This window comes from Sphaerisporangium sp. NPDC004334 (genome assembly GCF_053602655.1).
In genome coordinates, this window is record NZ_JBSGDZ010000012.1 from 1 (window position 1) to 114070 (window position 114070).

The 114070-nt window shown below is 72.1% G+C and carries 98 protein-coding genes, 4 tRNA genes, 1 pseudogene and 1 riboswitch (1 of these 104 cut by a window edge); of the genes and pseudogenes, 47 read left to right on the forward strand and 56 right to left on the reverse strand.

Annotation, left to right across the window (positions count from 1 at the left end; genetic code table 11):
• From ACWEN6_RS16830 to ACWEN6_RS16855, 6 genes and pseudogenes are all read right to left on the reverse strand, one after another.
• Positions 1-203 (reverse strand): annotated as a pseudogene (locus ACWEN6_RS16830) (hypothetical protein); the annotation flags it as partial.
• Positions 204-344: 141 nt separating this feature from the next.
• Entirely contained in the window at positions 345-1943 is a 1599-nt protein-coding gene (locus ACWEN6_RS16835; protein ID WP_452571006.1) for a TfuA-like protein, read from the reverse strand.
• Complete coding sequence (locus ACWEN6_RS16840) at positions 1943-3112, reverse strand: YcaO-like family protein (protein ID WP_452571007.1); 1170 nt, start codon at positions 3110-3112, stop codon at positions 1943-1945. The genes ACWEN6_RS16835 and ACWEN6_RS16840 overlap by 1 nt, the downstream gene beginning before the upstream one ends.
• Before the next feature lie 68 nt (positions 3113-3180).
• On the reverse strand, positions 3181-3993 hold the full coding sequence (locus tag ACWEN6_RS16845) for an ABC transporter permease (RefSeq protein WP_452571008.1): 813 nt from the start codon (positions 3991-3993) through the stop codon (positions 3181-3183).
• Position 3994: 1 nt separating this feature from the next.
• On the reverse strand, positions 3995-4942 hold the full coding sequence (locus ACWEN6_RS16850; RefSeq protein ID WP_452571009.1) for an ABC transporter ATP-binding protein: 948 nt from the start codon (positions 4940-4942) through the stop codon (positions 3995-3997).
• 198 nt (positions 4943-5140) lie between these two features.
• Positions 5141-5413: a StsA-related sactipeptide RiPP gene (locus ACWEN6_RS16855; RefSeq protein WP_452571010.1), complete on the reverse strand. Its 273-nt coding sequence runs from the start codon at positions 5411-5413 to the stop codon at positions 5141-5143.
• Between the two features lie 352 nt (positions 5414-5765).
• Here ACWEN6_RS16855 and ACWEN6_RS16860 point away from each other — a divergent pair, with 352 nt between their 5' ends.
• From ACWEN6_RS16860 to ACWEN6_RS16890, 7 genes are all read left to right on the forward strand, one after another.
• Positions 5766-6017 (forward strand): LuxR C-terminal-related transcriptional regulator, encoded by a 252-nt coding sequence (locus tag ACWEN6_RS16860; protein ID WP_452571011.1) that lies wholly within the window; start codon positions 5766-5768, stop codon positions 6015-6017.
• 146 nt (positions 6018-6163) lie between these two features.
• Positions 6164-6433, forward strand: a complete 270-nt coding sequence (locus ACWEN6_RS16865; RefSeq protein ID WP_452571012.1) for a StsA-related sactipeptide RiPP — start codon at positions 6164-6166, stop codon at positions 6431-6433.
• Between the two features lie 109 nt (positions 6434-6542).
• Positions 6543-8003, forward strand: coding sequence for a StsB family radical SAM/SPASM domain sactipeptide maturase (stsB, locus tag ACWEN6_RS16870; protein WP_452571013.1), 1461 nt, complete (start codon positions 6543-6545; stop codon positions 8001-8003).
• A 12-nt stretch (positions 8004-8015) separates the two neighbouring features.
• On the forward strand, positions 8016-8294 hold the full coding sequence (locus tag ACWEN6_RS16875; protein ID WP_452571014.1) for a PqqD family protein: 279 nt from the start codon (positions 8016-8018) through the stop codon (positions 8292-8294).
• 193 nt (positions 8295-8487) lie between these two features.
• Positions 8488-10209 (forward strand): FAD-dependent monooxygenase, encoded by a 1722-nt coding sequence (locus ACWEN6_RS16880; protein ID WP_452571015.1) that lies wholly within the window; start codon positions 8488-8490, stop codon positions 10207-10209.
• A 65-nt stretch (positions 10210-10274) separates the two neighbouring features.
• The gene (locus ACWEN6_RS16885) at positions 10275-12119 is read left to right on the forward strand and encodes a S9 family peptidase (protein ID WP_452571016.1); all 1845 of its coding nucleotides are present in this window, start codon (positions 10275-10277) and stop codon (positions 12117-12119) included.
• Positions 12120-12358: 239 nt separating this feature from the next.
• Positions 12359-13999 carry a bis-aminopropyl spermidine synthase family protein gene (locus ACWEN6_RS16890; protein ID WP_452571017.1) on the forward strand — a complete coding sequence of 547 codons (1641 nt, stop codon included), beginning with the start codon at positions 12359-12361 and terminating at the stop codon, positions 13997-13999.
• A 172-nt stretch (positions 14000-14171) separates the two neighbouring features.
• Here the strand turns inward: ACWEN6_RS16890 and ACWEN6_RS16895 are convergent, their stop codons facing one another.
• The 11 genes from ACWEN6_RS16895 to ACWEN6_RS16945 form a co-directional block, all read right to left on the reverse strand.
• Positions 14172-15218 carry a neutral zinc metallopeptidase gene (locus ACWEN6_RS16895; protein ID WP_452571018.1) on the reverse strand — a complete coding sequence of 349 codons (1047 nt, stop codon included), beginning with the start codon at positions 15216-15218 and terminating at the stop codon, positions 14172-14174.
• A gap of 97 nt (positions 15219-15315) precedes the next feature.
• Positions 15316-15822 carry an SRPBCC family protein gene (locus tag ACWEN6_RS16900; RefSeq protein ID WP_452571019.1) on the reverse strand — a complete coding sequence of 169 codons (507 nt, stop codon included), beginning with the start codon at positions 15820-15822 and terminating at the stop codon, positions 15316-15318.
• A 155-nt stretch (positions 15823-15977) separates the two neighbouring features.
• The gene (locus tag ACWEN6_RS16905) at positions 15978-16331 is read right to left on the reverse strand and encodes a YciI family protein (protein WP_452571217.1); all 354 of its coding nucleotides are present in this window, start codon (positions 16329-16331) and stop codon (positions 15978-15980) included.
• Between the two features lie 114 nt (positions 16332-16445).
• The gene (locus ACWEN6_RS16910; protein WP_452571218.1) at positions 16446-16730 is read right to left on the reverse strand and encodes a hypothetical protein; all 285 of its coding nucleotides are present in this window, start codon (positions 16728-16730) and stop codon (positions 16446-16448) included.
• Between the two features lie 353 nt (positions 16731-17083).
• Positions 17084-17836, reverse strand: a complete 753-nt coding sequence (locus ACWEN6_RS16915; protein ID WP_452571020.1) for an SRPBCC family protein — start codon at positions 17834-17836, stop codon at positions 17084-17086.
• A 189-nt stretch (positions 17837-18025) separates the two neighbouring features.
• Positions 18026-19021 carry a LacI family DNA-binding transcriptional regulator gene (locus ACWEN6_RS16920; RefSeq protein WP_354848852.1) on the reverse strand — a complete coding sequence of 332 codons (996 nt, stop codon included), beginning with the start codon at positions 19019-19021 and terminating at the stop codon, positions 18026-18028.
• Positions 19022-19046: 25 nt separating this feature from the next.
• Positions 19047-20036: a LacI family DNA-binding transcriptional regulator gene (locus ACWEN6_RS16925; RefSeq protein WP_452571021.1), complete on the reverse strand. Its 990-nt coding sequence runs from the start codon at positions 20034-20036 to the stop codon at positions 19047-19049.
• Entirely contained in the window at positions 20033-21469 is a 1437-nt protein-coding gene (locus ACWEN6_RS16930; RefSeq protein ID WP_452571022.1) for a GH1 family beta-glucosidase, read from the reverse strand. Before ACWEN6_RS16930 ends, ACWEN6_RS16925 begins: the two co-directional genes overlap by 4 nt.
• Before the next feature lie 2 nt (positions 21470-21471).
• Complete coding sequence (locus ACWEN6_RS16935) at positions 21472-22299, reverse strand: carbohydrate ABC transporter permease (RefSeq protein ID WP_452571023.1); 828 nt, start codon at positions 22297-22299, stop codon at positions 21472-21474.
• Positions 22299-23273, reverse strand: a complete 975-nt coding sequence (locus ACWEN6_RS16940) for a carbohydrate ABC transporter permease (RefSeq protein ID WP_452571024.1) — start codon at positions 23271-23273, stop codon at positions 22299-22301. Before ACWEN6_RS16940 ends, ACWEN6_RS16935 begins: the two co-directional genes overlap by 1 nt.
• Before the next feature lie 167 nt (positions 23274-23440).
• On the reverse strand, positions 23441-24751 hold the full coding sequence (locus tag ACWEN6_RS16945) for an ABC transporter substrate-binding protein (RefSeq protein ID WP_452571025.1): 1311 nt from the start codon (positions 24749-24751) through the stop codon (positions 23441-23443).
• Positions 24752-25115: 364 nt separating this feature from the next.
• Between ACWEN6_RS16945 and ACWEN6_RS16950 the strand changes: the two genes are divergently transcribed.
• Together ACWEN6_RS16950 and ACWEN6_RS16955 are read left to right on the forward strand one after the other, a co-directional pair.
• Positions 25116-26873, forward strand: a complete 1758-nt coding sequence (locus ACWEN6_RS16950) for a discoidin domain-containing protein (protein WP_452571026.1) — start codon at positions 25116-25118, stop codon at positions 26871-26873.
• 123 nt (positions 26874-26996) lie between these two features.
• Positions 26997-28772 carry a bifunctional metallophosphatase/5'-nucleotidase gene (locus tag ACWEN6_RS16955; RefSeq protein WP_452571027.1) on the forward strand — a complete coding sequence of 592 codons (1776 nt, stop codon included), beginning with the start codon at positions 26997-26999 and terminating at the stop codon, positions 28770-28772.
• 278 nt (positions 28773-29050) lie between these two features.
• Here the strand turns inward: ACWEN6_RS16955 and ACWEN6_RS16960 are convergent, their stop codons facing one another.
• Positions 29051-29590 carry an ATP-binding protein gene (locus ACWEN6_RS16960; protein WP_452571028.1) on the reverse strand — a complete coding sequence of 180 codons (540 nt, stop codon included), beginning with the start codon at positions 29588-29590 and terminating at the stop codon, positions 29051-29053.
• Between the two features lie 218 nt (positions 29591-29808).
• On the opposite strand from ACWEN6_RS16960, the gene ACWEN6_RS16965 reads away from it, so the two are divergent.
• From ACWEN6_RS16965 to ACWEN6_RS16985, 5 genes are all read left to right on the forward strand, one after another.
• Positions 29809-30672, forward strand: a complete 864-nt coding sequence (locus ACWEN6_RS16965) for a helix-turn-helix domain-containing protein (protein WP_452571029.1) — start codon at positions 29809-29811, stop codon at positions 30670-30672.
• A gap of 2 nt (positions 30673-30674) precedes the next feature.
• On the forward strand, positions 30675-30896 hold the full coding sequence (locus tag ACWEN6_RS16970) for a DUF397 domain-containing protein (RefSeq protein ID WP_452571030.1): 222 nt from the start codon (positions 30675-30677) through the stop codon (positions 30894-30896).
• A gap of 132 nt (positions 30897-31028) precedes the next feature.
• Positions 31029-33554: a glycoside hydrolase family 3 C-terminal domain-containing protein gene (locus tag ACWEN6_RS16975; RefSeq protein ID WP_452571031.1), complete on the forward strand. Its 2526-nt coding sequence runs from the start codon at positions 31029-31031 to the stop codon at positions 33552-33554.
• A 118-nt stretch (positions 33555-33672) separates the two neighbouring features.
• On the forward strand, positions 33673-34725 hold the full coding sequence (locus ACWEN6_RS16980; protein WP_452571032.1) for a LacI family DNA-binding transcriptional regulator: 1053 nt from the start codon (positions 33673-33675) through the stop codon (positions 34723-34725).
• Between the two features lie 221 nt (positions 34726-34946).
• Positions 34947-36179, forward strand: coding sequence for an acetyl-CoA hydrolase/transferase family protein (locus ACWEN6_RS16985; protein WP_452571033.1), 1233 nt, complete (start codon positions 34947-34949; stop codon positions 36177-36179).
• Positions 36180-36242: 63 nt separating this feature from the next.
• Here ACWEN6_RS16985 and ACWEN6_RS16990 read toward each other — a convergent pair whose 3' ends face one another.
• The 4 genes from ACWEN6_RS16990 to ACWEN6_RS17005 all read right to left on the reverse strand — a co-directional run bounded on the left by ACWEN6_RS16990 (position 36243) and on the right by ACWEN6_RS17005 (position 39806).
• Positions 36243-37082 (reverse strand): carbohydrate ABC transporter permease, encoded by an 840-nt coding sequence (locus ACWEN6_RS16990; protein WP_354921089.1) that lies wholly within the window; start codon positions 37080-37082, stop codon positions 36243-36245.
• Positions 37075-38088 carry a carbohydrate ABC transporter permease gene (locus ACWEN6_RS16995; RefSeq protein ID WP_354921092.1) on the reverse strand — a complete coding sequence of 338 codons (1014 nt, stop codon included), beginning with the start codon at positions 38086-38088 and terminating at the stop codon, positions 37075-37077. The genes ACWEN6_RS16990 and ACWEN6_RS16995 overlap by 8 nt, the downstream gene beginning before the upstream one ends.
• Before the next feature lie 199 nt (positions 38089-38287).
• Positions 38288-39628, reverse strand: a complete 1341-nt coding sequence (locus tag ACWEN6_RS17000) for an ABC transporter substrate-binding protein (RefSeq protein ID WP_452571034.1) — start codon at positions 39626-39628, stop codon at positions 38288-38290.
• A gap of 10 nt (positions 39629-39638) precedes the next feature.
• Positions 39639-39806, reverse strand: coding sequence for a hypothetical protein (locus tag ACWEN6_RS17005; RefSeq protein WP_354848906.1), 168 nt, complete (start codon positions 39804-39806; stop codon positions 39639-39641).
• A gap of 334 nt (positions 39807-40140) precedes the next feature.
• On the opposite strand from ACWEN6_RS17005, the gene ACWEN6_RS17010 reads away from it, so the two are divergent.
• Positions 40141-41187 carry a sporulation protein gene (locus tag ACWEN6_RS17010; RefSeq protein WP_452571035.1) on the forward strand — a complete coding sequence of 349 codons (1047 nt, stop codon included), beginning with the start codon at positions 40141-40143 and terminating at the stop codon, positions 41185-41187.
• Positions 41188-41314: 127 nt separating this feature from the next.
• Here the strand turns inward: ACWEN6_RS17010 and ACWEN6_RS17015 are convergent, their stop codons facing one another.
• Entirely contained in the window at positions 41315-43183 is a 1869-nt protein-coding gene (locus ACWEN6_RS17015) for an ABC transporter ATP-binding protein (RefSeq protein WP_452571036.1), read from the reverse strand.
• Between the two features lie 211 nt (positions 43184-43394).
• On the opposite strand from ACWEN6_RS17015, the gene ACWEN6_RS17020 reads away from it, so the two are divergent.
• Positions 43395-43688 carry a CDGSH iron-sulfur domain-containing protein gene (locus tag ACWEN6_RS17020; RefSeq protein WP_452571037.1) on the forward strand — a complete coding sequence of 98 codons (294 nt, stop codon included), beginning with the start codon at positions 43395-43397 and terminating at the stop codon, positions 43686-43688.
• On the opposite strand, the gene ACWEN6_RS17025 is transcribed toward ACWEN6_RS17020, so the two are convergent.
• Together ACWEN6_RS17025 and ACWEN6_RS17030 are read right to left on the reverse strand one after the other, a co-directional pair.
• Positions 43615-44640, reverse strand: coding sequence for a glycosyltransferase (locus tag ACWEN6_RS17025; protein WP_452571038.1), 1026 nt, complete (start codon positions 44638-44640; stop codon positions 43615-43617). The genes ACWEN6_RS17020 and ACWEN6_RS17025 overlap by 74 nt on opposite strands.
• A complete protein-coding gene (locus ACWEN6_RS17030) occupies positions 44637-45740 on the reverse strand; it encodes an iron-containing redox enzyme family protein (protein WP_452571039.1) in 1104 nt (367 codons plus the stop codon). Before ACWEN6_RS17030 ends, ACWEN6_RS17025 begins: the two co-directional genes overlap by 4 nt.
• A 340-nt stretch (positions 45741-46080) precedes the next feature.
• On the opposite strand from ACWEN6_RS17030, the gene ACWEN6_RS17035 reads away from it, so the two are divergent.
• Complete coding sequence (locus ACWEN6_RS17035) at positions 46081-46218, forward strand: hypothetical protein (protein WP_354848920.1); 138 nt, start codon at positions 46081-46083, stop codon at positions 46216-46218.
• A 159-nt stretch (positions 46219-46377) separates the two neighbouring features.
• Here ACWEN6_RS17035 and ACWEN6_RS17040 read toward each other — a convergent pair whose 3' ends face one another.
• The gene (locus tag ACWEN6_RS17040) at positions 46378-48234 is read right to left on the reverse strand and encodes a DUF1996 domain-containing protein (RefSeq protein ID WP_452571040.1); all 1857 of its coding nucleotides are present in this window, start codon (positions 48232-48234) and stop codon (positions 46378-46380) included.
• A gap of 341 nt (positions 48235-48575) precedes the next feature.
• On the opposite strand from ACWEN6_RS17040, the gene ACWEN6_RS17045 reads away from it, so the two are divergent.
• The 4 genes from ACWEN6_RS17045 to ACWEN6_RS17060 all read left to right on the forward strand — a co-directional run bounded on the left by ACWEN6_RS17045 (position 48576) and on the right by ACWEN6_RS17060 (position 51672).
• Positions 48576-49019 carry a hypothetical protein gene (locus tag ACWEN6_RS17045; protein ID WP_354921115.1) on the forward strand — a complete coding sequence of 148 codons (444 nt, stop codon included), beginning with the start codon at positions 48576-48578 and terminating at the stop codon, positions 49017-49019.
• Positions 49016-49534, forward strand: a complete 519-nt coding sequence (locus ACWEN6_RS17050; RefSeq protein ID WP_452571041.1) for a hypothetical protein — start codon at positions 49016-49018, stop codon at positions 49532-49534. Before ACWEN6_RS17045 ends, ACWEN6_RS17050 begins: the two co-directional genes overlap by 4 nt.
• 117 nt (positions 49535-49651) lie before the next feature.
• A complete protein-coding gene (locus ACWEN6_RS17055) occupies positions 49652-50449 on the forward strand; it encodes an alpha/beta fold hydrolase (RefSeq protein ID WP_452571042.1) in 798 nt (265 codons plus the stop codon).
• Positions 50449-51672 (forward strand): PP2C family protein-serine/threonine phosphatase, encoded by a 1224-nt coding sequence (locus ACWEN6_RS17060; RefSeq protein WP_452571043.1) that lies wholly within the window; start codon positions 50449-50451, stop codon positions 51670-51672. Before ACWEN6_RS17055 ends, ACWEN6_RS17060 begins: the two co-directional genes overlap by 1 nt.
• A gap of 84 nt (positions 51673-51756) precedes the next feature.
• On the opposite strand, the gene ACWEN6_RS17065 is transcribed toward ACWEN6_RS17060, so the two are convergent.
• Both ACWEN6_RS17065 and ACWEN6_RS17070 read right to left on the reverse strand, forming a co-directional pair.
• Positions 51757-51948 (reverse strand): ferredoxin, encoded by a 192-nt coding sequence (locus ACWEN6_RS17065; RefSeq protein ID WP_452571044.1) that lies wholly within the window; start codon positions 51946-51948, stop codon positions 51757-51759.
• Positions 51949-51962: 14 nt separating this feature from the next.
• On the reverse strand, positions 51963-53153 hold the full coding sequence (locus tag ACWEN6_RS17070; RefSeq protein WP_452571045.1) for a cytochrome P450: 1191 nt from the start codon (positions 53151-53153) through the stop codon (positions 51963-51965).
• 124 nt (positions 53154-53277) lie between these two features.
• On the opposite strand from ACWEN6_RS17070, the gene ACWEN6_RS17075 reads away from it, so the two are divergent.
• The 4 genes from ACWEN6_RS17075 to ACWEN6_RS17090 all read left to right on the forward strand — a co-directional run bounded on the left by ACWEN6_RS17075 (position 53278) and on the right by ACWEN6_RS17090 (position 60669).
• Complete coding sequence (locus tag ACWEN6_RS17075) at positions 53278-53946, forward strand: TetR/AcrR family transcriptional regulator (protein ID WP_452571046.1); 669 nt, start codon at positions 53278-53280, stop codon at positions 53944-53946.
• 224 nt (positions 53947-54170) lie between these two features.
• Positions 54171-57086, forward strand: coding sequence for a helix-turn-helix transcriptional regulator (locus ACWEN6_RS17080; RefSeq protein WP_452571047.1), 2916 nt, complete (start codon positions 54171-54173; stop codon positions 57084-57086).
• 132 nt (positions 57087-57218) lie between these two features.
• The gene (locus ACWEN6_RS17085) at positions 57219-58319 is read left to right on the forward strand and encodes an alpha/beta hydrolase family protein (RefSeq protein WP_452571048.1); all 1101 of its coding nucleotides are present in this window, start codon (positions 57219-57221) and stop codon (positions 58317-58319) included.
• Positions 58309-60669: an FAD-dependent oxidoreductase gene (locus ACWEN6_RS17090; RefSeq protein WP_452571049.1), complete on the forward strand. Its 2361-nt coding sequence runs from the start codon at positions 58309-58311 to the stop codon at positions 60667-60669. Before ACWEN6_RS17085 ends, ACWEN6_RS17090 begins: the two co-directional genes overlap by 11 nt.
• A 137-nt stretch (positions 60670-60806) precedes the next feature.
• On the opposite strand, the gene ACWEN6_RS17095 is transcribed toward ACWEN6_RS17090, so the two are convergent.
• The gene (locus ACWEN6_RS17095) at positions 60807-61424 is read right to left on the reverse strand and encodes a DUF4142 domain-containing protein (protein WP_354848954.1); all 618 of its coding nucleotides are present in this window, start codon (positions 61422-61424) and stop codon (positions 60807-60809) included.
• 190 nt (positions 61425-61614) lie between these two features.
• Here ACWEN6_RS17095 and ACWEN6_RS17100 point away from each other — a divergent pair, with 190 nt between their 5' ends.
• Together ACWEN6_RS17100 and ACWEN6_RS17105 are read left to right on the forward strand one after the other, a co-directional pair.
• Positions 61615-62160 carry a sigma-70 family RNA polymerase sigma factor gene (locus tag ACWEN6_RS17100; protein WP_380831328.1) on the forward strand — a complete coding sequence of 182 codons (546 nt, stop codon included), beginning with the start codon at positions 61615-61617 and terminating at the stop codon, positions 62158-62160.
• On the forward strand, positions 62157-63170 hold the full coding sequence (locus ACWEN6_RS17105) for an anti-sigma factor family protein (protein ID WP_452571050.1): 1014 nt from the start codon (positions 62157-62159) through the stop codon (positions 63168-63170). Before ACWEN6_RS17100 ends, ACWEN6_RS17105 begins: the two co-directional genes overlap by 4 nt.
• A gap of 74 nt (positions 63171-63244) precedes the next feature.
• Here the strand turns inward: ACWEN6_RS17105 and ACWEN6_RS17110 are convergent, their stop codons facing one another.
• Positions 63245-64732: an NADH-ubiquinone oxidoreductase-F iron-sulfur binding region domain-containing protein gene (locus tag ACWEN6_RS17110; RefSeq protein ID WP_354848958.1), complete on the reverse strand. Its 1488-nt coding sequence runs from the start codon at positions 64730-64732 to the stop codon at positions 63245-63247.
• On the reverse strand, positions 64729-65367 hold the full coding sequence (locus ACWEN6_RS17115; RefSeq protein WP_354848961.1) for a hypothetical protein: 639 nt from the start codon (positions 65365-65367) through the stop codon (positions 64729-64731). Before ACWEN6_RS17115 ends, ACWEN6_RS17110 begins: the two co-directional genes overlap by 4 nt.
• Before the next feature lie 400 nt (positions 65368-65767).
• Here ACWEN6_RS17115 and ACWEN6_RS17120 point away from each other — a divergent pair, with 400 nt between their 5' ends.
• On the forward strand, positions 65768-66514 hold the full coding sequence (locus tag ACWEN6_RS17120) for an N-acetyltransferase family protein (protein WP_452571051.1): 747 nt from the start codon (positions 65768-65770) through the stop codon (positions 66512-66514).
• Between the two features lie 51 nt (positions 66515-66565).
• On the opposite strand, the gene ACWEN6_RS17125 is transcribed toward ACWEN6_RS17120, so the two are convergent.
• Together ACWEN6_RS17125 and ACWEN6_RS17130 are read right to left on the reverse strand one after the other, a co-directional pair.
• Positions 66566-67213, reverse strand: a complete 648-nt coding sequence (locus ACWEN6_RS17125) for a response regulator (RefSeq protein ID WP_452571052.1) — start codon at positions 67211-67213, stop codon at positions 66566-66568.
• Positions 67204-68451 (reverse strand): sensor histidine kinase, encoded by a 1248-nt coding sequence (locus ACWEN6_RS17130; RefSeq protein ID WP_452571053.1) that lies wholly within the window; start codon positions 68449-68451, stop codon positions 67204-67206. Before ACWEN6_RS17130 ends, ACWEN6_RS17125 begins: the two co-directional genes overlap by 10 nt.
• Positions 68452-68806: 355 nt before the next feature.
• Between ACWEN6_RS17130 and ACWEN6_RS17135 the strand changes: the two genes are divergently transcribed.
• Positions 68807-70183: an acyltransferase family protein gene (locus ACWEN6_RS17135; RefSeq protein WP_452571054.1), complete on the forward strand. Its 1377-nt coding sequence runs from the start codon at positions 68807-68809 to the stop codon at positions 70181-70183.
• A gap of 59 nt (positions 70184-70242) precedes the next feature.
• On the opposite strand, the gene ACWEN6_RS17140 is transcribed toward ACWEN6_RS17135, so the two are convergent.
• The 7 genes from ACWEN6_RS17140 to ACWEN6_RS17170 all read right to left on the reverse strand — a co-directional run bounded on the left by ACWEN6_RS17140 (position 70243) and on the right by ACWEN6_RS17170 (position 76426).
• Entirely contained in the window at positions 70243-70617 is a 375-nt protein-coding gene (locus ACWEN6_RS17140; RefSeq protein ID WP_452571055.1) for a type II toxin-antitoxin system death-on-curing family toxin, read from the reverse strand.
• Positions 70614-70817, reverse strand: a complete 204-nt coding sequence (locus ACWEN6_RS17145; RefSeq protein ID WP_452571056.1) for an Arc family DNA-binding protein — start codon at positions 70815-70817, stop codon at positions 70614-70616. Before ACWEN6_RS17145 ends, ACWEN6_RS17140 begins: the two co-directional genes overlap by 4 nt.
• A 49-nt stretch (positions 70818-70866) precedes the next feature.
• Entirely contained in the window at positions 70867-71559 is a 693-nt protein-coding gene (pgeF, locus tag ACWEN6_RS17150) for a peptidoglycan editing factor PgeF (protein ID WP_452571219.1), read from the reverse strand.
• Between the two features lie 301 nt (positions 71560-71860).
• Positions 71861-73039 (reverse strand): alpha/beta hydrolase family protein, encoded by a 1179-nt coding sequence (locus tag ACWEN6_RS17155; protein ID WP_452571057.1) that lies wholly within the window; start codon positions 73037-73039, stop codon positions 71861-71863.
• A 14-nt stretch (positions 73040-73053) separates the two neighbouring features.
• Positions 73054-74472, reverse strand: coding sequence for a S41 family peptidase (locus ACWEN6_RS17160; RefSeq protein ID WP_452571058.1), 1419 nt, complete (start codon positions 74470-74472; stop codon positions 73054-73056).
• Positions 74469-75536 (reverse strand): ABC transporter permease, encoded by a 1068-nt coding sequence (locus tag ACWEN6_RS17165; RefSeq protein ID WP_452571059.1) that lies wholly within the window; start codon positions 75534-75536, stop codon positions 74469-74471. The genes ACWEN6_RS17160 and ACWEN6_RS17165 overlap by 4 nt, the downstream gene beginning before the upstream one ends.
• Positions 75533-76426, reverse strand: a complete 894-nt coding sequence (locus ACWEN6_RS17170; RefSeq protein WP_452571060.1) for an ABC transporter ATP-binding protein — start codon at positions 76424-76426, stop codon at positions 75533-75535. The genes ACWEN6_RS17165 and ACWEN6_RS17170 overlap by 4 nt, the downstream gene beginning before the upstream one ends.
• 275 nt (positions 76427-76701) lie before the next feature.
• Between ACWEN6_RS17170 and ACWEN6_RS17175 the strand changes: the two genes are divergently transcribed.
• From ACWEN6_RS17175 to ACWEN6_RS17190, 4 genes are all read left to right on the forward strand, one after another.
• On the forward strand, positions 76702-78300 hold the full coding sequence (locus ACWEN6_RS17175) for a sensor histidine kinase (RefSeq protein ID WP_452571061.1): 1599 nt from the start codon (positions 76702-76704) through the stop codon (positions 78298-78300).
• Positions 78297-78968 (forward strand): response regulator, encoded by a 672-nt coding sequence (locus tag ACWEN6_RS17180; RefSeq protein ID WP_452571062.1) that lies wholly within the window; start codon positions 78297-78299, stop codon positions 78966-78968. Before ACWEN6_RS17175 ends, ACWEN6_RS17180 begins: the two co-directional genes overlap by 4 nt.
• Positions 78969-79330: 362 nt before the next feature.
• Complete coding sequence (locus ACWEN6_RS17185; RefSeq protein WP_452571063.1) at positions 79331-80530, forward strand: ROK family transcriptional regulator; 1200 nt, start codon at positions 79331-79333, stop codon at positions 80528-80530.
• A gap of 180 nt (positions 80531-80710) precedes the next feature.
• The gene (locus ACWEN6_RS17190; protein ID WP_452571064.1) at positions 80711-81004 is read left to right on the forward strand and encodes an ATP-binding protein; all 294 of its coding nucleotides are present in this window, start codon (positions 80711-80713) and stop codon (positions 81002-81004) included.
• A 153-nt stretch (positions 81005-81157) separates the two neighbouring features.
• Here ACWEN6_RS17190 and glgA read toward each other — a convergent pair whose 3' ends face one another.
• Positions 81158-82333, reverse strand: coding sequence for a glycogen synthase (gene glgA, locus ACWEN6_RS17195; RefSeq protein WP_452571065.1), 1176 nt, complete (start codon positions 82331-82333; stop codon positions 81158-81160).
• A 68-nt stretch (positions 82334-82401) separates the two neighbouring features.
• Between glgA and glgC the strand changes: the two genes are divergently transcribed.
• Positions 82402-83637 carry a glucose-1-phosphate adenylyltransferase gene (glgC, locus tag ACWEN6_RS17200; RefSeq protein WP_452571066.1) on the forward strand — a complete coding sequence of 412 codons (1236 nt, stop codon included), beginning with the start codon at positions 82402-82404 and terminating at the stop codon, positions 83635-83637.
• A 154-nt stretch (positions 83638-83791) separates the two neighbouring features.
• Positions 83792-84100 carry a DUF5709 domain-containing protein gene (locus ACWEN6_RS17205; protein WP_452571067.1) on the forward strand — a complete coding sequence of 103 codons (309 nt, stop codon included), beginning with the start codon at positions 83792-83794 and terminating at the stop codon, positions 84098-84100.
• A 355-nt stretch (positions 84101-84455) separates the two neighbouring features.
• Here ACWEN6_RS17205 and ACWEN6_RS17210 read toward each other — a convergent pair whose 3' ends face one another.
• Entirely contained in the window at positions 84456-84584 is a 129-nt protein-coding gene (locus ACWEN6_RS17210; RefSeq protein ID WP_354849000.1) for a hypothetical protein, read from the reverse strand.
• A 533-nt stretch (positions 84585-85117) separates the two neighbouring features.
• Positions 85118-85246, reverse strand: coding sequence for a hypothetical protein (locus ACWEN6_RS17215; RefSeq protein WP_354849000.1), 129 nt, complete (start codon positions 85244-85246; stop codon positions 85118-85120).
• A gap of 199 nt (positions 85247-85445) precedes the next feature.
• Between ACWEN6_RS17215 and ACWEN6_RS17220 the strand changes: the two genes are divergently transcribed.
• Positions 85446-87032: a pentapeptide repeat-containing protein gene (locus ACWEN6_RS17220; RefSeq protein WP_452571068.1), complete on the forward strand. Its 1587-nt coding sequence runs from the start codon at positions 85446-85448 to the stop codon at positions 87030-87032.
• Here ACWEN6_RS17220 and ACWEN6_RS17225 read toward each other — a convergent pair.
• The 4 genes from ACWEN6_RS17225 to ACWEN6_RS17240 all read right to left on the reverse strand — a co-directional run bounded on the left by ACWEN6_RS17225 (position 87012) and on the right by ACWEN6_RS17240 (position 92990).
• On the reverse strand, positions 87012-88148 hold the full coding sequence (locus tag ACWEN6_RS17225) for a mechanosensitive ion channel family protein (RefSeq protein WP_452571069.1): 1137 nt from the start codon (positions 88146-88148) through the stop codon (positions 87012-87014). The genes ACWEN6_RS17220 and ACWEN6_RS17225 overlap by 21 nt on opposite strands.
• 201 nt (positions 88149-88349) lie before the next feature.
• Complete coding sequence (locus tag ACWEN6_RS17230; RefSeq protein WP_452571070.1) at positions 88350-89345, reverse strand: ribonucleotide-diphosphate reductase subunit beta; 996 nt, start codon at positions 89343-89345, stop codon at positions 88350-88352.
• Positions 89345-91648, reverse strand: a complete 2304-nt coding sequence (locus ACWEN6_RS17235; RefSeq protein WP_452571071.1) for a ribonucleoside-diphosphate reductase subunit alpha — start codon at positions 91646-91648, stop codon at positions 89345-89347. The genes ACWEN6_RS17230 and ACWEN6_RS17235 overlap by 1 nt, the downstream gene beginning before the upstream one ends.
• Positions 91649-91768: 120 nt before the next feature.
• A riboswitch (cobalamin riboswitch) is annotated at positions 91769-91975 on the reverse strand.
• A gap of 52 nt (positions 91976-92027) precedes the next feature.
• Positions 92028-92990, reverse strand: a complete 963-nt coding sequence (locus ACWEN6_RS17240) for a Bug family tripartite tricarboxylate transporter substrate binding protein (RefSeq protein ID WP_452571072.1) — start codon at positions 92988-92990, stop codon at positions 92028-92030.
• Between the two features lie 247 nt (positions 92991-93237).
• Here ACWEN6_RS17240 and ACWEN6_RS17245 point away from each other — a divergent pair, with 247 nt between their 5' ends.
• Positions 93238-94368, forward strand: a complete 1131-nt coding sequence (locus ACWEN6_RS17245) for a hypothetical protein (RefSeq protein WP_452571073.1) — start codon at positions 93238-93240, stop codon at positions 94366-94368.
• A 6-nt stretch (positions 94369-94374) separates the two neighbouring features.
• The gene (locus ACWEN6_RS17250) at positions 94375-95508 is read left to right on the forward strand and encodes a polyprenyl synthetase family protein (RefSeq protein ID WP_452571074.1); all 1134 of its coding nucleotides are present in this window, start codon (positions 94375-94377) and stop codon (positions 95506-95508) included.
• Between the two features lie 184 nt (positions 95509-95692).
• Here the strand turns inward: ACWEN6_RS17250 and ACWEN6_RS17255 are convergent, their stop codons facing one another.
• The 3 genes from ACWEN6_RS17255 to ACWEN6_RS17265 form a co-directional block, all read right to left on the reverse strand.
• The gene (locus ACWEN6_RS17255; protein ID WP_452571075.1) at positions 95693-96361 is read right to left on the reverse strand and encodes a response regulator; all 669 of its coding nucleotides are present in this window, start codon (positions 96359-96361) and stop codon (positions 95693-95695) included.
• On the reverse strand, positions 96358-97677 hold the full coding sequence (locus tag ACWEN6_RS17260) for a sensor histidine kinase (protein ID WP_452571076.1): 1320 nt from the start codon (positions 97675-97677) through the stop codon (positions 96358-96360). Before ACWEN6_RS17260 ends, ACWEN6_RS17255 begins: the two co-directional genes overlap by 4 nt.
• A 110-nt stretch (positions 97678-97787) precedes the next feature.
• The gene (locus ACWEN6_RS17265; RefSeq protein ID WP_452571077.1) at positions 97788-98828 is read right to left on the reverse strand and encodes a LacI family DNA-binding transcriptional regulator; all 1041 of its coding nucleotides are present in this window, start codon (positions 98826-98828) and stop codon (positions 97788-97790) included.
• Positions 98829-98996: 168 nt separating this feature from the next.
• Here ACWEN6_RS17265 and ACWEN6_RS17270 point away from each other — a divergent pair, with 168 nt between their 5' ends.
• The 3 genes from ACWEN6_RS17270 (at position 98997) to ACWEN6_RS17280 (ending at position 103213) form a co-directional block, all read left to right on the forward strand.
• Positions 98997-101312, forward strand: coding sequence for a glycoside hydrolase family 9 protein (locus ACWEN6_RS17270; protein WP_452571078.1), 2316 nt, complete (start codon positions 98997-98999; stop codon positions 101310-101312).
• A 123-nt stretch (positions 101313-101435) separates the two neighbouring features.
• Positions 101436-102140 carry a ThuA domain-containing protein gene (locus ACWEN6_RS17275; RefSeq protein WP_380830908.1) on the forward strand — a complete coding sequence of 235 codons (705 nt, stop codon included), beginning with the start codon at positions 101436-101438 and terminating at the stop codon, positions 102138-102140.
• Complete coding sequence (locus ACWEN6_RS17280; RefSeq protein ID WP_452571079.1) at positions 102125-103213, forward strand: Gfo/Idh/MocA family protein; 1089 nt, start codon at positions 102125-102127, stop codon at positions 103211-103213. Before ACWEN6_RS17275 ends, ACWEN6_RS17280 begins: the two co-directional genes overlap by 16 nt.
• 267 nt (positions 103214-103480) lie before the next feature.
• On the opposite strand, the gene ACWEN6_RS17285 is transcribed toward ACWEN6_RS17280, so the two are convergent.
• The 3 genes from ACWEN6_RS17285 to ACWEN6_RS17295 all read right to left on the reverse strand — a co-directional run bounded on the left by ACWEN6_RS17285 (position 103481) and on the right by ACWEN6_RS17295 (position 106721).
• The gene (locus ACWEN6_RS17285; RefSeq protein ID WP_452571080.1) at positions 103481-104437 is read right to left on the reverse strand and encodes a pirin family protein; all 957 of its coding nucleotides are present in this window, start codon (positions 104435-104437) and stop codon (positions 103481-103483) included.
• Between the two features lie 168 nt (positions 104438-104605).
• Positions 104606-106426, reverse strand: a complete 1821-nt coding sequence (gene glmS, locus ACWEN6_RS17290; RefSeq protein WP_452571081.1) for a glutamine--fructose-6-phosphate transaminase (isomerizing) — start codon at positions 106424-106426, stop codon at positions 104606-104608.
• Positions 106427-106442: 16 nt separating this feature from the next.
• A complete protein-coding gene (locus tag ACWEN6_RS17295; RefSeq protein WP_452571082.1) occupies positions 106443-106721 on the reverse strand; it encodes a hypothetical protein in 279 nt (92 codons plus the stop codon).
• Between the two features lie 234 nt (positions 106722-106955).
• Here ACWEN6_RS17295 and ACWEN6_RS17300 point away from each other — a divergent pair.
• From ACWEN6_RS17300 to ACWEN6_RS17315, 4 genes are all read left to right on the forward strand, one after another.
• A tRNA-Gly gene (locus tag ACWEN6_RS17300) sits at positions 106956-107028 on the forward strand.
• Positions 107029-107040: 12 nt separating this feature from the next.
• Positions 107041-107111: transfer RNA gene (locus ACWEN6_RS17305), tRNA-Cys, on the forward strand.
• A 74-nt stretch (positions 107112-107185) separates the two neighbouring features.
• Positions 107186-107258, forward strand: a tRNA-Gly gene (locus ACWEN6_RS17310).
• A 14-nt stretch (positions 107259-107272) separates the two neighbouring features.
• A tRNA-Val gene (locus ACWEN6_RS17315) sits at positions 107273-107347 on the forward strand.
• Between the two features lie 75 nt (positions 107348-107422).
• On the opposite strand, the gene ACWEN6_RS17320 is transcribed toward ACWEN6_RS17315, so the two are convergent.
• Complete coding sequence (locus tag ACWEN6_RS17320; protein WP_452571083.1) at positions 107423-109546, reverse strand: hypothetical protein; 2124 nt, start codon at positions 109544-109546, stop codon at positions 107423-107425.
• A gap of 588 nt (positions 109547-110134) precedes the next feature.
• Between ACWEN6_RS17320 and ACWEN6_RS17325 the strand changes: the two genes are divergently transcribed.
• Both ACWEN6_RS17325 and ACWEN6_RS17330 read left to right on the forward strand, forming a co-directional pair.
• Positions 110135-111493, forward strand: a complete 1359-nt coding sequence (locus ACWEN6_RS17325; protein WP_452571084.1) for a TIR domain-containing protein — start codon at positions 110135-110137, stop codon at positions 111491-111493.
• Positions 111494-111714: 221 nt separating this feature from the next.
• Entirely contained in the window at positions 111715-112179 is a 465-nt protein-coding gene (locus ACWEN6_RS17330; protein ID WP_452571085.1) for a RipA family octameric membrane protein, read from the forward strand.
• A gap of 88 nt (positions 112180-112267) precedes the next feature.
• Here the strand turns inward: ACWEN6_RS17330 and ACWEN6_RS17335 are convergent, their stop codons facing one another.
• Together ACWEN6_RS17335 and ACWEN6_RS17340 are read right to left on the reverse strand one after the other, a co-directional pair.
• The gene (locus tag ACWEN6_RS17335; protein ID WP_452571086.1) at positions 112268-113353 is read right to left on the reverse strand and encodes a lysylphosphatidylglycerol synthase domain-containing protein; all 1086 of its coding nucleotides are present in this window, start codon (positions 113351-113353) and stop codon (positions 112268-112270) included.
• A protein-coding gene (locus ACWEN6_RS17340; protein WP_452571087.1) for a glycosyltransferase family 2 protein crosses the window boundary here: on the reverse strand, positions 113350-114070 show its 3' portion. Its footprint extends 362 nt past the window's final position; the window shows 721 of its 1083 coding nt (coding positions 363-1083); its start codon lies off the right edge, out of view; it ends in the stop codon at positions 113350-113352. Before ACWEN6_RS17340 ends, ACWEN6_RS17335 begins: the two co-directional genes overlap by 4 nt.

Here is a 114070-nt window from a genome sequence, read left to right on the forward strand (position 1 = left end):
CGCGGGCGCCCGCCGCGGGGGTCGGGCCGCGCGCCCCCCACGTCCGCGTACCTGGTCAGGTACCAGAAGACGCGGCCGCTCGACGGGCCCACCTGGCGGTGGAACGGGGCCTGTTCCCGCATGCGGTGGAACAGCGCGTGCGGGTCGGGGACGTGCCGCGGCGCGGCCGGGTCGAACGCCTGCTCCTGCGTCGTCGCGGTCATTTCCGCCTCCTCACCCGCCCCGGCGGGCCGCCGGCCGCCGAACGCGACTCCCGGGAACGCGACTCCCGGGAACGTGACTCCCGGGGACGTGGCTCCCCTGGGCCGCCGGCCGGGGGGCGTGGCGGCCGGGGAGCGCCACCGTCAGGCGCCGGTGGCACGTCGCCCGCTCTGGACGTCCAGCGCGAAGAACCTCCGGGTGGCGCGGCCGAGCTCCTCGGCGCTGTTGTAGCCCCGCCTGGCCAGCTCGACCTGCGCCGACGACCCGTCCCGCCGCCAGTGGCGCAGGAAGATCCTGCCGGAGATCTCCGGCGGCGGCACCACCAGCCGGCCGCGGGACCGCTCGGTGGCCTCGTCGGCACGGGCCACGGTGTCGGCCCACTCCCGCAGGCGGCCGGTGTCCCGGACGTGCGACAGGACGGCGGGCCGCCAGTCGGCCGACTGCCAGACCGGCCACACTCGCACCATGACCAGCCGCAGCAGCTCGGCGACGGGGAGGGCGGCCGGCTCGGCGTGGGTGAGCCATGCGGCCAGGCTCGGCGGCAGGTCCTCCCCTTCGGCGACGCCGAGCCGGGCGCGCGTGTACGCCTCGAGGGCGGCTCCGCTCTCGCCGGCGAAGTCGCGCAGCAGCCCGGACAGGACCTCCTCGTGCAACGCGGGGTAGCCGGGATCGAACAGCCGGCCGGCGGTCAGCAGGTCGAGGTCGGACATCCAGCGGCCCGGCGCGTACTCCCGCCGGGAGCGCCGTCGCAGCACCTCGTTGTGGGTGATCCCGGTCAGGACGGCCCCCGCTACCCGCGATCCGGGCGATCCGGACACGGCCCGCTCGGGACGGCGGTCGCCGGCGGCACCGGGCGCCTCAGGCTCCGGCCGGGCGGCTCCAGGCGCTCCGGACGCGGACGGGACGGACGTCAATGCGGGCCTGCCGGACGCGGACGCGGCGGACGCGGGCCGGACGGACGCGAACACGGGCCCCCCGGACGCGGGCGGGCCGGTCATGGCCTGGGCGGATGCGGGCAGGGCGGAGACGGACGCCGGCGGGATCGAGCCGGGCGGGGTGACGGCCGGCGGGATAGAGCCGGGTGAGGTGGCGGCGGGAGGGGTGGCGGCGGCTCTGAGTGCGGACAGGGCGTCGCGGCGTTTGAGGTCCCACTCCCCCGAGCCGATCATGCGCTCGAGCGCGGCCAGGGCGTCGCCGGCGTCCGGGCCGAGCGCCTCCCCCATCTCCCGCCAGGTCCGGTGCGCGAAGGGCCGCTCCTTGGCCGCCCGCACGATCCGCTCGCCGATCGCCGCCGGGACCAGGTCCGTTCTGGCCCCCTCGCGGCAGCCGTAGCGGATGTTGACCATCGCGACCGTGCCGGCCGGGTACCCCAGGGACGCGGGCCCGTGAAGCACCGCGACCTCGTCGTCGCCGTCGACCTCGCCGGTGGCGTACATCCGGTGGACCGTCCCGACGCCGCGCATGCCGTACGGGCCGAGTTCCGCCGCCCGCAGCGCGCCCATGCTGGCCGCGCCGATGACCTCGACGCCCTCGCCGAGCAGCCAGAGGATCTCCTTGTGCCCCACCGACAGCCGCTCACGGTAGTAGCCGTCGATGATGACGGCGGTGTCGCCGCGGGCCCAGTCCTCGGCGAGCAGGTCTCCCCGGGCCACCGGGGGGCGCACCCGCGCTCCGGGGACGACGTCGCGGATCTCGTCGGGAGAGATCGTCGGTCCGGCGTAGACGACCACCTTGGCGCTCACTACATCACCTCCGGTCGGACGCGGCTTCCCGGCGCCACCACTTTGACCACCGGGACCCCGATGTCCTCGTGGGTCAGGTCGACCACCAAGGGCGCGTGGGAGAAGGCGATCGCGGCGCGCTTGACCACGTCCTCCAGGTCGTCGACGAGGCTTTCGTGCGCCGTGAGCGCCGGGACGGCCTCGGCGGCGGGGTCCGCGGCGGGCCGCGCGGCGGGCTTCGGGCCGGGGGCGTCGTTGAAGCCGGCGTCCAGGTCGTCCCGCGCGCCCGAGACGTACCCCAGCCTGGTCTGCGCCGCCTCGGTCACCGCGCGGGTGAGCGCGATCTCGGAGCTGAGGTGGCAGCCGAACCCGGTGAACGCCGGAGGGTAGTCCTCGCAGGTGATCCGGGCGAGGAAGCACGGAAGGCCGGTGGGCGAGGGAACCGACCTCACCTCCAGGCGGACCCCGGCCCGCTCGATCATCGAGCACAGCCCGTCGACCACGGGCGAGCCTAGCGACCGCGGGTCGGCGCGGACGCCCATGTCGCCGCCGCCGGTGAGCGCCGCGGTCATGGCGTCCCTCTCGACCACTTCGTACAGCGCGTGCAAGATGGCCTCGACGAGGGTGTTCCCGCTGGCCAGCCCGTTGGAGGAGGCGAAGAACGCCGGCGGGTTCCACCCCGTCCTGCGCTCGAGCGAGAGCGCCACCGTGTCCAGGGGGACGAGCGTCTCCGAGCCGTCGACCAGCGACCGGGCGGTCACCCAGTCGACCGGCAGGCCGTCGTGCAGGACGCTCGGCTCACAGCGCGGCAGGTCGCGGACGTCGTAGCCCAGCCGTTCGCCGACGTCGCGGGGGGCCGCCGTCACGGCCGGCGTGAGGGGCCGCTCGGCGTGCCAGAGCTCGACCGACTCCATGATCGCCGACAGCCGGGCCAGCTCGGGGGTGATGCCCTTGCCCTGGGACACCGCGAGCGTCGCGGCGGCCGGGCGGACGGCCTGGAACGTCGGGATGCCGATGGTGTCGAGACGGGTGATGTCGGCGACCCTGGTGACGCCCACCTGGCGCGCCGCGCGGGCGGCCATCGCCATGGTGTCCGCGGGGTCGTGTGCCCTGTCGGTGCCCGGCAGCCTGACCTTGGCCCGGTCGGACTGCGAGAAGATCCACGAGAGGGAGGCTGTGCCGGTCCGCATGCTGTTGCCCCTGTCCACGGTGGCGGCCCGCGAGCCCGCGACGGCGGGGCCGCCGCGGGCTCGCCCGGTCAGATGTTGCTCGCCCGGGCGAGCAGGGCGCGCCCGGCGACGGCGTAGCTCACGGCGGCGATGACGGCCAGCACGAGCAGGTTCTGCCACGCGGCGGCGAAGCCGAACACCGCCGCGTCGCGCATCCCGTTGATCGCGTACGTGAGCGGGTTGACCACCGACACCCACTGCAGCACGGTCGGCATGCTGTCGACGGTGTAGAGCGAGGGCGCGCTGAAGACCAGCACGAGGAGCGACACGTTCGTGCCCACCATGAAGGTCTGGAAGTCCCTGATGGTGATCGCCGCCGCCAGGTACAGCCCGTTGATCGCGATGGAGGCCAGCGTGAGGGCGGCCAGCAGGCCGGCCCAGCCCTCGGCGTGGAAGGGGAAGTCGAAGATGAGCACGGCGACGCCCAGGGCGACCAGGCTCTGCCCCAGCACCAGCGACACCCCGGCGAGCAGCTTGCCGAGCAGGAACCGCGAGCGGCGCATCGGGTAGGACCACAGCTGCGTCGCGACCCCGCTCAGCTCCTCCTGGAACAGCGCCATGCCCGAGGTGCCCGCGGCGCTGACCACCGACATCGCCAGCACCATGGGGAGCAGGAAGATCGCGAACCGCAGGGGGACGCCCTTGTAGTCGATGACCCCGACGAGGTTGCTCAGCGAGGTGTTGACCAGCAGCAGGTACACCAGCATCGGTGACAGGCTGAGGACCAGGTTCACCCGGTTGCGGGCCAGCAGCGCGTACTCGCGGTAGAGCACCGCGAACAGGTCGGCCGCCTTGGCGGTCGGGGCCGGGGGGACATTGTGGAAGGTCAGCTCGGCGCTCATGTCACCCCTCGTTCTCGGTCATCCGCAGGAACACCTTCTCCAGCGAGTCCATGGCGGTGGAGACGCCCGAGATGGCGACGCCGGCGTCCTGGCAGTGCCGCGACAGCGCCGGAAGCACGTCCTGCACGCGGGCGCCGTGGACGCGCACCGCCGCGTCCTCGGCCGTGGCCGCGAACCCGGCCGCCTCCGCCCAGGCGGCGACGGCCCGGCCGGCCTCGGGGTCCTCGACGGTCACCAGCATGTGGGTGCTGCCGAACTCCTCGACGAGCTCGCGCGGCTTGGCGAAGCGGAGCACCCGCCCGTGGTCGACGACCATGACGCGCTGGCTGTTGCGCTCCAGCTCGTCGATGTGATGGCTGGTCCACAGCACGGTCGCCCCGTGCTCCTCGCGCAGCCAGGTCACGAACCGCTCGACCTGGTGGCGTCCGGCGACGTCGAGCCCGGCTGAGGGCTCGTCGAGGATCAGCAGCCGGGGGAGGGTGATCAGCGCCCGGACGAGCTGCAGCCGCTGCCGCTGACCGCCCGACAGCTGGAAGCACAGCTGGGACAGGACGTCCTTCAGCCCGAGGAACTCGGCCACCTCCATCGTCCACTGCCGGACCTCGCGCCAGCTCAGGCCGCGGAACCGCGCCGCGATCCGCAGGTTGTCGATCGCGGGGAGCATCATGTCGAATGGACCGGACTGGTGCATCGCCCCGATGTTGGTCTTGGCGGCGACCGGTTGCCGGGCCGGGTCGGCGTCGAACACCCGGAGCCGGCCGGAGGTGGGGGTGGTGACCCCGCAGATCATCTTGATCAGGGTCGTCTTCCCGGCGCCGTTGGGGCCCAGCAGCCCGATGGTCTCGCCCCGGGCGATCTCGAAGGAGACGCCGTCCACGGCCGGCCTGTCGCGCCGTGGATAACGCTTGGTCAGGTTCTCGGCCGTCACCACGTCGCTCGACACAGCCATAGCCATCACTCCGCCCTTCGCCGCGGCCGTTCCGGCGCGGCAGACGCGTTCATCGCCCGGCAGCCGGGCGTCGGTCCCTTGGCGGCCTTCGATATGGGCCCGGCCATGGGCGCCGCCGAAGGCGCCGCCACGGGCGCGGCCCCGGCCCCGATCCGGCGGGCGGGCCGCCGGATCGGGGCGTGGGGCCGCATCCGCCGGCTAGTTCTCGGCGTTACCCGATCCGGACCAGAGCCCGCAGGCGCACAGCATCGCGGCCTCGAAGCCGTGCTGCGCCGCCTCCGGCCTGTTCCATCCGCCGTCCAGGGAGTGGGCCAGCACCTCGGGCACGAGCCCGGGAACCCGGTTCTTGAGTGAAATGAGCAGATTGGCTTCTTCTTCGGTCAAGGTGGCTAATGCCGCCTCAAGTCCCGGAGCCGGTGAATCGCCCAGGATTCCGGCTTCTCGCAGACTTCGCCGCGGGTCGAAGGCCATGCCTCCCCCTTTCCATCGGGTGCGAATTGGACTGCAGGTGAAGTATGGCCTCGCGCCCCGCGGCCGGCACAACCCCACGAACGTGGGCGTATTCCCCGTTCGACGGTAAGGGAAAAGGGAAACGGTACCGCGCCACCTCTCCATAGAAGTGGCCCGGGGCGCTCTCCGCAGGCCGGTCGGACGGCGCCCCGGCGCGGCCCCGGACCTGGGGAATCAACCGGCCGCATGGTTACGCCATACCGATGATTAACCGTGCCCTTCTAGCGTCAAGGCCAGAGGCCCCCACCAGGGCGCCTCGCGGTCAAGGCGATTCGATCCGGGACTTCTCATGAAACATGTTTCCGATGGCCTGATGGACGATCGCGACAGATCGCTGGTCGTCCTGCTGGCCAGTGGGTACACGACGACGAGAATCGCGCGCGAGATGCGCCTGAGCAGGTACACCGTGGCCGAGCGGATCAGCAAGCTACTCGACCGGTTCGCCTGCAGCAACCGAAGCCAGCTCGTGGCGTATTCCTATGTTCACGAGCTTCTGCGTGTCGGGATCTGGCCGCCGCGCGCCGTCGAGACCGGCCGTCTGGAAACGATTTCCGGGGGCTCGTGAACGTGAATACACCGCGCCGTCCGGCCTTTTAGGGCCGCGCCCGCGAGCGGCGGTGATATGCCCACGATCGTGGGGTTGTATCGCCCGTCTCATTCGCGGACATACTCGAGCCACACCCAATTTCCTCTAAATAGAGAGGTGAAGGCATGGCCTTCGACCCGAGGGAAGCGCTGCGCGAGGCCGGAATCCTGGGCGGCCCGGTGCCCGAGGACCTCCAGGGGGCCTTCGCCTCCTTGAGCCAGGAGGAGACCGAGCTGCTGATCTCGCTCAAGAACCGGATTCCCGCGATCCTGCCCGAGGTCCTGGCCCACTCCTTGGAAGGCGGGGAGTGGGACAGGCCGGAGGCGTCGCAGCACGGCTTCGAGGCCGCGATGCTCTGCGCCTGCGGGCTCTGGTCGGGATCGGGACAGAACTAGCCCGGACGACTCGGCGGTGCGGCCCCGGCGGTCCCGCCTCCGGTGGCCGCACCGCGCCGGAGCAGGGACCGGGGCCGCACCCGCGGTCGCGGACGTGAAGGGAGCCCGGATGCCCGGGAAGCTGGCGGGAAACCGCGCGTTGTTCGACGTGCCGCAAGACCTCACCTACTTCGTGAACGGCGCGGACCACCTGGTCGTCAACCCGCAGGCAGGCGGCCGGTGCGTCCTTTCCGCCCGCGAGTTCGCCGTCCTGCGGGCCCTGGCGCGTCCCGGGGCGGACGGGGAGCCGGCGCCGCTGGAGGACTCCGCCGAGACCGAGCGGACCCTCGCCAAGCTCATCTTGAACTGGGTCGTCTACTACAACGGCAACCGCCCGGAGATCAGGATCAGGGAGGCGCCGCTCCGCACGGCCTACTACGCCATCACCGACGGGTGCAACCTGCGGTGCCCCTACTGCTACGCCTCCTCCGAGAAGTGCCTGCCGGGCGAGCTCGACACCGCCGAGTCCCTCGACCTGGTCTCCCAGATCGCCGACTTCGGGGCCGAGGTGCTGATCTTCACCGGCGGCGAGCCGATGCTCCGCAAGGACCTGTTCCAGATCGTGGAGCACGCCAAGTCGCTCGGCCTGAAGTGCAACATCATCAGCAACGCCACGATGATCAGAACGCCCGCGCTGGCGCGGCGGTTCGCCGAGCTCTTCGACGCCGTCACGGTGAGCGTCGACGGCGGCACCGCCGAGTCCCACGACCGCACCCGGGGCGCCGGCTCCTTCGACCGGACCCACCGCGCCCTGCGGCTGCTCAACGACGCCGGCGTGGTGCCGAGGATCAACCACATCGTCACCTCCGACAACGTCGAGGAGCTGGAGCAGTTCGCGACGTTCATGGACGGCCTGGAGGTGCACAGCATCCGGCTGATGTACCACAACAAGCTCGGCCGCGGGACCGGTGACGACTACGACTTCGGCTGGGAGGACCACCTGAGGATCCAGCAGATCGCCTGGACCTCGCCGGTCGCCGGCAAGCTCAAGCCGGACGGGCCGCGCATCGTGACCCCGTGCTCGGTCAAGGGCAACTGCGGCATGGGCGGCAACGAGATCTACATCAACTCCCTCGGCGACGTCTACCCGTGCAAGCTCATCACCGGGCGTGCGGAGTTCGCCGGAAACGTCCGGCAGCGGCCGCTGTCGGAGATCTTCGCCAGTCCCGTCCTCGGGGGGATGCGCAGGAGCACGGTGTTCGGCGGCGACTACCACTCCGACTGCGCGAAGTGCTACATCAAGGCATCCTGCGGCGGAGGTTGCCGCGCCGCCCACATGTCGGAGTCGGGCGACCTGCGGCGCAACAGCCGCCACCTGTGCCGGATCCTGCGGCACGGCGTGGTCACCCAGCTCTGGCAGGAGGCCGGGGTCGGCCGCGCCGAACTGGCCGCGAACGACCTGGAGATGACCACGCCCCGCATGGTCGCCGGCGACGACGTCCACCCGGTCTTCGACGACTGGAAGGGCTACGTGCCCGTCTCGCCCGGGGCCGTCAAGGTGGGCGAGCTGCTTTCCATCACACCGGTGTAGAGGAGGTGGAGTGTGACACTCCAGATCAGTGAAGCGGTGGTGTGGCAGGAGACCGCGGACGGCGTCTCGCTGTACCACACCGAGACCGGGGACTTCCGTACCCTGAACGAGACGGGCTCCCGCATCTGGATGCTCGTCGCGAGCGACGGCGCGCGCGAGCCGGTGGTCTCCAAGCTGTCGGGCGAGTTCGCCGGCGGCAACACCGGGATGCTGAGGCGCATCCTGGTGGACGTGCACGAGTTCATCGGCTCCATGATCGAGAACGGCCTGATCGAAGAGCGCCTGTCGTGAGCCGCCCGGCCGCGGCGGCGCGGGGCACCCCGGCCCGGATCGCCGTCCGGTCCCCCGTCCGCTCCCCCGTCGGGGACCACGTCAGGGACCCTGTCGCGGACCACGTCGCGGACCACGTCGCGGACCACGTTAGGGAACCTGTCGCGGACCACGTCGGGGATCACGTCCGGTCCGCCGCGCCGGCTCCCGTTCCATGACCACCGCGGTGGTCCTCGGCGGGGGCTTCGCGGGAGTGCTGACCGCCGCCGTGCTCGCCCGGCACGCCGGCGAGGTCATCCTGGTCGAGAGCGACCACTACCCCAGCGGCCCCGGCCCCCGGCGCGGACTGCCGCAGGCCCACCACACCCACGTGCTGGTCACCGGCGGCGCGCGGGCGCTGCGGACGCTGCTCCCCGGGACGCTGGAGGAGCTGTACGCCCGGGGCGCGCACCGCCGGAGCCTGCCCGGCGAGGCGCTGATCCTCACCGCCGAGGGGTGGTACCGGCGCCACCACACCGAGTCCTACCTCATCTCGTGCAGCCGGGCGCTGCTGGACCAGGTGGTGCGGCGCCGGGCGCTGGCCGGCGGCGCCGTCCGCGTCCTTGCGGGCACGCAGGCGCTCGGGCTGACCGGCGACGCCACCCGGGTCACCGGGGTGCGCGTCCGGCGCGAGGGCGCCGCGGCCGAGACGATCAGGGCGGACCTGGTGGTCGACGCGACCGGGCGCAGGTCCAGGGCCCCGCGGTGGCTGGCCGAGCTCGGCGCGCCGCCGGTCGAGGAGGAGGCGGTGGCCTCGGGCCTGGCCTACTCCACGCGGCTCTACCACGCCCCGGCCGACCCCGCCGCTCCCGCCGCCGCGATGCCGGCGATCGTCCTGCACCCGCGCCCGGCGCCGGGACGGCCGGACCAGGGGGCGACGCTCTACCCCATCGAGGGCGGCCGGTGGATCGTGACCCTGACCGGCACCCGGGGCGGCGAGCCGCCGACCGGCGAGCGGGAGTTCGCCGATTTCGCGCGCTCGCTGCGCAGCCCGATCGTGGCCGAACTCATGGCGGCGGCAGAGCCCGCCGGCCCCGTCCGTCCCTACCGCGACACGGCCAACCGGCGGCGCTTCTACGAGCGCGCGGCCCTGCCCGACGGCTTCCTCGCGATCGGCGACGCGGTCACCGCGGTCAACCCGATCCACTCGCACGGGATGTCGGTCGCCGCGCTCAGCGCCCTCCGGCTGGACGCGGAGCTGGCCCGGCGCGGAATCGGGCCGTCGGTCTGCCGCGAGGCGCAGGCCGCCGTGGCGGCGGAGGCGGACCGGTCATGGCGGATGGCGGCCGGACAGGACGCCCGGCACGCCGGCCCCGGCCGGGAGGCCTCCGGGGACACCGGACCTGACCGGGCAGCCCCCCGGCGCGTAGGTCCCGGACGGACGTACCCCGGGCACGCGAAACCCGAGCGGACGGACCTCGGGCAGGCAGGTCCCGGGCAGGCGGGACCCGAGCAGACAGATCCCGGACAGACGGGACCCGAGCAGACGGGACCCGAGCAGACGGGACCCGAGCAGACGGGACCCGAACGGACAGACCAAGGGCAGGCAGGTCACGGGCAGGGAGGTCACGGGCAGGGAGGTCGCCGGGAGGCGACGGCGTTCGAGCGCCAGGTCGGCGCCCTCATGGCCCGGGCGGCGCTGGACAGCCCCGAGCTCGCCGCCGCGTTCTTCCGCGCCCACACCCTGATCGAGGCGGACGCGGACTCCTCTCCGCCATCCCGCCCGGCGATGGGCAGGCCGCGGGCCCCGCTCACCGCCGAGCAGGCGATCGCGCAGTACCCCGGGCTGGCCGGATGGCGGCGGTCCGGGGCCGCGCCCGCACTGTCCGGGCGCCCGCCGGCCTCCGGCCGCGGCCAGAACGTGCCGTCGGCCGGCGACCACGTGAGCACCGCGTGAACCATGTGAACGTGTGAACACTATGAACGAAGTGAACTTGTGGACGCTGTGATGGGAGAGACCACATGAGCCCCGAGACCGCCGCGGGCATCCCCCGTGACCTGCTGTTCGGCAATCCGGTGTACGTGGCGCCCGTGATCTCCCCCGACGGGACCCTCCTGCGCCATCTCGCGCCCGACGAAGGCGTGATGAACGTGTGGGTCGGCCCGGCGGACGCCCCGGACCAGGCGAAGCCCGTGACCCGCGACCGGGGGCGGGGCATCCGGGCCTGCGGCTTCTGCCACGATGACCGCACCCTGTTCTACCTGCGCGACCAGGACGGCGACGAAAGCTGGCGGCTGTACCTGGTCGACCTCGGCACCGGCGAGGAACGCTGCGTCACGCCGTTCGACGGCGTCCAGGCCCGCGTCCTGGCGCACAACCGGTGGCACCCGGGCACGATGCTGGTCGGGCTGAACAAGGACCGGCGCGACCTGCACGACGTCTACCGGCTGGACCTGGCCACCGGCGGGCTCACCAAGATCGCGGCGAACCCGGGCTACCTGACCTGGGAGATCGACACCGGCCTGCGGATCCGCGGCGGCACCGCCATGAACCCCGACGGAAGCTCCACCATCCACCTGTCCGGCCCCGGCGGGGGCGAGGCGGCGCCCTGGCTCGACGTGCCGCGCGAGGACGCCATGGGCACCCACATCGCCGGGTACTCCCGCGACGGGCGGACCTTCTACCTGCTGTCGTCGGTCGGGGCCAACGCCTCACGCCTGTTCGCAGTGGACGCCGCGACCGGGCGGCGCACCCTGCTCGCCGGCGATCCGGTCTACGACGTCAGGCGGGTCGAGATGGACCCGGCGACGCGCGTGCCGCAGGCGGTGGTGCTGGGCAAGGACCGCGAGGAACGGGTGTTCCTCGACGAGGACTACGCCAAGGCGATCGACCGGATCCGCGGCGAGCTCGCGCTGCTCGGCGTCGACGGCGAGATCTCCGTCGACCGCTCCGACCGCGCCGACCGGCGCTGGACGGTCACCGTGGTGTCCGCGGACCGGCCGGTCGGGTTCTACCTGTTCGACCAGGCCGACGGCCGCCTGCGCTTCCTGTCCGACCACCAGCCGGGCCTGGCGCGCCACCGGCTCTCCGCCATGGAGCCGTTCGTGTTCGCCGCACGCGACGGGGTCGAGGTGCACGGCTACGTGACCTGGCCGGCCGGCGCCGTGCGGCGGGGGCTGCCCGCCGTGGTGAACGTGCACGGCGGGCCGTGGGCGCGCAACTCGTGGGGGTTCGACGAGGAGGCGCAGTGGCTGGCCGACCGGGGCTACGCCTGCGTCCAGGTGAACTTCCGCGGCTCGTCCGGGTACGGCAAGGACTTCCTGAACCTGGGCGCCAAGCAGTGGGGCGGGGCGATGCACACCGACCTGCTCGACGCGGTCGGCCATCTGGCCGCCGGCGGCTCCATCGACGCCTCCCGGGTCGCGATCATGGGTTGTTCCTACGGAGGGTACGCCGCGCTGGCCGGGGCGGCGTTCACCCCCGAGGCGTTCGCCTGCGCGGTCGACCTGTGCGGCCCGTCGAACCTGCTGACCCTGCTGGCAGGAGGGGCCGCCTACATGCGGCCGCTCATGTCCTTCATGCACGCCAACGTGGGCGATCCCGCGACCGAGCGCGAGATGCTCTGGGAGCGTTCACCCCTGTCGCGGGCCGGCGACATCGCCATCCCCGTGCTGGTGGCGCAGGGGGCCAACGACGTGCGCGTGCCGCGCGAGGAGGCCGAGCAGATCGTCGCCGCGCTGCGGGCCAACGGCGTGCCGCACGAGTACCTGCTGTTCCAGGACGAGGGCCACGGCCTGGGCAGGCCGGAGAACCGCGAGACCTACTACGCCGCCGTGGAGCGCTTCCTGGCCCGCCATCTGGCATAGGCGGACCCACGGGCCCGCCATCTGGCATAGGCGGACCCACGGGGCCCACACCCACGACCGGCCGATCACCGGGACGCGGAGCCGGCAGGCCGATCTACGGCATCTTCTCGTTCCGGGCGCTCGGACCGCCGATCCGGAGGGCGGGCGGCGGCCGGCGTGGGCCCGCAGGCGTGCGGCCACGGTCCACGGTGCCCATCCGCGGTGCCCGGAGGCGGGCGGGAGGCCGGTAGAGTCCTGGCGTGGAGCGAGAAGGCGTGGCCGGGCTGCTCGCCGGCGCGGGGGTGGACGCCAGGCGCCACCGCAGGGCGCTGGCGCTGCTGTGCGAGGGCGGGTGGTGGACGCTCGCCGACCTGGTCCGGGCCACCGCCACCTCCCGGCGCGGCGTCGAGGCGCTGCTGCGGGTGGTGTCGCCCGAACGGTCCGGCGAGCGGTTCCGCCTGGTTCCCGGGCAGATCCGCGATCTGCGCGCCCTGCTCGACGACGACCCCGCCGCGGCCACGCCCGGCGTGCCCCACACGCCCGGCGTGCCCCACCCCGGCGCCCGGTCCTCCCCCGCGGGCCTCGGGCCGGCCGATCCGGTGGAACATCTGCTTCCCCGGTACGGGCAGGTGGTCGAGCGGCTGGAGAAGCTCGTCGCGGGGGCTCCCCGGGGGCGGCACGTGCTGGACCACGTGGCCGCGACGCCGGAGACGGTCGTGCGCAGGGCGCTGCTGCTCGGGGCGAGGTTCTGGCTGCCGGGAGCGCGGCTGCTGTGCGTGGGCGACCACGACCTGACCTCGCTGGCGGTCAAGATGATCCACCCCGGCACCGAGGTCACGGTGGCCGACGTCGACGAGCGCATCCTGGCCTACATCGACGAGCAGGCGCAGGCCCTGGGCTTCACCGTCCGCACCCTCTGGGCCGATCTGCGGCTCGGCCTGCCCCCGGCGGCCCGCGGCCAGGCCGACCTCGCGCTCACCGACCCGCCCTACACTCCCGAGGGCGTCGGGCTGTTCGTCGCCCGGGCGGTCGAAGGGCTGCGCGAGCCGGAGGAGGGGCGCGTGCTGCTCGCCTACGGCGCGAGCGAGCGCACCCCGATGCTGGCGCTGAAGGTGCAGAACTCCCTGCACGAGCTGAACCTCTGCTACGAGGCCGTCTACCCCGACTTCAACCGCTACTTCGGCGCGGAGGCCATCGGCTCGGCCGCCGACCTGTACATCCTGCGCCCCACCACCAAGACCCGGCCCGCCGTCGCCGCCCGGGTCGACCGCTACGGCACCGGCATCTACACCCAGGGCCCCCAGTCGGTCGAGTCCCGCCCGGCCGCCGGCGGCGCCGCCGATCCCGGTCCCGGCTTCGAGCCGGGGGTGCTCGTCGGCGACTGGCCGAAGGACGTGCTCCCCGGCACGCCGCGTGCCCGCCTGGCCACCTGGCTGGCCAAGCCGTACGCCGCCGCTCACGACCGCGCCGCCGTCTTCGTGCCTCCCGGCCTGGAGGCCGCGCTCCCCCGCCTCCTGCTGGCCACCCGCGCCGGCCACGTGCGGGTCCGGCTGGCCGAGCCGCCGCGCGATCTCGACGCGCTGGCGGAGCCGCTGTCCCCGGTCTACCGGCTGACCGCCGGCGGCGCCGTCCTGGACGCCGTGCGGGTGGACCCGCCCGCGGACGCGACGGGACGCCTGCTGCGCGCCATCCTGGACAACGCGCACGGCAAGCTCGCCAACACCTGGCGCGAGGGGCTGATCCGCGCACGTCCCGAGCTCACCAAGAGGCAGGCCAGAGCCGTCATCGGCGAAGCCGCCCCGTGGGCCGGCGAGGTGAGCGTCCTTGAACTGCCCCTCCACCGCCTGCGCGACCTGCGCCCGGCCGTGGCCGCCTCACTCGGCGCCCCCGTCCCCGCCTGATCCCCGCGTCCCCGCCTGATCCCCCGTCCTCGCCTGATGCCCATCCCCCGTGCCGGCCTTATCCCCTCGTGCCCGCCGGGGCGCGTACGCGCCGGGCCGATCGTGCCCCGGGCCGATCGTGCCCCGGGCCGTGCGCGCGGCCCGGGCGCTGGTGGGGTGGACACGGCGGCGGTCAGGTGACCTCGCGCTTGGGCGGTGACCAGGTGTCGCAGGCGCCCGCGCGGGCGGAGCGGTAGCCCTTTAGCAGCCAGCGCAGCTGTGTCGGCATGGCGCCGTGGTCCTGGACCGCGCGGTCGGAGATCGTGCCCTGGTAGATGGAGCGGAACAGCGCCCAGGAGGGCATCGACCGGCGCAGGGCCCCGATGCCGACGCCCGCGAAGCACTCGGCCTGCAGCTCAAGGCGCCTGTTCACCGTGTCCCGCTTGGCCGGCGAGCCGGCGTCGTCGTAGGCCTCGCCCATGTAGTCGGAGATGTAGGCCATGTTCTGGACGTGGTGGCCGTACTCGTGGGCGACCACCTCGGCCAAATCCGCGGCGGCCGCCGGGTGCAGGTCGTACCGCTCGACGATCACGTAGAAGGTCCGGGTCTGGTCGCAGTAGGTGCCCTTGGCCCCCTTGGCGGGCATCAGCCCGCAGTCGCGGTCGCGGACCCGGTGCCGGACGAAGCGGCGCGGGGGCACCGTGTAGTAGATCCTCGCCAGCGCGAACTGCCGCGCCCAGACCCGGTCCAGGCAGGAGGCGACCGCCTCCATGTACCTTTCGACCGACGGCCACCGGCCCGCTCGGATCGCCGGGATGCGGCACCCGCCCCGCGCCTTGGCGACGGCGTACAGCGGGTTGCCCACCGCGGCGGTCCGGCCGCGTGGAGGCAAGATCGTCTCCGACTCCCGCTTCTCGGCCCGCGCGAGAGGCACCCGGGCGGGCGCGGCGGCCACCGTCACGCCCGCAGCCGGCCCCGCGGCCGGCCCCGCGATCGCCCTCGCCGTCCCGGACTCCGTCCCCGGCGCCGTCCCGGCCAGGATCACCGTCCCCGTCCCCGTCACCGGCGCGGGGGCGGGGGCGGGAGCGGGGGAAGGCGCGGGCGCGGGCATCGGTGCGGCGGCGGGGACGGTCTCCGGCGGCCGGGCGGAAGCGGGCACGGGCGGGCACGCCGGCACCGCCTGCACGGCGTCGGCCGCCAGCAGGACGCACGCGACCAGCAGCGGGAGGAGACGGCGCATGATCGCGAAGTTTAAGCGCCGTTTATTACGAAATGGCGGTCAGCATTACCGATATAACGAGATAGCGCCGTCCACCGGGGCGAGCGTACGAGCGCGCTCAGTCGCGGGCCATCGCCTCGAGGGTCTCGATCATGTGCTCGCGCAGTTCGGTGAGCCGCACGTCCAGGATCAGCGAGGCGATGCCGGGATTGTTCTTGATCATCTCGCGCAGGCCGCTGTACCCGGGGCCGTGGACGAAGCTGTGCCGCACGACCGTCTGACCGGGCTCGTCGCCCGGCACCAGCTCGTAGTGCCAGCGCGACGAGGGACGCTCGGGGTCGCCCTCGGGGTCGAGCACGAGCCACCCGAACGTGTGGTTCTCCTCCACCTCGGTCACCACGCAGGTCACCGTCCAGACGCGGTCCTCGCGGCGGTTGGTGCCCTGGAACCGGGTGCCCTCGCGCACCTGGGCGTCCGCGGGGTCCACCCAGGCCCCGTGCTCGCACTCGGGACTGAAGTCCCCGATGCGCGGGACCGCCGTGATCCTGTCCCACAGATGCTCCGGTGAGGCGTCCACGGTGACCTCCAGGTCCACCCGCGCGCCCGTGACGCCGTAGTCCTCCATTGCCGACCTCCGCATACCCGTCCTGGCCATCGGTCCGGTGCCCACCTCGCGATGAGGTTCCCTCGAACAACTATCGTGCGCAAGGGGGCCGGACGTTGCGGTGCGGCCGGTGCATAGGGGTACAAGTGGGGTGACCCCGCGCGCTCGGGGCGGGATCAGAGATCGGGGGCCGCGCCGTCCATCATGGGGCGCACCTCGACGCCGGTGTAACGGGCGTCCGGGATGAGGGCGGCGAGCTCGACCGCTCGCTCCCTGTCAGGGCATTCGACGAGGTAGTAGCCGCAGAAGTGCTCCTCGGCCACGGTGTAGGGCCCGTCGGTCGCGTGGACGGCGCCTTGGCGCACCCGGACGGCGGCGCCGGTGGAGGGGTCGGCCAGCGCCTCGGCGCGGATCATCTCCCCCGACTCGGTGACCATCGCGATGAAGCGTTCGTGACCGGCGAAGATCTCCCGGCGCTCACGCTCCGGAAGCGCGTCCCAGGTGACGGGGTTCATGTAGATCATCAGCATGTACTTCACGGGCGCGCTCTCCTCGGCCCGGCGCCTCCCGCGGGCGCCTCACACCGGGGGGTCGGAGCCGCCGCGGCGTTCTCGACATCCGGGAGCGCTTCTCGCGCCGCCGGGTCAGGTGAGATCGTCGGCCGACGGGCCGGTCGCCAGGGGGTTGCAGGTGCGCAGTTCCCAGTGGCTGATGGCCGGGTCGCTCAGGACCTGGGCCACCGTGGCCTGGATCTGGTCGCTGGTGGTGTCGTCCGCGGTGTCGACCCGAATGACGATCTCGCCGTTCGCCTGCCGGAGGTCTTTACGCCATTTGTCGGGCAGCAGGGCCAATATCCGGATGCCGTCTATGGGGGAATTGGCCGAAGGCTGCGACGTGGCGGCGCGGTGCATCGTCAGCTCGACCAGCATCGTCACCCGTCCCTCGTTCAGTCCCAGGTGGTGCCCGGGATCCCGGTGGTACAGCGGCCTATGCCGCCGGTACCGCCGATGCTACCCGAGAGGGCGGACACGACGATCGAGACCGTCCGTTTCGCCGGGAATGACGGTGTCTGCATTTCCTTTTCCATTTCCGAAGGACGCGCAATTCGTCCGCGTGCAAATGATCGGGGATTCGACCACCGCAAGCCGGCGAACCGGCCCGCGTGCCCCGCCGCCGGACGGGCGGATGGACGGCGGCGACGCGGCGGGCACGGCCCGCTCACGTCCCGCCGCCCCCGCGCGCACGGCCGCCGTTCCGGGCGGCCCCGCCGCGGCCGGCCGGGTCATGCGAAGAGCTTGGCCAGCCAGTCCTGCCAGGCCTGCTCGACCTTCCTCGGGTCGGCCTTGTCGGCGAAGATGTGATGTCCCACCACCACCGTGTCGTGCTGGCCCCGGATGAACCGGTACAACCCATCACCGGTCCGCACCCCCAGGAAGTCCGGCGCCACATAATCGGCCACCCCCTCGATCGGCGCGAAGCCCTCCGGCGTCAACCGCACCCGATCTCCCTGAACCACCTTCCCCGGCAACCCCAGACCCCGCTCCAGCACCGACCACACCGGCTCCACCCCACCGCCACCCGGCCGCGCCGCGAACACCACCAGCGCGAACTGACCGGGAAAATGCGTCAGATACTGGTCCAGCGTGTGCAGATACATGTCCCAGCCGCGCTCCAACGCCTCCACCTCCGCCTGCCATCCATCACCCAGAACACCGGTCTGCGCCAGCCGCAGCACCGTGCTCTCCCGTCCTTCGCCTTCAATGCCTTCAAGGAGGAACTCGAAGGCCATGTAGGTGCCGTCCTCGCCCTCGGCGCCGCGGAAGGCGAAGCGGCGCCCCGGCTCCCACGCCGTCACCGTCGCCTCCACCGGGAAGTCACCGAAGAACTGCACCGCCTTGCCGCCCACCCACGGCTCGACCTCATTGCGCCCCAGGAACCAGGAGTTCAACCCCGGCCCGCTGGCCACCGCCTCCCACACCTGCTCGGCGCTCGCCCGCAGCTCGATCTTCTTGCGCACTTCGAATGGGTGCGTCATCACAACTCCCCTGGCCCTCGATGCCTCATCGCCCTGGCCGGCGCCCCGGTGTCGAAGCCTTTCGTTCCGGCCATGGCTCTACGGTCGCACCGAACACTTTTTTTGTCAAGACTATGAGAGTTGTCGGAGGCGAAGCATGCGAAAAGACCGGCTCGCTCGTACGGCGAACCGGTCTCTACCAGCGGCTTTCTAGGCGGACTCGCGGACCACCAGCTCGGTGGGCAGCACCACGGGGTCGGCCTCACCGCCTTCGAGCAGGCGCAGCAACAGGCGCACCATGGCCGCCGCCTGCTCGCGGAAGGGCTGACGGACCGTCGTCAGCGGCGGCTCGGTGTAGCGGGCGGCCTCGATGTCGTCGAACCCGACGACCGCCACGTCGTCCGGCACCCGGCGGCCCGCCTGCCGCAGCGCCTGCAGCGCCCCGATGGCCATCAGGTCGTTGGCGACGAACACCGCGTCCAGCGCCGGGTCGTCCTCCAGCAACTGCCGCATGGCCACCGCCCCCGACTCGCGGGTGAAGTCGCCGATGGCCACGATCGAGCGCCGGTCGGACCCGTGCAGCACCGACCGGTAGCCCGCCAGGCGGTCCTGACCGGCGATCATGTCGGGCGGCCCCGCGATCGTGGCGATGCGCCGCCGCCCGCGTTCGAGCAGGTGGCGCACGGCCGTCTCGGCGCCGCCCACGTTGTCGTCGTCGACGTAGGGCAGGTTGACGTTGACGGCGGGCCGGCCGTAGGACACCGCGGGGACCCGCATGCGGGTGATCGCCGCCGGCAGCGGGTCGGCGCCGTGCATGGAGATCAGCATGACGCCGTCCACGTGCCCGCCGGTCAGATAGCGCTCCACCCGGGCGTGGCTCGTCGGAGTGCCCGCCAGCATCAGCAGCACCTGCTTGTCCGCGGCCTCCAGCTCGGCGCTCGCCGAGCGGATGACCGTGGAGAACATCGGGTCGTCGGAGAACACCCTGGTCGGCGGCTCGGACACCACCAGCGCGATCGAATCGGTCCGCTGGGTGACCAGACTGCGCGCCGCGAGGTTCGGGACGTAGCCCATCTCCTCGACGGCGCGCATCACCGCGTCGCGGAGCTCGGCGGTGACGGTCGTCCCCCCGTTGACCACCCGGGAGACCGTGGCGCGGGAGACCCCCGCCCGCGCCGCCACGGCCTCGAGAGTAGGTCGTCTCATACCTGTGTCCTCCAACGATGATCGTCTACGTGGACTCCCTGACCACCAGCTCGTTCTGCATGATGACAGGCTCTCCGGGCTCTCCGTCCAGCAGCCCGAGCAACAGCCGCGCCGCGGCCGCCGCCTGGTCGCCCATCGGGCTGCGCACGGTGGTCAGCGGCGGCGCGGTGTACATGGCGGCCTCGATGTCGTCGAAGCCCACGACCGCCACGTCGTCGGGCACTCTGCGCCCCGCCTCCCGCAGGGCGTGCAGGGCTCCGATGGCCATCAGGTCGTTGGCCGCGAACACCGCGTCCAGCGCCGGATCGTCCTCCAGCAACTGCCGCATCCCCTGCGCGCCGGAGACGCGGGTGAAGTCCCCGATGGCGACGTTCGACCGGCGCCCGCTCTCGCGCAAGGTCTCCCGGTAGCCGGCCAGCCGGTCCTGGGAGGGGATCATGTCCAGCGGGCCGGTGATCGTGGCGACCCGGCGGCGCCCGCGCGACAGCAGGTGGCCGGCCGCGAGCGAGGCGCCGCCCACGTTGTCGTTGTCCGCGTACGCGACCCCCGCCGCGGTCCTGCCGAACGAGACCATGGGCACGCCCATGCGCGCCAGCGCCCCCGGCAGCGGGTCGGGCCCGTGCATCGGGACCAGCAGCAGCCCCGCCGCGTGCCCGGCCGCGATGAACCGCTCGATACGCGCCCGGCTCTCCTTCGACCCCGCCAGCATCAGCGTGACCTGCTTGCCGGCGTCCTCCAGGACGCGGCTCACGGTGCGGACCACCGTGGAGAACATCGGGTCGTCGGACACCACACCTTGGGGCGGATCGGACACGATCACCGCGACCGTGTCGGTGCTCTGCGTCGCGAGGCTCCGGGCTGCGCCGTTGGGCACGTACCCGAGCTCGCGCACGGCGCGCAGCACCTGGTCGCGGATCGCGGGCGTGACCGAGGTCTCGCCGTTGACCACCCGCGACACGCTCGACTTCGACACCCCGGCCCGTGCCGCCACCGCCTCCAAGGTGGGTCGTCTCATGCCGGTCCGTTCTCCCTGATGACCTCGCGGTAGTAGATGCCGCTGTCCTTGACCAGCCGCCGCTGGGTGGCGAAGTCGACGTGGACGATGCCGAACCTGCGGTGGTACCCCTCGGCCCACTCGAAGTTGTCCAGCAGCGACCACACCAGGTAGCCGCGCACGTCCGCGCCCCCCTCGATGGCGGCGTGCACGGCGCGCAGGTGCGCGTCGATGTAGGCGGTGCGCTCGGCGTCGTGCACCCGGTCCCCGGACGCGCCCGCGGTCACCACGTCCTCGAAGGCGGCCCCGTTCTCGGTCACCATCAGCGCCGTCCCGGGGTAGTCGTGCGAGAGCTGGAGCAGCAGGCGCGACAGGGTCTCGGGGACGATCGGCCATCCCATGGCCGTCTTGGGCGCCTCCACGCCGGGGAAGGCGATGTCCTCGCTGCCGGGCCAGGCGGCGTCGGCCGGCTCGCCTCGCTTGGACCGCACCACACAGGGGTTGTAGTAGTTGACCCCGATGACGTCGGTCGGCTGGTGGGCCTCCTTGAGATCGCCGTCGTGGATGTGGCCGGCGCCCCCGTGCCGCTCAAGGATCTCCAGCATCTCGGCCGGGTATTCTCCGAGCAGCACCGGGTCGAGGATCTGCCGGTGCAGCATCGCGTTCGCGCGGGTGACCGCCTCGGCGTCGGCCTCCGACACCGGGGCGTCCGGGTCGAGCATCCCCTCGGGCGTCACCACCAGCGAGGAGTTGACGACCAGCATGATCTCCCGCGCGCCCGCCGAGCGGAGCGCCTGCGTGGCCAGCCCGTGGGCGAGCACGAAGTGGTGCGAGGCCAGCAGCGCCGAACGCGCGTCCGTGCGCCCGGGCGCGTGCACGCCGTTGCCGTAGCCGAGGAACGCCTGCACCCACGGCTCGTTGAGCGTGGTCCAGTGCCGCACGCGGTCGCCGAGGCGCGCGTGCACCACCTCGGCGTACTCGGCCAGCCGGTGGGCGGTGTCCCGCGAGGTCCAGCCGCCGCGGTCCTCCAGCGCCTGCGGGAGGTCCCAGTGGTACAGGGTCACGTACGGGGTGATTCCGGCCGCGACCAGTTCGTCCACCAGCCGGTCGTAGAAGTCCAGCCCGCGCGTGTTGACGGGCCCCGCGCCGTCCGGCTGCACCCGCGGCCAGGACACCGAGAAACGGTAGGCGCCGAGGCCCAGGTCGGCCATCAGCCGGACGTCCTCGGCGTAGCGGTGGTAGTGGTCGCACGCCACGTCGCCGGTGTGCCCGGAGGCCACCTTGCCCGGGGTGCGCGAGAAGGTGTCCCAGACCGACGGCCCGCGGCCGTCGTCCCTGACCGCCCCCTCGATCTGGTAGGCCGCCGTCGCGGCGCCCCACACGAACCCTTCCGGGAAGACCGCCCGCCCCTGCGTCGAATGCGAAGCCAGGGTCCCCCGACTGGTAACGGTCATGATCATCCTTTCACGGCGCCTTGCATGATTCCGCCGATTATCTGTTTGCCGAGCAGGGCGAAGACGATGACCAGCGGCAGGGTGCCGAGCGCGGTGCCGGTCAGGCTGAGCGCGTAGTCGCTGATGTAACCCGCGGCCAGCGTGGAGAGCGCGACCTGCACGGTCGGGTTCTCCGGGGTGAGCACGATCAGGGGCCAGAAGTAGTCGTTCCAGGCCGACATGAACGTGAGCATGCCCAGCACGGCCGCCGCGGGCCGGGCGGCGGGGAGCACCACGTGCCAGAACAGGCCCCAGGTGGTGCAGCCGTCCACACGGCCCGCCTCCAGCAGCTCGGTCGGCAGGGCCCGCGACAGGTACTGCGTCATGAAGAAGACGCCGAAGGCGTTGGTCAGCGCGGGGACGATGAGCGCGTACATGCTGCCGGTCCACTCGAGCTTCACCATCAGCAGGTACAGCGGGATGATGCCGAGCTGGGTCGGCACCATCATCGTCGCCACGGTGAGCAGCAGCAGGGCCTTGCTGCCGCGGAAGCGCAGCTTGGCGAAGGCGAAGCCCGCCAGGGTGGAGAAGAACATCACCGACAGCGCGATCGAGCCGGCGACCAGCACGGAGTTGAGCAGCGCCAGGGCGAACGGGACGGTGTCGAAGACGCGGCCGATGTTGGCGAGCAGGTTGCCGCCGGGCAGCAGCGGCGGGGGCACGTCGGCCAGGGCGGCGTTGTCGCGGGAGGCCACCACGACGCTGTAGTAGAGCGGGAGCGCCGAGAAGAAGGCCACCGCGATCAGCGTGAGGTAGATCAGGGTGCGGGCGGTGCCCGCCGTGCGCGGCATCACGTCAGGTTCCCCCTCGTCCGGCGGGTCAGCAGGTAGTTCACGGCCGCGATGATGACGATGAAGAGGAACATCATCCAGGACACGGCCGAGGCGTAACCGAAGTCGAGCTTGACGAAGTTCTCGTAGATGAACAGCGACAGCGTCTGGTACTGCCGGTCGGGGCCGCCCGTGGGGCTGTAGACGCCGAACAGCAGCGGCTCGGCGATGACCTGCATGGCGCCGATCGTGGAGGTGATGACCACGAAGACGATGGTCGGCCGGATCATCGGCACGGTGATCTTGCGGAGCTGGGTCAGGCCGCCGGCTCCGTCGATGGTGGCCGCCTCGTACAGCTCGCGCGGCACGGCCTGCATCGCGGCCAGGAACAGGAGCGCGTTGTAGCCGGTCCACCGCCACATGATCATGACAGAGATGGCGATGTGGGAGGTGGCGGTCCCGGCGTTCCAGTCGATGGCGCCGGCGCCGAACCACGACAGCACCCAGTTGATCAGCCCGTAGTCGCGGCCGAAGAGCTGGCTGAAGATGACGACGACGGCGACGACGCTGGTGACGTTGGGCAGCAGCAGCGTGACGCGGAACAGCGTCTGGGAGCGCAGCGGGCGGTTGAGCAGGTGGGCGAGCCAGATGGCCAGCAGGAGCTGCGGGACCGTGGAGATCACGCCGATGGACAGCGTGTTGAAGGTGGCGTTCCAGAAGTAGTCGTCGCCGAGGAGAGCGGTGAAGTTGTCCAGGCCGATGAACTCGTGGACGTCGGACAGCAGCGTCCACTCGTGGAGGCTCACCCAGGCGGTGTAGGCCAGCGGGAACAGCCCGAAGGCGCAGAACAGCAGGAAGAACGGGGCGACGTAGGCGTAGGGGGACGCCTTGACGTCCAGCCGGTGGGCGAGGTGGCGCCGGTGAGCGGGCGGACGGGACCGCACGGGCGCGGGGGGCGGTGTCGCCGCCAGGTTGTCGGGGGCACGGGTGGCCATGGCAGCTCCTTTCGGCAGGCCATCGGGTCCGGCGGCCGGGCCTCGCCGCCGGGGGCGCCCGGCCGGGGTGGACGGCCGGCGGCGCCGCCGGGGCGGGCTCCTCTACCGGGGGGACCTCGCGGATCGGCGGCCGGCCCGCTGGTGCCGGGCCGGCCACGCGTCGCGGGTTACTTGATCCGGTCGAGGTCCTTGACGGCCTGCGCCCACGCGTCCTGCGGCGACTGCTTGCCCTGTTCGATGCGCTGGAGGGCGTTGCCGAAGGCGGTCAGGACGTCACTGGCCTTGGGGCCGACGTGCTGGGGCCTGAGCGCCTTGGCCGCGTCGGTGAAGATCTTGCCGGTGGGGGCGTCGTTGAAGAAGCCGTTCTTGAACCCGGTGATCGTCGGGTCGTCGTAGAGCGCGGGGATCGAGGGCAGCGCGCCCGCGTCGGTGAACAGCTTTAGCTGGGCGTCCTTGCTGGTGAGCAGGTCGATCAGCTCGGCGGCCTCCTTGGGGTGCTTGCCCTGCTTGGGGGCCATGAGGTGGGTGCCGCCCTGGTTGCCGCCGCCACCGCCGGGCACCGCGGCGACGTCCCACTTGCCGGCCGTGGTGGGCGCGGCGTCCTTAATGCTGCCGGTCTTCCAGGACGGGCAGATGATGGTGGCGAACGAGCCCTTGGTCAGGCCGGTGTTCCACGGAGGGCTGAAGGCGGCGAGTTTGGCCGACTCGTCGGCCTGGACCATCTGGGCGTTCAGGTCGAACGCCTTCTTGACGTCGGGGTTGGTGGCGGCGATCAGGTTGTTCTGCTCGTCGTAGAAGCCGACGGGCGCCTGGTCGACCATGGCGCGGAAGTTCTCGCCGGGGCCGTCGAACCACTTGGCGCCGGCGACCTTGGCGGCGACGAACTTCTTGCCCGCCTCCATGTAGGCCTCCCAGGTGGGCCAGAGCTTGGAGACCTCGTCGCGGTCGGTGGGCAGGCCGGCCTTCTTGAACAGGTCGGTGCGGTAGCACATGGCCAGGCCGCCGACGTCGGTGCCGAGGCCGAGCAGCTTGCCGCCGTCGGCGGACAGCCCCTGCTTCCACTTCCAGTCCAGGTAGTCGGACTGGCGCTTGCCCAGGCCGTACTCGTTGAGGTCGTAGAACCTGTCGGCGAGCGGGGTGAAGGTGGCGATGTAGCCGGCCTCGACGGCCTCGACGTCGGCGGCCCCCGAGCCGGTGGCGATCTGCGTGGTGAGGTTCTTGTGGTGGTCGTTGAACTGGGAGCGCCGTTCGACGATCTCGACGTTCGGGTGCGTCTTCTTGAACTCCTCGTACAGCGGAGCGAAGTGGAAGTCGCTGAACAGCGCGACGGTCAGCTTGATCTTCTCGGCCGGCTGGGCGGCACCGGAGGAGGCGCCGGCGCCCGCGCCGTCACCTCCGCCGCCGCCGCACGCGGTGACACTGACGGCCAGCACCGCGGCGAGCAGAGGGGTGACCATCCCGGGGCGGAACTTGCCCATAGACCCTCCTGGGGGGTGAATTGTGGATCTTGGAGGGAGCGCTCCCCGAGAAGCGTCACGCCGCCCACACGGTCATGTCAACGGGTTCACCGGTAACGATCGCCGTGATGTGCACAAGTGAAGCGGCGACGACACAAGAAAGCGCTCTCTAAGATCGACGCGAGTATTCGCAGCTCAGAGCCCGTGTCGTATTGACACGGTCTTATGACTGAGAGCGCTCTCAGCGCGATTCTCCGAGCGTCTAGCGGGTGATCGGCAGGTTTCCTTCGTGTTAACGGGCCACTTGACAGCTCTTCACACGAAGCGCAGTCTCGGCTTCCAGGGAGCGCTCCCCGAACCCCCCACGCCATCCCGAGGAGACGCCGTGAGATTGCCCCGCGGCCCGAGCCGTTATCGCTCGGGCCTGCTGTTCGCCACCGTGGCCGCCGTGATCACCTCCTGTCTCACCCTGGTCCCGGCCGCGGCCGCCGCCCCGCTCGCCGCGTGCGGCACCGACAACGCCGCCCGAGGGCGGCCGGTCACCGCGTCGTCCGCCGAGAACATCGCCTTCCCCGCCGCCTCCGCGGTCGACGGCGACCCCGGCACCCGCTGGTCCAGCGCGTTCAGCGACCCGCAGTGGATCCAGGTCGACCTCGGCTCGGCCAAGGAGATCTGCGGCGTCACCCTCGCCTGGGAGGCCGCCTACGGCCGGGCGTTCCAGATCCAGACCTCCTCCGACGCCGCCGCCTGGACCCCGATCTACACCACGACCACCGGCGCCGGTGGCACGCAGAACCTCGCGGTGACCGGCACCGGGCGCTACCTGCGGGTGTACGGCACGCAGCGCGCCACGCAGTACGGCTACTCGCTGTGGGAGCTGGCCGTCCAGACCGGCTCGGGGACCAGCACCCCCACCCCCACGCCGACGCCGAGCGACCCCGGGGGCGACAGGCTGCTGTCGTACGGCAGGCCGGGCGTGGCCTCCACCACCCAGGACGACGTCAACTGCGGCGGCTGCGTCGCCTCCAGGGCGTTCGACCGCGACCCGGCGACGCGGTGGGCGACCAGCTCCACCACCGGATGGGTCGACCCCGGCTGGATCTACGTGGACCTCGGCGCGACCGCGCAGATCCACAAGGTGATCCTGCAGTGGGACCCGGCCTACGCGCGGGCGTTCCAGATCCAGACCTCGCCCGACGCGGTCACCTGGACCCCGATCTACACAACGACCACCGGCACCGGCTTCAAGCAGACCCTGACAGTGAACGGCACCGGCCGCTACGTGCGCATGTACGGCACGCAGCGCGCCACGGCCTACGGCTACTCGCTGTGGGAGTTTCAGGTCTGGGGCACCGGCGGCGCGCCGATCACCCCGCCCCCGCCGCCGTCCGACCCCCGCAACCCTCCGCAACTTGTGTGGAGCGACGAGTTCAACGGCGCGGCCGGCAGCAAGCCCGACCCCGCCAAATGGACCACCGACACCGGAACCGGCCCGAACGCCGAGCTGGAGTACTACACCAACAACAACGCGTCCATGGACGGCGCGGGCAGCCTCGTGATGGAGGCCCGCAAGGAGGTCACCGCGGGATCGTCCTGCCCGGGCGGCACCTGCCAGTACACCTCGCACCGGATGAACACCGGCGGCAGGTTCACCTTCACCTACGGCCACGTCGAGGCCCGGATCAAGGTGCCGAAGGGCAACGGCCTGTGGCCGGCGTTCTGGATGATGGGCGCCGACTTCCTCACCGGCCGCCCCTGGCCGTACAACGGTGAGGTCGACATCATGGAGGTCCTCGGCAAGGACACCAAGACCGCCTACTCGACGCTGCACGCTCCCGCCTACAACGGCGGCGGTGGCTACGGCTCGCCGTACACCCTGGCCGGCGGGGCGGACTTCTCCGACGACTTCCACGTCTGGGCCGCCAACTGGGACAGCAAGGGCATCGTGTTCACCCTCGACGGCCGGACGGTCTTCACCGCCGACAAGGCGACGGTCGAGGCCACCCGTGGGCCGTGGGTCTACGACCACCCCTTCTACATCATCCTCAACCTCGCCGTGGGCGGCGACTGGCCCGGTCCGCCGGACGCCACCACCGGGTTCCCCAAGCGGATGCTCGTGGACTACGTCCGCGTGTACCAGTGACCGGGTGACGCGACCCCTCCCCTCCGGCGGCCCTCCTGGCCGGAGGGGAGGTCATCAGTGTGATATGCCGCGTCTGCCGTCCCTGTGACCATCAAGCGACATCTCATCGCTACCCTCCCGGCCATGAGTTCCAGATTCGGCCGGGTCCTGGCCGCCGCCGCCACCACCGCGGCGGTGGCGGCCGGCCTGCTCGCCTCCCCCGCGCCCGCCTCAGCCTCGGGCGGCCACACGGTGAAGGTCACCGTGATGGCCACCTCCGACATCCACGGCAACGCCCTTAACTGGGACTACTACAAGAACGCCGAGTACGACGACAGCGCGCACAACGATGTCGGGTTGGCCAAGGTCTCCACCCTGGTCGGCCAGATCCGCGCCGACCGCGGCGCCGGCCACACGCTGCTGTTCGACTCCGGCGACACCATCCAGGGCACGCCGCTCGACTACTACTACGCCAAGGTCGAGCCGATCACCGAGACCGGCCGGACGCATCCGATGGCCAAGGCCATGAACGCCATCGGGTACGACGCCGTGACGCTCGGCAACCACGAGTTCAACTACGGGCTCCCCCTGCTGGCCACCTGGGTCAGGCAGATGAAGGCTCCCGTGCTCGGCGCCAACGCCGTCTCGGCCAAGACGGGCCTGCCCGCGTACCGGCCGTTCGTCATCAAGACGATGAAGGTCAAGGGCGACAAGCCGATCAAGGTCGGCGTGCTCGGCCTGACCAACCCGGGCATCGCCATCTGGGACAAGGCCAACGTCGAGGGCAAGCTGAAGTTCCTGGACCTGGTGGCCACCGCCAAGAAGTGGGTGCCGGTGATCCGCGGCCTCGGCGCCGACGTCGTCATGGTCACCGCGCACGCCGGCGACAACGGCCTGTCCTCCTACGGCACCGACCTGCCGGTCGAGAACGCCGCGGCCATGGTCGCCGAGCAGGTGCCCGGCATCGACGCCGTCCTGTTCGGCCACGCCCACAACGACGTCCCGCAGAGGTTCGTCACCAACAAGGTGACCGGGCAACAGGTGCTGCTGACCGAGCCGGGCAAGTGGGGCCAGCGCCTGTCGGTCGTCGACTTCACCCTGGCCAAGCAGAAGGGCCGCTGGACCGTCGCCGGCAAGTCCTCCACCACGGTCAACACCAACACCGTGGCCGAGGACCCGAAGATCGTCGCGCTGATGAAGGACCAGCACGACAAGACGGTCGGCTACGTCAACCAGGTGATCGCCCAGTCCAAGGAGCAGCTGTCGGCGGCCGAGTCGCCGTACAAGGACACCCCGATCCTGGACTACATCCAGAAGGTGCAGACCGACCTGGTGAGCAAGGCCATCGCCGGGACCCCGGACGCCTCGCTGCCGGTGCTGTCGATCGCCGCGCCGTTCAGCCGCACCGCCGTCTTCCCGGCCGGCCCGGTGAGCGTGCGCGACATGGCGGGCCTGTACGTCTACGACAACACGCTGTTCGGGGTGAAGCTCACCGGCGCCCAGATCAAGGACTACCTGGAGTACTCCGCCAAGTACTTCGCCCAGGTGGCCCCCGGCGCGCCGGTCGACCTGCCCACGCTGACCAACGCGGGCGGCACTCCGGACTACAACTACGACCAGCTCTCGGGCGTCACCTACGACATCGACATCTCCCAGCCGGTCGGCCAGCGCATCGTCGGCCTGTCCTACCAGGGCACCCCGGTGACCGCGGACCAGCAGTTCGTGGTCGCCATCAACAACTACCGGCAGTCGGGCGGCGGCGGCTTCCCGCACGTCGCGACGGCCCCGGTCGTCTACAACGCCCAGGTGGAGATCCGCCAGGCGCTGATCGAATACGCCACCGCCTCCGGCACCATCGACCCGGCCACCTTCGCCGACCCCAACTGGAAACTCGTCCGCGCAGGCGTCCCGGTCTTCTAGTGCGGTGATCACGTAGGTTCACCGGCGCGGCTCTCCACCCGGCCACGTGCAGGGCGCGGCTCACCACCCCGGCCACGTGGAGGGCGCGGCTCACCACCCCTGGCCACGCGCTGAGGGTGATCGGCGCCGGGTCGGCGGGTCGCGGTACGGCGATGCCGGCGCCTGCTACGGCGCCCGACCTGGTGAACGTGCACGGACAGCGCACTGGACACACCTCCCCCCGGCCGGTGCTCCACCCAGGGCACCGGCCGGCCCTTTCCGGTGTTGTCACCCGCGGATCACCCCGAGGTCCGGCGTGGCCGGTCCGGGGAGGACTGCGCGAGTTCGAACCAGACGAGGGTGCCGGAGGGCCGTCGCTCGAAGCCCCAGCGCGAGGAGAGGTCGTAGACGATCGCGAGACCCCGGCCGTCGGTCTCGTCGTCGGCGGGCGTGCGCACGTGGGGGATCTTGGACGAACCGCCGTCCTCGACGGCGACCAGCACACCGGTGGCCGGGAAGGCCACCGACACCAGGAAGTCACGCTCGATGGCGTGCCGCACCACGTTGGCCGCCAGCTCGCTGGTCAGCAGGATGGCGTCGTCCCGGCAGGGGTGCTCCTCGCCGAGCAGGCCGGCGACGAAGGCGCGGGCCGGCCTCACCTGTGAGGCGGACGGGGCGAACCGGTGGGTGATCACCGGAAGCCCCGCGAACGCGGCCGGACCGGTAAGAGGGTGCTCCCGGGCATGCTCCGTGTCCGAAGCGTCCTCCTTGGGTTCCGAGGCCGGACGGAAGAAGCCGGTGAGCCCGCCCAGAGCCGAAGCCAGAGCGCGAGGACGCATCGCGATCATCGTGATACTTCCCTTTCTGTTAGTCCCAGGTCGGCGCGGCGGCCACGATCAGCGCCGTACATCCCGCCCGGCGATGGCCACGCTTCGTGTGCTTGACGTCACACACCATGACAGACACTGTGCATGCATGCATGGCAATCGCGGAAACGCACCACTTGGACACGATGAGTAGTAGCCTTCCGTCCGTCCCGACGCGATGAGGTGATCACATGAGCGCGAAGCGCGGCATGACCTTGCGGGCCCAGTGGCTTGGTCGGCAACTGCGTGAGCTACGCGAAGCCGCGGGTCTCAAGCTGCCCGAGGCGGGCGCCTACATCCAGCGCGATGGTGCCACCATCAGCCGTCTGGAAACCGGCCTGTATCCGGCGCGCACGCCGGACGTGCAAGCGCTGCTCGACCTCTATGGAGTCGCCGATCCGCACAAGCGCGGCGATTTGATGAAGCTCGCCGCCGAGGTGTGGCATGAGGGCTGGTGGGACAGCTACACGGGCAATCTCTCAAAGCTCATCGTCGACTACGCGTGGGTGGAATCAAGGGCACGAGTGATCCGGTCCTTCGACGCTTTGGTGATCCCGGGATTGCTTCAGACGAAGGGCTACATGGAGGCGGTCATCCGGCAGACCGACACGGACCCGTCGCTGGCCGCGTCAGGGGCGCGATTCCGGCTGGAGCGCCAGCAGATCCTCACCGCGGCGGAGCCGCCTCGGATCGAGGCCGTCCTCGATGAGGGCCTCCTGCGGCGGCGGGTAGGCGGGGAATCCGGCATGAAGGAACAGCTCGGACGCCTGATCGACCTCGCTCATCTTCCGAACATCGATATCAGGATCCTGCCGTTCGCGGCCGGCGCCCATGCCGCTCACGATGGTTCGTTCAGGATCTTCGAGATGCCCGAGCCCTATCCACAGATCGGCTATGTCGATACCCCCGCCGGCGGCATCTACGTTGAAGCGGAGGGAGTGGATAGGCTTATGCTGAAATTCGATCGCATAAAGTCAGGATTGCCAGATTCCTCCGAGTCCTTGAAGCTGATACGGGCGGCGATGGACGAGTTCGAAGAGCTCAGCGGAAGGTGACGATGTCGACCCCCGAGCACGAGCAAACCGCTGCGTGGCACATCAGCAGTTTCAGTCCCGACGCTGGTTCCAATTGTGTCGAGGCGGGGCCGTTGCTCGACGGAAGCGGGCGGATCGCCGTGCGGCACAGCCGTCACCCCGACGGTCCGACGATCATCTACACCAGGGCCGAGTGGGACGCCTTCCTCGCCGGCGTCCGCGCCGACGAGTTCGACTTCCAGTAGAGGCGTGCGGACGCCGCTCTCACATGGTCACGGTCACCATGACCAGGCGTACTAGCCATTGACATCCGGCTGCCGGTACGGACAGGCTAGGTCAGGCTGGAGAGCGCTCTCCAGCAGGTGAGAGGAACCAGGGTGACCGACGAGTTCGATGACGTGGTGCGCAAGCTCGGCCTTGAGCGGAAGGTGCGGTTGCTCACCGGGGGCACCGCCTGGAGCACCTACGCCGAGCCGGACGCCGGGCTGCGCTCCCTCGTGCTGTCGGACGGCCCGGTGGGCGTGCGCGGCCCCGGGTGGGACGAGCGCAGCGTCTCGCTGAACCTGCCCTCGCCGACCGCGCTGGCCGCGAGCTGGGACGAGCGCCTGGTGGAACGGCTGGGCGCGCTGCTCGGCGACGAGGCCCGGCGCAAGGGGGTCGACGTCCTGCTCGCCCCCACGATCAACCTGCACCGCTCGCCGCTCGGCGGCAGGCACTTCGAGTGCTACTCCGAGGACCCGCTGCTCACCGCGCGCGTCGGCGTCGCCTTCGTCCACGGCGTGCAGTCGCGCGGGGTCGCCGCCACGGCCAAGCACTACGTGGCCAACGACTCCGAGACCGAGCGGCTGACGCTGGACGCGCGGGTGGACGAGCGGACGCTGCGCGAGTTGTACCTGGCGCCCTTCGAGGCCGCCGTCGAGGCCGGGGTGTGGGTGGTCATGGCCGCCTACAACGGCGTGAACGGCGCGACCATGTCGGAGAACCCGCTGCTGGCCGAGCCACTGAAGGGCCAGTGGGGTTTCGACGGGCTGGTGGTGTCCGACTGGGGCGCCGTCCGCTCGACGGTCGCAGCCGGGCGCGCCGCGCAGGACCTCGCCATGCCGGGGCCCGACGGCCCGTGGGGCGAGGCGCTGGTCGCCGCCGTCCGGGCCGGCGAGGTGCCGGAGGAGGCGATCGACGACAAGGTCCGCCGGCTGCTGCGCCTGGCCTCCCGCGTGGGCGCCCTGTCCGCCGAGGGCGCCGCGCCTTCCGGCGAGTCGGTCGTCCCGCTCCCCGCGGGGGTCGTGCCTTTCGCCGGGGAATCCATTGTCGCTGTGCCCGCGGGCGCCGTTACTCCTGCGGACGAGCCGGTCAGGGTGGGGGCCGGGGCGGCGGAGGGGTTGTTGCGGGAGGCCGTGGTGGCGGGGACCGTACTGCTGCGCAACGAAGGACCGATCCTGCCGCTGGACGCCGGGCGGCTGCGGAAGGTCGCGGTGATCGGGCCGAACGCCGCCGCGCCCCGCATCCAGGGCGGCGGCAGCGCGGGGGTGTACCCCGTGCGCACCGTGTCGCCGCTTGAGGGCATCCGTGCGGCGCTCGCCGGGCGGGCCGAGGTCGTCCACGCCGCCGGGGCGCACATCGACGACACGCCCACTCCCCTCGGCCTGGACGACGCGCGCGACCCGCGCGGCGGCGAGCCGGGCGTGCTGGTGCGCCTGCTGTCCGCCGGCGGCGAGGAACTGCACGCCGAGCACCGGCTCACCGGGCGCGTCCTGGAGCCGACCATCGTCGGCTCGCCGGCCGCCGTCGAGATCCGCGCCCTGCTGTGCCCGCGGGTGGGGGGCCGGTGGACGCTGGCGGTCGCCGGGTGGGACCACGTGAGCCTGGCGGCGGACGGCGTGACGCTCATCGACGACGAGGTGGGGCGCGACAGCGACGACCCGGCGACGGTGTCGCTCAACCCGCCCTACCGCCGGGCGGAGTTGGAGCTCGCCGCGGGCCGGGAGGTCGAGCTGGTGGCGCGGCGGCGCATGGACCCCGGCAGCGGCGTGGCCTTCGTGCTCGCCGCCGACCCGCCGCGCCGTTCCGAGGAGGAGGAGTTCGCCGCCGCCGTCGAGCTCGCCCGGGGCGCCGACGTCGCCATCGTCGTGGCCGGCACGACCGAGGAGGTTGAGAGCGAGGGCTACGATCGCGTCGGCCTCGCTCTGCCCGGCGCGCAGGACGCGCTGGTGCGCGCGGTGGCGGCCGCCAACCCCGCCACGGTGGTGGTGGTCAACTCCGGCGGCCCCGTCGACCTGCCGTGGCGCGAGGAGGTCCGTGCGGTGCTGCTGAGCTGGTTCCCCGGCCAGGAGTACGGGCACGGGCTGGCGGAGGTGCTGTTCGGCGCCGCCGAGCCGGGCGGGCGGCTGCCCACCACCTGGGCCGGCCGTGCCCTGGCCGGGACCACGCCGGTGGACGGGGTGCTCGCCTACACCGAGGGCCTGCACATCGGGCACCGGGCCTGGCTGCGCGAGCCGTCGCCTCCCGCGTACTGGTTCGGGCACGGGCTCGGCTACACGACCTGGGCGTACGAGAGCGTCGAGGCGCCCGGCGAGGTCGAACCGGGAGCTCCGTTCACGGCCCGCGTGCGGGTGCGCAACACCGGCGCGCGGGCCGGTGGCGAGGTCGTCCAGGTGTATCTGACCCGGCCCGGCAGCGGCGTGGACCGCCCGGTGCGCTGGCTCGCGGGGTTCGCCCGGGTGCAGGCCGGCCCCGGCGAGAGCGTGGAGGCGCGGGTCGAGGTGGCGGCGCGGGCGCTTGCCCACTGGTCGCCCGAGCGGCACGCCTGGGCCTTCGAGCCCGGATCGTTCACGGTGCTGGCAGGGCGTTCCTGCGGGGACCTACGATTGACCGCGACGGTCGCGATGGCGGCCCCGGCGAACTGACCGCGTGCGGCGGCCCGCCCTCCCGAGCGGAAGGGCGGGCGCCGGCGGCGCACGGCTCACCGTGGCTTGTGACGGCTGGACGTTGGAGAGCGCTCTCCGAGCATGCTATAAAGGCCCCATGAGCCTAGGTCGCCCACCAGTGCCGGCTTCCCCGACCCTGGAGGACGTCGCGCGTGTGGCGGGCGTGTCCCGTGCCACCGTCTCCCGGGTCATCAACGGCATCCGCAACGTCGATCCCGCCATCCAGGAGACCGTCAGGCAGGCCATCGCCGCCACCGGCTACGTGCCCAACCGGGCCGCCCGCTCGCTGGTCACCCGCCGTACCGGCTCGATCGCCCTGGTGGTCTCGGGCGCCGGGGAGGAGAGCGAGGAGAACCCCTTTCACAGCCAGGTCTTCGCCGACCCGTTCTTCGGGCGGGTGGCCTCCGGAGTGGTCGGGTTCCTGCGCCCGCGCGGCATCCATCCGACCCTGATGTTCGCCGAGACCGATGAGACGCGGGCCCAGGTCATCGCCTACCTGCGGCAGGGCAACGCCGACGGGGCGATCCTGGTGTCCACCGAGGCGCGCGACCCGCTGCCCCGGCTGATGGTGGAGGCCTCGCTCCCCGCCGTGCTCTTCGCCCGGCCCCCCGAGCCGATCCCCATCAGCTACGTGGACCTCGCGCACCGTACCGGCGCCAAGCTCGCCGCCGACCATCTGGTCGCGCGGGGCCGCCGGCGGGTGGCGACCATCACCGGACCGCTCGACGTGCCGGCCGCCCAGGACCGCCTGTCGGGCTTCCGCGACGCCATGGCGGCCCACGGCCACCCCTACATCCCCTGCGCCGAGGGCGACTTCACCCTGGCCAGCGGCGAGGCGGCGATGGAGCGGCTGATGGCCGAGCACCCCGGCATCGACGGGGTGTTCATCGCCAACGACCTCATGGCCCAAGGCGCCCTGCCCGTGCTGCGCAACCACGGGCGGCGCGTGCCCGAGGACGTCGCCGTCGTCGGGTTCGACGACAGCAGCGCGGCGACGGCGAGCCGGCCGCTCCTGACGACGATCCGCCACCCCGTCGAGGACATGGCGGCCGAGATGACGCGGCTGCTGCTCGCCCACGTGGACGACCCCGACCGCGCGGTCACCTCGGTCATCTTCGAGCCGTCCCTGGTGGTCCGCGACTCCGCCTGACCGCGCCGGCCGCCGGAGCAGGCACGGCCCACCGCACGCGCCTGCCTCAGGCCGTGCCGGCCGCCGGAAGGGCCGAACGACTCCGCGGCCCGGGCATCTCGCCCCTGTGCGGGCCGTCCGGCGGCCTGAGAGGCTCGGAACCCCCCGGCGGGTGGAGGGAGCGCCGCGGCGTGCGCGCCCCCCGGTCCGGCCACCACTGTCGTGCAGGGAATGATGGTCGAATGCGCGCGATATCCGAATCTCGGCTCGCCTCTGTGCTGTCCGGCCTGCCGGGCACCCCCCGGGTGGTGGCCGGCGGCAACTTCTCCACGCCGTGGCGCGCCCTGTCGGTGCTCGACGCGGCGGTCCCCGAGTACCGGCTGTTCATGTTGAACGCCCAGGCCGGCGTCCCCGACCGCGAGGGGGTGACCCTGGAGTCGCCGTTCGTCGGGCCCGGCATGCGCGGACGGGACAACCTGCGGTACTTCCCCGCGCGGCTGTCCCGGGTGCCCGACCTGCTGGGCCAGGCGCTGCCGCCGGACGTCGTGCTGCTGCACACCACCCCGCCGGTGGACGGCACGCTGTCGCTCGGCACCGAGGTCAACATCCTGCCGGCGGCGATCGAGCAGGTGAGGGCGCGCGGCGGGGTGGTCGTCGCCCAGATGAACCCGCGCATGCCCTACACCTACGGCGACGCGGTGCTGTCGCTGGAGGAGGTGGATTACGCGATCGAGGTGGACGAGCCGCTCGCCTCCCCCGCGCCGCGCCCGCCGAGCCAGGTCTCGCGGGTCATCGGCGACCGGGTGGCCGCCCTCATCCCCGCCGGCGCCACACTGCAGCTCGGCATCGGGCAGGTGCCGGACGCCGTGCTGGCGGCGCTGCTGTCGCGCCGCGGCCTCACGGTGTGGTCGGAGATGTTCAGCGACGGGGTGCTCGCCCTGGAGAAGGCCGGCGCGCTGGAGGCGGGCGTCCCGGTCACCGCGTCGTTCGTGTTCGGCGGCGCCGAGCTGTACGACTGGATCGACCGCAACGACCGGGTGCGCCTGCTGCGCACCGAGAAGACCAACGACCCCGCGCTGATCTCCCGTCAGCGCGCGCTGACCTCGGTGAACGGCGCGTTGCAGGTCGATCTGTACGCCCAGGCGAACGCGGCGCGGGTGCGCGGGCTCATCTACTCGGGCTTCGGGGGGCAGACCGACTTCATCGTGGGCGCGCTGCACTCCCCCGGCGGGCGGGCGATCATCGCGCTGCCGTCCTGGCACCCCAAGGCGGAGGTCTCGACGGTCGTGCCGCGCCTGGCCGGGCCGGTCACCTCCTTCCAGCACAGCTTCATCGTCAGCGAGCAGGGCGCCGCGGCCATCTGGGGCCACGACGCCGCCGGCCAGGCACAGCAGTTGCTGGACAAGGTGGCCCACCCCGACGCGCGCGACGAGCTGCGCGAGGCCGGCCGCCGGCTCGGCTTCCCGCTGCGCTGACCCCCGCGAGAGCCGGGCCCGGCGGCGGGAACGGCCGTGGGGCCGGGCGAGGCTGGGCTGCGCCTACTTCACCGCACCCGCGGTGAGTCCCTGAACCAGGTACCTCTGCAGGAGCAGGAAGCCGGCCACGACCGGCACGCTGACCACCAGGGACGCCGCCATGACCTGGTTCCAGTACACGTTGTTCTCGGTGGCGTAGCCGCGCAGGCCGACGGCCAGGGTGCGGGTCGACTCGTCGGTCATGACCGAGGCGAACAGCACCTCGCCCCACGCGGTCATGAACGCGTAGATGGCCACCGCGACGATGCCGGGGATCGCCGCCGGGATGACCACCCGGAACAGCGCGCCGAGCGGCCCGTTGCCGTCCACCTTGGCCGCCTCGTCCAGCGCGGTGGGGATGGAGTCGAAGTAGCCGACCAGCATCCAGATCGAGAACGGCAGCGAGAAGGTCAGGTAGGTGACGATCAGCCCGGTGCGGGTGCCGTACAGCTCCAGGCCGGTCGCGTGCCCGAGGTTCACAAAGATCATGAACAGCGGCAGCAGGAACAAGATGCCGGGGAACATCTGCGTCGACAGCACGGTGACGGTGAAGATCCGGCGACCGGCGAAGCGGTAGCGGCTGACGGCGTACGCGGCGAAGATCGCCACCGTCACCGACGCCACCGCCGAGATGGACGCCACGACCAGGCTGTTGACGAAGTACCGGCCCAGCGGCACCGTCTGCCAGATGTCATGGAAGGGCCGCAGGGTGAGGGTCGAGGGGATCCAGTCGAACCCGCTCTGCACGTCGCGCAACGGCTTGAGCGAGGAGCTCACCATCACGTAGAGCGGCAGCAGGGTGAACAGGGCGAGCAGGCCGAGGACGGTCCAGCGCACCCAGGGCAGCCATCGGGGCTCACGCATCGCTCTTCCTCCGGGAGGTCGTCACCAGGTAGACCGCGGTCACCAGCAGCAGGAACAGCAGCAGCAGGACCGACATCGCCGAGCCGGAGCCGAAGTTCCAGGTGATGAAAGAGCTCTGGTAGATGTGCACCGAGATCAGGTCCGCCTGCGGCGGGGCCGCCTTCCCGAACAGCACGTACGGGGTGTTGAAGTCGTTGAAGGTCCACAGGAACAGCACCAGCAGCAGCACCTGGTTCACCGGACGCAGCATGGGCATGGTGATCGAGCGCAGTTGCCGCCACCATCCGGCGCCGTCGATGGCCGAGGCCTCGTACAGGTCGTTGTCGATGTTCTGCAGCCCCGCCATGAGGATCAGGAAGGCGAACGGCCAGGTGCGCCAGACGCACACCACGACCACGGCGGCGAAGCTGTTGCCGCCGATCAGCCAGAACGGGCGGTCGCCGAACAGGTGGAGCTGGTCGACCAGGACGTGGTTGACCAGGCCGGTGTCCCGCTGGAACATGAAGCTCCAGGTGATCACGCCGGCGTAGACGGGCAGCGCGTACGGCACCAGGAACAGGGTGCGCAGCAGGCCCCGCCCGCGGAAGGCGCCCTGCATCAGCACGGCCCCCGCCGTGCCGAACAGCCACGACAGCCCGACCGCCAGCACCGTGAACACCACCGTGACCAGGAACGAGTGCAGCAGCGCGGCGCCCACCGCGGAGTCGACGTCGACGGCGACCTTGTAGTTCGCCAGGCCCGCGAAAGGGGCGGCCGACCAGTTCCTGATGAAGAACTGCGTCAGCCGCAGGAAGCTCATCCAGGCGCCGACCAGCATGGGGATGACGTGGATCAGCAGTTCGAGCAGGATCGCCGGGAGGATCAGCAGGTACGGCAGGCCGGCGCGGCGCAGCCGTGCGAGGAGCCCGGCGGCGGCCCGCCGCCCGGCTCCCGGCGGACGCGGCCCGCCGTGCGCCGTCGCGGCCGTCCGCCGCTCGTCATGGTGAGGCGTGGTGCGCGCGACCATCTGTTCCTTCTCGGTTCGGCAGGGCCGGTCGTTCTCGGCGTCGCATGGTGGTTCGTCGTCCGCTGTCGCCGCGCCGCCCGGCCGGCCGGCGGCCGGGAGGCGAGGGTGACGGGCGGAGCCGGGCGGGCGGCGATCGGCGTCCGATCGGCGTGCCCGTCCCGGCTCCGGCATGGCCGCAGGTGTCTCGGGGGCGCCTTGGTCAGCTGCCCGGCTGGACCTGCTGGTTGGCCTGGGTCAGCTTGGCCTTGACGGAGTCGTCGCTGATCGGCTTGCCGCCGGCGGCGTCCGCCCAGAGCTGGTTCATGGCCGTGCCGACCAGGGTCTCGAACTGGCTCTCCTCGGGCACCTGGGGCAGCGGCGCGGCGGTGGTGGCCAGGATCTGCTGGAAGGTCTTGATGGTGTCGGTCTGGAACGCCGGGTCGTCGTAGCCGTCGGTGACCGTGGGCAGCGAGCCGTAGGTCTTGTTGAGCAGCTTCTGCTCCTCCGGGCTGGTCATGAACTTGACGAACTTCAGCGCGCTGTCCTTGTCCTTGGTGAAGTTGAACACCGACAGGTTGATGCCCGCGACCATGCCGTTGACCTGCTTGCCGCCCGCGCTCGGGTCCGGCAGCGGGATCGGGGCCAGGCCGATGTCGTCCTCGGACATGTCGCTCGCCTTGATGTTGGAGGCGATCGACTGCCACATCAGCATGCCGGCCTTGCCGTTGAGGAAGTCCTGCACGGCCTCGGTGCCGTTGCCGTACTCGGCGTTGCTCGGGTTGACGATCTTGTGCACGGCCATCAGGTCGAGGTACTGCTTGATGCCCGCGACGTTCTGGGGCGAGTCGAACTGCGGCTTGCCGTCGGGGCCGAACAGCTCGCCGCCGTGCTGCTGGGTGAACACGAAGGCGTGGTGGGAGTTCTCGCTGACGCTGGCGCCCTCCACCGCGAGGCCCCACTTGCCGCCCTTGGTGAGCTTCTTGCCGTCGGCGATCAGCTCGTCCCACGTCGCCGGCGGCTTGTCGATGCCGGCGTCCTTGAACATCTTCTTGTTGTAGAAGAGCCCGTAGGTCATGCCGTAGATCGGCACGCCCACCGGCGGCTTGCCGGGGGCGCCGGTCGCGGCGAGGCTGGGGCCGAGGAAGCGCTGCCTGCCGCCGAGACCCGACAGCAGCGTGTCGTCGAAGGGCAGGAAGGCGCCGGTGGCCTGCAGCGAGGCCGACCAGGTGTTGCCGATGTTGACCACGTCCGGGCCCTTGCCGGAGGTGGTGGCCGCCAGGATGCGGTTGAGCAGGTCCGCCCAGGGGACCACCTCGACGTTGACCTTGATGCCGGTCTGCTGCTGGAACTTGTCCAGTTCGGGCTGCAGGATCGACTTGTCGGCCTCCAGGCTGGGGCCCTGGTTGGAGGCCCAGTAGGTCAGCGTCTTGCCGGCGCCCGATCCGGAGCCGGCGGTCGCGCCGCCCGCGCTTCCGCCGTCGCCGTCGCCACCGCCGCACGCCGCGGCCGCCGCGAGCACGACGCCCGCGATCGCCAGGTAACCGAACTTCTGTATACGCACTGCAATCCCCTCAGATCTTCGCGACCACGGCCGGGGCCGCTGGTGTCGCCGTACGCGGGAGCGGCTTCGCCGGGAGCACGGGAAACCGCGGGAGGCCCTCGAACCGCAGGTGGAGCGCGAGCATGGAGGCGTCGAGCCGGTCCGGGAGGGACCCGGCGGGGGTGCGGGGTGGATGCACGGCCCTCTCCTTGTCGCAGGGGGTGTCCGCCGCCCGTCCTGGCGGCGGGGGCTGGAGAGCGCTCTCCTGACCGAGACTGTCTGGATTGGGAGAAGTTGTCAACACTCCAATGTTGACGATTTGGAAACACGCCCGGAACCGCCCTGGTCATCGACCATCCGGGACGAAACCGGCACGTGACCGGGTCGCGGGGAAACCGCTCTCCATGATCGGCGTACCGGCGTGACCTCCGCCCCGCCGCCACGCCGGCCGTCCTCCGCCTTCGGGAACCGGCGCCGGGGGCCGATCGTTTCCCGTGCGGTCAGGTCATACAGGCACGGCCAGAGAGGAAACCGTGGTCTTCAAACGGATGCTGGGAGCGCTGGGAGTCGGGGGCCCCTCGGTCGACACGGTGCTGTCCACCACGCGGGTGCGGCCGGGCGGCACGCTGACCGGTGAGGTGCGGGTCAAGGGCGGCGACTTCCCCTCCGACATCGAGTACGTCTCCCTGTCGCTGGTCGCCCGCGTGGAGGTCGAGTCGGGGGACTCCGAGCACACCGGCACGGCCGAGTTCTTCGGCGCGCGGGTCTGCGGCCCCTTCCACCTGCGCGAGGGGGAGCTGCGCACCATTCCCTTCCAGATGCCCCTGCCCTGGGAGACGCCCGTCACCGAGGTCAACGGCACGCGCCCGCACGGCGCGTTCGTCGGCGTGCGCACCGAGCTGTCGGTCGCCAAGGCCGTCGACAAGGGCGACCTGGACCCGATCTCGGTCGTCCCGCTGCCCTCACAGGAGGAGGTCCTGCGCGCCTTCGCCCGGCTCGGCTTCCACCTCAAGAGCGCCGACCTGGAGGCCGGGCGGCTGCACGGCGTCCACCAGCGGCTGCCGTTCTTCCAGGAGATCGAGTTCCACCCGCCCGCGGCCTGGGCCGGCCGCGTCAACGAGGTCGAGCTGACCTTCGTCGCCGACCCGGCGGGGCTGGTGGTGGTGCTGGAGGCCGACAAGCGCGCCCGCCTGTTCCAGCCCGGCCACGACGCCATCGGCCGCTTCCAGGCCACCCACGAGCAGGCGGCGCGCATCGACTGGGCCGCCGAGATCGGACGCTGGCTGGACGGCGTGGCGAACGGCCGCCACACGGCCGGACACAGCGGGTACAGCGGACACGGCGGACATGGCGGACACGGTGGACACGGCACGTACGGCGGCCAGTACTGGCACCAGGGCGACCCCCACGGCCACGGCGGGCACTACGGGCACCACCGCGACCACCACGACGGGCCGGGCTGGGGCGCGGTGGCGGCGGCCGGCGCCGCCGGCGTCATCGGCGGCATCGTGGCGGCCGAGGCGATCGACGAGATCGGCGACTTCTTCGACGGTGACGGCGGCGACGGCGGCGACTGGTGACCCCCAGGCGGAACGGCCGGCGATCCCCCCGGCCGGGGCGGCCGGTGACCGCCCCGAGGCGAGCCCGGCCGATCGCCCCGCGGACGGCCGATGACCGCCCCCGGGGCGGGGGCACGGGGCGCGGCGGTCAGCGGAGCGTCTCGGCGGCGCTCCGCTCGTCGAACTGGGTGCGGTACAGCTCCTCGTAGCGCCCGCCGGCGGCGAGCAGCTCGTCGTGGGCGCCGCGCTCGACCACCCTGCCGTCCTCGATGACCAGGATCAGGTCGGCGGCCCTGATGGTGGACAGCCGGTGGGCGATGACCACGGCCGTCCGGCCGGCCAGCGCCTCTCCCAGCGCCTCCTGCACCGCCGCCTCCGAGGTGGAGTCAAGGTGGGCGGTGGCCTCGTCGAGGATCACCACCCGAGGGCGGGCCAGGAGCAGGCGGGCGATGGTCAGCCGCTGGCGCTCACCGCCGGAGAGGCGGTAGCCACGCTCCCCCACGATGGTGTCCAGCCCGTCGGGCAGCCCGGCGACCAGTTCCTCCAGGCGGGCGCGGCGCAGGACCTCCCACAGCTCCTCCTCGGTGGCCTCGGGCCGGGCGAGCAGCAGGTTGGCGCGCACGGACTCGTGGAACAGGTGCCCGTCCTGGGTGACCATGCCGAGCGTCTCGCGCAGCGACTCGGCCGTCAGGTCGCGCACGTCCACCCCCGCAAGCCGCACGGCGCCCGCGTCGACGTCGTACAGCCGTGTGAGGAGCTGGGCGATCGTGGACTTGCCCGCCCCCGAGGAGCCGACCAGCGCGACCATGCGGCCCGGCTCGGCGCGGAAGGACACCTCGTGCAGCACCTCGACGCCGCCCCGGGTGTCCAGGGTCGCGACCTCCTCCAGGGAGGCGAGCGACACCTTGTCGGCGGAGGGGTAGGCGAAGCTCACGCCGTCCACCTCCACCGACACCGGCCCGTCCGGGACGGCGCGCGCGCCCGGCCGCTCGACGATCAGCGGCTTGAGGTCGAGCACCTCGAAGACCCGCTCGAAGCTGACCAGGGCGCTCATCACCTCGACGCGGGCGCCGGCCAGGGCGGTGAGCGGCGCGTACAGGCGGGTGAGCAGCAGGGCGAGGGCGACGACGTTGCCCGGTTCGAGCTGGCCGCGCAGCGAGTAGAAGCCGCCCAGGCCGTAGACCACGGCGAGCGCGAGCGCGGAGACCAGGGTCAGCGCGGTGACGAACACCGACTGCACCATGGCCGTGCGCACGCCGATGTCGCGCACCCGGCGGGCCCGCTGGGCGAACTCGGCGGACTCGGCGGCGGGCCGGCCGAACAGCTTGATCAGCGTCGCGCCGGGCGCCGAGAAGCGCTCGGTCATCTGGGTGCTCATCCGCGAGTTGTGGTCGGCGGCCTCGCGCTCCAGGCGGGCCAGCCGCGAGCCCATGCGCCGCGCGGGGACGACGAAGACGGGCAGCAGCACCAGCGCGAGCAGGGTGATCTGCCAGGACAGGCCGATCATGACGACCAGGGTCAGCAGGAGCGTCACCAGGTTGCCGACCACGCCCGACAGGGTGTTGCTGAAGGCGCGCTGGGCGCCGATGACGTCGTTGTTCAGCCGGCTGACCAGCGCGCCGGTGCGGGTGCGGGTGAAGAAGGCGACCGGCATGCGCTGCACGTGGTCGAACACGGCGGTGCGCAGGTCGAGGATGAGGCCCTCGCCGATGCTCGCCGACAGCCAGCGGGTGAGCAGGCCGAGCCCGGCGTCCAGCAGCGCGATGACGGCGATGAGCCCGGCCATCGTCACGACGCTCTCGAAGGCCGCCCGGTGCACGATCGCGTCGACGACCCGCCCGGCCAGCACGGGCGAGGCGACCGCGAGCACCGCCGACGCCACGCTGAGCAGCAGGAAGAATCCCAGCATGCGGCGGCGTGGCCGGGCGAAAGAGGTGATGCGCCGTAATGTGGCCCTGGAGAAGGGCCGCCGGTCTTTGGCGTGCATCGCGCTGTAGAGCGAATGCCACGCCGTCATTTCCATGCTCACAAGAACCCCCGTGTGTCGCCGCGCCGCGCCGGGCCGCGTCGCGAAAGAGGTCACCGGACGTCGCCGTCCGCGATCCTCCGGCCGGTGACCCACCGGTGAGCCTAAAACCTGAACATATGTTCACGTCAAGCGGTTTGCGCTGCTCCCGGACGACCGGGGCCGTTGTTTTCCGGGCGTACCGGCCGGGCATGGTCGCATCGTGCGGGATGAGACCGGCGAACCGGGCGTGGCGCGCTCCGAGGAGGGCCGCCCGCGCGAGCACGACGGCCCACCCGCGGCGGCCGAGGAGGTCACGGTGACGGCCTGCGAGAACGGCCCGCTGCTGGTGCGCGGCCCGTTCACCCTGCTCACCCAGGACGGGCGCCTCATCGACCCCGGACGGGCCACCGTGGCGCTGTGCCGCTGCGGCCGCTCGTCGGTCAAGCCGTTCTGTGACGGGTCGCACAAGGCCGCGCGCTTCCGCACCGGGACCGAGCCGCAGCGGCCCGGCTGACCCGGCGCAGCCGGCGCGCCGAGTGGGCCGCCAGGTGGATGCGCCTGCCCCAGTACGGGATCCCTCTGCCGGTGACGCGGGCGGCGAGCGCGAGCCAGCTGCACACGCCCCGTTCGAGCACCCAGCCGGGGGCCAGCAGCGCGCTGGTGAACGGGTAGACGCGCCCCCCGCCGCCGCGGCGCCGGCCGGTCTCGGCCAGCAGCACCACGACGAAGGCGCCCGCCAGGGCCGCCCGGTGGCGGCCGAGCAGCAGCGCGGCTCCGAGTGCCGGCAGGACGGCGAGGAACAGGGCCATGCGGGCGGGTTGTGCCAGGTCGTCGTAGGCCTGCCAGACCCGCTGCGCGCGAAACCGCCCCGGGCCGGGCGGCAGGCGCCGGACGAACAGGTCGCGCGGGCGCAGCTCACGGCCGCCGTGCGCGCGGACCGTGCGGATCAGCTCCAGGTTCTCGAACAGCACGTCGCCGTCGTAGCCGCCCATCCGCAGGAACGTCGAGCGGCGCACGCCGAAGGTGCCGGGATAGTCGGCCCCGAAGGCGCGGTTGAGCAGCGTGCGGGCGGTGTCCCACCGGGCGCGCCAGGGCAACGGCCGGTAATAGTTGTGCGGGCGCACCAGGTCGGCCTCGCCGAGCAGGTCGCGCACCCTGGCCAGGGAGAGGGCGTCGTAGCGCACGTCGTCGTCGGCGATGACGACGCGCTCGGAGCGCGCCCGCCGCATCCCCGTGGTGACCCCGTCGACCTTGCCGTTGAGGAAGTCCAGGCCGGGGTCGGGCCGCACGTGCACCGCGGCCACGCCCCGCCACGCCCGCGCGTGCCGCTCGAACAGCTCCGGCGGCGAGCCGTCCACCACGACCACCCGCGCGTGCTGCGAGACGCGGCGCAGGTAGGCGGTCAGCTCGCCGAGCCCGTCGTCGCGGGACCAGCGCAGCGGCAGCACGTAGTCCAGGCCCCTCACAAAGGCTCACCGCCGCGCAGCGAGCTCTCCCCCGCCTCCCAGCGGCCGAGCAGGTGGCGGGCGAACAGCCGCTCGAGCGCCAGGCAGCAGGCGGCGCCGAACAGCACCTCCCCCGCCAGAGACGGGTGGGCGGCGGCGAACGCGCCGCACATGTCGTGCGCGGCGAGCTGCTCGTGGACGGCGTCGGCCTGCACGTGCTCGTCGTAGAAGCGGGCCGTGGCGGCGTCGGCGCCCAGGCGCCGCAGCCCGCGGGCGTATTTGGCGTTGGGCTGCGACGAGGTCATCTCCAGGGCCGCCAGGTGGCCGAGCAGCGCGCCCCGGTGCCGCCGGTGCAGCCCGAACAGCGACATCGTGGCCAGGGCCGCCAGGGTGATCGCGGGGACGCGGTCGACGTAGTGCCCGTAGTCGTCGCACAGGCCGAGGCCGCGCATGGTGGCCCGGTACAGCTCGGCGTGCATGCGCTCGCGGCGCCCGCCGCCGTACTCGTCGGCCTGGATCTCCACCAGCGCGGCCTTGGCCCGCCCGCGCAGGCGCGGGATGGCCCAGGTGTGCGGGTCGGCCTCCTTGAGCTGGTAGACCGAGCGGTGGACGACGAACTCGCGGAACCGCTCGGGCCCGGCGTCGTGCGCGAGGTGGTCGGCGAGCAGGGAGTCCCCGTCGCCGCCGGCCGTCAGTTCGGCCAGCGCCGCCGGGACGCGCTGGGCGCGCACCGGGGCGGGGCGGGGCACGGCGTCCGCCAGGCCCTCCTCCAGCCGCCGCTCCAGCCGCGCGCGCAGCCGCAGCAGCGACGGGTGCCACTCCCACCGCTCGTCGACGCCGTCGAAGCCCTGGTAGTGCAGCTCGTAGCAGGTGTACAGGGCGATCTGGAGGTCCTCGTCGTGCAGGGCGGGCTCGCCGGAGTCGACGGCGACCTCCTCCAGCTCGCGGGGGGCGCCGGCCAGCCGCCCGAACAGGAACGCGCTGAGCGGCCCGCGGGCCTCGGGCAGCCGGGGCGGGGCGGGCGCCGGTCCCGCGTCCTCGGCGGGGCCGGCGACCGCCGGGGACCGCGGGGCGCCGGTCTGGTCAGGGTGGGTGCGCTTGGCGGGTTTCAAGGGCTGCATGGCCGCGTGGGCTCCTCACGTGCGTCGTGCCGGCCGCCGCCGCTGACGGCGGGCCGCTGCTCGGCACGTGCCCGGTGTCCGCGCAGGTCAACCGGCCGAGGAGCCGGTGGACGGCGTGTCGTACGGCGTGTCGCCGGCGCGGCGCGGGACGGTCTCGGCCTTTGCCCGAACCCATGCTGCGGATTTGCCTCCGCTCGGGTGACCTGTCCGAGATGTCATGGTTAGGTGAGTCTTGTACCGCGCCGTACTGGCGTATCCCGGGAAACCCATCGCGACGCTCCGCAGGCCGAGGGCACCGTCCCTCAGGGTCACAGAAGAATCTGGTTACGGAGTGATTCTCATGCTCAGACGACTCATCGCCACCGGTGTCCTGCTCACGGCAGCCCTCCTCGCGGCAGCGGCTCCCGGCCTCACCCGGGGCGGCGACTACGACGACGACGATGACGACTGGGACGACGACGACGACGATTACTACTAGGGGCCGCCACAGGCCCCCGTCCGCGGATCCCTTCCAAGGACCGCGAGCGGGACCGCCGCGACGGGCGGACCCGTCACCAGCGAAGCGCCGCCCCGCGAGAGACATCTCGCGGGGCGGCGTTTCACGTGCCGCCTCGGCGGTGGCCGGAGCGGGGAGGGGTCAGCAGCGCCTGCCGGCGTTGATGCAGTCGACCGCCCGCTTCATCAGTGCCTCCGACATCACGTTGATGAAGTCGCCGTGGTCGGTGATCGGCTTGTGCAGCTGCTCGGGGAAGCTGTCCACGGCGAAGCCCGGGCCCGGCGGCACGTTGTAGGTGATGCGCTGCTCCAGGGCAGGGATGGCCTGGAAGCCGTTCGCGCACGAGCCGTCGGCCGCGGCGAAGGCCACGTGGGTGCGGTGGTTGGCGCTGTCGATGTTCTTGCCGTCCCAGCAGCTCTGGAACTTGAAGGTCCGCACCACCTGGCTGCCGCGCGGGCAGATCGGGTACTTGTCCTTCAGCTGCCGGTTCTCGAACCCGGTGCACGACCAGCTCGCGTTGGCGTTGGTCGGGCCGTTGGTGAACGACTTGGCGTCACCGGTGATGATGCGCAGGAACAGCGGCATCGCGACGACCTTGCTGGTCGGGTTGCCGCGGAAGGTGATGGAGACCGACGCCGGGCGGACGATGCGGCCCACGTTGCCGTCCAGGCCGCCGCCGGCCTTGTCGGCGTCGTTGCCCCGCTGGTTCTGCAGGCGTACGACCGGCCAGTAGTGGGTGGACTTGTCACCGTTGGAGCAGGTCGTGCCTGCGGCCTGCAGGCTGTCGTTGGTCGAGAAGCCGCTGGTGTCGAGGTTGCCGACGTAGTCGTGCACGTGGTGGGCGCCGTTGGTGACCCCGGGGGCGACGATGACGTTGTCGGAGTTGAAGTGGCCGTTCTCGTTGCGCCCGCAGCGGGAGGAGAAGGTGCCCCGCGAGGCGTTCGCCCCGTCGGCGGGCCGGTTCACGTTGGGCTGCACGCGACGGATGTCGACGAAGTCGTCGGGCGAGGGGCCGGTCGCGCCGCCGGGCGGCGAGGCGCTGGCCGAGGGGGAGGCCGACGGGCTCGCCGAGGGGTCGCCGCCGCCGGGCGGGGGGGACGCCGAGGGGTCGCCGGTCGGGGAGGCCGACGGTTCGGGGGAAGGCGTCTGCCCGCCGCCGCCCGCGCCGTTCTGAACGGTGCAGGTGGCCAGCCCCGACAGGCCGGTGGCCTGCGCCCCGGCGCGCCGCAGCGCGGTGGCGATGCGGTTGATGACGATCGAGCGGCCGATCCTCAGCGGGTTCAGCACCGCGTTGCGCACCACACCGGCGTTGCCGGCACGGGAGCCGAGGCGCGCCAGGATCTGGTTGGCCTGGCCGATCTGCCGGTCGAGCAGGGTGAGGTTGCGCTGGACCTCCCGCTGGGCGGCCGAGGGGACCTCGGGGAGCTTGTCGGCCACCGACGGGCAGTCGACCGTGCGCCTGGCCGAGTTCCCGGAGCGGGCGCCGGCCGAAGCGCTCGGGTCGGCGGAGGCGGAGGCGGAGGGGTCGGCGGCGTCCTGGCCCTGTCCGGCGCCCTGGTCGGACGGCTGGTCCGACGCCCCTCCGGAGGCGGAGGGCTCGGGGGTCGCGGCGGCCTGACCGGCGCTCGCGGAACCGGTGCGCACGGCGCAGCCGGCCAGGTTCTCAAGGCCCTCGGGACGCTGGGCGACCCGGCCGATGGCCCCGGCGATGCGTTCCACGGTGGCAAGGCGCTTGGACTTCAACGGGTTCAGGATGGCGTTTCGCACGAAATCATTGCCGCCCTGCCCTTGGGTGGCGACCAGCCGCTTGTTCGCCTCGGCGATCTGCGAGTCGAGCAGCGCGAGGTTGCGCCGCACCTCGTCGGCCGCCGACGCCGGAACGTCGGGAAGCTCGTCCGCGACCGACGGGCAGTTCACCGTCGGGGCGGCGGTGGTGCCGGCGAGGCGTGAGGCGGCGCTGACGGCGGAGGCCGAAAGCGGCGCGTCCCGGCCCGGCACCTGCCCAGCCGGGGACAGGCTCGCCAGAACGAGGCCGACCCCCGCCCCACCTAGGGCAAGCAAACTCAGGACGGGCCTGAACCGCCGTCTGTGCTGAATTCCCATTACTAGAACTCCTCCCGGAGTACGTGCTCATGGCGGCATTGGTTGGTGCCCCATCGGCACGAGGTACGGGCGGAGGCGCGGGAGAGTTCGACGTACGGCGAAGAAACTTTCCGAATTTCTTCGGCCCCGCCGGACCCGTGCGAACCCGGGTGAACCGGACGGCCGCGCGCCGCGTACCCGCTGACGGTGACTTTCGCACGGCACAGTGACACGGCACAGTGAATGGGAGAACTGCCATGGGACGCCCAAGCCTCGGCACGCAGGTGACGACGCGCGCGAGCGCCGTACTCGGGTGCGTTCTCGCGCTCGGCCTCGCCACGGGATGCGGCGGCGGGGCCTCCGGCGGGCAGGCCGCCCCCGCCGCGGCGGCCGCCCCGGCGGCGGACGCGGGGCCGCCCGCCACGCTGAAGCAGCTCGCCACCAAGACCGGCTGTAAGAAGCCTCAGGTGCAGACCGATGCCGAGGAGCTGCGCCAGGGGGTGTGCAAGACCGACAAGGGCCAGTACACCGTGACGACGTTCGCCACGGACAAGGGCAAGAACGACTGGCTGGAGGAGGCCAAGAAGTGGGGCGGCAACTACCTGGTGGGCACCCGGTGGGTGATCGCGGGCAACGACCCGGGCGTGTTGCAGTCCTTCAGCGAGAAGGTCGGCGGGAACATCGAGACGGCCGCGCCGTGACGCCCGGGCCGGCGCCCGCACGCGGCGGGCACACCGAGCCAGGCCGACACGGTGAGCCCGGGCAGCCGGTTGGCCGCCGCGCCCGGCCCGGCCGCGCGGCGGCGCTGGCCCTCTGGACCGTTCTGGCCGGGTGCCTGCTGACCGGGTGCGGGGGCGCGCGGGCCGCCGTCGGCGCCCCGCCCACCGTCGAGCAGATCGCCGCCCGCACGGGGTGCGTGAGCCCGCAGTTGCAGGTCGACGCCCAGGAGCTGCGGCAGGGGATGTGCAAGACGGCGCGGGGCCAGTACTCGGTCACGACGTTCGCCACGGAGAAGGGCAAGCAGGAGTGGCTGGACGACGCGCTGAGCTACGGCGGCGCGTACCTGGTCGGCACCCGCTGGATCGTCCTGGGCAACACCCCGGAGATGCTCGAGCCCTTCCGCGTGACGCTCGGCGGCACCGTGCGGACGGGCGGGCACACGATGCCGTCCGGGGAGCCCATGCCGCAGGATCACACCATGTCCGAGGGACACTAGATGCCGGCCGACGGAACCCGGATGCCGATGCCGTGACCGCCGCGGATCCGCCGGCCGCTCGAACGCCCGTCTCGCTCGCCGATACGCGTGATTCGCGGTAGATGAGACGATAGCCGGATGGACATCCGCAGCAGGAACAACGTCGTGGTCACGGGACGTCGCGGGGCCCCGGTGCTGATGCTGGCGCACGGCTTCGGCTGCGACCAGAACCTCTGGCGGCTGGTGGCGCCCGCCCTGGCCGAGGAGTTCCAGGTCGTGCTGTTCGACTACGTGGGTTCGGGCCGGTCGGACCTGTCGGCCTGGAACGAGGACCGCTACGGCTCGCTCGACGGCTACGCCCAGGACGTTCTGGACATCTGCCAGGAGCTCGACCTTCGCGACGTGACGTTCGTGGGCCACTCGGTGAGCTCGATGGTCGGAGTGCTGGCCGCGACGCGCGAGCCCGGGCGGTTCGGCGGGCTCGTGCTGCTGGTGCCCTCGCCGCGCTACATCGACGACGGGGACTACCGGGGCGGGTTCAGCGCCGCCGACATCGACGAGCTGCTCGAATCGCTGGAGGACAACTACCTGGGCTGGTCGGCGGCCATGGCGCCGGTCATCATGGGCAACCCCGAGCGTCCGGAGCTGGGCGAGGAGCTCGCCGGCGCGTTCTGCCGCACCGACCCGGCCATCGCCCGGGTGTTCGCGCGCGCCACCTTCCTGTCCGACAGCCGGGCCGATCTGCCGGCGGTGAGGACGCCGACACTGATCGTGGAGTGCGATCAGGACGTGATCGCCCCACGCGAGGTCGGCGCGTACACGCACGCGGCGATCCCCGGCAGCCGCCTGGTCACGCTCCGGGCGACCGGCCACTGCCCGCAACTGAGCGCGCCCGAGGCCACGGCCGCGGTGATCGCCGACTTCGCCCGAGCCTGATGCAGAGGTCCCGGCCGACGGACGCGGCTTTCGCGGCGCTGCTGGAGGACAGCGCCGAGGATCTCTACGAGAACGCCCCCTGCGGCTATCTGTCCACGCTCCTCGACGGGCGGATCGCCAAGATCAACCAGACACTGCTGGGCTGGCTCGGTCACGAGCGCGACCAGGTGGTGGGCCGGATGTCGTTCTCCGACCTGCTGACCGTCGGCGGGCGGATGTACCACGAGACCCACTTCGCGCCGCTGCTGCGCATGCAGGGCGAGGTCGGCGGCATCGCCCTGGAGATGAGGACGGCGAGCGGCGAGCGGCTGCCCGTCCTGGTCACCTCGACGGTGAAGACCGGCGCCGACGGCGCGCCCCTGCTGATCAGGACCACGGTGTTCGACGCCCGCGACCGCCGGGCCTACGAGCGCGAGCTGCTGCGCGCCCGCCAGGACGCCGAGCGCGACCGCGAGCGGCTGCAGAACGTGGTCGCCACGCTCCAGCGCAGCCTGCTGCCGCCGTCGCTGCCGCGGGTGCCGGGGCTGGAGGCGGTCGCGCACTACCACACGGCCTCGCCCGACAATCTGGGCGGCGACTTCTACGACCTGTTCCCGCTGGGCGACGGGCGCTGGTGCTTCTTCCTCGGGGACGTGTGCGGCAAGGGTCCGGAGGCGGCGGCGGTCACCTCGCTGACCCGCTACACGCTGCGCGCCGCCGCGCTGCACGATCCCGGACCGGAGAGCATGCTGAGGTCCCTGGACACCGTCCTGCGGGACGGGCAGGCGGCCCATCCGGCGCCGCGCTACTGCACGCTGATCGTCGGCACTCTCGCCCCGGACGAGGACGGCTTCGCCCTCACCCTGGCCGCCGGCGGCCACCCGCCGGCGCTGCTGCTGGGCGCGGACGGCGGGGCGCGGCATCTGGACACCACCGGTGGCATGCTGGTCGGCATCATCCCCTCCCCCGTGTTCGTCACGGTGGAGGCGCGCCTGCGGCCGGGCGACACGCTGCTGCTCTACACCGACGGGGCCATCGAGGCGCGCCCCGGGCCGGGCAGGGAGCGCTTCGGCTCGGACGCGCTGCTGTCCTTCGCCGCGGAGCTGGCGCCCGCGCCGGCCCCGGCCGTGGTCGAGGCGGTGGTGGCCCTGCTGGAAGGCTTCGGTGCGGGCCTCGACGACGACACCGCCGTGCTCGCGCTGGGCGTCCCCCGTGCCTCGCCCGGGGACGGAACGCCGGTCTGACCCGGCCGCCCGCCCCGGACGACACACCCGGGTGTCACACGTGAAAGGCGCACCCGGACGACGGGGCCGGGTGCAGGGAATCGTTCAGGCGATGAACAGCGCGCCGGACGGGCAGACCTGCACCGCGCGGCGGGCGGCCGCCTCGTCCTCGGCGGCCGGCTCCTCCGCCAGCAGCAGAACCGTGCCGTCGTCCTCGCTCTGGTCGAAGACCTTGGGCGCGGTCAGGGCGCACATGCCGGCTCCGATGCAGCGCTCGGTATCCGCTTTGATCAGCATGAGCGGTGTTCCTCCTACCAGGCCACCGGCAACCGGTGCACGCCGTAGATCGCCATGTTCGACCGCATCGCCACATCGTCGGCCGGTACGGCGAGCCGCAGGCCGGGGAAGCGCCGCAGCAGGGCCGGGTATCCGATGCGCATCTCGATGCGGGCGAGCTGCTGTCCCAGGCACTGGTGGACACCGTGGCCGAAGGCGAGATGCCCCATGGCCTGCCGTCTGATGTCCAGCTTATCGGGGTCCTCGAAGCGCTCGGGATCACGGTTGCCCGCGGCGAGCGACAGGGTCACGGCCTCCCCCGCCTTGATCAGGTGGCCGGCCAGCTCGACGTCCTCGAGGGCCGCCCGGACGGGGCCGAGGTGGACGATGGTCAGGTAGCGCAGCAGCTCCTCGACGGTGCCGTCGGCCAGTGAGGGGTCCTCGCGGAGCGCGGCGAGCTGGTCGGGGTTGCGCAGCAGCGTGTAGGTGCCGAGGGCGAGCATGTTGGCCGTGGTCTCGTGGCCGGCGATGAGCAGGAGGATCGCCACGCCCGTGAGCTCCTCGTCGGTGAGCTGCCCGGTCTCGATCAGCCCGCTGACCAGGGCGTCGTCCGGCTCGACGCGCTTGCGTGCCACCAGCTCGCCCAGGTAGGCGTCCAGGTCGTCGAGCGCCCCCTGCACCTGCGCGGGGGTGGCGTCCAGGTTGAGCAGCGTGGAGGAGTACCCCTGGAAGCGCTCGTGGTCGTCGTAGGGGACGCCCAGCAGCTCGCAGATCACCAGGGACGGGATGGGCAGCGCGAACGCCTGCACCAGGTCGGCGGGCGGGCCGAGGCGCTCCATCTCGTCGAGCCGGTCGGCGGTGATCTTCTCTATCCTCGGTTCGAGCTGCTTCATGCGGCGGACGGTGAACTGGCCGGTCAGCAGCTTGCGGAAGCGGGTGTGCTCGGGCGGGTCCTCCCGCAGGAAGAAGCCCGGACGCCGGCGGGCCTGGGACAGCCGCTGGTTGATCGGGGGGTGCAGCAGTTCCAGCCGGGTGCTGAACCGCGGGTCGGCGAGGACCGAGCGCGCGGCGGAGTACCCGGTGACCAGCCAGCCGACGTGGCCGTCGGCGTAGAGCATGGGGCGGACGGGGTCCTCCTCGCGCCACCGCCCGAAGGGGGCGGGCGGGTCGAGAGGGGTCTCGCGGGCCAGCGGGAAGGTCACCGGCTGGGATGCGGCCTGGGTCATGAACGCGCTCCTCGACATTGACAACCACTGTTACAGGACGTCGTTCTCGGTGCTCACAGAAAACAGTACCTCCTCTGATATTGCAATGGATGAAGTTTCTTGGCCGATGCAGTAAAGTTCCGCCATGGCCGGTGGTCCAGGACTCCGGGAGCGCAAGAAGCTGCGCACCCGCCGCACGCTCATCGAGACCGCCGTGCGCATGTTCGAGCAGCAGGGGTACGACGAGACGACGCTGGCCGACATCGCCGCCGCGGCCGAGGTCTCCACGCGCACGTTCTTCAGCTACTTCGCCGGCAAGGAGGACGTGGTCTTCTTCGACACGCGCAGGCGGGTCGACGGGGCGCTCGCCGTCATCGCGAGCCGCCGGCCGGGCGAGCCGGTGGCCGACCTGCTGCTGCGCGTCGCGGCCGAGGCGCTGAGCTTCGACACCGAGGAGGCCGAGCTCGCCATCGAGCTGCACACCGCGCGCACGCGGCTCATCATGTCGGTGCCCGCGCTGCAGGCGCGTGCGCTGCACCTGCTGTTCGAGGTGCAGCGCGAGCTGGCCGGCGCGCTGTTGCGCGCCTACCCGGGCGAGCTCGACCCGATCGAGGCGGCGGCGGCCGTCGGGGCGTTCATGGGAGCGGTCAAGCAGGCGGTCATGGCGGCCCGCGACCGCGGAGACCCGCCCGATCTGATGCGGGCCGCGGCGCGGAGGGGCATCGAGGTCGTATTGGACGGCCTGCGTTCGCTCGGCCGCCCGAAGGGGCGCGAATCAGGCGCGGATGACGACGGCATCGCCACACAAGTGTAACCGACCAGGTCATATCGCGTGCATTGTGGGCGGATTAGGTCTGATCCACCCTTTCGGCCCGCCACCAGCCGGTTTTACGCCAAAATCATGGTCCGGGGGCATCCGCGTAGAGAGCCCTCGACCATGAAGGCCCGGCTCCAGCCGAGTCCCGCGTCAACTTGCCGGCGAAATTGCATTGCGGCGCGGCTGTTCCTGGTGTTCCGTCGCGCTGTGGGGTACATGAGATGAACAGTGGTGAGACTCCGCCGTTCGGAGAGGGCGGCGGCAGGCCCCAACCCGGAGAGGCCCCGCTCGTCGGGCGGCGCGAGGCGCTCAAGTCGTTCTCCCAGGCGACCGACGCGGCCGTCACCCGCGGTTTCCAGTTCCTCACCATCGTCGGCGAACCGGGCGCCGGCAAGACGCGCCTGCTGGCCGAGCTGACCGCGCTCACCACCGGCCTCGGGTTCACCGCGCTGAGCGGCAGGGCCGCCGAGTTCGAGCAGATCATGCCCTTCAGCGGGCTCGTCGACGCCCTGGACGACCACCTGGAGTCGCGGCGCGATGATCTGTGCGAGCGGCTCGGGACGGCGCAGGCCCGCCGGCTCGCCGCCGTGTTCCCCGCCCTGGCCGCCAAGATGCCCGACGCCGACGACGGCGCCGACCAGGACGAGAACGCCGACCAGAGCGGCATGGTCCGCTACCGGCTCTACCGCGCGCTGCGCCAGCTCATCGACGAACTGGCCCACCCCGGAGGGCTCGCGCTGATCCTGGACGACGTCCACTGGGCCGACGACAGCTCCGTGGAGTTCCTGGACCACCTGGTCCGCCACCCGCCGCGCGGCAGGGTGCTGGTCGCGGTGGCCTACCGGCCCGCGCAGGCGGGGCCCCGGCTGTCCGCCCTGGTCATGGGCGCGGGCGCGCGGGGAAGGCAGGTCACCGTCGGCCCGCTGACCCGCGCCGAAGCCGAGGAGCTGCTCGGCCCGGGCGTCAACCGCACCCGCGGCCACGCGCTGTACGAGGCCAGCGGGGGCAACCCCCTCTACCTCGAGGCCCTGGCGCGGATGAACCGGCTGGACGTCGGCGAGCTGCCGCCCACCGTGCGCGCCGCCCTCCAGGTCGAGCTCGGCGACCTGTCCCCCCGCTCGCTGCTGGTGGCCCAGGCCGCCGCGGTGACCGCCGACGAGTTCGAGCCCGCCCTGGCCGCCGTCGCCGCCCAGGTCTCCGAGGGCGCCGCGCTGGAGGCCCTCAACGAGCTGGGAGCCCGCGACATCGTCCGCCCCGCCGCCGCCGGGCGCTTCCGCTTCCGCCACCCCCTGGTGCGGCAGGCCGCCTACGAGTCCTCGGCGCCGGGCTGGCGGCTGGCCGCGCACGCCCGGCTGGCCGGCCACCTGGCCACGCTCGGCGCGCCCGCCACCGTCCAGGCCCACCACTTCGAGCGGGCGGGCTCCTTCGGCGACCGGCGGGCGATCGCCACCCTGGTCGAGGCGGCGCGCAGGGTCGCCCCGCAGGCCCCGGTCACCGCCGCGCACTGGTTCCGCAAGGCCCTGGACCTGATGCCCGACGAGCCCGCCACCCTGGAGGACCGGCTGGAGCTGCTGATGGAGCTGAGCCGGGCCCAGAGCGTCAGCGGCCGGCTCACCGAGGGCCGCGACACCGCGCGCGAACTGCTGCGCCTGCTCCCCCCGGACGACCACGCGCGCCGGGCCAGGGCCGCGCGCATCTGCGCGCTGATGGAACGCCAGCTCGACCGGCCGCACGAGGCGCGGGCCCTGCTGCTGGACGAGCTGCGCCGCATGCCCGACCCCCGGGCGGCGATCGCCGTCCCCCTGCGGATGCGGCTGGTCGCCGAGAGCATGATGCGCGGCGAGTTCCGCGCCGCGCAGGCCGTCCTGGACCTCATGCCCGACTCCGGCGACGACTGGCAGCCCGACCTGGCGGCGGCCGTGGCCGCGCTGCGGCCGATGCCCGCCTACGCGGCCGGGCGCATCCCGGACGCGCTGCGCCACGCCGACGCGGCCGACCGGCTCATCTCCTCGGCGCTGGACGAGCACCTGGCCGAGTGGCTGGACGCCGTCGCCTGGCTGTGCTGGGCCGAGACGAACATGGGCCGCTACCCGGTGGCCCTGCGGCACTTCGAACGCGCCGCCGCCGTCGCCCGCTCCAGCGGGCAGACCTACATCCTGACCAACCTGCTCGCCGGCAAGGCCAAGACCCTGCTGCACATGGGCCGGCTCCCGGAGGCGCTGGCGACCATCGACGAGTCGGTCGAGGGCGCCCGGATGCTGGAGTCCGGCCAGCAACTGGTGTTCGCGCTCACCCAGCTGTGCCTGGCCGCCGCGTGGACCGGCGACCACGACGCCGGCCTGCGCGCCGGGGAGGAGGCCGTCCAGGCCGGCGTCGGCGCGGGCGAGGCGTGGGGCGACATGGCGCGGCAGGCCCGAGGGGTGGCCCTGGTCACCGCGGGCCGGCTGGAGGAGGGCGCCGAGGCCATCGTGGACGCCTGCTCCAAGTTCGCCGACTCGCGCCTGGACCGCGGCACCCTGGTCTCCAGCATCGAGCTGCTCGCCCACGCCGAGGCCGCCCTCGGCCGCCCGGCGGGGGCCGCCGCGTGGGCCGACCGGGCCGCCGCGCTCGCCCACCCCGACCTGCCGGCGTTCTCCGGCCTCATCCCGCTCGCCCGCGCCCACGCGCTGCGGGCCGGGGAGCCGGCCGCCGCCGCGGCGCTCGCCGACGAGGCCGCCTCCCTGCTGTCGGCGCACGAGCGCAGGGTGGACGCGGGGCGGGCGCTGCTGCTGGCGGGCCTGGCCTACGGGAACGCGGGCGAGCGCAACCTGGCCCGCGAGCGGCTCCAGGAGGCCGCCACCGTGTTCGCGTCGTGCGGCGCGCGCGGGCTGCGGGCGCAGGTCATGCGCGAGCAGCGACGCAACGGCGTGCGCGTCGCCACCGCCGTTCAGGGCACGCCGGGCGCCGCCCCGTACGGGCTGTCGCCCCGTGAGCTGCAGATCGCCACCCTGGTGGTGGAGGGCCTGACCAACCAGCAGATCGCCGGGCAGCTCTTCCTCAGCGTCCGCACCGTCGAGACCCACCTGTCGCACATCTTCGCCAAGCTCGGCGTCGGGTCGCGCGTCGGGGTGGCGACCAAGCTCAACCGCGGCTCATGAGGGGCCCGCGCCCGCCGGGAGCCTCTCTACGAGGTACGGGCCGGGGCGGCCGGATGTACGGGGTTTCCACGATGCCGCGCGCCCCGCGGGGTTGGCATTGTTGGGGCGGGTCACGAACAGGAGGTCGGCGAGATGGAGCACCGCATTCCCCGGTACACGCTTGAGGGCGTGTCGGGCGCCGAGGTGTCGGTGCACCCCTTCTCCACCGAGGACGAGCTCGGCCTGACGCTCACGCGCTTCTTCGCCGAGGAGTCCGACGACGTCGTGCTGCTGGTGCACGGCCTGACCTCCTCCAGCGACATGTTCATCATGCCGGAGCACCGCAATCTGGTGAGTTTCCTGCTGGACAGCGGCTTCGGCGACGTCTGGACGCTGGACTTCCGCATGAGCGGCCGGTTCCCCTACAACATGGAGACCCGGCGGCAGACTCTGGACGACATCGCCCTTCACGACCACCCCGCAGCCTTGAGGGAGCTCCGCCGTCACGTTGGGGCACGGCGGATCCACGTCATCGCGCACTGCCTGGGGTCGGTGTCGTTCCAGATGAGCCTGTTCGGCGGGGCGCTCGACGGCGTCACGAGCATGGTGGCCAACAGCGTGGGGCTGACGCCGCGGGTCCACCCGAGGGCCCGCGTCAAGCTCGCGTTCGGGCCGGCGTTGCTGGAGTACGGCCTCGGCCTGTGCTACATCGACCCGCGCTTCCACGACGCTCCCCCGCTGACCCGCCGCTGGCTGATGGCCCGGGCGGTCTCACTGTTCCACCCCGAGTGCCGCGAGCCGGCCTGCCACATGCAGAGCTTCATGTGGGGCTACGGCCGTCCCGCGATGTACCGTCACGGCAACCTGGCGCCGCAGACGCACGTCCACCAGCGGCTGGCCGACCTGAACGGCGCCGCGGATGTGAACTACTACCGGCACATCAACAAGATGGTGCGGGCCGGGCGCGCGGTGAAGTGCGACCCCGGCAACCCCGCCCACGGGGCGCTGCCCGACGACTACCTGGCCGGCGCGCACCGCGTCGAGACGCCCGTGCTGTTCCTGACCGGCGAGCACAACGACGTGTTCACCGACTCCAACATTGTGTGCCACGACATCCTGTCCAGGCGGGCCCCCGGCCGCCACGAGCTGCACGTCCTGCCCGGGTACGGTCACATCGACCCGCTCATCGGCAAGAACGCCCACGTGGACGTCTTCCCTCACATCCTCGACTTCCTCAAGCGCCATGCCGGCTGAACACTATGACGCCGTGGTCGTGGGGTCGGGGTTCGGTGGCGCGGTCGCGGCGTACCGGCTGGCGGCGGCGGGGCTCTCGGTGGTGGTGCTCGAACGGGGCCGCGCCTTCCCGCCCGGCGCCTTCCCGCGCAGCCCCGCCGAGATGGGCAAGGCCTTCTGGGATCCGCGCGAGGGCCTGTACGGCATGTACGACGTGTGGAGCTTCGGCGGCTGCGACTCGGTGGTGGCGAGCGGCCTGGGCGGCGGCTCGCTGATCTACGCCAACGTCATGCTCCGCAAGGACGAGCACTGGTTCGTGCACGAGGAGCAGATCGCCGCGGGCGGCTACGAGTCGTGGCCGGTGACGCGGGCCGACCTGGACCCGCACTACGACGCGGTCGAGCGGATGCTGGAGGTCTCGCCCTACCCGCTGGACCATCCGGCCTTCGACGTGCCGAAGACCCGCGCGATGCAGGACGCCGCCGCCGAGCTCGGCCTCGAGTGGCGGCTGCCGCCGCTGGCGATCAGCTTCGCCCCCGAGCGGGGCGCGGAGCCGGGCATCGGCCTGCCCATCGCCGAGCCGTCGTACGGCAACGTGCACGGCGTCACCCGCCGGACGTGCCGGCTGTGCGGCGAGTGCGACATCGGCTGCAACGACGGGTCCAAGAACAGCCTGGACCACACCTACCTCTCCGCGGCCCGCCACCACGGCGCCGAGCTGCGCACGCTGCACCAGGCGCGGGCGATCCGGCCGCGGCCGGGCGGCGGGTACGAGGTGGACTACCTGCGCCACCGCCCCAAGCGGGGATCGGGCACGATCGGCTGCGACCGGCTGGTGCTGGCCGCGGGCACGTACGGCACGACGTACCTGCTGCTGAAGAGCCGCGCCGAGCTCACGGGGCTCAGCGGCACGCTGGGCACGCGCTTCTCGGGCAACGGCGACCTGCTGGCCTTCCTGCTGCGGGCCAAGGACCGCACCCGCACGCGGCCGATCGACGCCAGCCGCGGCCCGGTGATCACCAGCGCGATCCGCCTGGCCGACGACGCCGACGGCCCTCGCGAGAGCGGCCGGGGCGCCTACATCGAGGACGGCGGCTACCCGGCGTTCGTCGACTGGCTGGTCGAGGGGGCCGACGTCGGCAACGAGATCGGGCGCGCCGCCCGGTTCATCGCCGAGCGCGTGCGGGCGCTGGTCACCCGTGACACCAACCTGTCGGCCGAGGTCGCCGGCCTGCTGGGCGGCGGCGAGCTGTCGGCCAGCTCTCTGCCTCTGCTCGGCATGGGCAGGGACGTCCCGGACGGTGAGCTGCGGCTGCGCGGCGGCCGGCTGGACGTCGAGTGGAACCAGCAGGCGAGCGACGAGTACTACGGCCGGCTGCGCGCGACGATGCGGCGCATCGCCGACGTGCTCGGCGCCGAGCACGCGGGCATGCCCTCCTGGCTCGGAAAACGCATCATCACGGTCCACCCGCTCGGCGGCGCGCCGATGGGGCGGCATCCCGGCGAGGGCGTCTGCGACGCCTACGGCGAGGTGTTCGACCATCCCGGCCTGTTCATCGCCGACGGCGCCGCCCTGCCGGGCCCTGTGGGCGCCAACCCGTCCCTGACCATCGCGGCGCTGGCCGACCGCATGAGCACCCGGCTGCTGGAACGACGGCCTGTGGCGACACGGCAGAGGAAAGAAGGACAGGTTGACATGAGCGTGGGAACGGGACGGGTGCCCGCGCACCCGCATGCCGAGGCGCGCGGCCTGGCGTCCGCCGGGCACGGCGAGCGCACGTCGCTGTCGTTCAGCGAGGAGATGAGCGGCCACATCGCTCTGGGGGTGGACGACCCGCGCTCGGGCGACCTCGCCGAGCGCTCGCACGGCGGGCGGTGCACGTTCCGGCTGACCATCTCCATCGAGGACCTGGACCGCTTCCTGGCCGAACCCGAGCACCTGGCCCGGGCCGAGGGATGGGTCGACGCCGACTTCGTGGGGGGCCGGCGCCCGGTCGAGCGGGGGTGGTTCAACCTGTTCACCTCGGGCGGCGCCCCCGACCGGCGCGAGATGCGCTACCGGCTGTGGTTCACCGGCGCCGACGGGCTGCCGCGCACCCTGGCCGGGTGGAAGGACGTCCATCACGGGCCCGCCACGCGGCTGTGGCTGGACACCTCGACCCTGTTCACACGCGTGATGTGGGGTCACGTCCCGGAGGGCGAGGACGGAGAGGCGGAGGTGGCGGGCGCCGGCACGCTGCACATCCAGCCCATGGACCTCGCGGCGACGCTGAAGAGCTTCCACACGCAGGGCCCGCACGGCATCGCCGCGCTGGCCCGGTTCGGCAGGTTCTTCGTCGGCCAGCTCTGGGACGTCTACGGACCGGGGTGAGGCGGAAACCCCGAGGCGGCCGATCGGCGTAGGGGGAGGTGGATCCCCCGCCGATCGGCCGCCGGCTCCGGAGCCCGGCGGGCGCCGGGTCGCGGTCGCGCGGTGGCCGAAGCCGCGACCGCTGTCGCCTCCGTCCCCTATTTGGAGGGGTTAGGGGAGGGGGGCGGGGGCGTCGGCAGGGCGGCGAAGTCAACCTTGCCGGTGCTCTCGAGCAGCGTCATGTGCTTCATCACCACATCGACCGCGACCTGCGCGAACGCCCGGATCTCGGAGTTCTTCGTGCCCGCGCGCACCACGGAGACGACCTGGAAGACCTTTCCGTGGGCGCCGCGGAGCCGGTCGGCGAACACCTTGTCGTAGGCGGCGCCGTTCAGGCCTGACAGCTCGGCCATCCACCCCTGCTGGTCGGCGTTGGGCGTGCTGGGCAGCGCGACGTTCAGCTTGGCGGCCAGGGCGCGCACCTGCTCGTCGAGCTTGGTGTGGTCGGCGGCGAGCTGCAGGCCGACCTCCTTGACCCGGGAGCTCGCGGCGCGGTCCTGCGCCTGCTGGCCGGTCGGGATCTCCCAGAGCCCTGCCTGGCGCACCTTGACCAGGAAGTCGCGGTCGGCGGGCCCGAGGGGGCCCGACTCGGTCTCGACCCAGTCGCCGGGCGAGGCGCCGCTGGCCGACAGGATGGCGTTCGGCGCGATGGCGAACACCGCGATGGTGGCGATGACCAGGAAAGCGAGCGCGGCGAGAACCTCGACGAGTCGCATCGACCTGAGTTGAAGCCGGTTCACCTGGTTCTCTCTCCCTTTCGTGTCCCGTGATCCCTCGGGCGCGCTGTCAGGGGGAGGTACGGCTTCGTCCCGTCATCGGTTCATGCGTTGTGACGGGATTTTCGGATTTTTACGGAAGTTGCCAAATATCCTCACGCGACGGATGATCCGCTGCCACCATGTGCCTGTGCAGCGTCATCGCAGCGTCCGGTCCCGACCGGAGGAGGCGCACGACGACTCCGAAGAGCAACTGGTCACAACGCTCTACCGCGAGTTCGGCGGCCCCCTCCTCCGCAATGTGCGCAGATTGACTGGAGGCGACCAGCAATGGGCAGAGGATGTCGTCCAAGAGACGGTCTTCCGCGCGTGGCGGAACGCCGGGAAACTCAACAGGGAGCCCGGCCTGCTCTGGGCCTGGCTCATGACCGTCGCCCGCAGGATCGTCATCGACGCGCATCGCCAGCGCTCGGTACGCCCGCAGGAGGTCGAACCTGACCGCCTCGACAGCGTCGCCATCCCCGACGGCTCCGAGCCGATGCTGTCGGCGATGGTGGTATCGGAGGCCCTGTACAGCCTCTCGGAGGAACACCGGGAGGCGCTCGTGCAGACCTACCTCCACGACCGTACGATCAATGAAGCGGCAGAAGTGCTGGGAGTTCCGCCGGGGACGGTCAAGTCCCGGGTGTACTACGCGCTTCGCGCCCTCCAGAAGACGATGAAGGAGAGGGGGTGACCGGTCTGATGGATTCACCCCCTCACGTCGAGGTGGCGGCCTACATCCTCGGGATCCTCAACAAGGAGGACTCCGAGGCGTTCGATCGCCACCTGCCCGACTGCCCCAGCTGCCAGGAGGAGCTGCGGGACATGTTCGAGCTGCCCGACGCGCTGGATGTGATCAAGCGCGGCATGAAGGGGACGATGGACGGCGCGGTCCGGGGCTCGGTGAACGGCGCCGGCCCGGTCTTCGGCGCCGACCGCACGCAGCCGCCCGGCCTGAACGGCGCCCTGTTCGGCGGCCTCGACGGCGCCGTTCCCGGTGGGCCGCGCGTGAACGGCGCGGGACCGCCCGCGCTCAACGGCGCCCCGCTCAACGGCGCGGCGCTCAACGGCACGGCGCCGCCCGGCCTGAACGGCGCGCCGCGCGCCGGCGCCGGCCCCTCGCCCGACGGCGTGGTGCAGGATTTGTGGTCACCCGGGCGGCGGCGCCGCTCGTCTCCCGGCCGCCGGCACGCCGCTCCCGCCTCTCACGCCAGGTCCCGCGAGGAGCTGGCCGAGTCCCGCGTCCGGCGTCGCCGCGCCCTGTTGCTCGGCGTCGCGGCCGCCCTGGTCGTCGGGGTGACCGGCGCGACGGCCTCGCACGTGCTGTGGCCCTCGCCCGGCACGACCGTCGCCGCCTCCACGCCCGAGGGCTCCTCCTCGCCGGAGGTCAAGGAGGGCACCAGCCCCGACACCGGGGTCAGCGGCTCGGTCGGCCTGGTCCCCAAGGGGTGGGGCACCGAGGTGGCCATCCGGCTCAGCGGCGTGCGCGGGCCCGAGCGGTGCAGCCTGGTGGCCGTCGGGCGCTCCGGCGACACCGACGTGGTGTCCGGCTGGCGGGTCGCCCCCGGGTCGGGGTACGGCGTGCCGGGGTTCCCCGAGCCGCTGCGCCTGACCGGCGGCACGGCGCTGGCCAGGAAGGACATCGTCCGCTTCGAGGTGCGCAGGGACGACGGGGTCCGCCTGCTGGAGATCCCCGTCGCCTGAGCGGCGCGGAGGCCAGGGGCGACGGGGACGCCAGAGGGGGCGTACGAGGGGGACGGGGCGGGGGGCGTTATCGACTATCGCCTGCTCTCGGTCGGCGCGGCGTTGAGCCGCAGGGCGAGCGCGGGGCACATCTCGATGGCCCTGCGCGCCTCCCCCTCCAGGTTGGGCGGCACCGAGGCCGTGCTGACGACCGGGTAGCCGTGCTGGTCCAGGCGGATCAGCTCGGGTACGACGTAGGAGCACAGCCCGTGGCCCTCGCACCGGGACCAGTCGAGGATGAGCTGGGCCTCCGAGGCGCGGGCCGAGGCCTCGGCCGGCAGCGGAAGCACGCCCTTCACCGGCAGCCCGCAGGTGCCGTACGCCGCGTGGGTCATGACGTCCTCGGCGAACACGTCGATCGCCGAGAGCAGGAACCGGGCGGTGCCGTCGGGGTGCCCGCAGGCGCCCCGGCCCTTCATCGTCGCCGCGGCGCGCTGGACGGCCTCGATGTGGCCGTTGCCCTCCGCGAGCGCGCCGAACGCCTGCGCCAGGTCGGGCAGCCCCATGTAGCAGGGGCCGCACTGCCCGGCGCTCTGGCCGGCCATGTAGCGGGCGACCCTCGCGGACTCTCCTAGCGGGCAGGACTCCCAGCCGAGCGGCACGACGATGCCGGCGCCCAGGGCCCCGCCCAGCGCCTCGAAGCCGGCGCGCGACACCTCGGCGCGCTCGACGGCCTCGGGGCTCATCCACTTGCCGTGGTAGCCGCCGAGCAGCACTCCCTGCCCGACGGTGGCGTCGCACAGGTCCAGCACCTCCCGCAGCCGCACCCCGGTCGGAGTCTCCACGACGGCCGGTCTGCGGGCCGACCCGGTGACGCTGAGCAGCACCGTCCCCGGCTCCGACGCCAGGCCGACCGAGGAGTACATGTCGACGCCGAGCATGGCCATCAGGGCGAGCTGGGCGTAGGTCTCGGCGTTGGACAGCATGGTGGGCATGCCGCCCACGCCGCTGTCGCTGGATCGCACCTTGCGTCCGGGCGGGATGGGCCGCTCGCCGTTGATGCCGCGCACGAGCGCGCCGCCCTCACCGGAGATGAAGCGGTCGGGCATGCGCACCACCCGGACGGTGTCGGTCATGCCGCGCTCGTGGATGGCGTTGAGCAGCGAGCGCTCGCCCGGACCGCCGTGGGCGACGCCCACGACGATCTCCACGGCCGACAGGGCCCTCGCCACCAGGTCGGCGCCGTCGAGGATCAGGTGCGGGGCCCGGGTGAGCAGCACCTTGTCCTTGTGCGCGGCGGGCTCGCCCTCGGTGGCGTTCACGACCACCGTGATGGGGGCGCCGCGCCGGCCCGCCGAGTCGATGACGGCCCTGAGCTTGCGGGCGAACGGGAAGCCCGCTCCCCCGCGTCCGCGCAGGTCGCCGAGCTCGGCCAGGGCGATCAGGTCGTCGATCGGCAGCCGCGGCATGCGGCCGTGCACGCGCCGGTGGGTGTCGTAGTCCAGCCGGGGCGAGCTGTCGAGGCCGGCGGTGAGGCGACCCGGCCCGATCCTGAACACGTCGGGAACCCCGTACGTGGTCATCGCCGTACCTCCTTTCGCAGTGTGACCCAGAACTCCTCGTCGAAGACGTCGTCGACGCGGATCTGCTCGGCCTTGCGCCCGGCGTTGCCCGCGCGCATGGCCTTCGGGCCGCCGCCGTCCTTGGGACCGACGGTCACGACCATCCGCACCAGCAGCGCGAGCCCGACCACGGCCAGCGAGACCACGTAGCTCATGGTCACCCAGTCGGCGGCGGGCCGCCCGGCCGTGAGCCCGTGCACGATGGCGACGGGCCAGGACAGGTAGGCCGTCACGTGCATGGCACGCCACAGCCACGGCCAGCGGATGCCGACGAAGCTGCCTCGGAAGGCGCCGGTGGCGGCGACCAGGATCATCAGGTCGGCGGCGACGGTGCCGAGGCCGACCGCGAAACCCGACCCGCTGAAGGGCAGGAAGGCGTCCGCGGGGATCACGCGGCCCCTCATTATCTGCAGGATGACGTGCGTGATGAGGAAGCCGACGGCGAAGACGGCGAACGCACGGTGCAGATCCTGCATGAAGACGCGGTGACGTACCGCGAGGATCATCCGATCGGTGGCGGCCAGTCCGACGGCCACCGTTCCAGTCAGTCCAAGGAGAGCGAACACCCCCGAGTAGAAGATCAGAAAAGCCTGCACAGAGGCGAGGACCGATGCTCCGAGCAGAGCGGTACCCGCCAGAAGCGACGTTGACGTGAACAGCCCGACCACGATTGGGGCCCGTGATCGAGACCGTTGCGGGGCTCGTCGATGTCGCGTTTCTTTCATCCCGTCCTCCGCCAGATAACGCGGTACCGGCACAAACCGGACAACGTGGGGCTGGGTGCCTACCGGGATCATCGGGACATTTGCGCGCGCGATCACACTAGCGCCTCTAGAGTCCCCTTGGTACCAGAACGTTACAGAAATTCGGTGTGCTTGAATCGTCAACCACCGGCGCGTCAATACCCCCGCCGAACTGGGCGAATAACGGACGACACGCCGTATCACGGCGTAAATCGGTGGCCGGTGAGGGCGCTCCGCTCTAACGTTTGACCACGTGGAGACTCTCAGCCGCCGCACGATCGCCGACGCCGGCGGCCGTCCGGTGCTCAGCTACGTCGAGGGCACCCGCGCGGGACGTCCGTACGCCGACCTGGTGGAGGTGCTCGGACCGGGCGCGCTCGACCTCATCCTCCGCGATATGCCCGGCTGGGTGGTCTCCGGCGACGAGAAGCTCGGCCGGCTGCTGATCGAGGCCGGCGGACGGCCACTGCGCCACGCCCACGTCCTGTCCCGTGACCTGCGCGCCGATCCCGCCCCGCCCGGCTGGGCCGAGACCGGCCACGGGGTCGTCGCCTGCGAGGCGGTGCCGCCGGCCGAGGTCTTCCCGGCCTGGCGCGCGGCCTACCCGCCCGGCCATCCCGACCGCGACCACGGCGACGACGCCACCGTCCTGCGCCGGGCTCTCACGCCACTGCTCTCCGGCGCCTCCTACGGCCCGCTGCTCCCCTGCGGCGGACTGCTGCTGCACGACCAGCGGGTGGTGGCCGGCGTCATGGTCGGCCGGCTGCGCGGAGAGCCCCCGTTCGGCGGGCCATGGGTGCTGGACGTCTTCCGCGACCCCCGCCCGCAGTTCGCGGGGCTCGGCGCCGTGATGCTGCGCCGCGCCCTGGCGCTGGCGACCCTGCACGGACTCGCCGCCCTGGGCCTGGCGGTCACCGACGGCAACCCGGCGCGCCGCCTGTACGAACGCCTCGGCTTCCGCCTCATCTCCTCCTCGATCACCGTGATCGTCCCCGGCTGACCGTCGCGTCCCGCCTCCCGGGCGGGCTCGGCGAGCGCGGAGCGCCGGCCCTCAGGAGCGCAGGAAGGCCAGGACGGCGAGCACCCGGCGGTGCTGGTCGCCGTCGTCGGCGAGCAGGCCGAGCTTGTTGAAGATGCTGCGCACGTGCTTCTCCACCGCCCCGTCGGTGATCACCATCAGGCGGCCGATGGCCGGGTTGGACCTTCCCTCGGCCATCAGGCCCAGCACCTCGCGCTCTCGCGGGGTCAGCGAGGCCAGCGGGTCGTCACGGCGGCGGCGCACCATGAGCTGGGCCACCACCTGGGGGTCGAAGACCGTCCCGCCCGCGGCCACCCGGCGCAGCCCGTCCATGAACTCCTCGACGTCGGCCACGCGGTCCTTCAGCAGGTAGCCGACCGCTCCGCGGGCGTCGGCGAGCAGGTCGTCGGCGTAGGACACCTCGACGTACTGCGAGAGGATCATCACCGGCGAGCCCGGCACCCGGCGGCGGGCCTTGACCGCGGCGCGCAGGCCCTCGTCGGTGAAGTCCGGCGGCATCCGCACGTCCACCACCGACACGTCCGGACGGTGTTCGGCGACGGCCCGCACCAGCCCGTCGCCGTCGCCCGCCTCGGCGACCACCTGGCAGCCGAACTCCTCCAGCAGCCGTACCAGGCCGGACCGGATGAGGACGGCGTCGTCGGCCACGACTACCCGCACGGCACCTCCGCGACGATCAGTGTGGGGCCGCCGGCCGGGGACTGCACGACCAGCTCGCCGTCCACCGCGCGCAGCCGGTCGGCCAGCCCGGCCAGCCCGTGCCCCTTGGCGACATGGGCGCCGCCGACCCCATCATCGCCGATCGACAGCAGCAGCGCGTCACCGGTGCGGTTCAACGACAGCGTGCACATCTGGGCCCGGCTGTGCTTGGCGATGTTGGTGAGCGCCTCGGCCGCCACGTAGTACACGGTGTTCTCCACCGCGGCGGTGTACCGCTCGACGGTCTGCACGTCCAGGTCGACCGGGACGGTGCAGCGGCCCGCGAGGGCGGCGAGCGCGGGAGCCAGGCCGCGGTCGCTCAGGATCGGCGGGGCGATGCCGCGCGACAGCGCCCGCAGCTCGTCCAGCGTCTCGCGGGTCGCCGTGATGGCCTCCGCGAGCGTCGCGTGCGCGGCCTGCGGGTCCTTCTGCAGCTGGCGCTGGGCGCGCGACAGCTCCATCGCCAGGTACACCAGGCGCTGCTGCGGCCCGTCGTGGATGTCGCGCTCCAGCCGGCGCAGGGCGCTCGCCTCGGCCGACACCGCGGCGGCCCGGCCCTCGGTGAGGTCGTCGATGCGCTCGTGCAGCTCGGCCACGCCGGTCAGCAGGGCCCGGCCGAGGCCCGCACGCAGCAGGGCGACGCCGCGCATGATGCCCGGCAGGGTGAGACCGAACACCGCGCCCATCACCAGGTAGAACGCGCTGTTGACCAGGTACCCGTGGCCGAGCCCCAGCAGTTCGGGAAGCTCGCGGTCGCCGGGGATCCTGGAGGTGATCCACCCGTAGAGGGGGTAGAGCAGGCCGCCGGCCGCCACGGCCCACCACACCACGGTCACGACGAAGGTGACGATCGCGATCGGGAACACCAGGATGCCGTGCAGCAGGTCCAGCCACGACTGGCCGCTGGTCAGCGGCTGCAGCATGCGGCGCACCCACCCGGCGCCCCGCGGGGCGCGAGGGTAGCGGGGACGAGCGACCGGGCGGGCGAGGATCTCCGGCAGCCGGCGCCGCTCGACGTCGGCGAACCCGCGGGCCACCAGCAGCGTCACGGCGAGGATCGGCAGGCCGACCAGCACCGGGCTGCTCCCGCCGCCGGCCGCGAGCCCGGCGATCAGGATGGCGAAGCTCACGACGCCAAGGGGCAGCCCGAGCAGGGTGTAGCGGGTGTCGGCGCCGAGCCGCCTGAGGAGGAATCCCATGGCCACCAAGGTACGAGTCACGGCCCTCCCCGGTGCAGCCCGTTGGCAGGCGTCCCCTTGGTAGGGCTGGCCCTACCGTCCTTGGTGGCGTTCCCGGCCGCGAAAACACCGGTCCGCGTCACTGCGCCGGCCCCTCCGCCGCGACAGGCTCAACTCACTGAAACCCCCCGGAGCTCCCGCCCCGGCCGAACCTCCGGCTCCCGGCCGGCCGGTCCTCTCACCCGAGGATCCGGGCGGCCTCCCCCCATGGGGATCCACGGTCCCGGCCCGCGGCTCACCTGACGGCCGTGGCGGCTCGGGGGCCGTCCCGGTCGCTCGTCCGCAGCCACGCCGACAGACAGTTATGAGGTGCGCCGTGCCCGCGCTACTCGGCAGACCACCGGCCCTCCCCGCGGTCCAGGTGACCGGCGGCGGCGCCGTCCGCCCGGCCGCCGCTCCCCCGCGCCACGGCCGCCCGGGCCGGGACGTGTTCATCGACCTGCTGCGCCTGTTCGGCATCGCCGTGGTGATGCTGGAGCACTGGAGCATCCCGGTCCTGTCCTACGAGCACGGCCGCATCGCGACCGGCAACGCCTTCGCCGCCCCGGGCGCCTTCATGATCACCTGGCTGTCCCAGGTGATGCCCCTGGTGTTCTTCGCCGGAGGGGCCGCCAACGCGATCAGCCACCGCGCGCACCGGGCCCGGGGCCTCGCCGGCCCGCTGTGGCTGGCCGGGCGCGTGCGCCGCCTGGCCTGGCCGGTGCTGCCGCTGGTGGCCGTGTGGATCCCGCTCCCCCACCTGCTGCTCGCCCTCGGCCTGCCGGCGCAGCCGGTGGAGACGGCCGCGCGCCTGGCCGGTCAGCTGCTCTGGTTCCTCGCGATCTACCTGGTCGCCGTCGTGCTGACCCCGGCGCTGCTGCGCCTGGGCGAGCGGCACGGGTGGCGGGTGCCCGCGGCGCTGGCCGTGGCGGCGGTCGCGGTGGACGTGGTGCGCTTCACCTGCTGGGAGCCGGCCGGGTACCTCAACATCGGCCTGGTGTGGCTCGCGGTGCACCAGCTCGGCTTCCTGTACGCGAGCGGGCGGCTGGCCGGGGTGCGCCTGATGGCGGCGGGCGGCTTCGGCGCGGCGGCGGCGCTGGTGGCGTTCGGCCCCTACCCCGGCAGCATGATCGGCCTGCCCGGCGCGGCGAGCTCGAACATGGCGCCGCCGACCGCCGCGCTGCTCGCCGTGGCCTTCGGACAGATCGGCCTGGCGATGCTGCTGCGCCCCCGCCTGGTGCGGCTGGCGTCCCGTCCCACCGTCGCGCGCGTCATGGCGTGGGCGGGCCCACGGATGATGACGGTGTACCTGTGGCACATGAGCGCGCTGTTCGTGGTCGCGGGCGTGAGCGTCGTCGGGCTCGGCCTGGCCACCCCCGCCCCGGGCGGCTCCGCCTGGCTGGCCGGGTGGCCGCTGTGGCTGGGCGCGCTGCTGCTCGTCCTGCGCCCGCTGCTCGCCCTGTTCGCCCGCTTCGAGGAGCCACCGGCCATGGCGTGCCGGACGACCGGATGGGCGCGCCCGGTCTCGGCGGCGGCGCTGTGCGGCGGCGGGCTGCTCGTCCTGACGGCGGCCGGCTTCGTCCCGGGCCCCCTTCCGATGCTCGGCGCCTGCGCCCTCACCAGCGGTCTCGCCCTGCTCATGCCGCCGTCGGCACTGCGCACCCGGCGAACCGTGCCGTCAGCCACCGTCCACGCCGCGGCGGCGCGCCGCTGAGCCGGCCGAGACGGGGGCAGAACGGACGCGTGCCTGCGTCCCACCGGCCTCGGCGGTCGTCAGGCGCGCAGCTTGCGGAGCCGCCGCACCAGGTCGGGGATGTCCTGCAGCTCCCCGGTCGTCACGGCTATCACCAGTCGCTCCGCCTCGTCGACGTCCTGGTACTCCAGGAGCTCCCCGTTGTCCTCCAGGAAGGCGACCGCCGCCGACCAGCCGAGCCGCTTGTTGCCGTCGACCAGCGGATGCCCGATGAGGATGCTCTGCATCAGGGCCGCCGCCTTCTCCCACAGATCCGGATAGGCGTCGTCACCGAACGCGGTGGTCTGCGGGCGCAGCACCGCGGCGTGCAGCTGACCGCCATCGCGCACCTGGACCACCGGCAGCACCGCCTCCGCCAGGGCGAGAAGGTCATCGGTGATCGGAAAGACCGTCATCGTGCGAGCCGGTCGAGCAGCTCCCGGTCTCGCTCGGCGATCTTCCGGCCCATCGCCCGGTAGCGTTCCCTCTTCCTGCGAGCGATGTACTCCTCGATCGCGGCCACCATGGCCGAATTGACGCTCTGCGCGTCATCACCGGCGATCTGCTTGATCTGCTCGTAGATCTCGTCCGGCAGCCGGAGCCGTGTCTCAGCCATGACAGGACGGTACCACTTTCTGGTACCACTCGCCGTGGCGGGTGTGGGGTCAGGGGGCGGGCGTCAGCCACACGTAGCCGGCGAATCTGCCGGTGACGTGCTCTCTGCGGTAGGAGTACAGGTCGCCGGTCTCGATGGTGCAGCGGGGGTCGTGCCGGACGTCGGCGACGCCGGCCCGCTTGAGCTGGGCGGCGATGGCGGCGCGCAGGTCCAGCGCCGGAGTGCCCTCGCGGGTGACCGCCCAGGCCTCCGGCAGTTCCTCTGCCACCTCGGCGCGCATCTCCCCCGGCACCTCGTAGCAGGCGCCGCACGCCATCGGGCCGACCAGGGCGACCAGGTCGCCGGCGCCGCGGGCGCGCATCGCGGCGACCAGCGCCGGCACCACCCCGGCGACCGTGCCGGCCCGTCCCGAGTGGGCCGCGCCGACCAGGCCGCGCGCCGGGTCGGCGAGCAGAACCGGCGCGCAGTCGGCGACCAGCACGGCCAGGCCGAGACCGGGGCGGTCGGTGCAGACGCCGTCCAGGGCGGGCGGCTGCTGCGCGAACGGCTCGGTCACGTAGGCGACGTCCGGGCTGTGGACCTGCCGCATGAACACCACGGCGCCCGGGTCGAGGCCGAACTCCCCGGCGGTCAGGGCGCGGTTGCGCGCCACCGCCGCCGGATCGTCGCCGACCGCGCCGCCGAGGTTCCTGGTGTCGTACGGCCCGGCGCTGACGCCCCCGTGACGGTCGGTGAACGCCATCCGCACCCGGTCGATCGCAAGCACCACGCCAGCTTACTCAGTGCCTTCGATCGACCGGCCCTGCGCCCGTGCGCACCGTCGCGATCATGGTTCTGTTCCGTTTCGCCCACCTGGCGGGCGGCGCTGATCTACCTTTGCATCTGCCCGGCGCCGGTGCGCCGGGGACGGACCGCACTACGACCGGGAGCCGACGACGTGGATGTCCCTTCACTGCCCATCGCCCTGCTCATCGCCGGCGGGGTCCTGCTCCTGGTCTGCCTGATGCTCGGCGTCTTCCACCGGTGACCACCCCGCCCAGGCGTCAAGGCCGGGCATGCCGCCGCGGCGACGGCCGTGGGATGGAGGACGCGCGGAACGTGACCTCGGGATAGCGCGAGGACGCTTTGTCGAGGAGGGGCCGGCGCCGCGACTTCAGGTGCTGGTCGAGAAAGGCGGCCACGTACGTGCGGGTGAGCTCCGCCCCACGGGCGGCGGGCAGCATGCCGGGGAGAGGTTGCAGGCCGATGACCTCTGCCAGCAACGGGATGTCGGTGAAGGACTGGTGTTCGGCGTCCGGCAGCACGAGCCAGCGCTTCCACCCGGTCAGCAGCTTCCAGTCACGGTCCCAGGAGGTGTCACGGCCGCCCGGGACGTGCTCGCGCGATCCCATGAACATGAACGGCCGGGAGAGGCCGCTCTTGGGGATCCGGGCGTAGCTCGTGCCGTCCATGTCGATTCCGGCGCGTACGCGCGGGTCCTTCACCATGGCCGCCACGGCGGCGGCTCCGCCGATCGACTGGCCGACCATCGCGATCCTCCCGCGGTCGATCAGGCCGGAGTGCCGCCACGTGGAGGTCAACTGGTCAAGGACGAAGGAGACGTCGGCGGCCCGGCCCTGGACCACCCCCGTGCCGAAACCGGGGTCGGTGTTGCTGTCGCAGGCCAGGCATTCGGCGACCCGGCCGCCGGACAGCGTGGTCACGTAGCTTTCGTAGGTGTGGTCTATGCCGGCCACGACATAGCCTCGGCCGGCGAGGTCCTCGGCCAGGGAGGTGAGGGTGCTCATCGGCTTGGTGAAGCCGGGTGAGAGCACCACCAGCGGGAGCCTTCGCCCCTCGGGTTCGGCGTCCTGGACGGCGTTGGTCCGCGTCCTGCTCAGCAGATCGTACGGCGCGGTCGACATCCCCGAGCCCCTCAGGAGCAGTTCTGCTTCCTTGGCCGTCATGTAGGGCGCGCGCGGCCCGTCGCGCCGCCTGGCCGGGTACCACAGGGTGACCTTGAGCTCTCTGGCGCCGGCGTCGGGATTCCAGGGATCGGGGCGGGAGGTGTCGGTCAGGTGCAGGACGGTGGTGCCCACCGGATGGGGGCCGGTGGGAGCGGGCAGGGCGGCGGGGCCGGACGGCGTGGCCCGCGGGGCGTCGGCTCTGGGCGGCGCGGGCGCGGAGCAGGCGGACGTGGCCAGGACGGCGAGTCCCGCGGCGAGGGCCAGGAGCTGTCTCATGGCGAGGTCCATCCTCATGTGTGCAGCAGGGTCAGGGCCTTGGCCAGGGCGGGGTCGCGTCCGGCGGCCGCGTCCTTCGGGGTCAGGGGCACGTAGTGGTCGGGCGGCACGCCGATGCGGTCGATGACCTCGCGGCGGGGCCCCAGGTGGTGCTTGGCGGGGAAACTCAGAATGGTGTTGTCGGCGAGCAGGTATCCCCGCGCCGGGCCGGAGATCACGCCGGCGGTTCTGGTGCCGACCAGCCGGCCGAGCCGCAGGTCCTTGACCGCGGAGCTGAAGTGCTCGCACGCCGAGGCGCAGCCCCGGTCGGTGAGCACCACCAGCGGCAGGTGGAGCAGTTCGACGGTGTCGTCGGTCGGCGCGGCCTGGCACGTGCCCTCGGCGGTGCACTGGTAGGCGGTGTCAGCGCCGTGGACGAAGGCGCTCAGCAGCCGGGTCGCCTCCGAGGGGCTGCCGCCGCCGTTGCCGCGCAGGTCCAGCACGACACCGGACAGCGTCCGGCCGGCGCGCAGCCTGGTGATCTCCCGCAGCACCCGGTTCGCGGAGTCGGGATCGAAGCCGGTCATCCGCACGTAGGCGATGTCGTCGTCCAGCCGCTTCGACCGCACCACCCGCAGAGCGGCCGGGTCCCGCGGGAAGAGGCCGGGCTTGAGCGTCACGCTCCAGCGGCGGCCGGTGCTCTGCCGCAGCAACTCCAGCCGCACCGGCCGCGCCTGCGGGTACCTGGGGTAGAGGGCGGCGATGGCGCGCGTGCCCTCGCCGTCGACGAAGGGCGCCGAGCCGTTGATCGACTCGATGAGGTCGCCGGGACGGAGCCCGGCGGCCCGCGCCGCGCCGCCCGGCACGGCGGTGACGAACAGCGGGGCCAGGGCGGTGCCCGGCTCGGTGTCCGCCTGCGGGCCGCCGACGTTGGCCTCCAGACCCAGGCCGTAGCCGTCGCCGTCGTAGTAGCCGGGCGGCCGGCCGTCCTGGTGCGTCCAGCGGGCGTGGTCGTCGCCCAGGGCGGCCACGATGGCCTGGAGGGTGACGGCGGCCAGCTTGTCGCGCAGGCCGGGCGCCCGGTCGGTGATCGTGCGGAAGGCGGCCTCGAAGGCCGTCCAGTCGGCCCGGCGGTCACCGGTCAGCGCGGGCATGGCCGCCTCGGGCATGTCGCGTCCGTCGCGGTCGAGCTGCCGCGTCAGGGCGGCGAATCCGGCGGTCAGCAGCGACCGGGCGTCCAGCGTGGCGCCGCCGTAGTAGTTGCCGAGGATGCAGAAGTACGCCTGTCGCACGACCTCGATCGTGGTGGGCGTCTCCGCCTCCGCCGGGCCGTGGGGCGGCGCGCACACCGTACCGGCCGCCGTGCCCGCCTCGCGGCGCGGCGGCGCGGGGGCGGTGCAGGCCGCCGCCAGGAGAAGGGCGAGCCCGGCCGCCGCGGTCCTCACCGGCGTCATGACACGCGCCTGCGGATCCACCGGAAGCAGAACCCTGTGAGGCCGAGGGTGAGCAGGGCGTAGATCCCGGTCTCGATCCACTGGAAGGGCCAGAAGCGCTCGAGGGGGTGGTAGGTCGCCCGCTGCCGGAAGCCCAGGCGGTTGATCTCGGCCGTGCACCCTCCCGCCATCGCTCCCTGCGGCGAGCAGGGTCCCGTCGTCGTGGAGACCGGGACCCCCCGCGCGACCGTCGTCGACGATCCCGGGCCTCCGTCTCCGCTGGAGATCACGCGTCCGGTCTTATCCACCAGTTCGCTGGACAGGACCCAGGCGCCCGCGTGGCCGGGAACGGCCGACGTCCTCAGGAAGACCTGCAGGGATCCGCCCTTCGGGGCGCCGAAGCCGTCCACGTTCTCCCGGCCGAGCTCGAAGGTCCCGGCGACGGGGGGCATCAGGTGCGGGCGCACCAGCAGCGGCATCGCTATCTGGATCGCGACGAAGGCGGCCAGGGTGAGGGCCATGGCGGGCAGCGTGCGGCGCACCAGCATGCCCACGGTCACCCCCAGGACGAAGGCGAAGGCCGCGTATCCCATCGGGGCGATGCCTCGCGCGCCGAACACCACGGGAGCCATCTGCGCCATCTCCGGGACGGCCGACTTGTCCAACGGGGCCGACCACCAGGTCACCACCAGGCCGCAGAGGCAGGCGGCGGCCATGGCCGAAAGGCCCATGAGCCCGAGCTTGACCGCCAGCCACCGGCCGCGGGTGATGCTCTGGTTCCACACCAGCAGGTGGGTGCCCGCCTCCAGCTCGCGGGTGATCAGCGGCGCCCCCCAGAACAGCCCGGCCAGCGCCGGCAGAATCAGCACGACCATCGTCAGAGCCAGGAAGAGGGTGTCGTACTCGCCGAAGAACCGGTCGAAGAAGTCCAGGCAGGTGTTGTCCGGGGTGCAGTCGGCGATCCCGGCGGCGTAGTCGGAGGCCAGTTTCGGGCCGGTCAGGGCCAGTGCGACGGTGATGACCACGAGTACGGCGGCCATCGTCGTGGCCGAGCCGCGGAACTGGCGCCAGGTCAGCCAGATCATCGCCGCACCTCCAGGGCGACCGGACCGTCGGCTTCGGTGCGCTGATCCATATAGGCCAGGACCAGGTCCTCCAGACTGAGCTGGGAGACCGTCCAGCCGGGGTCGTGCATCAGGGCGTCGTCGGCGCGGACCACGTACGTGCTCTCCCGCTCGGTGTGGCGGACGGAGACCACATGCGCGCCGGCGGGGTGCCCGCCGGGGTCGCGGCGCGGGCCGGTGAGCCGGCGATGGGCGGCCAGTAACGGCTCCACCTCTCCGGCCAGCCGTACGCGGGAGTCGACGAGCACGATCAGGTAGTCGCAGACGCGTTCCAGGTCGGAGACCAGGTGGGAGGAGAGCACCACGCTCAGCCCGTGCGCCGCGGCGGCCTCCGTCAGCCCCTGCAGGAACTCGCGGCGGGCCAGGGGGTCGAGCGAGGCGACCGGCTCGTCCAGGATCAGCAGCTCGGGCCGCTTGCCCAGTCCGAGGGTGAGGGCGAGCTGGGCGCGCTGACCGCCCGACAACCTGCCCGCCCGCTGGTTCGGGGCGAGCCCCAGCCGCGCGACGCGCTCCCGTGCCATGGCGCCGTCCCAGCGGGGGTTGAGCCGCGCCCCGAGCCGCAGGTGGTCGGCGACGGTCAGGCGCGCGTAGACGGGGGTGTCCTGGGCGACGAACCCGACCTTGGCGAGCTGCTCGGGCGTGTCCCCGGGCCGGCCGCCGAGCACGACGATGCCGCCCGTGCTCGGTTCGAGCTGGCCGCCGGCCAGCTTCAGCAGCGTCGTCTTACCGGCTCCGTTGGGGCCCACCAGCCCCACGACGTGGCCCGCCGGGATGTCGATGGTGCACTCGCGCAGCGCCCAGCGCCTGCCGTACTTCCTGCCCAGCGCCTGGGCCTCCAAGGCAGCGGTCATGCTATGTCCCCTCTAGTGGTCGGAAGGATGATGGTGAAAGGGCCTCGATGCCTTCGCCGGCCCCCGGCGGCAACCCCGGCTCCGGACGGCGCGGCGGGATGGCGGGAACGAAACTAGGGATCACCCATGCCAGAGCGCGTCGGCCGCCGTACCGAGATCGCGTAGCTCCCGAGAACGAAGGGCCGCCAGGTCATCCCTGCGATGTACTCCCCTGGACCGTGAGCCCCGTCACGACGGCCGATGCGGCGGGGACGGGCAGGCGTGACAATGTGCCGGTGGAAACCGGTGAACGACCGCCGTGGTGGCGGCAGGTGCTCGACCCGGGCGGCCCGCTGGACGAGGACGACCAGGACCGGCGTGGCGGGCGGCTCCCGAAGCCGTCTCGCGCGGCCTTCGCCGCCGACGTGGTGATCGCCCTCCTTCTGGCGGTCGCCGCGGTCGCCGCGTCGGCGGGTCATCCCGTGCTCGGCTCCGGCGAGGACCAGGCCCAAGTGGTCGAGTTCCTGCGGCTCGGACCCGCCGGCGCCCACCCGCCGGCCCCCGATCCCCCCGCGCCTCCCGATCCCCCCGCGCCTCCCGATCCCCCCTCGGCTCCCGATCCCCCCTGGGCTCCCGATGCCGCGACCGGCCGGCCCCTCTTTCATGGCGCCGCGCCCGACGGCCCGTTGGGCGGCGTGGTGCCCGACGATCCGTCCCGACTCTCCGGCCGGCCGGCCGGCGTCGCGCCCGACGGCGCGTCCCCACTCTCCTGCCACCGGTCCGGCGTCACGCCCGACGGCCCGTCACGGCTCTCCTGCCACCGGTCCGGCATCGCGACCGTCCATCCTCCGCCCGACGGGCCGCCCGCGTTCCTGGTGGCGATGACGGCGTTACCGCTGGCCCTGCGGCGCCGCTACCCGCTACTCACCTTCTGGGTGGTGCTGGCCGCGGCGCAGGCCACCCACTCGTACGCCACCCTGATCACGGTGCTGACCTGCGCCGTCGCCGCGTACGCCGCCGCCGCCCACGGCCGCAACCGGGTCCTGGCGATGGGGGGCCTCGTGCTCGCGGCGGGGCTCGCCGGTGGCGCCTTCCGGGACGTCACGCCCGAGCTGCCGAACTGGATGGGACCGTTCGTCGTCCTGCTGAGCGTCGGCGTCGTCGGGAGCTTCGTCCGTTACTGGCGGCGACGGCTCGGAGCGAGCCACCACCGGTTCGCCGAGCTGCGGCAGACGCAGGCGGAGGCCATGCGCAGGGCCGTCGCCGAGGAGCGGTCCCGGATCGCCGCCGAGCTCCACGACGTGGTGACCCACAATGTCAGCGTGATGGTGATCCAGGCGGGCGCGGCGCGCAAGGTGATGGACGCCGAGCCGGAACAGTCGAAGCAGGCTCTGCTCGCGATCGAGTCGGGCGGCCGCGCCGCCATGTCCGAGCTGCGCCATCTCATGGGCCTGCTCGCCGGCCCGGGCGGCGACCGCCTCGACGGGCCCGCCGACGGGCTCGCGCCGCAGCCGGGGCTCGACCAGCTCGACGCCCTGGTGGAACGCGTCCGCGCCGCCGGAGTGCCGGTGCGCGTCACGGGGTCGCCGCCCGGGCCGCTGCCGCCCGGCGTCGACCTGGCCGCCTACCGCGTCGTACAGGAGGCCCTCACCAACACGATCAAGCACGCGGCCGGCGCCGCCGCGGCCGTGACGATCGGCCATGACGGCGACTGGCTGGAGATAGAGGTGACCGACACCGGCGGAGCGCGGACCGCCGGACCGCGGACCGGCGGCGGCAGGGGGCTGATCGGGCTGCGCGAGCGGCTCGCCGTCTACGGCGGGACCCTGGACGCCGGGCACATGGCCGGGGGCGGGTTCACGATCAGGGCCCGCGTCCCCTGGAGGACCGCATGACCGGCCGACTGCGCGCCGTCATCGCCGACGATCAGGCACTGGTGCGCACCGGATTCCGCATGATCCTCGCCGCCGACGGCATCGAGGTGGCGGCCGAGGCCGCCGACGGGGACGAGGCCATCGCCGCGGTCCGCCGCACCAGGCCCGACGTCGTGCTCATGGACATCCGGATGCCGCGGATGGACGGCCTCGAAGCCACCCGGCGGATCCTCGCCGGCGGCGTCGAGGACACCCGCGTACTGATCCTGACCACCTACGACCTCGACCACTACGTGTACGCGGCGCTCGCCGCGGGAGCGAGCGGGTTCCTGCTCAAGGACGTCACCCCCGAGCACCTGGTGGCCGCGGTGCGGCTGGTGCGCTCCGGCGACGCGCTGCTCGCGCCCACCATCACCCGCCGCCTGGTCGAACGTTTCGCCCGCCGCGACACCGTGCGGCCCGCCCTCCACCGCGACCTCTCCCAGCTCACGCCCCGGGAACTGGACGTGCTGCGCCTGCTCGCCACCGGCCTCAGCAACGCCGAACTCGCCGACCGGCTGACCCTCAGCGTGGCCACGGTGAAGACCCACGTCGCCCGCGTCCTGTCCAAACTTGGTCTGCGCGACCGCGTCCAGGCCGTGGTCGTCGCCTACGAAACCGGCCTCATCTCCCCCGGCGACCCCACCTGACCCGCCGGGGGCGGTCGCCGAGGACGCCGGTCATGCGTGGCCACGGGCGGGGACGGGGCGGCGCTGGCCGGGAACAGCGGGCCGCGGGTACGGGCGGGCCCATCGGGGTTGCCGTCCGGGAGCCGCAGCAGGCGGGGCAGCAGGCGGGGCAGCAGGCGGGCGGTGCCCGTGTCCCGTAGACCCATTCGACATCGCCGCCCTTGGATCGCAGGGGGGCGCGGCGGTTGTCGAGGTCGAGGTCTTCGACGTTGAGGGAAAGAATCTCGGTCGCGACCGGTAGCGTCGGGGTTCATGAGCGATGAAGCGTCGGGGTCACGCCGGTGGGTCCGGTACGTGATGCCGGTGATGGCACCACTAGTGCCGTGAAGGGCGACACTCCACAGGAGGAAATCCGCAGACACCATCTCGGGGCGGTGCTGCGGCAGGTGCATCTGGCAGGGCCGATCTCGCGTGCGGCGCTGGCGAACCGGCTGGGCCTGAACCGCAGCACGATCCTGGCGCTGGCCACGCAGCTCACGGCTGCGGGTCTGGTGCGTGAGGAGGCTTCGGGTACGACGGGTCGGGCGGGTCGGCCGTCGCTGGTGGTGCGGCCTGAGAGCGGCCGGTGGTATGTGCTGGCTTTCGATGTGGCGGTGGATCGGCTGGTCGCCGCCAGGGTCGGGCTCGGCGGTCTGGTACTGGAGCGCAAGGAGGCGCCCCGGCGGCGAAGCAGGCATGCCGATCTCGACGAGGTGGTCGGTGTCCTGGCCGGGTTCGGCCGCGCGCTCGTGGACGTGGCGCCCCGGAGCGCGAGGTGCCTCGGGGTCGGCACATCGTACTGCGGTTTGGTCAGGGCCGCCGACGGGATGGTGCTCCTGGCTCCCAACGTGGGCTGGACCGACCTGGATTTCGCGCCCGCGCTCAGCCAGCGGCTGGGGCAGCCCGTGGCAGTCGGCAACGAAGCCCACCTGGGCGCGCTGGCCGAGCATGAACGCGGAGCGGGCATCGGCCACCAAAATCTTGTCTACCTGCATGGGGATGTCGGGGTGGGTGGTGGCATCATCGTGGGCGGCAGGCTGCTGGGCGGCGATGACGGCTACGGCGCCGAACTCGGGCACATGATCGTTAATCCCTTTGGCGGCCGTTCCTGCAACTGCGGTTCGCGCGGCTGCCTGGAGGCAGAAGTGGGCGAGGCGGCGCTGCTGGAGGCGTCCGGACGCACTAGCGGGCCGGGCGGGCGAGATGGCGTACGAGCCGTCGTGGAAGCGGCCGAGAACGGTGACGAGGCCGCCCGCAAGGCCTTGGACCGTGTCGGCGACTGGCTCGGGATCGGCGTGGTCAACCTGATCAACCTCTTCAATCCCGGAGTCGTCGTCTTCGGCGGCACACTCGGCGACATCTACCAGGGTGCGGCACCCCAGGTCCACGCGCGCGTGGCGGCCAGTGTCCTGCCCGTCTCCCGGGGGGTGAGGTTGCGCACCTCGATGCTGCGCGATGACGCCCCATTGGTCGGCGCGGCGGAACTCGCTTTCTCCCGCGTCCTGGCCGACCCGTTGGACGCACTCGCTTCCACAGCACCGTGAGCCTCGTCCGGTCCGCTTGAAGGCGGGCTGAGGCCTTCAAGAAGGTGCCGACCGCGGCCTCGCCCGCAAATGCATCGTCTTCCAGGTAACCGCAGATGGCCAGCTCACGCCCGAAGCCTGCGGTGGGAGACCTGCGGGGGCCGGGGTCGTCGGCCATGGTCGCTAGCCGGGCGTCGCGAGGTGGACGACGTCGAACTGCCGGCCGGCGAGCTGGTGGCCAACGCGGTGAAGCATTCGGAGTCGGGCCGCGGGCGAGGCGGTGTGGTGCGGCTGCGGGTGTGCGACGACGGCGAGAGGGTGCGGGTGGAAGTGGTCGACGAGGGGTCGGCTGAGAGCGTCCCCCAGGTTCCGGCTCAGGTCGATCTCCTGAGTGAGGGCGGCCGTGGCCTGTGCCTGGTCCGTGAGCTGTCATCGGCATGGGGATGGGAACAGACCGGCGCACACCGCACAGTCTGGTTCGAGATCAAGGCGTGACCGGCTACATCGCGGTCCGTCACCCGCGCGGCGGCGGGCCTCGGGCAGGGCGAGGGTCGCCTTCAGGAAGGCTGCGCCGGAGGCACCGTTTTCGGGCACTGGGCCCGGCTCACCTGAGCCGGGCCCGGTGTGGGCGGTCGGACCGAGGGCGGGTCACTTCAGGGATTGGTAGAGGGCCTGGGTGCGGGTGGCTATGGCGGGCCAGCTGAAGTGGTCGACGGCGCGGCGGCGGCCGGCCTGGCCCATGGCGGCGGCGAGGGACGGGTCGTCCAGGAGCCGGGTCACCCGGGCGGCGATGGCGTCCGCGAACGCGGCCGGGTCGAGCGGCTCGCCGTCGGCGCCCTGTTCGATGGGGACGAGCAGGCCGGTCTCGCCGTCGGCGACGACCTCGGGAATGCCGCCGGTCGCGGTGGCCACCACGGCGGTCTCGCAGGCCATGGCCTCCAGGTTGACGATGCCCATCGGCTCGTAGACCGAGGGGCAGACGAACACGGCGGCGCGGGTGAGGATCTGGATGACCTGCGGCCTGGGGAGCATCTGAGAAATCCACACGACGCCCGACCTGCTCGCGCGCAGTTCCTCGACCAGCCCGGTCACCTCCGCCGCGATCTCGGGGGTGTCGGGGGCTCCGGCGCACAGGACGAGCTGGGCCTGCGGCGGCAGCGAGCGGGCCGCGCGCAGCAGGTGGGCCAGCCCCTTCTGGCGGGTGATGCGCCCGACGAAGACGACGTAGGGCCTGGAGGGGTCGATGCCGTGCGCGAGCAGGACGTCGGTGCCGTGGTCGGGGGCGTACTCCTGGGTGTCGATGCCGTTGTGGACGACGGTCACCCGCTCGGGCGCGATCTCCGGGTAGCAGGCGAGGACGTCGCGCCGCATGCCCTCCGACACCGCGATGACCACGTCGGCGTTCAGCAGCGCCGTGCGCTCGGCGAAGCCGGACAGGGCGTAGCCGCCGCCGAGTTGCTCGGCCTTCCACGGGCGCAGCGGCTCCAGGCTGTGGGTGGTGACCACGTGCGGCACCCCGTACAGCAGCTTGGCGACGTGCCCGGCGAAGTTGGCGTACCAGGTGTGGCTGTGCACGACGTCCGCGCCCTCGCATGCGGCGGCCATCTCCAGGTCCACGCCGAGCACCTGCAGGGCCGGGTTGGCGGACGCGAGGCCGCCGGGGACGCCGTAGGCGTCGACGCCGCCCTCCTCGCGACGCGCGCCGAAGCAGCGCACCCGCACGTCCAGCAGACTCCGCAGTTCTCTGGCGAGGTATTCGACATGGACTCCGGCACCGCCGTACACCTCGGGCGGGTACTCACGGCTCAGCAGATCGACGCGCATGCGTAAACCTTAGTGGTCCAGGGTGTTTCGTCGGGTTTAGCTGGGTAAAGCCGGGTAACGTCGGTGCTATGACGACGCCCAAAATCCTCGCGATCGTGCTGGCCGGTGGCGAGGGGAAGCGGCTGATGCCGCTCACGGCCGACCGGGCCAAGCCGGCGGTGCCCTTCGGAGGGATCTACCGGCTGGTCGACTTCGTACTGTCGAACCTGACGAACGGTGGCTACCTCAAGATCGTCGTCCTGACCCAGTACAAGAGCCACAGCCTCGACCGCCACGTCACCCGCACCTGGCGCATGTCGACGATGCTCGGCAACTACGTCACCCCGGTGCCCGCACAGCAGCGGCTCGGGCCCCGCTGGTTCGCCGGTTCGGCGGACGCGCTGTTCCAGAACCTGAATCTGATCTACGACGAGCTGCCCGAGCACTGCATCGTCTTCGGGGCCGACCACATCTACCGCATGGACCCGCGGCAGATGGTGGAGCAGCACATCGACTCGGGCGCCGACGTCACGGTCGCCGCCATCCGCCAGCCACTGGCGCTCGCCGACCAGTTCGGGGTGATCGAGACCGACCCCGCCGGGCACCGGATCGTGGCCTTCCGTGAGAAGCCCACCGACGCCATCGGCCTGCCGGACGCCCCCGACCAGGTCTACGCCTCCATGGGCAACTACATCTTCAAGACCCAGGCGATGATCGACGCGCTCAGGGAGGACGCCCTCGACCCGAGCAGCAAGCACGACCTGGGCGGCAACATCATCCCCATGTTCGTCAAGTCCGGCGGCGCCGAGGTCTACGACTTCGCCCACAACACCGTCCCGGGCTCCACCGAGCGCGACCGCGGCTACTGGCGGGACGTCGGAACCCTGGACGCCTACTACGATGCGCACATGGACCTGGTGTCGGTGCACCCGGTGTTCAACCTCTACAACGACCGCTGGCCGATCTACACCGGGCACGACCCGCTGCCGCCGGCCAAGTTCGTCCACAACGACGGCGACCGCGTCGGGCACGCCATCGACTCGCTGGTCTCGCCGGGCGTGATCGTCTCAGGCGCCACCGCCGTGCGCTCGATCCTGTCGCCGGGCGTGGTGCTGCACTCCCACTCCCTGGTGGAGGACTCGGTGCTCATGGGGAGCGTCAAGGTCGGCCGGGGGGCGATCGTTCGCCGGGCCATCATCGACAAGAACGTGGTGATCCCCGACGGCGCCCGCATCGGCCTGGATCTGGAGTTCGACCGCTCCCGCTTCGCGGTGACGCGGGAGGGCGTGGTGGTGATCGGCAAGAACGAGGTGGTCGAGCGCTGATCCGCGCGCGGTGCGCCGGACCGGGGAAGGCGCGTCGCCTACGGCCGGGGTGCGGCGTACGGGGCGTCCGGTGTGTCCCGATATCTTGCCTATGGCGAGTGATTTCATGGCAGCGCGTGAGCGGGCCATCGCACCATATAGGTAGGGCGGAGACATGACCGGACGCGGCCCCGACGACATGGGCGACGACGAGCAGCTGACCGAGATCGAGGAGTGGACCGACAACCTCCCCATCGGTCACGAGATCGTGGGCGACGATCCGGCCGACCGGGACGGCATCTCGCGCCGGTTGTGGCAGGAGGCCCCCGAACGCGCCCATGTGCCGCGCGAGGAGTACCGCTTCGTGGCGCCGGACGAGGGCGCCCACTCCGACGAGGAGTCCGAGGAGTACGCCTCGGAGGTCGGCGCGGACGGCGGCGACTTCTCCGCCGAGGAACGCGCCATGCACATCGAACGCGACTGAGCGGCCGCTACGGGGACGCGATGGGGCCCGAGGAGGCTGTGACGGGGCGCGGGCCGAGGGGGCTTGCGACGGGCGCGAGGGGCCCGAGGGGCTTGCGACGGGAGGGCGGCCCCGTCGGTCACGGGGCTGACGGCGGGAGCCGGTGCGCTTCACGGCTCTTTTCGTCGTCATATTTTTCCGCTTATATCGTGCGATCGGCGTCCGGGCCGCCATATTCGCGGCGGTGGAACCGGGTCGCCGGCGGTGATTCTGCGGTACCGGCCGGGTAAGGCCTTTCGGGGTGCCGAGTCGCGGTCATTCTCTCCCGGGGCTTTCGGCGGGGCGATCGTCTTTCTGTCGTGAATTCGGTCGCCGGTCAGTCCCAGGTGGTTCCGGCGGTGCGGGAGTAACCGTCCCACGTGGTGCCCGCGGTGCGCGAGGCGGCGTCCCAGGTGGTGCCGGCGGAACGGGTGGCGGTGGCGGCGGAGAAAGCGGTGGAGGTCATTTGGTTCTCTCTTTTCTCGAGGGCTTTTCGTTTTGTCCTTGCACGAACAACTCTCCGGCATTCACGGCTCCCGGGCCAGACGATTCGGCGGCAGCAAGCTGCACGGCCGTGACCGCTTCCTGCCATCGGGCGGCGCGCGTGCCGGCCGGGCCGCCGGCGCTCCTGACGGGAGCCGCCGGCGAGGAGGCCGGACGCGGGCGCGCCGAGGGAACGCGCTGGCGCGGAGGGGGTGGCGCGGGGAGGGGGAAGGCGTCTCGGGCGACGGGGCCACGGGCTGCGGGGCGGAGCGGGGAGCCGCTCGCGTCGCCGGGGGTCGCATCCGGTCGGCCGGGCCGAGGGGAATTCCCATATCCGGTGCCGGCCGGGTTCTCTCTGATTTTCCCGCCGTCGTCGCGGACCGATGGTCCGTTCGTACTGGCAGGGTGTTTCTTCTCTGTGTCGTCGGCGGGCGGTGCCGCCGGTCGTTTCTGTCGGGATGGGTTTCTCAGCGGGATGTCAACGGACGGGACGTGTTATCCGGGCGGTGTACATCGTCAGTCCCAGGTGGTTCCGGCGGTGCGGGAGTAACCGTCCCAGGTGGTGCCCGCGGTGCGCGAGGCGGCGTCCCAGGTGGTGCCGGCGGAACGGGTCGCGGTGGCGGCGGAGAAAGCGGTGGAGGTCATTTCTTTTACTCTTTTCCGGAGTGTTTTCGTTTTGTCCTTGCACGAACAACTCTCCGACATTCATGCCCCCCGGACCAGACGATTCGGCGGCAGCAAGCTGCACGCCCGTGGCCGTTTCCTGCCACCTCTCCACCGCCAGGTCCCGGACGATCTGCCGGATCGGTGCGATTCGGGCGTCCGGCCGCGCTACAGTCCCCGGGTGCTGAGATCACGCTCGCTCTGGCGGCTGACGGCGGCGGAACGCCAGGTGTGGGAGGCGTATCCCTCCGGGGCATGGGTCGATCTGCGCACCGGCGACCCCGCCCGCGACGACCCGGCCTGTGGTGGCGCGTGGGGGCCCGAGCGCACCGTGCGGGCCGGACTGGTGACCGCCCTGATGCTCGGCGCCCGTCCCGCCAAGCCCGGCCAGGTGGCCGGGCTGCGGCTCGCCGGGGCTCGCATCACCGGGATGCTCAACCTGTCCGACGCGACGCTCACCAGCAAGCTCCACCTGCTGAACTGCCACCTGTCCGGCACGGTGTCCCTGACCGACGCCACCACCAAGGGCATGCGCTTCCGCGGCTGCGACATCCACCGCATCCGCGCCGCCCGCTGCACGGTGGACGGCCTGCTGGAATTGGACTCCTCCACCGTCCACGCCGGGGTGCGGCTGGACAACGCCCACGTCACCGGCCAGCTCCGGCTGGCGCGGGCCCGCCTGATGGCCCCCGACCTCGACCAGAGCGGCCCGCAGAGCCACCGGCCCTCCGAGAGCTACCTGGAGGACGTCCGCCGGCCGTTCAGCGACGCCGAGAAGCGGGAGCGGGGCTGGGACCAGAACCACTGGGCGCTGTGGGCCGGCGGGCTGACCGTGGAAGGCGGCGCCTTCTGCCGCGACATCCGCACCGTCGGCGGCCTGCGGCTCATCGGCGCCAAGTTCAACAGCGGCCTGTACCTCCAGCGCGCCGTGATCAAGGGGACCGGCGGCCACGCCGTCTACGCCGACCACATGCAGGCCAGCAGTGTGGAGTTCAGCGCGGGCTTCACCGCCGAGGGCACCGTGCGGCTGCGCGGCGCCCGGGTGACCGGGGTGCTGTCGTTCGACCAGTCCGTGGTGAGCGCGCAGGGCCGCGCGCTGCACCTGAGCCACATGCAGGTCGACGAGCTGATCCTGACGCCGGCCTCGATGGAGGGTGAGGTCAACCTCGGCTACTCGCGCGTGGGCGTCCTGCTCGACCATCCCCGGGCCTATCCCGGCCACGTGCACCTGAACGGGTTCGCCTACGAGTCGCTGCGCGGAGAGGCCCGGCTGGCCGACCGGCTGACCTGGGTGAGCCGCGACCCGGGCGGCTACCGGCCGCAGCCGTACGAGCACCTGGCCGCCTGGTACCGCAGGATCGGCCACGAGCAGGAGGCGCGCCGGGTGCTGCTGGCCAAGCAGCGGGCGCGCCGCTCGACGATCGGCCTCACCGGGCGCCTGGCCGGGCTGCTGCTGGACCTGATCGTCGGGTACGGGTACCGGCCGTGGCTGGCCGGGGTGTGGTTCGCCGTCCTGCTGGCCGCCGGCACCGCGGTCTTCGCCACCCATCCGCCCTCCCAGGTCGGCCTGGACGAGCGGCGGGTGTTCCACCCCTTCCCCTACACCCTGGACCTGCTGGTGCCGGTGAGCGTCTTCGAGCTGCGCGGCGCCTGGGAGCCGGTGGGCTGGACGCAGTGGCTGGCCAACATCCTGATCGCCTCGGGGTGGATCCTCGCCACGGCGCTGATCGCCGGCGGCACCCGCGTCCTACGCCCGTCCAATCCCTGACCGGGGCTCGCGACCGTCCTGGACGGCCTGTCCGGGGACGCCGGGCCGCACGGACGTCCCCGCCTTCCGGGGCGCCGGGGCGGCGGCGGGGGCGTCCTCGACGCGCAGGCGCGGCATCGCCTGGGGGTGGTTCTCGCGGATGTAGGCGACCAGGTGCTCGCGGACGTCGCACTTGAGGTCCCACACGCTCGGCGCGTCGGAGGCGCTCATGAGCGCGCGCAGTTCCACCAGGCCGTTGGCCTGGACGTCGGTCACCTGGAGGGTCCAGTCCTTCTGGTCCCACAGCGGGTGCTCGCGCAGGCACCGGTACAGCTCGGCCCGCAGCTCGTCGACGGGCACCGTCCAGTCGACGTAGAACATGACGTGCCCGACGACGCGGCTCTCGTAGCGGGTCCAGTTCTCGAACGGCGTGGAGGTGAAGTAGGACACCGGCAGGATCAGCCGGCGCTCGTCCCACAGCCGCACGACGACGTAGGTCAGGGTCAGCTCCTCGATGCGGCCCCACTCTCCGTCCACGACCACGGCGTCGTCGAGCCTGATGGCGTCGCTGAAGGCGAGCTGCAGTCCGGCGATCAGGTTGCTGAGCGTGGACTGGGCGGCGATGCCGGCCACCACGCCGGCGATGCCCGCCGAGGCCAGGAGACCGGCGCCGAGCGCGCGGACGGCGGGGAAGCTGAACAGCATCGCCCCGGCGGAGACGACGATGATGACCGCGGCCGCCACCCGGCGGACCAGGGTGATCTGCGTGCGGATGCGGCGGGCCCTGCGGTTGCCGATGCCCTCGACGCCGTTGAGCCTGGCCAGCACCACGTCGGTCACCGCGTAGGCGGCCTGGATGACCAGCCAGGCCACGCAGGCGATCAGCAGGACGGTGACGGTCTGCTGCACCGCGAACTCGAACGACCTGCCGGACATCCCCGGCGCGTAGACCGTGTTGAACGCGACCACGGCGGCGGTGGCGAAGCCCGGCCACGTGCACCGCTCGACGACCGGCCCGGCCAGGGAGAAGCGGCCGTTGACCCTGTGCGACCGCAGCACGCGGCGCAGTAGCTCGACGGCGACGAGCGCCGCCAGGACGACGACGACCAGGACGATCCAGTTCACTGCCGATGACACGGGCGGCATCCCCTTCTCCGGTTTCCCCCACTGTCGCACCGGCCGGGCGCCGGCGGACCGGTCCGGCGCCCTCGGCTTTCACCAGGGCCCGGACCGGCTCCGGCGATCCTTAACCAGACTTTGACCCGGAAACCACCCGCAACGGGGTGATAAACCTCACACGAGGTCCCGCCGCACGGTGACACGGCGCTCCGGGAGCCGTCAGAACACCTCGTCCAGGCTCACGGTGCCCTCCACCGCCACCTGGTAGGCCGACACCCTGCGCTCGAAGAAGTTGGCCAGCTCCTGCACGTCCTGGAACTCCATGAACGCGAACGGGTTGGCCGTCCCGTACCGCTCCGGCAGGCCGAGCCGCGCCAGCCGGCGGTCGGCGACGTACTCCAGGTACTCGCGCATCCGCTCCGCGCTCATCCCCGCCAGGCCGTCGCCGCACAGGTCGCGGGCGAAGGCCAGCTCGGCGGCCACCGCCTCCTCGATCATCCGGGTCACCTGGGCGCCGAGCTCGTCGTCGAACAGGTCCGGCTCCTCCGCGCGCACCGTGTCGACCACCGAGAAGGCGAACTCCATGTGCATGGACTCGTCGCGGAACACCCAGTTGGTCCCGGTGGCCAGCCCGCCGAGCAGGCCCCGCGAGCGCAGCCAGTACACGTAGGCGAAGGCGCCGTAGAAGAACAGCCCCTCGATGCAGGCGGCGAAGCAGATGAGGTTGAGCAGGAACGCCCGCCGGTCCCGCCGGGTCGACAGGCGCTGGAGCGCGTTGATCGAGTCGATCCAGCGGAAGCAGAACTCGGCCTTGTCGCGGATGGAGGGGATGTGCTCGACGGCGGCGAACGCCTTGGCCCGCTCGTCGTGGTCGGGCAGGTAGGTGTCCAGCAGCGTCAGGTAGAACTGGACGTGCACGGCCTCCTCGAACAGCTGCCGCGACAGGTAGAGCCGGGCCTCGGGCGCGTTGAGGTGCTGGTACAGGTTGAGCACCAGGTTGTTGGCCACGATCGAGTCGCCGGTGGCGAAGAACGCCACCAGCCGGTTGATCAGATGACGCTCGCCCGCGCTCAGCTCGGCCAGGTCGGCCAGGTCGGACTGCAGGTCCACCTCCTCGACCGTCCAGGTGTTGCGGATGGCGGTCCGGTAGCGCTCGTAGAACTCGGGGTAGCGCATCGGGCGCAGGGTCAGGTCCATGCCGGGGTCGAGCAGCATCACTGGCAGGCCTCGCAGATCTCGGGGTTCTCAAGGGAGCAGGCGACGGCGTCCTGGTCGAGCGCCTGAACGGGCCCGGACGCGGGTAGGGACGCGGGTGGGAACGCCGGCGCGCCGGGGCGCGGGGCCGCGGCGGGCGCCTGGGCGGCGACGGTGGCCTGCGCGATCCGGGTGGCCGGGCGCGAGCGCAGGTAGTAGGTCGTCTTCAGCCCGGCCCGCCAGGCGTAGGCGTACATCGAGGAGAGCTTGCCGATGGTGGGAGCGGCCATGAACAGGTTCAGCGACTGCGACTGGTCGATGTACGGCTGGCGCGCGGCGGCCAGGTCGATCAGCGCCTTCTGCGGCAGCTCCCAGGCCGTGCGGTACAGCCGCCTGAGGTCCTCGGGGATCTGCGCGATCTCCTGCACCGACCCGTCGGCGCGCTTGACGGCGTCCCTCATCTCGGGCGTCCACAGCCCGCGCTGCCGCAGGTCGCGCACCAGATAGCGGTTGACCTGCAGGAACTCCCCGGACAGCGTCTCGCGTTTGAACACGTTGGACACCTGCGGCTCGACGCACTCGTAGCAGCCCGCGATCGAGGCGATCGTCGCCGTGGGCGCCACGGCCAGCAGCAGCGAGTTGCGCAGGCCCGTCTCGGCGATCCTCGCGCGCAGCGCCTCCCACTCCTGCGGGTGGGCCGGGGTCGCCTGCGGGAAGTGGTCCAGGTGCAGCACTCCCCCGGCGGCGCGGGTGTCGGCGTAGGACGGGTGCGCGCCGTGGCCGGCGGCCAGGGCGGCCGAGGCGCCGTAGGCGGCCAGGGCCATCTCCTCGGCGATCCGGGTGGACAGCGCCAGCGCCTCGGGCGAGTCGAACGGCAGGCGGGCCGCGAAGAACACATCGGCCAGGCCCATCACGCCGAGGCCGATCGGGCGCCAGCGGCGGTTGGCCGCCTCCGCCTCGGGCGTCGGGTAGAACCCCCGGTCGATGGACCTGTCCAGGAAGCGCACCGCCGTCGCCACCGTCGCCCGCAGCCGCGCCCAGTCGACCTCGCCGTCCACCAGGTGGGCGGCCAGGTTGACCGAGCCGAGGTTGCACACCGCGGTCTCGGCGTCGCTGGTGACCTCCAGGATCTCGGTGCACAGGTTGGACAGGTGGATGACGTTCTGCGGGTGCGCGGTCTGGTTGGAGGCCCGGTTGGCGGCGTCCTTGAAGGTCATCCAGCCGTTGCCCGTCTGGGCGAGCGTGCGCATCATGCGGCCGTACAGCGTGCGGGCCGGCAGCTGACGCACGTGCCGGCCGGCGGCCTCGGCCGCCCGGTAGGCGCGGTCGAACTCCTCGCCCCACAGGTCGACCAGCTCGGGGACGTCCTTGGGGTCGAACAGCGACCAGGTGCCGTCGGCCTCGACGCGGCGCATGAACTCGTCGGGGATCCAGTTGGCCAGGTTGAGGTTGTGGGTGCGGCGGGCGTCCTCGCCGGTGTTGTCGCGCAGTTCGAGGAACTCCTCGACGTCGGCGTGCCACGGCTCCAGGTAGACGCAGGCCGCGCCCTTGCGCCGGCCGCCCTGGTTGACCGCCGCGACGCTGGCGTCCAGCGTCCGCAGCCACGGCACGATGCCGTTGGAGTGCCCGTTCGTGCCCCGGATCAGCGAGCCGCGCGACCGGACGCGGGTCCAGGAGATGCCGATGCCGCCGGCGTACTTCGACAGCCGCGCCACCTGCCCGTACCGCTCGTAGATGGCCTCCAGCTCATCGCGCGGGGAGTCGAGCAGGAAGCACGACGACAGCTGCGGGCGCCGGGCGCCGGAGTTGAACAGTGTCGGCGAGCTGGGCAGGTACGACAGCGTCGAGATCAGCCGGTACAGCTCGCCCGCCTCGGCGACGCTGTCGGCCAGGCCGCACGCCACGCGCAGGAAGAAGTGCTGCGGCGCCTCCAGCACGCCGCGGGTGACCGGGTGGCGCAGCAGGTAGCGGTCGTAGACGGTGCGCAGCCCGAAGTACTCGAACCGGGCGTCCCCCTCGGGGTCGACGAGCGCGTCCAGCTCGGCGGCGTTGGCGCGCACGAACTCCGCGAGGGCGTCCTGCACCAGGCCGGCCTCGTGCGTGGCGGCGACCGACTGCGAGAACGACCGCACGCCGTGCGCGGCGGTCTCCTCGGCGATCTCCTCGGCCAGCAGACGCGCCGCGACCCGGGAGTTGGCCGGGTCGGCGATGACCCGCGCGGCCGCCTCCTCGATGGCCAGGCGCCGGTCCGCCGCCCGCCGCCCGCCTCCGCCACCGTCGTCCTCCCGCGAGTGGGACGGCGGCAAATCGCGTGTCAGGGTCACGTGCTCTCTCCTCGTGCGCTCGAATCCCCGTACGAGGGCACGCGGCGGCGCACGTCCGGTGAGCGGCACCCTGCGGGCACGCCGGACGACCCCGTCACGCGGCCCACCCTCGAGGCCTGGACGACTCCAGCGTCACCGGCAGGTCTTCGGGCTCGCGGGCGCCTGGCACATGCCTACCAGCCGTCGCTTCCCAGGCCGCCGACTATCGCGGCCCAGTGCTCACATGACGGCTTTCGTTCCCGCTCACCGCTGCGGGGCAGCCCCGGAATCGCACCGGGTTCCCTCTCACGTCACCCCAGGGGGCGAACCAGCGACGATCAGGATCCTACATCTAGTGGCCCCGAGCGCAACCACCCCCACAAGTTGTGTACATGCCGCCTCAGACGCGCAGGCCGAGTTCGCCGAGAGCGCGGCCGAGGCGGGCGGCCTCGACGCGCAGCCACTGCCGGAAGTCCTCCCCCTCCAGGTACAGCGGCGTCCAGCCATTGCGGGCGCACAGCTCCCTCCAGCGCGGGGAGCCGGCCAGGTCGCGGCACATTCCGGTCAGCGCGGCCCGGTCGTCCTCGGGCAGGCCGCCCGGCCCGATCAGCCCGCGCCAGTTGGCGCAGTTCACGTGCGTGTCGCACTCAAGCAGCGTCGGCGCCTCCACGCCGGGGATGCGGTCGGGCGATGAGACGGCGAGCGCGCGCAGCCCACCGGCTCGCAGGGCCGCGCGCACGCCGTTGTGGCCGGCCAGGACCGCCCCCACCTCGCCCTTGGCCAGCGCGGCGACCGCCTCGCCGCTGGTGGGGTAGGCGACGTAGCGCAGCAGGCGCGCGTCCACGCCGAGGCTCTGCGCCAGCATGCCGAACAGCACGTGGTCCACCCCGCCCTCGGCGCGGCCGCCCAGCGCGAGCCTGCCCGGGTCGCGGCGCATGATGTCGGCGAACGCGCCGAAGGTGGCCAGATGGGAGCCGTCCAGAACCACCAGGGCCTCCCACTCGCCGCACAGCCGGGCCAGCGGCGTGGTGCCCGCGAACGCGGTCGCCTGCCGCGCCGCGCCGACCGTGCCGACCAGTTCGGGGTCGGCCAGCAGCACCTGCCTCGGGTGCGGCGCGCGCCCGAACTCCGTCAGCGCCGTGTACTGCGGCCTGTTCACCACCCGCAGCTCTCGCACCAGGGTGTCGCGTTCCGCGACCGTCTTGAGCGCCCGCGCGACGCGATCGGCTTCACCGCCGGACGGGCCGGGTACCACGACCGGCAGGGTCACCGATCCGAGCTTGCGCGAGCCGGAGGGGTCCGCGCATCCCGCCGCCAGCGCCACGAGGCCGGCACCGAGCGCGAGCACCTGCCGACGACGCATACTTCACGCCCTTTCCCCCGTTATTGAACTAAATGCCCATTTCCGGCTCCGCACACACGCCCGCCTCCCCCAGCGGGCCATCCACCGCGAACCCCCTCTGGACGCCGCGTCGGCGCCCGGGTCGTCACGATCCCCCGTACGGGGGACGAGGTTCCCGTCCCGGGGGGAGTCGGCGGCCCGGCGGGCCGATGGAACGTGGGAACGCGCGAGTCCGCGCACCCCACCCACGTCCCCCAAGGGAGCGACCGTGTCCCCCGCACCGACCACCCCGCCCAGCATCCCCGCAGACCCGCCGAGAACCCCCGCAGACCCGCCGAGAACCCCGCCCGGCCCCGCGAACGCGGGTGGGTGGATCGGGTACGCCGCCGCGGCGTGGGCCGCCACCTACGGCGTCGTGGCGCTGTTCTGGACGATGACGGGGACGGGGTATCCGTTCGGGGGCCCGGCCTCGGGGGGAGACGCGCCCGTCATGCGAGTAATCCCCGCCGAGATCGCCGCACCGGTCTTCGCCGGTGTGCTGCTCGCGACCGCGGTCGCGGCGCTCGCCATGGCCGGGCGCCACGCCGTGCGCCCGCGCGGGGTGCCGCGCGCGGCACTGCTGACCTTCGGCTACGCCGTCGCCCTCTCCCTGATGGTCCTGGTCCCCGGCGCCGACCTGCTCGCCCTCACCGGATACGCCCCCATGCTGATCCTCGGCGCGCCCTTCGGCCGGCCGAAGGGCATCGACTACTCGACCGTGTTCGACTGGTCGCTGCTGAACCAGGCATGGTCCCTGGCCGGCGGATTCCTCGTGGGCGCCGCCGTCCTGTCCTGGCAGCGCCGCGGCCGGGGCGCCTGCGGCCGGTGCGGCCGCGACGGCGACGTGCCCGCCGCCGCCCGCGCGCGCACCGCCGCCTGGGCGCGCCGCGCCACCGCCGCCGCCGTCGTGATCCCGCTGCTCTACTCGGTCAGCCGCCTCGCCTGGCTGGCGGGCATCCCCCTCGGCATCGACCGGGCGATGCTGCGCGGCCTGCACGAGAGCGGCGGCGTGTGGGCGGGCGCGGGCCTGGCGACCTTCGCGGTCGTCGGTGCGGTGCTCACCCTCGGGCTCGTCCAGCGCTGGGGCGAGGTCTTCCCGCGCTGGATGCCCGGGATCGCCGGGCGCCGCGTCCCGGTCCCGCTCGCCGTGATACCGGCGGCCTACGTCTCCCCCGTGGTGTTCGCGGCGGGGCTGGGCATCGTCACCTCGCCCGCGATGTGGCACCTCACCGGCTACAGCGTGGTCCTGGTGATGACGCACGCGCTGTGGCCGCTGTGGGGCGTCGCGCTGGCGGTCGCCACCTACGGCTACCACCTGCGGCGGCGGACGGCGTGCCGCTCCTGCGGGCGGAAGGGCTGAGCGGCCGTGCCGGTCATCTCCGACGACGCGCTCGCCGCGTGGACCCGCCGGTCGCTCGCCGGCGTCGACGAGCTGCTGCGCTCCACGCTGCGTAACCCGCGCGATCCCTTCCTCACCACCGTGGCCACGCACCTGCTGAACGCCGGCGGCAAGCGCCTGCGCCCGACCGTCGCCCTGCTGGCCGCGCGGTTCGGCGACCCCGGCCACCCCCACGTGGTGCGCGCCGCGGCGGCCGTGGAACTCATGCACGTGGCCTCGCTGTACCACGACGACGTCATGGACGAGGCTCCGGTCCGCCGCGGCGCGCCCAGCGTCAACGCGCGGTGGGGCAACCGCGTGGCCATCCTGGCCGGTGACTACCTGGTGGCCAAGGCGGGCGAACTCGCCGCGCCGCTCGGCGCCGCCGCCCTGGAGACGCAGGCCCGCATGCTGACCCGGCTGGTCACCGGCCAGCTCCGCGAGACGGTCGGGGCCGGTCGCGGCGACGACCCGGAGCGGTACTACATGAGCGTGATCGCCGACAAGACGGCCGCCCTGTTCGCGCTCGCGGCAGGACTCGGGGCGCGCGCGTCCGGAGCGACCGACCAGGCGGCCGGCGCGCTGGAAGCCTACGGGGAGGCGCTGGGCATCGCGTTCCAGCTCTCCGACGACCTGCTCGACCTGTCCGAGCCGACGGCGCGGGCCGGCAAGCCGTCGAACGCCGACCTGCGCCAGGGCGTGGCCACCCTGCCCCTCCTGCGCGCCCTCGCCTCCCGCCGCTCCCGCGGGCGGGACCGCGCCCTGGAGACGCGGGGAACCGGCAGGCGCGCCTCCGGCATGCCGGAAACCGGCGGGCACACCGCCGGAGCACCGGAAACACGCGAGAAAGCCGACTCGGCGCTGCTGCGGCGTCAGCGGCGAGACTCGGCGCGGTTGCGGAGGATGTTCGCCTTCGGACGGCTCACCGGCGGCCGGGACGTCGCGCAGGCCGCCGAGCTGCTGCGGCGCTCGCCCGGTTTCGCGCAGGCGCACGCGGAGGCCCGGCGCCACGCCGACGACGCCCGCCGGGCGCTGGAGCCGCTGCCGCCCGGCCCCGCCTGCGACGCCCTGCGCGACCTCTGCGACCACGTCGTCTCCCGCTGCGCTCCCCCGGCCTCCTGACGCCGCCTCCCTCGACACCGCCACCCTCGACACCGCCTCCCTCGACACCGGCCCGCGGTACCGAGCACGCCCGGCACCCGGCGCCATGAGCCCCATCCCGGCATGCCGGCGAGGTCACCGTCCGACCGGTATCCCTCCGGCGTGCCGGGCGCCGCCGGCCACGGGCCCGGCACGCCCGGCGTCCTCACGGGGCCGGCGGGGCGATGAAGCCGGACTCGTAGGCGGCGATGACGGCCTGCGTGCGGTCGCGGGCCCCGAGCTTGGCCAGCACGTTGCCGACGTGGGTCTTGACCGTCTCGGCCCCGACCACCAGCCGGGCGGCGATCTCGGCGTTGGACAGGCCGGTGGCCATCAGCCGCAGCACCTCCTCCTCCCGCTCGGTGAGCCGGGCCCGCCGGAGCCGGTCGGCGGCCGGCCCGCCCGCGGCGCCGCGGCCGCGCGCGCCGGCCATGCGCCGGATCGCCGCCGGGAACACCAGCGACTCCCCCCGCGCGACCAGCCGGACGGCCTCCACGACCTCGGCCGGGCGGGTGCGCTTGAGCACGAACCCGCTGGCCCCGGCCCGCAGGGCGTCGTACACGTGGTCGTCGTTCTCGAAGGTGGTGATGACCAGGACGCGCGGCGGGGTGCCGGACGCGGCGAGCAGCCGGCGAGTGGCCTCGATGCCGTCGATGGCGGGCATGCGCACGTCCATGAGGAGCACGTCCGGCCGGGTGCGGGCGACCATCGCCATGACCTCGGCCCCGTCGGCGGCCTCGCCCACCACCTCCAGGTCGGGCTGCGCCCCGATGATCACCCGCAGGCCGACCCGGACGAGCTCCTCGTCGTCGACGATGCCCACCCGGATGGTCACGCGCCCTCCCCCTCCTCCACCGCGCCGGCCGTCCCCTCGCCGGGACGTCTCGGCTCCCCGCCCGCCGGTCGTCGTACCGCTTTCCGGCCCTGCTCCGCCGGGAGCCGGACCGAGACCTGCCAGCGGCCGGACTCCTCGCCCGCCGTCATGGCGCCGCCGAGCAGGGTGACGCGCTCGCGGATGCCCGCGAGCCCTCTGCCACCCGCCTCCCGCGCGCGCCGCCCGGTGACGGGATTGGACACCTCGATCGCCAGCGTGCGGCCGTCGGCGGCGACGCGCAGCGTCACGGGGACCGGGCCCGCGTGCCGGAGCGCGTTGGTCAGGCATTCCTGGACGATGCGGTACCCCTCCCGCGACACCGGCTCGGGCAGGCCGGCCAGCGAGCCCTCGACCCGCGTGCTGACCGCCGCGCCGGTGCCCCGCGAATGGGCGAGCAGGCCGTCGAGATCCGCCATCCCCGGCCACGACGGCGGCTCGGGCTCGCGCAGCATGCCGAGGACGCGGTCGAGGTCCTCGGTGGCGGCGCGCCCGGTCTCCTCGATCGCGATCAGGGCCTGCCGCGCGAAGGCCGGATCGGTGTCCAGCAGGTGGAGCGCGGCACTGGCCTGCAGCATCGTCACGGTCAGCGCGTGCCCGATGGAGTCGTGCAACTCGCGGGCCAGCCGGTTGCGCTCGGCGAGCCTCGCAGCCCGCTCCTCCAGCGCGGCGATGCGCTCGGCCGCCGACGGCCCGAGCAGGACGGGCGCCATGACCGCCGCCAGCGCCCCGAGCCCGGCCACGGCGTACACGACGCCCACCAGCAGGGCGACGCCGACCGGCAGGAGCAGGCCGCCGCCCTGCTCCTCCAGCGGCCCGAGCCATGGCGGGTCCACCGTGCCGCCGGCCGCGCCCGCCCACCGCACGACGAGGATCACCCCCGTCACCAGGGGGATCAGGATCAACGCCCCGACGAGCCCGCCCACGGCGAGGTGGACGGCGAACCACAGCGCCGCCCGCGACCGGGTCTCCCAGGCCGCTCGCCCCCGCTCGGCCGTCTCGGGCGGATCGGGCAGATCGACGCCCAGCAGCGAACGCGCGGCGACGATCTCGAGCGCCCTGGTGCCGCGCAGGAACGGCGGCACCACGCCGATCGCGACCGTCAGCGCGAGCACGAGCGCCAGCACAACGCGCGGCACCTGGCCGACGGCGAAGGTCTGCGCGAGCATGCCCGCGACCAGCAGGTACGGCAACAGCAGCACCCCGCCGAGCAGCAGATGCACCGCCCGCCGATAGGTCCCCCCACTGACCAGCGGCCTCACCGCCGCCCGCACCCGCACCCCGCCATTCTGCCCGCCCCGCCCCGGCGTCCAGGGCACGGGAGACCCGCGGTGCGGCATGGCGGCCGTGCGCGGTGCCGGCCTCCGGCGCCCCTCTCACCGGGCGCCGTTCAGGGCGGTGAGGTGGTGCTGCCGCGTACGACCAGGTGGGTGGCGAGTTCGACGCGGTGATGCTCCGGCGGGTCACCGGCGGCCAGGGTCATGACGAGCTCCGCGGCGGCGGCGCCCATCTTGGCCAGCGGCTGGTGCACCGTGGTCATCGGCGGGTCGGCCCACTGAGCGAGCGGCAGGTCGTCGAACCCGACGACGCTGAGGTCGCCGGGCACCCGAAGCCCCGCGCGCAGGGCCGCCTGGTACACACCCAGGGCCTGAAGGTCGTTGCCCGCGAAGACGGCGGTGGGACGGTCCGGCAGGGCGAGCAGCGCCTCCGCCTCGGTGCGGCCCGCCTCCACGTAGAGCGGGCAGGTCCGCAGGAGCCGGGGATCGACGGGGACGCCCGCGGTCTCCATGGCGGCGCGGTAGCCGTCGAACCGGGCGCGGCAGCACATCACGGTCAGCGGCCCACTGATCACCGCGATCCTGCGGTGCCCGAGCTCCAGCAGGTGCCGGGTGGCCGACAGGCCGCCGTTCCAGTTCGTCGCGCCGACCGAGGGGACCCGGTGACCGGGCTCGCCGTACGGGTCGAGCGCGACGAGCGGGATGGACCTGCTGGCGAGCTGTGCGTGCTTGTGGTCGCTCAGCTCGGCCGAGACGGCGATCACACCGGCGGGGCGCCGGGCCAGGACCTCCTCGATCCACTCGCCGTGGGGAGAGTTGTGTCCTTGCATGTCCGTGACGGCCACGGTCTGGCCGTAGGACCGGGCGACCTGGTTGACACCGCGGATGAGTTCCAGCGCCCACAAGCTGTCGACGGCCTGGAAGAGGATCTCGATGATGGCCGTGGACTCGGCCCGCTCCGGCCGGCGCTGCCAGCCGTGCTCGTGGATCAGCTCCTCGATCCGCCGCCGTGTGGCCACCGACACGCCGGAGCGTCCGTTGATCACCTTGGACACGGTCGGCGGGGACACCCCGGCCAGCGCGGCGATCTGCGCGACCGTGACCTCCTGGCGGCGCCGCGGTCCCATCTCAACGGGAGGGCCTGTGCTGGTCACAGATGGAGTCTACGGAACGAGCAGGAAGCATTCGTGAAATGTTCAGAATCATTCGTGAGATCGATGCGGTGACCTGCGGCAGAGCGACCGGTTCGCCCGAGAGGTGTCCTCCGATCCCGTCTCATCCCATGATGCGGTAACGAAACATGAAGGCCGGAGGTGTTCATCATGATGAGACCAGGCTGGAGGGGCCGCCCCCGGGCGGCACTGTCCATGGCGCTCGCCGTCGGGGTGGCGTCGTTCGCCGTCGTGACCGCGACGAGCCCGGTGCAGGCCGTCGCCCGCCCGCCGCTCGGACAGAGCATCAAGGTCAACCAGGTGGCCTACGCGCCGGGCATGGCCGAGCAGGCGACCGTCGTCACCTCCTCCACCTCGCCGCTGACCTGGAGCCTGCTCAACGGCTCCGACCAGGTGGTGGCGACGGGGACCACGACCGTCTTCGGGCAGGACGGCCCGTCGGGCGACACGGTTCACAAGATCGACTTCTCCTCGTACACCGGAACGGGCACGAACTTCGTGCTCGCCGTGGGCAACGAGTCCAGCCGGTCCTTCGACATCGGCGCCGACGCCTGGAAGAAGCTGCCCTACGACGCGCTGGCGTTCTTCTACCACCAGCGCAGCGGCATCGCGATCGACGCGCAGTACGTGGGAAGCCAGTACGCCCGGCCCGCCGGCCACCTGAACCTCTCGCCCAACCAGGGCGACGACAACGTGCCCTGCCGCAGCGGCTGCGGATACCGGCTCGACGTGCGCGGCGGCTGGTACGACGCGGGAGACCACGGCAAGTACGTGGTCAACGGCGGCATGTCGGCCTGGCAGCTGGTCAACATCTACGAGCGGGCCAAGTACGTCTCCGGCGCGAACAGCACGGCGTTCGGCGACGGCACGATGGCGATCCCCGAGCGGGGCAACGGCGTGCCCGACATCCTCGACGAGGCGCGCTGGGAGATCGACTTCATGCTGAAGATGCAGGTCCCGGACGGGCAGCCGCTCGCCGGCATGGCGCACGCCAAGATCCATGACCAGGCGTGGACCGGCCTGCCGCTGCGGCCCGACCAGGACCCCCAGCCCCGCCTGCTGTCCGCGCCCACCACCGCCGCCACGCTGAACCTGGCCGCGTCCGCCGCGCAGTGCGCCCGGGTCTGGACCCCCATCAACTCCACCTTCTCCAGCCGCTGCCTCACCGCCGCGGAGAAGGCGTACGCGGCGGCCAAGGCCAATCCGTCCGTCATCGCGCCCAGCAACGACGACCAGGGCGGCGGCTCCTACGTCGACACCAAGGTCACCGACGAGTTCTACTGGGCGGCCGCCGAGCTGTACGCCACCACTGGCAAGCAGACCTACCGCGACGACCTCACCCGCTCGTCCCTCTACTACGGCAGGAGCTTCACCAACGAGGGCGCGCAGTGGTCGGAGGTCGGCTCGCTCGGCGACATCACGCTCGCGCTCGTGCCGAACGGCCTGACCTCCACCATCGGCCAGCAGTTGCGCGACCGTTTCGTGAGCAACGGCGACACGCTGCTCGCCGCGATGCGCGGACAGGGCTACCCGGTGCCGTTCGCGCCCTCGGGCGGAGGCTACATCTGGGGCTCGAACAACCTGATACTCAACAACGCCGCCCTGCTCGCGCTCGCCTACGACTTCAGCGGGCAGGAGCGCTTCCGCACCGGCGTGTTCGAGACGATGGCCTACGAGTTCGGGCGCAACCCGCTGGGCCAGTCGTATGTGACCGGGTACGGCGACCAGCCCTCGCGCAACGTCCACCACCGGTTCTGGGCACACCAGCTCGACTCCTCACTGCCCATCGCACCGCCCGGCGCGCTCGCCGGCGGCCCCAACAGCGGGCTGCAGGACCCGGTCGCCCAGGCCCGGCTCAGCGGGTGCAGGCCGCAGAAGTGCTACCTCGACGACATCGAGGCATGGTCGGTCAACGAGGTGGCGATCAACTGGAACGCGGTGCTGGCATGGGTGAGCGCTTGGACCGCGGAGAAGGCCGGCCCGTCTCCGAGCCCGTCGCCCTCCGCGACGCCCACCCCCACCCCGTCGCCCTCCGCGACGCCCAGCCCCAGCCCGTCGCCGTCACCGTCGCCGAGCCCCAGTCCGTCGCCGTCCCCGAGCCCCAGTCCCTCGCCGTCACCTTCCCCCTCGCCGAGCCCGTCGCCGTCGGGGAACACCGGTGATGGCTGCACCGCGACGTACGCCCTCACCAATCAGTGGCCCGGCGGCTTCGGGGCGACCGTCACCGTGAAGAACACCGGAACCGCCACGATCAGCGGATGGACGGCCGCCTGGACCTTCCCCAACGGCCAGACGATCACCCAGCTCTGGAACGCCTCGTACACGGTGAACGGATCCAACGTGAAGGCCGCGAACCTGTCCTGGAACGGGACGCTCGGGGCCGGCGCCTCCACCTCGTTCGGCTTCAACGGCTCCTGGAACGGCACCAACGCGATTCCGTCCCAGGTGACCTGCACTCCCGCCTGACGGACACGGCCCCGCGCGACGACTCCCGGCGCGGGGCCGGCCTACGGCAAAAATGCAGTAGTGACCGATCCGGCCGGAAATGTGAGGATTGGAGTCGTTTGCCGTTGAGTGATAGGTGAAAGCATGTCAGACGAGCACGGCCGCAGGGCGCTGGTGGTACGGGGTGGCTGGGAAGGGCACGTCCCGGTGGAGGCCACCGACCTCTTCATCCCCTTCCTGGAGAAGCAGGGATTCGAGGTACATCGAGCGGAGTCACCAGCCCCCTACGCGGATCCCGCGTTCATGTCCGGGGTCGACCTCATCGTGCAGTGCTACACCATGGGCACGATCGAGCCGGAGGAACTGCGGGGGCTGGAGGCCGCCGTCCGCGCCGGCACGGGACTCGCGGGCTGGCACGGCGGCATCGCCGACTCCTTCCGCGCCTCCTCCGACTACCTGCATCTCATCGGCGGGCAGTTCGCCTGCCATCCAGGAAAGGACCCGGCCGAGCGGGAAGGCTCCCCGGCCGACAACTTCGTCCCCTACACCGTGAACATCCTGCCCGAGGCGAGCACCCACCCCATCACGGCGGGCATCGCGGACTTCGACCTGGTGACCGAGCAGTACTGGGTGCTGGCCGACGACTACGTCGACGTGCTGGCCACCACGACGCAGAAGGTCCGCCCGTGGGACCCCTGGCACCGCGAGGTCACCTCGCCCGCGATCTGGACCCGCCTATGGGGCGACGGGAAGATCTTCGTCGCGACCCCGGGACACAGCCTGGACGTCCTGAACGACGACAACGTGCGCACCATCATCGAGAGGGGGATGCTGTGGGCGAGCCGGTGAACGTCGGCGTCGTCGGGTGCGGCGTCATCTTCGCCCAGTACGGCCAGAGCATCGAACGGCTGCCGGGGCTGCGGCTGACGGCGGTGGCCGACCTGGACCTCGAACGGGCCAGGGAGGCCGTACGGCCCTACCCGGGCGTCGAGGTGCTGAGCGTGGCCGAGTTGATGGCCGACCCGCGCATCGACGTGGTGCTCAACCTCACCATCCCCGCCGCGCACGCCGAGGTCGCGTTGCTGGCCATCGCGGCCGGCAAGGACGTCTACTGCGAGAAGCCCCTGGCCGCGAACGCCGTGGACGCCGCGCGGGTGCTGCGCGCCGCCGCCGACGCCGGGGTGCGCGTGGGGTGCGCGCCCGACACGGTGCTGGGCGTCGGCACCCAGACGGCCCGCAAGGCCATCGACGACGGCCTGATCGGCAGGCCGGTCGCCGCGACCGCGACCATGATGACCCCGGGCCACGAGATGTGGCACCCCAACCCCGACTTCTACTACGCCCCCGGCGGCGGCCCGCTCCTGGACATGGGCCCGTACTACATCACCAGCCTGATCACCCTGCTCGGGCCGGTGACGACGGTCGTCGGCGCCGCCGGGCGCACCCGGGACAAGCGCGTCATCGCCTCGGGCCCCCGCCGCGGAGAGGAGATCCCGGTCACCATCGACACCCACGTCACCGGCGTGCTCGTCCACGCGTCGGGGGCGATGTCCACGCTGGTGATGAGCTTCGACGGGGCGGCCACCACCGCGCCCAAGATCGAGGTGCACGGCGAGCAGGGCTCGCTCTCCGTGCCCGATCCGAACCACTTCGACGGGCCGGTCATGCTGGCGAAGGTCGACGAGCGGAGCTGGGAGCCCCTTCCCGTCTCGGCCGGCTACCTCGAGGCCGGGCGCGGGGTGGGGCTGGCGGACCTCGCGGCGACCCCGGCGGGCCGGGAGCCCCGCGCGGGCGGGACGCTGGCCTACCACGTGCTGGAGGTCATGGAGTCCCTGCTGTCCGCCGCGCACTCGGGAACCGCGGTGCCGCTCACCAGCACCTGCGAACGTCCTCTTCCCGTCGCCCTGCAGCCGGCCGGGTGAGCGGCCGCGCGCGCTCGCGGCAGGTGACCGGCCGCACGCGCCACAGCGGCAGGTGAGCGACCGCGCGCACCGCACCGCAGGTCCTCGTCGCGGGGCGCCCTCGCCCCGCGACGGCGACCTCGGCGTGACCTCGCGCTCCGGGGTGGACTCGCGCTCCGGGGTGGACTCGCGCTCCGGGGTGGACTCGCGCTCGCGGTGATCTCCGGCCCGGGCGGTGATCGCCGCGCTCCCGCCGCGCCGCGGGCGGGAGAGGCCCGGCCGGTGAGGCTACCGGCGGCGGCCGCGGGGCTTCAGGCGGATGGTGGGCAGCGGCGGGGCGGGGATGCGGGCGAGGGCGGTTCCGCCGACGTCACCGAACGCGGCGCCCTCCTCCCACTCCTTGCGGAAGCGCTCGATCTCCTGCTGGTCACGGCCGACGAAGTTCCACCACATGAGGATCTCCTCCTCGAACGGCTCGCCGCCGAGCAGCAGCGCCCGGCCCTGCCCCGGAGAGGCCAGGGCGATCTCGGAGCGTCCGCTGCCCAGGTAGAGCAGCGGGCCGGGGGTCAGCCGCGTCCCGTCGGCCTCGACCTCGCCGGACAGGGCCAGCACCGCGTACTCGAAATCGGGGCGCAGGGGCAGCGTGATGGCCGACCGGTCGTCGAAGGCCACCTCGGCGCCGGTCAGCGGGCTGTGGACGCGGGCCGGCGACACCAGCCCGGCGAGCTCTCCGGCGAAGACGGTCACCTGGACGCCGGGCGCGACCAGCCGCGGCAGGTCCGCGTGGTGCTCGAAGGACGGTTCGGCGTGGCGGGACGCGCCGGGGAGCGCCACCCACAGCTGCACGCCGTGGACCACCGAGTCCGTCCGCACCGACTCCTCGGAGTGGGCGATGGCGCGGCCGGCCGTCATGATGTTCAACCGGCCCGGACTGATGAGCTGCTCGCTGCCGACGCTGTCGCGGTGCAGCACCTCGCCCTCCAGCAGCCACGTCACCGTCTGCAGGCCCGTGTGCGGGTGCGGGCCGACGCTCATGGTGGCCCGCTCGGGGCCGTAGTGGTCGAGGAAGCACCAGGCGCCGACCATGCGGCGTTCGCGGCCGGGCAGCGTCCGGGTCACCTTGATGCCGCGCGTGCCGCCGAGGACGACGTCGCGGCCGTCCAGCAGCTCGCGGACCGGTCCTTCCGCGGCCTCGCCCTCGCCGCCGCAGGCCGTCTCGTGCGGTTCCCGTTCCAGATTGCTCACCCGTGAACAATACGATCCGCCGACCGATGCCCGGAATGTCCCCTACCCGCGCCGCGCACCCCCGGCCGCGCCGCCCCGGCGTCCCGGCGTCCCGCGTCTCCCAGGCGCCGAAGCATCCCGGGGCGTCCGCGCGGGGACGGGGACGCCACGGGCCGGCGGGCGGCGCGGCTACTCGACGGTGACGCTCTTGGCGAGGTTGCGGGGCTTGTCGACGTCGCGTTCGAGGGCGACGGCGGCGTGGTAGGCGAACAGCTGCAGGGGGATGCCGAGCAGGATCGGGTCCAGTTCGACCTCGTTCTTCGGGACCACGATGACGTCCTCGGCCAGCTTGGCGTCGGGGACGCGGTGGCCGACCATGAGCACCTTGCCGCCGCGGGCGCGGATCTCGCCGAGGGTGGTGAGGTTCTTGTCGAGCAGTTCGTCGTCGGGCACGATGGCCACGGTCGGCATGTCGGGGCCGATGAGGGCCAGCGGGCCGTGCTTGAGTTCGCTCGCCGGGTAGGCCTCGGCGTGCACGTAGGAGACCTCCTTGAGCTTCTGGGCGCCCTCGCGGGCCACCGGGTAGCCGCGCACGCGGCCGACGAACATCATGCTCGGGTGCGGGGCGTACTTGCGGGCCAGGGCCTCGATGGCGTCGTTCTGCTTGACGATCTCGGCGATCTGGTCGGGCAGCCTCTGCAGGCCCTCGACGATGCGCCGCCCGTCGGCGGGCGACAGGTCGTGCACCCGGCCGAAGTGCAGGGCGATGAGCGCGAACGCCACGGCGGTGGAGGTGAATGCCTTGGTGGAGGCCACCGAGACCTCCGGCCCCGCGTGCAGGTAGACGCCGCCGTCCACCTCACGGGCGATCGCGCTGCCGACCGCGTTGACGACGCCGAGCACCCGGCCGCCCTTGCGCTTGAGCTCCTGCACGGCGGCCAGGGTGTCGTAGGTCTCCCCCGACTGGCTGACCGCGACGTACAGGGTGTCGTGCTCGACCACCGGGCTGCGGTAGCGGAACTCCGAGGCCGGCTCGGCGTCGGCGGGGATGCGGGCGAGCTCCTCGATGAGCTGGGCGCCGATCTGGCCGGCGTAGTAGGCGGAACCGCAGCCGATGATCTTCACGCGGCGGAAGGCGCGGGTCTCGCGGGCGTCGAGGTTCAGCCCGCCCAGGTGGGCGATGTTGAACCGGCCGTCCAGGCGGCCGCTCAGCGTGCGGGCGACCGACTCGGGCTGGTCGGAGATCTCCTTGAGCAGGTAGTGCTCGTAGCCGCCGGTGTCGTAGTGGCCGGCGTCCCAGTCGACGGTCAGCGGCTCCTTGGAGGTGGCGCGGGCGTCCATGGTGAAGGTGCGGAACCCGTCGGCCTTGAGCACGGCCAGCTCGCCGTCCTCCAGGTGCACCACCTGCCGGGTGTAACGGATCAGGGCGGCCACGTCGGAGGCGGCGAACATCTCCTTCTCTCCGATGCCGATGACGATCGGGCTGCCGTTGCGGGCGACGACGATCTCGCCGGCGCGCTGGGCGTCCAGCACGGCGATGCCGTAGGTGCCGACGATGCTCTTGAGCGCCTTGCGGACCGCCTCCTCCAGGGAGTCGGTGTCCTCGACGGTGCGGCCGATGAGGTGGGCGAGCACCTCGGTGTCGGTCTCGGAGAGGAAGACCGCGCCGTCGGCGACGAGCTTGGCCCGCAGTTCGCCGGCGTTCTCGATGATGCCGTTGTGGACGACCGCGATGCGCTGCGCCGTGTCCAGGTGGGGGTGGGCGTTGACGTCGTTGGGCACGCCGTGGGTCGCCCAGCGGGTGTGGCCGATGCCGAGGCCGCCCTTGAACCGCGCGGGCACGGCCGCCGCCAGGTCGGCCACCCTGCCCTTGACCTTGCGCATCTTCAGGCCCTTGTTGCCGACGACGAGACCGGCCGAGTCGTAGCCGCGGTACTCCAGCCGCTGCAGGCCCTCCAGCAGGATCGGCGCCGCGTCCTTCGGCCCGACGTAAGCCACGATTCCACACATATAGATCTCCTTGGCGTTAGCCGTAAACGATGCGGCGCAGTTGGCGCAACGACAACCCGGGAGCCGCGACGGGGCGGGCGGAGAGCTCGGCGGCGATGGTGGGGAAGATCTGCTCGTTGGTCAGGCCGCGCGCCTTCATCTCGCCGTGGCGGCGGCGGACGTACTCCTCCAGGGACTCCGAGAAGTACGCCACGACCTCGGCGACCACCCGTGCCGCCTCTCCCGGGCGAAGCAGGGTGGTGCGGGTCAGATGCGCGATCAGATCTTCGTGGGAATGCTGCCGTGCCGTTGACACAGGGCGAGACTTTACGCAGGAAAACGGCGGCACGCCAAGAATCCTGCCCGATTCCGGGCAACGATACGCACCCGAGCGTCTCGATCCAGCCCCATCTCGCCGCGCCGCGCCCCTGGTGCGGGTGCGATTCCACCCTCCGGTGCGCACCCCTGTTCCGCGTGGACTGTGCACGCGCGGCCCGGGGACGCGCTAGAGTCATCTGCGTACCCGGAGAGCGGTTCCCTCCGAGGTCATGCGGACGTGGCTCAGCTGGTAGAGCATCACCTTGCCAAGGTGAGGGTCGCGGGTTCGAATCCCGTCGTCCGCTCGGAAAGATCCTGGTGGAGTGGCCGAGAGGCGAGGCAGCGGCCTGCAAAGCCGCGTACACGGGTTCAAATCCCGTCTCCACCTCGACGGGATCTCGCACCGCCGGGATCCGGTAAAGTTGAAAGGCATCGCACGGGCGTCACCGCCCGGGTGATCATGCGGACGTGGCTCAGCTGGTAGAGCATCACCTTGCCAAGGTGAGGGTCGCGGGTTCGAATCCCGTCGTCCGCTCTGATCCTCATCGAGGGCGATTAGCTCAGTGGGAGAGCGCTACCTTGACACGGTAGAGGCCACTGGTTCAATCCCAGTATCGCCCACCAGCACCAGAGGCCCAGCCCGCTGGCCTATGGCTCTTCACCATGCCGCCATGCGGCCCAGAGCCGTCGACTTACTGCTCAGCTCTCACTGATCACGTTCGGCTCCACGTTCAGGCGGAGGCCTGCCAAGCGAGCTCCCAGAAGGTCCTCCTGCACCAGATCAGCGATACGGCGCCGTCGGTCATGGCTGTCGATCCCCATCGCGAGTGAAGCCGCGCTCGAAGGATCGTTCACCATCGCCAGCACCAGAAGAGCGGGAGGGACCGGACGGATGTCGTAGCTCCTGGCCAATTCCGCGGCGCAGGTCATCGCCGTCGCGCACGAAGACGTGAGAGACGCACCGCGCCAGGTGACGCCGGAGCTCGAGCAGGAATCGGCGGCGACCCGTCGCTCGATGGCCTCGGTGGAGCCCGTCAAAAGGCATATCCGCTGCCACTCACCTCTGACGTCACCTTTCATGAGGGTGAGCAGGACGGACTTGGTATCGACGTGGGTCCCACAGGCCTGAGCCCGACCCGCGGCGCTGTCGAGCGCTACCAAGATCGCCTCGCTCCATTCGGCCTCCGGCAGCGGATCGGTATCAGCATCCCCCTGCGTGGCAGCCGAGGCGAGTGTTCCGTCGTCCCACATCGCACGAGCGAAGTCCATCGCCTCCGATATGGCCGCGACATAGGTCCAGGCCGTGCGAGTCCTAGCGCCCCACCCGTACCACGAACCACCCTGCCGAGACGGAACGTGAACCATGACGAGGGTGCCATCGGTGATGTCGCACGCGGCCAAGGACGCGAAGAGCGGATAGGAGCCGGCCTGGCCCAGGAAAGCCTGGAAGTTGCGATACAGCTCAGGCTTGGCCCCGGTGCCGAACAGCAGAACGACCCGGCCATGGTCGAGGTCCTTCGCCAGCATCTCCAGCTCCCACGCGAAGCCAGGATTTACCTGCTTCGGGGTCGCCGAGACCACGACCGCCTGTGCGGTGCGGGCCAACTCCCTCACCTGCTCCTGCCATGACGTGTGTGGCAGCCAGGTCTTGGAGGTGCCAAGCGGCGGCAACACGGTGAGAAGCCTCCTGAACCTCACGCCGGCGGGTCCGATCGCGATGACAGGTCCGTAGCGCCTGAGTACCGTGGTGAAGACCTCTTCGAAGCGTGCGTATTGAAAAAGCGACAGCCAACCGAACAGAGTCTGCCAAATCCCTTGCCTGCTGAATCTACTGCGCGGGATCTTCTGGTGGTCGTCCCCGAAGTTCCGCAGGTACAGGAAGTGGGGCCTTGGATCACTCGCCATCGCTTCGTGAGCCCGCCGCGCGCGTACTCTCTGCGCTACACGGTCAAAGGAGAAGCCGAGGGTACCTCCCAGAAGGATCACGGCGCCGAGCGCGAACGTGGAGTGCGCCTCCCAGCCCAACAGACCGATGAAGTACCAGACCACGAGGATGCTCATCACACTCGCGAGAGAAAGCCCCGCGAGCACTACGAGAAGGAGGAGGTAGGCAACTCTCCGCAAGTGCAGTTTGCCCGAACCGAGATTTGGACGCAGGCTCGGCCTCGACAGGATCCGTTGTCGGCCGCCGCGGAGGAGTCGCAGTCCGACCGCGCCCGCGGCCACGGCGGCAAGGCCGTGGAAGACGGCAGTACCTGGCCGGGCCTCCGAATAGTCGGCCAGCAGGCTCCCGGCGAAGAGAAGCGACAGGACGAGCAGCGCCTTACCCCACCAACGTCGACGGCTTGCGCGGCGCAGACGACTGGCGATCCCGCCGATGTCGCGAATCCTTGCGTCGGCGTCCCGCATCTGGAATGTTTCCGCATTGCGGCGCACGTTGAGCATCCCCCCGCCAACTATAAGCAACCACATGAGCGCCAGACCGGAGATGAGTCCAGAGACGGGCGGAAGGCCGTCCACTGCGCGCGCACGCATGGGGGAACCGGGCAAGCGGCTCGCCAATTGCCGTGCACCCGCGGCCGACAGGGCCGAGCATTCCTCCGCACCGAGCGAACCACATCTGAGAAGCAGAATGATGTTGACCCGTCCCTGCAGCCACGCTCGGCTGAGGTATCCATCCTGACTGTGTTCGACCATGTCCACGTACTCGCCCAGCGCACTCGGCGGCCGCGCGTCGGACCGGCGGGAGGCGTGCGCAAAGGAGTACTGGCGGATCAGTTTCCCCATCTGCTCTTCGTCGCACGAGAACCAGACCAACGTCATCCGGAGATCGTCAGAACGTCGCCATGCGCGCCTGTATCCATCACACCCCGGCGTATCGGGCACGGACAAGTGAACGGCAACAAGTCTTTGCTCCCCATACAGGGACCAATCGCCCGCAATCACCCCATTTGGGCTGAATGCCGCCAAGATATCCTCTGGCGACGGCGCGTGGGCGTGCGCAGCAGCCTCCGCAAAGACACCCATGCCGAGCATCCACGTGATCAGGACGCACAGGAGAGATCGCATACGACTCACACCGTCCTTCGCTCACGATGAGTCCGATACAGCTCTACAGCATGCCGAAAGAAGGCGTAACGCGCATGAATGCGCGCAGACGGCCTACAACAACGCCACATCCGCCTACAGCGCCCCAGAAGGCGTCACCCGACAGTGCGGAAAGGGAAATATATCCATATTTCGGCGACATCAGGGCGGCATGGACGAGACTCTTCCGAGATGATCTTATGATGTTGAGCCAGGCGCCCATGACGGGCGGACGTCACCGTGTCCAGCGGCCACAGGCATGTCAATGTGAGCCTGGGGGTGCGCTCATCTCTCGGAGCCACGACGCGCCCGGAGGAGGATGCCATGACCGCCATGAACTCCGGCAAGCCGGTGATCTTCATCAGCCACACGGAGGCCGACAAAGCGATCGCCGATGCCGTGCGAGATGCCCTCATCGCACTGTTCGGGCCTGACGCCATATCTGTGGAGTATTCCACCAGTCGAGAACTGGGAGGTGGTGTCCAGTTCGGGGAGAACTGGTTCCAGTGGATCGCCGAGAAGGTTCAGACCGCGACCGTCACCCTCGTTCTGCTCACTCCGGCATCAGTGCACAAGCCGTGGGTCCTATGGGAGGCAGGAGCGGTCTACGGGGCGGCCCTCTCCGGATCACGGGCCAACTTACGCAGCGTACGCCCCATCGCCTTCCAGATTGGCATGAACGACGTCCCCTCCCCGCTCCTGAGCAGTCACGCGCACATCGCGCGCGGCGACGTATTCTCCGACGTGCGACTTCTCCTCAACGAGTTCATCGAACAATTCAGCGGCGACGACCGGGCCTCGACGATCAGGGCCGCACAGAACGTCGAGAGGGTCGCAAGCCGTTGGCTCACCACCGTCACCGAGGCACTGCGGACCGCTCCCCTGACTCCGACCGAGCCGATCGTCGCCGAATGGTGCGAGAGACTGGCGGCTCTGGCCTCAGATGACCGAGCGTCAGAGGTCCGCCAGGTCCACGACTGGTTGCTGTTGGCCTTCGGCCAGAAAGCCGATGTGGAGGAACGTCCCATCGACATACGCCTGCACCGCAGGCTCGCTCAGCTTTACATGGCCGCCAAACGCTATGGCGAGGCGGCACAGCAGTTCGAGATGGCCCGCCGACTGTCCCCACGCGACCTGTTCGTCCTGCGGTCCCTCGGCCAGGCTCAGCTCGCCTGCCGGGACTACGAGAACGCGAGAAGGACCATCGAGGGAATCGAAGATCTCGCCCCCGAGGCCTTTGTGACGAACGTGGAATGCGCGGCACTGAAAGGCCGATGGTTCAGAGAACAAAACCGCATCAGGGAAGCCCGAGAAGTATACGCCGCGGCGTTCATCGTGAATCCGGACTCCTACTATCTCGCGGACCTGCTCGGCATGTCGGAATTGCAACTGGGGCGACTCCAGGATGCCGCGAGAGTCTACCGGCAGGCGATCCAGATCATCGACCGGCTCTCTGAGCGGAACATGTGGGTCAACGCCACCGCCGCGACGGCGGCCATAGTCAGCGGCGATCTGCTTCACGCCGGAGACTACCTGCGAGCGGTCAGGCAATACAATCCCACGGACGCCGAGATTGAGAGCATCCTGCAGGGACTCCATCGGCTGCAGGCGCCTCTGGGGGTGACCGCCGAGCAAATGGCCGCATGGACGTCCATCCTCCAGGACGACAATTCCTCGCGATGAACACTTCCCTTCTCCGTAGGGGTGTTAGACTGCGGCGAATTCGTCGACATCACCGAGGAGATCGATGAACAGGCGTGTGTTCATCCGTGACCATGACCACGAAAGGATCTTCGAGGAGCCCCTGATCGGACGGCGCCAATGAAGCCGTGGACGGCGAAGGCGGACGACAATATGGACGCGTTGCATCATGAGAACTCCAATCGGCCGAGTGGTGAAGCCCGGTGACTCAGACACCCGGGTCCACCCCGTCGCAGGAGGTCATCGACCTCTATAAACTCGCCGTGGAGATGGCCGACCGGGTGTCCGCCCGCAGGGGAACCTCGAACTCCTTCTTCCTGTCGGTACAGACCGCGTTCGTCGCGGTGTTGGGACTCGCCGATCCCGACCTTGCCACGTCACTGTGGGCCTCGATAGCCGTCGCGCTCGCCGGCATCGCCTTATCGGCCACCTGGTGGCTGCAGCTCAAGAGCTATCGCGATCTTAACCGAGCCAAATTCGAGATAATCAACGAGATCGAGGAACAACTTCCCGTCAAGCTCTTCTCCGAAGAGTGGGCTGCCCTTCGACGAGACCCCATCCCCTCTTGGCGCACCCGGTATGCCGAACTAGGCATGAGTGAACGACGCGTTCCTTTCGTTTTCATGGCACTGCATATCCTGCTCTTCGTGGGAAGGATCACGGGCTGATCTCCCGATCACCGCACACCATCCATCCGTCGCCGATCCTGCGGCCTCTCGGTTTCGGACCGTCGCCGCCCAAGCCCTCCGAAGCGCCTTACGGCGCGCCGGTTGCGTGCGGAGCGCAGTCAGGGTTCGGCGAAGCCGCTGAGGGGGTGGCGGCTTGTGGGGAAGTTCGTCCGCGGCGGATGACGTATTCAGCGGCGGCCAGGGCGATCGCGCCGAGCAGCACCTCGCTGACCGTGGAGACCAGGCGGCTGGCCACCGCCACCACGGCGGCGGCCGGGGCGGGCAAAACGACGCTCAGCGCCGCCGTCAGCACCGCCTCGCGGACGCCGATGCCGTCGGGGATGAACACGGCCGCGATGCCGATCGTCGTGGCCAGAGTGAACGCCCCGACGCACAGCGCGAGCGACCGGGCCGCGGGCGCGCCCATGGCGATGGCCAGCGGCCACAGGTGCAGCCCGGTGACCACCCACGACAGGCTCTGCCAGCCGACCGCCAGCCGCACCCCGCGGACCGAGGCGGCCTTGGCCGCCGTCGGCCGGCGCAGCAGCCGCAGCAGCAGCGCGGACCCGCGGTTGATCAGTTGCGGCCGCACCAGGACGACCACGATGAGCACGGCGGCGCCCGCCAGCCACCCCGCCTGCGCGCCGAGCATCTGCACGCCCGCCAGCAGCCCGACCGTGAACCCGCTCAGCAGCACCAGGCTCATGACCACCGCCGCCGTGCTGATCAGCCGGGCGAAGGTGACGCCGTTGGCGGTGGCCACCTTGGTGATGGCGATGATACCGGGCACCCTTCCCGGCACGTACTTCGACAAGAAGCCCACGAAGAAGATGCGCACCACGCGCGGCTCGCTTACTGGCGGGCCGATCTCCAGCAGCACCACCCGCCAGGCCAGGAACCCGAACGACAACCCGGCCATGCTGGCCAGCAGCGCGCCGGCCAGCAGCAGGGTGATCTGCGCCGGGTCGCGCCGGGTGAACAGGACGCCGACCACCCCCCAGTCGAGCCGGGACAGCGTCAGCGCGATGGCGCCCGCGACGGCCAGCGCGAAGGCCGCGATCAACGCCCGCTTCAGCGGGCGGGGCAGGCGCGGGAGCCGCAGCCGCCGCAGCGGCCCCGGGATCCGGGGAGGCCGGAACCGCCGTGCCGGTGGGGGGACGCTGCTCGCGCTCACTCGCGCGCACCGGCCGTCGAGGCCGGGGACAGGCCGGTCCTGACCGGCTCGCCCTGCCGGCGGGCCAGCTCGTAGGCGACGCGTAGCAGCCCCACGCAGGCGCCGAGGAAGAACGCGGTGTGGAAGCAGAGCTGCATCCAGCTCACCCACAGGGCGAAGCGGGCGCCCCGGTATCGGTAGGTGAACCCGATGAACCTGCTGTTCATGCGCAGGAACACCGCCAGCGTCGCCGCCGGCACGAGCAGCAGCCAGGGGCTGAGCAGGGCGAGCGGCAGCGTGAGGAAGGTCGCCGTCGCCGAGGCGGAGGAGACCCGCGGCGGCTTGCGGCGCCTGTGCTGGCCGGTCCCGATCATGTTGAGCTGGAAGCCGACCCGGCCCTCCGCGCGCAGCCGCCGCGCCCGCACCATGATCAGCGGAAGCGTGGTCGAGCGGACGAACCGCTCCACCAGGCACCCCCAGAACCGGTCCTCGTCGTCGGCCCGGGTGACCACCGAGGTGTCCACCACGAGCCGGTAGCGGGACGGGACCCGCGTGCCGAACTCGAAGTCCTCGCCGTCGCGCAGCCGCTCGTCCAGGCGCCCCGCCTCCTCGAAGACGTGGCGCGGGATCAGCGTGCAGGACAGGAACGTCGCGGTGGTCTGGCTGCGCTCGTAGTGCTCGCAGATGACCCGGTACCGCTCCACGGGGCCGTCGTCGTACAGCGGCTCCTTGTCGTAG

Coding starts and splice junctions, on each gene's coding strand:
- ACWEN6_RS16840 (WP_452571007.1), bottom strand. CDS start 3,112: ATGCGGACCGGCACAGCCTCCCTCTCGTGGATCTTCTCGCAGTCCGAC.
- ACWEN6_RS16845 (WP_452571008.1), bottom strand. CDS start 3,993: ATGAGCGCCGAGCTGACCTTCCACAATGTCCCCCCGGCCCCGACCGCC.
- ACWEN6_RS16850 (WP_452571009.1), bottom strand. CDS start 4,942: ATGGCTGTGTCGAGCGACGTGGTGACGGCCGAGAACCTGACCAAGCGT.
- ACWEN6_RS16855 (WP_452571010.1), bottom strand. CDS start 5,413: ATGGCCTTCGACCCGCGGCGAAGTCTGCGAGAAGCCGGAATCCTGGGC.
- ACWEN6_RS16860 (WP_452571011.1), top strand. CDS start 5,766: ATGGACGATCGCGACAGATCGCTGGTCGTCCTGCTGGCCAGTGGGTAC.
- ACWEN6_RS16865 (WP_452571012.1), top strand. CDS start 6,164: ATGGCCTTCGACCCGAGGGAAGCGCTGCGCGAGGCCGGAATCCTGGGC.
- stsB (WP_452571013.1), top strand. CDS start 6,543: ATGCCCGGGAAGCTGGCGGGAAACCGCGCGTTGTTCGACGTGCCGCAA.
- ACWEN6_RS16880 (WP_452571015.1), top strand. CDS start 8,488: ATGACCACCGCGGTGGTCCTCGGCGGGGGCTTCGCGGGAGTGCTGACC.
- ACWEN6_RS16885 (WP_452571016.1), top strand. CDS start 10,275: ATGAGCCCCGAGACCGCCGCGGGCATCCCCCGTGACCTGCTGTTCGGC.
- ACWEN6_RS16895 (WP_452571018.1), bottom strand. CDS start 15,218: ATGCGCCGTCTCCTCCCGCTGCTGGTCGCGTGCGTCCTGCTGGCGGCC.
- ACWEN6_RS16900 (WP_452571019.1), bottom strand. CDS start 15,822: ATGGAGGACTACGGCGTCACGGGCGCGCGGGTGGACCTGGAGGTCACC.
- ACWEN6_RS16905 (WP_452571217.1), bottom strand. CDS start 16,331: ATGCTGATGATCTACATGAACCCCGTCACCTGGGACGCGCTTCCGGAG.
- ACWEN6_RS16910 (WP_452571218.1), bottom strand. CDS start 16,730: ATGCTGGTCGAGCTGACGATGCACCGCGCCGCCACGTCGCAGCCTTCG.
- ACWEN6_RS16915 (WP_452571020.1), bottom strand. CDS start 17,836: ATGACGCACCCATTCGAAGTGCGCAAGAAGATCGAGCTGCGGGCGAGC.
- ACWEN6_RS16920 (WP_354848852.1), bottom strand. CDS start 19,021: ATGAGACGACCTACTCTCGAGGCCGTGGCGGCGCGGGCGGGGGTCTCC.
- ACWEN6_RS16925 (WP_452571021.1), bottom strand. CDS start 20,036: ATGAGACGACCCACCTTGGAGGCGGTGGCGGCACGGGCCGGGGTGTCG.
- ACWEN6_RS16930 (WP_452571022.1), bottom strand. CDS start 21,469: ATGACCGTTACCAGTCGGGGGACCCTGGCTTCGCATTCGACGCAGGGG.
- ACWEN6_RS16935 (WP_452571023.1), bottom strand. CDS start 22,299: ATGCCGCGCACGGCGGGCACCGCCCGCACCCTGATCTACCTCACGCTG.
- ACWEN6_RS16940 (WP_452571024.1), bottom strand. CDS start 23,273: ATGGCCACCCGTGCCCCCGACAACCTGGCGGCGACACCGCCCCCCGCG.
- ACWEN6_RS16945 (WP_452571025.1), bottom strand. CDS start 24,751: ATGGGCAAGTTCCGCCCCGGGATGGTCACCCCTCTGCTCGCCGCGGTG.
- ACWEN6_RS16955 (WP_452571027.1), top strand. CDS start 26,997: ATGAGTTCCAGATTCGGCCGGGTCCTGGCCGCCGCCGCCACCACCGCG.
- ACWEN6_RS16960 (WP_452571028.1), bottom strand. CDS start 29,590: ATGCGTCCTCGCGCTCTGGCTTCGGCTCTGGGCGGGCTCACCGGCTTC.
- ACWEN6_RS16965 (WP_452571029.1), top strand. CDS start 29,809: ATGAGCGCGAAGCGCGGCATGACCTTGCGGGCCCAGTGGCTTGGTCGG.
- ACWEN6_RS16970 (WP_452571030.1), top strand. CDS start 30,675: ATGTCGACCCCCGAGCACGAGCAAACCGCTGCGTGGCACATCAGCAGT.
- ACWEN6_RS16980 (WP_452571032.1), top strand. CDS start 33,673: ATGAGCCTAGGTCGCCCACCAGTGCCGGCTTCCCCGACCCTGGAGGAC.
- ACWEN6_RS16985 (WP_452571033.1), top strand. CDS start 34,947: ATGCGCGCGATATCCGAATCTCGGCTCGCCTCTGTGCTGTCCGGCCTG.
- ACWEN6_RS16990 (WP_354921089.1), bottom strand. CDS start 37,082: ATGCGTGAGCCCCGATGGCTGCCCTGGGTGCGCTGGACCGTCCTCGGC.
- ACWEN6_RS16995 (WP_354921092.1), bottom strand. CDS start 38,088: ATGGTCGCGCGCACCACGCCTCACCATGACGAGCGGCGGACGGCCGCG.
- ACWEN6_RS17015 (WP_452571036.1), bottom strand. CDS start 43,183: ATGACGGCGTGGCATTCGCTCTACAGCGCGATGCACGCCAAAGACCGG.
- ACWEN6_RS17030 (WP_452571039.1), bottom strand. CDS start 45,740: ATGCAGCCCTTGAAACCCGCCAAGCGCACCCACCCTGACCAGACCGGC.
- ACWEN6_RS17035 (WP_354848920.1), top strand. CDS start 46,081: ATGCTCAGACGACTCATCGCCACCGGTGTCCTGCTCACGGCAGCCCTC.
- ACWEN6_RS17045 (WP_354921115.1), top strand. CDS start 48,576: ATGGGACGCCCAAGCCTCGGCACGCAGGTGACGACGCGCGCGAGCGCC.
- ACWEN6_RS17055 (WP_452571042.1), top strand. CDS start 49,652: ATGGACATCCGCAGCAGGAACAACGTCGTGGTCACGGGACGTCGCGGG.
- ACWEN6_RS17060 (WP_452571043.1), top strand. CDS start 50,449: ATGCAGAGGTCCCGGCCGACGGACGCGGCTTTCGCGGCGCTGCTGGAG.
- ACWEN6_RS17065 (WP_452571044.1), bottom strand. CDS start 51,948: ATGCTGATCAAAGCGGATACCGAGCGCTGCATCGGAGCCGGCATGTGC.
- ACWEN6_RS17070 (WP_452571045.1), bottom strand. CDS start 53,153: ATGACCCAGGCCGCATCCCAGCCGGTGACCTTCCCGCTGGCCCGCGAG.
- ACWEN6_RS17075 (WP_452571046.1), top strand. CDS start 53,278: ATGGCCGGTGGTCCAGGACTCCGGGAGCGCAAGAAGCTGCGCACCCGC.
- ACWEN6_RS17080 (WP_452571047.1), top strand. CDS start 54,171: ATGAACAGTGGTGAGACTCCGCCGTTCGGAGAGGGCGGCGGCAGGCCC.
- ACWEN6_RS17085 (WP_452571048.1), top strand. CDS start 57,219: ATGGAGCACCGCATTCCCCGGTACACGCTTGAGGGCGTGTCGGGCGCC.
- ACWEN6_RS17090 (WP_452571049.1), top strand. CDS start 58,309: ATGCCGGCTGAACACTATGACGCCGTGGTCGTGGGGTCGGGGTTCGGT.
- ACWEN6_RS17095 (WP_354848954.1), bottom strand. CDS start 61,424: ATGCGACTCGTCGAGGTTCTCGCCGCGCTCGCTTTCCTGGTCATCGCC.
- ACWEN6_RS17110 (WP_354848958.1), bottom strand. CDS start 64,732: ATGACCACGTACGGGGTTCCCGACGTGTTCAGGATCGGGCCGGGTCGC.
- ACWEN6_RS17130 (WP_452571053.1), bottom strand. CDS start 68,451: ATGGGATTCCTCCTCAGGCGGCTCGGCGCCGACACCCGCTACACCCTG.
- ACWEN6_RS17140 (WP_452571055.1), bottom strand. CDS start 70,617: ATGACGGTCTTTCCGATCACCGATGACCTTCTCGCCCTGGCGGAGGCG.
- ACWEN6_RS17145 (WP_452571056.1), bottom strand. CDS start 70,817: ATGGCTGAGACACGGCTCCGGCTGCCGGACGAGATCTACGAGCAGATC.
- pgeF (WP_452571219.1), bottom strand. CDS start 71,559: ATGGCGTTCACCGACCGTCACGGGGGCGTCAGCGCCGGGCCGTACGAC.
- ACWEN6_RS17155 (WP_452571057.1), bottom strand. CDS start 73,039: ATGAGACAGCTCCTGGCCCTCGCCGCGGGACTCGCCGTCCTGGCCACG.
- ACWEN6_RS17160 (WP_452571058.1), bottom strand. CDS start 74,472: ATGACGCCGGTGAGGACCGCGGCGGCCGGGCTCGCCCTTCTCCTGGCG.
- ACWEN6_RS17165 (WP_452571059.1), bottom strand. CDS start 75,536: ATGATCTGGCTGACCTGGCGCCAGTTCCGCGGCTCGGCCACGACGATG.
- ACWEN6_RS17170 (WP_452571060.1), bottom strand. CDS start 76,426: ATGACCGCTGCCTTGGAGGCCCAGGCGCTGGGCAGGAAGTACGGCAGG.
- ACWEN6_RS17180 (WP_452571062.1), top strand. CDS start 78,297: ATGACCGGCCGACTGCGCGCCGTCATCGCCGACGATCAGGCACTGGTG.
- glgA (WP_452571065.1), bottom strand. CDS start 82,333: ATGCGCGTCGATCTGCTGAGCCGTGAGTACCCGCCCGAGGTGTACGGC.
- glgC (WP_452571066.1), top strand. CDS start 82,402: ATGACGACGCCCAAAATCCTCGCGATCGTGCTGGCCGGTGGCGAGGGG.
- ACWEN6_RS17205 (WP_452571067.1), top strand. CDS start 83,792: ATGACCGGACGCGGCCCCGACGACATGGGCGACGACGAGCAGCTGACC.
- ACWEN6_RS17210 (WP_354849000.1), bottom strand. CDS start 84,584: ATGACCTCCACCGCTTTCTCCGCCGCCACCGCCACCCGTTCCGCCGGC.
- ACWEN6_RS17215 (WP_354849000.1), bottom strand. CDS start 85,246: ATGACCTCCACCGCTTTCTCCGCCGCCACCGCGACCCGTTCCGCCGGC.
- ACWEN6_RS17230 (WP_452571070.1), bottom strand. CDS start 89,345: ATGCTGCTCGACCCCGGCATGGACCTGACCCTGCGCCCGATGCGCTAC.
- ACWEN6_RS17240 (WP_452571072.1), bottom strand. CDS start 92,990: ATGCGTCGTCGGCAGGTGCTCGCGCTCGGTGCCGGCCTCGTGGCGCTG.
- ACWEN6_RS17270 (WP_452571078.1), top strand. CDS start 98,997: ATGATGAGACCAGGCTGGAGGGGCCGCCCCCGGGCGGCACTGTCCATG.
- ACWEN6_RS17275 (WP_380830908.1), top strand. CDS start 101,436: ATGTCAGACGAGCACGGCCGCAGGGCGCTGGTGGTACGGGGTGGCTGG.
- glmS (WP_452571081.1), bottom strand. CDS start 106,426: ATGTGTGGAATCGTGGCTTACGTCGGGCCGAAGGACGCGGCGCCGATC.
- ACWEN6_RS17320 (WP_452571083.1), bottom strand. CDS start 109,546: ATGACGTTGGTCTGGTTCTCGTGCGACGAAGAGCAGATGGGGAAACTG.
- ACWEN6_RS17325 (WP_452571084.1), top strand. CDS start 110,135: ATGACCGCCATGAACTCCGGCAAGCCGGTGATCTTCATCAGCCACACG.